This window comes from Tumebacillus lipolyticus (assembly GCF_042682745.1).
In the GTDB taxonomy this organism is placed as follows: Bacteria; Bacillota; Bacilli; order Tumebacillales; family Tumebacillaceae; genus Tumebacillus_A; species Tumebacillus_A lipolyticus.
On the sequence record NZ_JBHUIO010000005.1, the window covers coordinates 687,560 to 802,902 of the forward strand.

General features: G+C 53.6%; 92 protein-coding genes and 3 pseudogenes (1 of these 95 cut by a window edge). 11 read left to right on the forward strand and 84 right to left on the reverse strand.

Annotated elements, in window-relative coordinates; translation table 11 throughout:
• Positions 1–314: 314 nt before the first annotated feature.
• Positions 315–887, reverse strand: a complete 573-nt coding sequence (locus ACFSOY_RS08495) for a peroxiredoxin family protein (RefSeq protein WP_386045646.1) — start codon at positions 885–887, stop codon at positions 315–317.
• Positions 888–1,090: 203 nt separating this feature from the next.
• Here ACFSOY_RS08495 and ACFSOY_RS08500 point away from each other — a divergent pair, with 203 nt between their 5' ends.
• Genes ACFSOY_RS08500 through ACFSOY_RS08510 form a run of 3 tightly spaced genes read left to right on the forward strand, consistent with a single transcriptional unit; the run spans position 1,091 to position 3,961 of the window.
• Positions 1,091–2,857, forward strand: coding sequence for an ABC transporter ATP-binding protein (locus tag ACFSOY_RS08500; protein WP_386045648.1), 1,767 nt, complete (start codon positions 1,091–1,093; stop codon positions 2,855–2,857).
• Entirely contained in the window at positions 2,854–3,393 is a 540-nt protein-coding gene (locus ACFSOY_RS08505; protein ID WP_386045650.1) for a MauE/DoxX family redox-associated membrane protein, read from the forward strand. The genes ACFSOY_RS08500 and ACFSOY_RS08505 overlap by 4 nt, the downstream gene beginning before the upstream one ends.
• A 16-nt stretch (positions 3,394–3,409) precedes the next feature.
• Positions 3,410–3,961, forward strand: a complete 552-nt coding sequence (locus tag ACFSOY_RS08510; RefSeq protein ID WP_386045652.1) for a redoxin domain-containing protein — start codon at positions 3,410–3,412, stop codon at positions 3,959–3,961.
• Positions 3,962–4,058: 97 nt separating this feature from the next.
• Here ACFSOY_RS08510 and ACFSOY_RS08515 read toward each other — a convergent pair whose 3' ends face one another.
• The 18 genes from ACFSOY_RS08515 to ACFSOY_RS08600 form a co-directional block, all read right to left on the reverse strand.
• Complete coding sequence (locus ACFSOY_RS08515) at positions 4,059–4,679, reverse strand: hypothetical protein (protein WP_386045653.1); 621 nt, start codon at positions 4,677–4,679, stop codon at positions 4,059–4,061.
• A gap of 5 nt (positions 4,680–4,684) precedes the next feature.
• A complete protein-coding gene (locus ACFSOY_RS08520; protein WP_386045655.1) occupies positions 4,685–5,281 on the reverse strand; it encodes a TlpA family protein disulfide reductase in 597 nt (198 codons plus the stop codon).
• 1 nt (position 5,282) lies between these two features.
• A complete protein-coding gene (locus ACFSOY_RS08525; protein WP_386045657.1) occupies positions 5,283–5,936 on the reverse strand; it encodes a GerMN domain-containing protein in 654 nt (217 codons plus the stop codon).
• 24 nt (positions 5,937–5,960) lie between these two features.
• Positions 5,961–6,671, reverse strand: a complete 711-nt coding sequence (locus ACFSOY_RS08530) for a cytochrome c biogenesis CcdA family protein (RefSeq protein WP_386045659.1) — start codon at positions 6,669–6,671, stop codon at positions 5,961–5,963.
• 38 nt (positions 6,672–6,709) lie between these two features.
• Entirely contained in the window at positions 6,710–7,027 is a 318-nt protein-coding gene (locus ACFSOY_RS08535; RefSeq protein ID WP_386045661.1) for a hypothetical protein, read from the reverse strand.
• Complete coding sequence (locus tag ACFSOY_RS08540; protein ID WP_386045663.1) at positions 7,024–8,430, reverse strand: sensor histidine kinase; 1,407 nt, start codon at positions 8,428–8,430, stop codon at positions 7,024–7,026. The genes ACFSOY_RS08535 and ACFSOY_RS08540 overlap by 4 nt, the downstream gene beginning before the upstream one ends.
• 1 nt (position 8,431) lies before the next feature.
• Positions 8,432–9,100, reverse strand: coding sequence for a response regulator transcription factor (locus tag ACFSOY_RS08545; RefSeq protein ID WP_386045665.1), 669 nt, complete (start codon positions 9,098–9,100; stop codon positions 8,432–8,434).
• Positions 9,101–9,746: 646 nt separating this feature from the next.
• The gene (locus tag ACFSOY_RS08550; RefSeq protein WP_386045667.1) at positions 9,747–10,559 is read right to left on the reverse strand and encodes an alpha/beta fold hydrolase; all 813 of its coding nucleotides are present in this window, start codon (positions 10,557–10,559) and stop codon (positions 9,747–9,749) included.
• 24 nt (positions 10,560–10,583) lie between these two features.
• A complete protein-coding gene (locus ACFSOY_RS08555) occupies positions 10,584–12,017 on the reverse strand; it encodes a condensation domain-containing protein (RefSeq protein WP_386045669.1) in 1,434 nt (477 codons plus the stop codon).
• A complete protein-coding gene (locus ACFSOY_RS08560) occupies positions 12,014–15,382 on the reverse strand; it encodes a non-ribosomal peptide synthetase (RefSeq protein ID WP_386045671.1) in 3,369 nt (1,122 codons plus the stop codon). Before ACFSOY_RS08560 ends, ACFSOY_RS08555 begins: the two co-directional genes overlap by 4 nt.
• A 19-nt stretch (positions 15,383–15,401) precedes the next feature.
• On the reverse strand, positions 15,402–16,424 hold the full coding sequence (locus ACFSOY_RS08565) for a MupA/Atu3671 family FMN-dependent luciferase-like monooxygenase (protein WP_386045673.1): 1,023 nt from the start codon (positions 16,422–16,424) through the stop codon (positions 15,402–15,404).
• 19 nt (positions 16,425–16,443) lie between these two features.
• Positions 16,444–17,724, reverse strand: a complete 1,281-nt coding sequence (locus tag ACFSOY_RS08570; protein WP_386045675.1) for an MFS transporter — start codon at positions 17,722–17,724, stop codon at positions 16,444–16,446.
• A gap of 65 nt (positions 17,725–17,789) precedes the next feature.
• Complete coding sequence (locus tag ACFSOY_RS08575) at positions 17,790–23,615, reverse strand: amino acid adenylation domain-containing protein (RefSeq protein WP_386045677.1); 5,826 nt, start codon at positions 23,613–23,615, stop codon at positions 17,790–17,792.
• Between the two features lie 42 nt (positions 23,616–23,657).
• Entirely contained in the window at positions 23,658–24,608 is a 951-nt protein-coding gene (locus ACFSOY_RS08580) for an acyl-CoA dehydrogenase family protein (RefSeq protein ID WP_386045679.1), read from the reverse strand.
• A 225-nt stretch (positions 24,609–24,833) separates the two neighbouring features.
• Positions 24,834–25,988, reverse strand: coding sequence for an acyl-CoA dehydrogenase family protein (locus tag ACFSOY_RS08585; RefSeq protein WP_386045681.1), 1,155 nt, complete (start codon positions 25,986–25,988; stop codon positions 24,834–24,836).
• Positions 25,989–26,595: 607 nt separating this feature from the next.
• The gene (locus tag ACFSOY_RS08590; RefSeq protein WP_386045683.1) at positions 26,596–26,841 is read right to left on the reverse strand and encodes a hypothetical protein; all 246 of its coding nucleotides are present in this window, start codon (positions 26,839–26,841) and stop codon (positions 26,596–26,598) included.
• 388 nt (positions 26,842–27,229) lie between these two features.
• Positions 27,230–28,462, reverse strand: coding sequence for a hypothetical protein (locus ACFSOY_RS08595; RefSeq protein WP_386045685.1), 1,233 nt, complete (start codon positions 28,460–28,462; stop codon positions 27,230–27,232).
• Positions 28,456–29,355 carry a C39 family peptidase gene (locus tag ACFSOY_RS08600; RefSeq protein WP_386045687.1) on the reverse strand — a complete coding sequence of 300 codons (900 nt, stop codon included), beginning with the start codon at positions 29,353–29,355 and terminating at the stop codon, positions 28,456–28,458. Before ACFSOY_RS08600 ends, ACFSOY_RS08595 begins: the two co-directional genes overlap by 7 nt.
• 438 nt (positions 29,356–29,793) lie before the next feature.
• Here ACFSOY_RS08600 and ACFSOY_RS08605 point away from each other — a divergent pair, with 438 nt between their 5' ends.
• Entirely contained in the window at positions 29,794–29,970 is a 177-nt protein-coding gene (locus ACFSOY_RS08605) for an aspartyl-phosphate phosphatase Spo0E family protein (RefSeq protein WP_386045689.1), read from the forward strand.
• 371 nt (positions 29,971–30,341) lie between these two features.
• Here ACFSOY_RS08605 and ACFSOY_RS08610 read toward each other — a convergent pair whose 3' ends face one another.
• The 3 genes from ACFSOY_RS08610 to ACFSOY_RS08620 all read right to left on the reverse strand — a co-directional run bounded on the left by ACFSOY_RS08610 (position 30,342) and on the right by ACFSOY_RS08620 (position 33,570).
• Complete coding sequence (locus ACFSOY_RS08610; protein ID WP_386045691.1) at positions 30,342–31,676, reverse strand: helix-turn-helix domain-containing protein; 1,335 nt, start codon at positions 31,674–31,676, stop codon at positions 30,342–30,344.
• 690 nt (positions 31,677–32,366) lie between these two features.
• The gene (locus ACFSOY_RS08615) at positions 32,367–32,585 is read right to left on the reverse strand and encodes a hypothetical protein (RefSeq protein ID WP_386045693.1); all 219 of its coding nucleotides are present in this window, start codon (positions 32,583–32,585) and stop codon (positions 32,367–32,369) included.
• A 124-nt stretch (positions 32,586–32,709) separates the two neighbouring features.
• Entirely contained in the window at positions 32,710–33,570 is an 861-nt protein-coding gene (locus tag ACFSOY_RS08620; protein WP_386045694.1) for an AraC family transcriptional regulator, read from the reverse strand.
• A 110-nt stretch (positions 33,571–33,680) separates the two neighbouring features.
• Here ACFSOY_RS08620 and ACFSOY_RS08625 point away from each other — a divergent pair, with 110 nt between their 5' ends.
• On the forward strand, positions 33,681–34,727 hold the full coding sequence (locus tag ACFSOY_RS08625; protein ID WP_386045696.1) for an SGNH/GDSL hydrolase family protein: 1,047 nt from the start codon (positions 33,681–33,683) through the stop codon (positions 34,725–34,727).
• 96 nt (positions 34,728–34,823) lie between these two features.
• Here ACFSOY_RS08625 and ACFSOY_RS08630 read toward each other — a convergent pair whose 3' ends face one another.
• Positions 34,824–39,455 (reverse strand): amino acid adenylation domain-containing protein, encoded by a 4,632-nt coding sequence (locus tag ACFSOY_RS08630; protein ID WP_386045698.1) that lies wholly within the window; start codon positions 39,453–39,455, stop codon positions 34,824–34,826.
• An 817-nt stretch (positions 39,456–40,272) separates the two neighbouring features.
• Positions 40,273–41,694: a hypothetical protein gene (locus tag ACFSOY_RS08635; protein ID WP_386045700.1), complete on the reverse strand. Its 1,422-nt coding sequence runs from the start codon at positions 41,692–41,694 to the stop codon at positions 40,273–40,275.
• A gap of 287 nt (positions 41,695–41,981) precedes the next feature.
• Here ACFSOY_RS08635 and ACFSOY_RS08640 point away from each other — a divergent pair, with 287 nt between their 5' ends.
• Complete coding sequence (locus ACFSOY_RS08640; protein WP_386046787.1) at positions 41,982–42,305, forward strand: arsenate reductase/protein-tyrosine-phosphatase family protein; 324 nt, start codon at positions 41,982–41,984, stop codon at positions 42,303–42,305.
• Positions 42,306–42,378: 73 nt separating this feature from the next.
• Here the strand turns inward: ACFSOY_RS08640 and ACFSOY_RS08645 are convergent.
• From ACFSOY_RS08645 to ACFSOY_RS08665, 5 genes and pseudogenes are all read right to left on the reverse strand, one after another.
• A pseudogene (locus ACFSOY_RS08645) lies at positions 42,379–42,739 on the reverse strand (GNAT family N-acetyltransferase); the annotation flags it as partial.
• A 19-nt stretch (positions 42,740–42,758) separates the two neighbouring features.
• Positions 42,759–48,962, reverse strand: coding sequence for a DUF4062 domain-containing protein (locus ACFSOY_RS08650; RefSeq protein WP_386045702.1), 6,204 nt, complete (start codon positions 48,960–48,962; stop codon positions 42,759–42,761).
• Positions 48,963–49,219: 257 nt separating this feature from the next.
• A complete protein-coding gene (locus ACFSOY_RS08655; protein ID WP_386045703.1) occupies positions 49,220–50,173 on the reverse strand; it encodes a caspase family protein in 954 nt (317 codons plus the stop codon).
• Between the two features lie 10 nt (positions 50,174–50,183).
• Positions 50,184–50,591 (reverse strand): TIR domain-containing protein, encoded by a 408-nt coding sequence (locus tag ACFSOY_RS08660; protein ID WP_386045704.1) that lies wholly within the window; start codon positions 50,589–50,591, stop codon positions 50,184–50,186.
• A gap of 176 nt (positions 50,592–50,767) precedes the next feature.
• Positions 50,768–51,198, reverse strand: a pseudogene (locus tag ACFSOY_RS08665) (GNAT family N-acetyltransferase).
• A 180-nt stretch (positions 51,199–51,378) separates the two neighbouring features.
• Between ACFSOY_RS08665 and ACFSOY_RS08670 the strand changes: the two are divergent.
• The 3 genes from ACFSOY_RS08670 to ACFSOY_RS08680 all read left to right on the forward strand — a co-directional run bounded on the left by ACFSOY_RS08670 (position 51,379) and on the right by ACFSOY_RS08680 (position 54,440).
• Complete coding sequence (locus ACFSOY_RS08670) at positions 51,379–52,713, forward strand: tetratricopeptide repeat protein (protein ID WP_386045706.1); 1,335 nt, start codon at positions 51,379–51,381, stop codon at positions 52,711–52,713.
• 17 nt (positions 52,714–52,730) lie between these two features.
• The gene (locus tag ACFSOY_RS08675; protein ID WP_386045708.1) at positions 52,731–52,934 is read left to right on the forward strand and encodes a hypothetical protein; all 204 of its coding nucleotides are present in this window, start codon (positions 52,731–52,733) and stop codon (positions 52,932–52,934) included.
• Positions 52,935–53,150: 216 nt separating this feature from the next.
• Positions 53,151–54,440 (forward strand): tetratricopeptide repeat protein, encoded by a 1,290-nt coding sequence (locus ACFSOY_RS08680; protein WP_386045710.1) that lies wholly within the window; start codon positions 53,151–53,153, stop codon positions 54,438–54,440.
• Positions 54,441–54,482: 42 nt separating this feature from the next.
• Here the strand turns inward: ACFSOY_RS08680 and ACFSOY_RS08685 are convergent, their stop codons facing one another.
• The 19 genes from ACFSOY_RS08685 to ACFSOY_RS08775 form a co-directional block, all read right to left on the reverse strand.
• On the reverse strand, positions 54,483–54,644 hold the full coding sequence (locus ACFSOY_RS08685; RefSeq protein WP_386045712.1) for a Spo0E family sporulation regulatory protein-aspartic acid phosphatase: 162 nt from the start codon (positions 54,642–54,644) through the stop codon (positions 54,483–54,485).
• Positions 54,645–55,074: 430 nt separating this feature from the next.
• Positions 55,075–56,616, reverse strand: coding sequence for a Tn7-like element transposition protein TnsE (locus ACFSOY_RS08690; protein WP_386045713.1), 1,542 nt, complete (start codon positions 56,614–56,616; stop codon positions 55,075–55,077).
• Complete coding sequence (locus ACFSOY_RS08695; protein WP_386045715.1) at positions 56,613–58,493, reverse strand: TnsD family transposase; 1,881 nt, start codon at positions 58,491–58,493, stop codon at positions 56,613–56,615. The genes ACFSOY_RS08690 and ACFSOY_RS08695 overlap by 4 nt, the downstream gene beginning before the upstream one ends.
• 11 nt (positions 58,494–58,504) lie before the next feature.
• The gene (locus tag ACFSOY_RS08700; protein ID WP_386045717.1) at positions 58,505–60,103 is read right to left on the reverse strand and encodes an ATP-binding protein; all 1,599 of its coding nucleotides are present in this window, start codon (positions 60,101–60,103) and stop codon (positions 58,505–58,507) included.
• Positions 60,096–62,234, reverse strand: a complete 2,139-nt coding sequence (locus ACFSOY_RS08705) for a Mu transposase C-terminal domain-containing protein (protein ID WP_386046789.1) — start codon at positions 62,232–62,234, stop codon at positions 60,096–60,098. The genes ACFSOY_RS08700 and ACFSOY_RS08705 overlap by 8 nt, the downstream gene beginning before the upstream one ends.
• Complete coding sequence (locus tag ACFSOY_RS08710) at positions 62,231–63,052, reverse strand: TnsA endonuclease N-terminal domain-containing protein (RefSeq protein ID WP_386045719.1); 822 nt, start codon at positions 63,050–63,052, stop codon at positions 62,231–62,233. The genes ACFSOY_RS08705 and ACFSOY_RS08710 overlap by 4 nt, the downstream gene beginning before the upstream one ends.
• Before the next feature lie 157 nt (positions 63,053–63,209).
• Entirely contained in the window at positions 63,210–65,042 is a 1,833-nt protein-coding gene (gene glmS, locus ACFSOY_RS08715) for a glutamine--fructose-6-phosphate transaminase (isomerizing) (protein WP_386045721.1), read from the reverse strand.
• Positions 65,043–65,452: 410 nt separating this feature from the next.
• The gene (gene glmM, locus ACFSOY_RS08720; RefSeq protein ID WP_386045723.1) at positions 65,453–66,805 is read right to left on the reverse strand and encodes a phosphoglucosamine mutase; all 1,353 of its coding nucleotides are present in this window, start codon (positions 66,803–66,805) and stop codon (positions 65,453–65,455) included.
• Positions 66,806–67,059: 254 nt separating this feature from the next.
• Positions 67,060–68,268 carry a CdaR family protein gene (locus ACFSOY_RS08725; protein WP_386045724.1) on the reverse strand — a complete coding sequence of 403 codons (1,209 nt, stop codon included), beginning with the start codon at positions 68,266–68,268 and terminating at the stop codon, positions 67,060–67,062.
• Position 68,269: 1 nt separating this feature from the next.
• Positions 68,270–69,094, reverse strand: coding sequence for a diadenylate cyclase CdaA (gene cdaA, locus ACFSOY_RS08730; RefSeq protein WP_386045726.1), 825 nt, complete (start codon positions 69,092–69,094; stop codon positions 68,270–68,272).
• 175 nt (positions 69,095–69,269) lie between these two features.
• Entirely contained in the window at positions 69,270–70,517 is a 1,248-nt protein-coding gene (locus tag ACFSOY_RS08735; RefSeq protein ID WP_386045728.1) for an MFS transporter, read from the reverse strand.
• A 241-nt stretch (positions 70,518–70,758) separates the two neighbouring features.
• Positions 70,759–71,373: a zf-HC2 domain-containing protein gene (locus ACFSOY_RS08740; protein ID WP_386045730.1), complete on the reverse strand. Its 615-nt coding sequence runs from the start codon at positions 71,371–71,373 to the stop codon at positions 70,759–70,761.
• Between the two features lie 12 nt (positions 71,374–71,385).
• Positions 71,386–71,952, reverse strand: a complete 567-nt coding sequence (gene sigW / locus ACFSOY_RS08745) for an RNA polymerase sigma factor SigW (RefSeq protein WP_386045732.1) — start codon at positions 71,950–71,952, stop codon at positions 71,386–71,388.
• A 162-nt stretch (positions 71,953–72,114) separates the two neighbouring features.
• A complete protein-coding gene (gene sat / locus ACFSOY_RS08750) occupies positions 72,115–73,293 on the reverse strand; it encodes a sulfate adenylyltransferase (protein ID WP_386045733.1) in 1,179 nt (392 codons plus the stop codon).
• A 20-nt stretch (positions 73,294–73,313) separates the two neighbouring features.
• On the reverse strand, positions 73,314–74,084 hold the full coding sequence (locus ACFSOY_RS08755; protein WP_386045735.1) for a sulfite exporter TauE/SafE family protein: 771 nt from the start codon (positions 74,082–74,084) through the stop codon (positions 73,314–73,316).
• A gap of 84 nt (positions 74,085–74,168) precedes the next feature.
• Positions 74,169–74,870 carry a phosphoadenylyl-sulfate reductase gene (locus ACFSOY_RS08760; protein ID WP_386045736.1) on the reverse strand — a complete coding sequence of 234 codons (702 nt, stop codon included), beginning with the start codon at positions 74,868–74,870 and terminating at the stop codon, positions 74,169–74,171.
• A gap of 297 nt (positions 74,871–75,167) precedes the next feature.
• The gene (rocF, locus tag ACFSOY_RS08765; protein WP_386045739.1) at positions 75,168–76,067 is read right to left on the reverse strand and encodes an arginase; all 900 of its coding nucleotides are present in this window, start codon (positions 76,065–76,067) and stop codon (positions 75,168–75,170) included.
• 32 nt (positions 76,068–76,099) lie between these two features.
• Positions 76,100–78,631 (reverse strand): ATP-binding protein, encoded by a 2,532-nt coding sequence (locus ACFSOY_RS08770; RefSeq protein WP_386045741.1) that lies wholly within the window; start codon positions 78,629–78,631, stop codon positions 76,100–76,102.
• Complete coding sequence (locus tag ACFSOY_RS08775) at positions 78,628–79,761, reverse strand: metallophosphoesterase (RefSeq protein ID WP_386045743.1); 1,134 nt, start codon at positions 79,759–79,761, stop codon at positions 78,628–78,630. Before ACFSOY_RS08775 ends, ACFSOY_RS08770 begins: the two co-directional genes overlap by 4 nt.
• 140 nt (positions 79,762–79,901) lie before the next feature.
• Between ACFSOY_RS08775 and ACFSOY_RS08780 the strand changes: the two genes are divergently transcribed.
• The gene (locus tag ACFSOY_RS08780; protein WP_386045745.1) at positions 79,902–80,198 is read left to right on the forward strand and encodes a hypothetical protein; all 297 of its coding nucleotides are present in this window, start codon (positions 79,902–79,904) and stop codon (positions 80,196–80,198) included.
• 38 nt (positions 80,199–80,236) lie between these two features.
• Entirely contained in the window at positions 80,237–80,629 is a 393-nt protein-coding gene (locus ACFSOY_RS08785; RefSeq protein ID WP_386045746.1) for a DUF3899 domain-containing protein, read from the forward strand.
• A 257-nt stretch (positions 80,630–80,886) separates the two neighbouring features.
• Here ACFSOY_RS08785 and ACFSOY_RS08790 read toward each other — a convergent pair whose 3' ends face one another.
• The 36 genes and pseudogenes from ACFSOY_RS08790 to ACFSOY_RS08965 all read right to left on the reverse strand — a co-directional run.
• Positions 80,887–81,567: an acylneuraminate cytidylyltransferase family protein gene (locus tag ACFSOY_RS08790; RefSeq protein ID WP_386045749.1), complete on the reverse strand. Its 681-nt coding sequence runs from the start codon at positions 81,565–81,567 to the stop codon at positions 80,887–80,889.
• Positions 81,554–82,612 (reverse strand): nucleotidyltransferase family protein, encoded by a 1,059-nt coding sequence (locus ACFSOY_RS08795; protein ID WP_386045751.1) that lies wholly within the window; start codon positions 82,610–82,612, stop codon positions 81,554–81,556. Before ACFSOY_RS08795 ends, ACFSOY_RS08790 begins: the two co-directional genes overlap by 14 nt.
• A gap of 20 nt (positions 82,613–82,632) precedes the next feature.
• Entirely contained in the window at positions 82,633–83,700 is a 1,068-nt protein-coding gene (neuB, locus tag ACFSOY_RS08800; RefSeq protein WP_386045753.1) for an N-acetylneuraminate synthase, read from the reverse strand.
• Positions 83,697–84,863, reverse strand: coding sequence for a UDP-N-acetylglucosamine 2-epimerase (gene neuC, locus ACFSOY_RS08805; protein WP_386045755.1), 1,167 nt, complete (start codon positions 84,861–84,863; stop codon positions 83,697–83,699). Before neuC ends, neuB begins: the two co-directional genes overlap by 4 nt.
• Before the next feature lies 1 nt (position 84,864).
• Positions 84,865–86,022, reverse strand: coding sequence for a LegC family aminotransferase (locus tag ACFSOY_RS08810; protein ID WP_386045757.1), 1,158 nt, complete (start codon positions 86,020–86,022; stop codon positions 84,865–84,867).
• Positions 86,019–87,029, reverse strand: a complete 1,011-nt coding sequence (locus ACFSOY_RS08815) for an NAD-dependent 4,6-dehydratase LegB (RefSeq protein WP_386045759.1) — start codon at positions 87,027–87,029, stop codon at positions 86,019–86,021. Before ACFSOY_RS08815 ends, ACFSOY_RS08810 begins: the two co-directional genes overlap by 4 nt.
• Before the next feature lie 110 nt (positions 87,030–87,139).
• Complete coding sequence (locus ACFSOY_RS08820; protein WP_386045760.1) at positions 87,140–87,508, reverse strand: hypothetical protein; 369 nt, start codon at positions 87,506–87,508, stop codon at positions 87,140–87,142.
• 11 nt (positions 87,509–87,519) lie between these two features.
• A complete protein-coding gene (gene fliS, locus ACFSOY_RS08825; protein WP_386045762.1) occupies positions 87,520–87,924 on the reverse strand; it encodes a flagellar export chaperone FliS in 405 nt (134 codons plus the stop codon).
• Positions 87,921–89,813: a motility associated factor glycosyltransferase family protein gene (locus ACFSOY_RS08830; RefSeq protein WP_386045764.1), complete on the reverse strand. Its 1,893-nt coding sequence runs from the start codon at positions 89,811–89,813 to the stop codon at positions 87,921–87,923. The genes fliS and ACFSOY_RS08830 overlap by 4 nt, the downstream gene beginning before the upstream one ends.
• A 3-nt stretch (positions 89,814–89,816) precedes the next feature.
• Positions 89,817–90,428, reverse strand: a complete 612-nt coding sequence (locus ACFSOY_RS08835; protein ID WP_386046834.1) for a DUF8042 domain-containing protein — start codon at positions 90,426–90,428, stop codon at positions 89,817–89,819.
• A 15-nt stretch (positions 90,429–90,443) separates the two neighbouring features.
• A pseudogene (locus ACFSOY_RS08840) lies at positions 90,444–90,659 on the reverse strand (hypothetical protein); the annotation flags it as partial.
• Positions 90,660–90,702: 43 nt separating this feature from the next.
• Positions 90,703–92,229: a flagellar filament capping protein FliD gene (gene fliD / locus ACFSOY_RS08845; protein WP_386045765.1), complete on the reverse strand. Its 1,527-nt coding sequence runs from the start codon at positions 92,227–92,229 to the stop codon at positions 90,703–90,705.
• 24 nt (positions 92,230–92,253) lie between these two features.
• Positions 92,254–92,601 (reverse strand): flagellar protein FlaG, encoded by a 348-nt coding sequence (locus ACFSOY_RS08850; protein WP_386045767.1) that lies wholly within the window; start codon positions 92,599–92,601, stop codon positions 92,254–92,256.
• Between the two features lie 81 nt (positions 92,602–92,682).
• Complete coding sequence (locus ACFSOY_RS08855; RefSeq protein WP_386045769.1) at positions 92,683–93,528, reverse strand: flagellin N-terminal helical domain-containing protein; 846 nt, start codon at positions 93,526–93,528, stop codon at positions 92,683–92,685.
• A 228-nt stretch (positions 93,529–93,756) separates the two neighbouring features.
• Positions 93,757–93,996 carry a carbon storage regulator CsrA gene (csrA, locus tag ACFSOY_RS08860; protein ID WP_386045770.1) on the reverse strand — a complete coding sequence of 80 codons (240 nt, stop codon included), beginning with the start codon at positions 93,994–93,996 and terminating at the stop codon, positions 93,757–93,759.
• 12 nt (positions 93,997–94,008) lie between these two features.
• Entirely contained in the window at positions 94,009–94,389 is a 381-nt protein-coding gene (gene fliW / locus ACFSOY_RS08865) for a flagellar assembly protein FliW (protein WP_386045772.1), read from the reverse strand.
• Between the two features lie 36 nt (positions 94,390–94,425).
• Positions 94,426–94,986, reverse strand: a complete 561-nt coding sequence (locus tag ACFSOY_RS08870; protein ID WP_386045774.1) for a DUF6470 family protein — start codon at positions 94,984–94,986, stop codon at positions 94,426–94,428.
• 11 nt (positions 94,987–94,997) lie between these two features.
• Positions 94,998–95,888, reverse strand: coding sequence for a flagellar hook-associated protein FlgL (gene flgL / locus ACFSOY_RS08875; RefSeq protein WP_386045776.1), 891 nt, complete (start codon positions 95,886–95,888; stop codon positions 94,998–95,000).
• A 33-nt stretch (positions 95,889–95,921) separates the two neighbouring features.
• Positions 95,922–97,469, reverse strand: coding sequence for a flagellar hook-associated protein FlgK (gene flgK, locus ACFSOY_RS08880; protein WP_386045778.1), 1,548 nt, complete (start codon positions 97,467–97,469; stop codon positions 95,922–95,924).
• Between the two features lie 12 nt (positions 97,470–97,481).
• Positions 97,482–97,988, reverse strand: a complete 507-nt coding sequence (locus ACFSOY_RS08885) for a flagellar protein FlgN (protein WP_386045780.1) — start codon at positions 97,986–97,988, stop codon at positions 97,482–97,484.
• 13 nt (positions 97,989–98,001) lie between these two features.
• Positions 98,002–98,277 (reverse strand): flagellar biosynthesis anti-sigma factor FlgM, encoded by a 276-nt coding sequence (flgM, locus tag ACFSOY_RS08890; RefSeq protein WP_386045781.1) that lies wholly within the window; start codon positions 98,275–98,277, stop codon positions 98,002–98,004.
• 134 nt (positions 98,278–98,411) lie between these two features.
• Positions 98,412–98,813: a FeoC-like transcriptional regulator gene (locus ACFSOY_RS08895; protein WP_386045783.1), complete on the reverse strand. Its 402-nt coding sequence runs from the start codon at positions 98,811–98,813 to the stop codon at positions 98,412–98,414.
• 354 nt (positions 98,814–99,167) lie between these two features.
• A complete protein-coding gene (locus tag ACFSOY_RS08900) occupies positions 99,168–99,845 on the reverse strand; it encodes a ComF family protein (protein ID WP_386045785.1) in 678 nt (225 codons plus the stop codon).
• A gap of 35 nt (positions 99,846–99,880) precedes the next feature.
• The gene (locus tag ACFSOY_RS08905; protein WP_386045787.1) at positions 99,881–100,723 is read right to left on the reverse strand and encodes a DegV family protein; all 843 of its coding nucleotides are present in this window, start codon (positions 100,721–100,723) and stop codon (positions 99,881–99,883) included.
• A gap of 354 nt (positions 100,724–101,077) precedes the next feature.
• A complete protein-coding gene (locus ACFSOY_RS08910) occupies positions 101,078–102,520 on the reverse strand; it encodes a nicotinate phosphoribosyltransferase (RefSeq protein WP_386045789.1) in 1,443 nt (480 codons plus the stop codon).
• A 362-nt stretch (positions 102,521–102,882) separates the two neighbouring features.
• The gene (locus tag ACFSOY_RS08915; RefSeq protein WP_386045791.1) at positions 102,883–103,455 is read right to left on the reverse strand and encodes a DUF5655 domain-containing protein; all 573 of its coding nucleotides are present in this window, start codon (positions 103,453–103,455) and stop codon (positions 102,883–102,885) included.
• Between the two features lie 68 nt (positions 103,456–103,523).
• Positions 103,524–105,326 carry a two-component system histidine kinase PnpS gene (gene pnpS / locus ACFSOY_RS08920; protein ID WP_386045793.1) on the reverse strand — a complete coding sequence of 601 codons (1,803 nt, stop codon included), beginning with the start codon at positions 105,324–105,326 and terminating at the stop codon, positions 103,524–103,526.
• Positions 105,327–106,019 (reverse strand): winged helix-turn-helix domain-containing protein, encoded by a 693-nt coding sequence (locus ACFSOY_RS08925; protein ID WP_386045795.1) that lies wholly within the window; start codon positions 106,017–106,019, stop codon positions 105,327–105,329. It lies immediately after the preceding gene.
• A gap of 24 nt (positions 106,020–106,043) precedes the next feature.
• Positions 106,044–108,281, reverse strand: a complete 2,238-nt coding sequence (recD2, locus tag ACFSOY_RS08930) for an SF1B family DNA helicase RecD2 (protein ID WP_386045796.1) — start codon at positions 108,279–108,281, stop codon at positions 106,044–106,046.
• Positions 108,282–108,350: 69 nt separating this feature from the next.
• Positions 108,351–109,010, reverse strand: coding sequence for a phosphate signaling complex protein PhoU (gene phoU / locus ACFSOY_RS08935; protein ID WP_386045798.1), 660 nt, complete (start codon positions 109,008–109,010; stop codon positions 108,351–108,353).
• Positions 109,011–109,045: 35 nt separating this feature from the next.
• Complete coding sequence (gene pstB, locus ACFSOY_RS08940) at positions 109,046–109,801, reverse strand: phosphate ABC transporter ATP-binding protein PstB (RefSeq protein WP_386046790.1); 756 nt, start codon at positions 109,799–109,801, stop codon at positions 109,046–109,048.
• Positions 109,802–109,837: 36 nt separating this feature from the next.
• Positions 109,838–110,698: a phosphate ABC transporter permease PstA gene (pstA, locus tag ACFSOY_RS08945; protein WP_386045799.1), complete on the reverse strand. Its 861-nt coding sequence runs from the start codon at positions 110,696–110,698 to the stop codon at positions 109,838–109,840.
• Positions 110,699–111,601 (reverse strand): phosphate ABC transporter permease subunit PstC, encoded by a 903-nt coding sequence (gene pstC / locus ACFSOY_RS08950; RefSeq protein ID WP_386045801.1) that lies wholly within the window; start codon positions 111,599–111,601, stop codon positions 110,699–110,701.
• Positions 111,602–111,732: 131 nt separating this feature from the next.
• Positions 111,733–112,620: a phosphate ABC transporter substrate-binding protein gene (locus ACFSOY_RS08955; protein WP_386045802.1), complete on the reverse strand. Its 888-nt coding sequence runs from the start codon at positions 112,618–112,620 to the stop codon at positions 111,733–111,735.
• 204 nt (positions 112,621–112,824) lie between these two features.
• Complete coding sequence (locus ACFSOY_RS08960; RefSeq protein WP_386045804.1) at positions 112,825–114,624, reverse strand: putative bifunctional diguanylate cyclase/phosphodiesterase; 1,800 nt, start codon at positions 114,622–114,624, stop codon at positions 112,825–112,827.
• 216 nt (positions 114,625–114,840) lie between these two features.
• On the reverse strand, positions 114,841–115,343 hold the 3' portion of the coding sequence (locus tag ACFSOY_RS08965; protein WP_386045807.1) for a methyl-accepting chemotaxis protein. 1,162 nt of this gene lie beyond the right edge of the window; the window shows 503 of its 1,665 coding nt (coding positions 1,163–1,665); the start codon falls outside the window, past its right edge — the gene reads right to left on this strand; it ends in the stop codon at positions 114,841–114,843.

A 115,343-nucleotide genomic window follows, 5' to 3' on the forward strand; every position in this document is an offset into this window, starting at 1 on the left:
GTTCGAAGTGCAGGCTGCCGGGCTGGGTAGCCTGCACAGTTTTTTTATGGCTTGATTAGCAACCGCAGTTGCAGAATTGTGCGGAGCCGCACGTAGCCTGACCGTTCGAGTCGAGCCAGATGCCCCAAGTTGCTTTTGCGGACATGCCGTTTGCTGGAGTTATACAGGAGTTGTTGGTACCACACCATTTGTAAAAGGTTGCATTGCAACTTGCCTCTGGAGATACAGAACCTGTGATCTTGGACATGAAGTTTTTCATCTTTCATACTCCTCTCGGTTTTTGGAATTTTGCCCCTTGCAAACTGTTAGATAGTTCATCCTACTTTGCCGCTTCGCTGCACAGCCTCTTGCATTCTCATCATTGCGACTTGAATCACCCAGCCGGTCACTGGCGTGATGATGTCGATGTTTCCCATTCGATTCACATAAACAAAGCTTGGATATGCCGGGATTTGATACGCATCGAAAATCTCCTGCTCCCCCAGAAGAACTGTCACCTTCCTCTCGTACAGCAGTTCAATCTCTCTCGCCAAGTTCGCATCATCTCCTCGCAGAATCACGTATTTCTCCAAGCTCGAAAGATGAGCGGAGCTCTCCAAGAACATTTCCAAATGAGAATCGCAATGAGGACACATTTTGTCGATGAAAACCAATACCACGCCATCCTTGATAACGTCGCGTAACGCGTACGCCTTCTGTCTGGCATCCGCGAGCACAAAGTCGGGCGCCGGCTGTCCTTGCATACCCCCACCGCTCAAAGCTTCATGGCCGCCAGTATTCTGGACGGCGCTCGCGCTCTCCTTGACACGCTGTCTTAACCAGACATACAAGAGGCAGGTTGTGAAGAGCAGAGCACCAACCATTATCCATATCAGTAAATTAAACAAATACATAACCTCCATATATTTAAAACTTGCAATTTACCATTCATAAATAGTATGATATTGTAAATTTCGAAGAATGTCAAATATAGAAAACTTTGTAATTACATTTCGAACAAGGAGGGAAGATTTTGTTTCACTTACATGAAGTCTTGTCCTCGATCTTGTATTCAATGTCGCTTGTATGGCGCGTTCATAAGTGGCGTTTGATGCTTTCACTCACCTTTCGGGTCCTGCTCGGGATCTTGCCACTGACCAGCATCTGGCTTACGAACTTGTTGGTGAATGAAGTAGTGTCCGTGATTCAGAATCAGACCGACATCCGATTTGCTCTGTATCTTCTTTTGGGACAATTAGTGCTCTTCGGAGTCGGTTACCTAATTGGGCAAGTGGCTAAGATCAACGATCAACATCTGGACAACTTGGTGAACTTCTATATGACGCACACTCTTTTAAAAAAAGTGGATCGACTGCCCTACCTCACCTTCGAGAACCCGATTTTCTATGACAAGTACCAGCGAGTGAGCAATAGTTCTTCAAATGTTATGTCCATCGTGCAGGAAGTACTGTCGCTGGGAAGCAGTCTGATCACCATCTTCTCCCTGATCGGCTATCTGTTCAGCATCCATTGGAGCTTCATCGTGCTCCTGCTGATTACAACCATTCCGATTCTGATGATCGATGTGAAATTCGGAGGGATGCGCTACCAACTTCTTCGCTTCCTAACCCCGATGGGTCGCCGAGAATCGTACGTATCCAACCTTCTGAACAACAAATTCACGTTCAAAGAGGTTCGGTTGTACGGATTGGCCCCTTTCCTGATCGGAGAATGGGCGAAGTTGTTCCGGATCAACGCGAGTGAGCAGATGAACCTGATGAAACGAGAGGTCCGTTGGTCCTCAATCGGTGAGGTTCTCCTGCTGATCGCTTACAGTGCATCCGGGGTGATCACTTTGCTGCTTGGTATGCAGGGACGCATCCGCGTCGGAGATTTCATCGCCGTCTTGCAGGCGATGGAGAATGTGCAGAAAGGGTTGAGCAATAGTACGAGCACGATCTCGCGCCTTTACGAGAAAAGCCTCAACATTCAGGACCTTAAAGAGTTCCTCCAAGCGGAAGAACAGGTGGTGGGGAAACAAGAGGCTCAGGTGCAACGCATCGACTCAATCGTGGTCGACCAGCTCTGCTTTCGCTACCCGAATCAAGAGCATGCAGTCATCCAGGACATCGATCTGCACATTACAGCAGGAAAAAAGATTGCCATCGTCGGAGAGAACGGTTCGGGCAAAACAACTTTAATCAAATGTCTCACCGGTTTGTACAATACCGAACCGCAGATGATTCAGGTGAATGGCGAACCGTTGCAAGTTGTCGACCGTCGTTCCTATCAAGATCGAATCGCTGTGCTGTTCCAAGATTATGCCAAATACGAGTTCTCAGCCCGCTACAACATCGGATTTGGGCGCGTAGAGGACGTGGACAATTTGGTCGGCATCCAGCATGCTGCCGCCCAGACAAACATCCATGACTATCTCGATTCCCTCGATGAAAAATACGAATCTTTGCTTGGCCGTTCGTTTGACGGCGGTAACGAACTGTCGCTCGGTCAATGGCAAAAAGTAGCGCTGGCCCGCACTGTGTTCCGAAACAGCGATCTGATCATCTTGGATGAACCTACAGCCGCACTCGACCCTCGATCAGAAGTGGAGATCATCGACAACCTGTTCCGTCTGGCAACCAACCAATCGATTCTCTTCATCACGCACCGACTGGGTGCAGCTTCGCTTGCCGATGAAGTCGTGGTCATGAAGAACGGGCGGATCGTCGAACAGGGTACTCACGCCCAATTGCTCACGCTCGATGGTGAGTATGCAAAACTCTACAACTCGCAAGCGAAGTGGTATAACAATCCCCAAGAAACAGCGCAAGAACAAGAATCAGATCATTACGAACAAGAGGAGGAAGTGCTGACATGAATGTTCTTCTCAATTATCTGAGCATGCTCTTCGCCTGTCTGTTCCTGTCCACCGCAGTGGACAAGTTGCGCAACTGGAAGCATCACCTCCAAACCATGAAAGCATACGACATCCTGCCTCACCCGCTCGTCGCCCCCTTTCACGTGATGTTCGTGTGTAGCGAGCTCATCGTCAGTCTGACTCTCTTTCTAAAGGGGCCAACTTGGTACAATCAGTTCCTTTCCATCGCCCTGTTTGTGACCTATACCGCTGCGATCGCGGTCAATCTGTATCGCGGGCACCGCAACATCGACTGCGGGTGCGGCGGTTTTTTGAACAGCGAAGACCTGCATGTCGGCTTGATCGTCCGCAACGTGATCCTGATGCTAGGTTCAGGCGCACTGCTTTTTTTCCTCGACGTGACGATCGACCTGTCTTGGATGGAGCGGATCGCAACATTCCTGCTCGCAATCGCCTCCTTGATGCTGTTCATGCTGTCCCGTGAGGCAAACAAGATCAAGGAAAAGCTACATCGACTGCAAACCAAACTCTTCTAAAGGAGGTCTCTCACTCATGACAACCACCTATCAAGCGCTCGTAGTGGCGATCCTCGTGCTCGTCATCCTGCAATTCGGATTGATCTTCTTGCTCGCACGATACATCGGAAACTTTATGAACAAGATCCGCGGGTTCCGCGGGATCGAATTTGGGACGCTGGAGGTCGGTGACAAAGCACCGACGTTCCGCAAGCATGACTACCAGGAACGCCCTGTCGTGCTCTCCCAACTCGTCGCAGAAAAAAAGACCGTGCTGATGTTCGTGAATACCGATTGCCCGACCTGCAAGAGCATCTTACCCCAACTCGGCAGCATCCTTTCGACCTACGACTTGCATCTCATCATGATCAACAAGGACAACCAGAGCAACGACGAAGCAATTACCTCCCTGCTGCCGGAAAGCGTTCTCTACCTGCGCTCTCCGCAAATCGTCGAAGCCTATGAGATCTCGAAAGTTCCGTTTGGTGTGCTGATCAATCAACAGGGGATTATCGAACAGCATTCTGTTCTGAGCGACATCAACGTCCTCCGCAATATGCTGCTCCAAGAAAAGCGACTGGCTTCCTAATCCCTTTGAGAAATGTGAAACGCAAAAAGCCCGCTTCTTGGCAGAAGGCAGGGCTTTTTGCGGATCAAGCGTTTTGAAATGAGACCAGCACTACTCATTATGTATTTTGAAAGCCAAACCAAGAGATCAGTAGCTCTGCGGATGACCACAAAACGAGTGCAGCAGCTATCTTATTTTCTGACCGCCCTGTAAAGCGGGACAACCACCACGCTGAGATCCCCCAGCCGATCGCTCGATACAAGTTCAGCGGATGGTAGAACACCCCATCAAAGGATGCTCCCCAAGGCATATTTGTAACACCACCGACGTCGGCAATCAACAGCGAATACAGCACAACCGTAAGTGAAAACGGCAAGATCCAGGTCTCCCACCAGCGCCACGAGAAGAGTCCCGCCTTATAAACGCGCCAGATGAAATAGATCACACTTCCTGTCATCGCGATCCACAGCGCATAGGAGGGGCCAATCGAAAACAGGAGCGTGCGCGGATTGTTCCATATATCTTGCCAATCGAAACCAACCGTGATCAAGCGGTATAGCAAAAATCCCAAGAAAGAGGCCTCAATCAACCACCCCCTCTGTTTTTCTCCGTCAAACGAGCGAGCTCTCAGGCCTCTTTTCACAAGTGCGATTCCCAAAAGGAAACAGATCATCAGCGCAACCCATTTCGCGGACAGGGCAGCAGGGCCGATGCGAATCAAGTCAGGTAAGAGCGCCATTCCACTTACCTCCTTGCTAATTTGCTAAACATTTCTTCCATCGCCTTTTCGCTAAGTTGCCCCTCAATGCGATGGACAACCACACCGTTCTCATCGATCGTAAAGGAAGTGGGGATGGAAAAGGTACGATATTGAGTCGATACATTGCCCTTGTGATCCATCAGAGTAGGATAGCCGATTTGATAGTCCTCTACGAACTTCTGGGCGTTCTCGACAGAATCGTTTGACGTCAGATTGACACCGTAGAACTCGATTTTCCCCTTATACTTTTCGCTCATTTTCACCAGATCGGGCATCTCCGCTTTACAGGGTGGACACCAAGACGCCCAGAAGTTGAGAAACACCTTTTTCCCCCTTAGCGTTGACAACTGCACCTCGTTTCCCGACAGATCGGTCAGGGTAAAATCGGGTGCAAGATATGTAGGAAATGGCTTGACGGGTCGGTTTGCAGCCGAATTCACTTCAACAGACTTGATTGATTGCGCCCCCGCCACATCGGACGCGCCAACCTCCTGATTTCCTGACTGCTTGGACCACAGGGTCACTCCGATCACCAAAGCAAGGCACGCCAACACTCCCCCCCACTTGATCACACGATTCATCCTATTGCACCTCCTCTTTTGCACCCTCGATGATCAACTCAATTTCGGCTACTTGAAAATGTGACAAGGTTGCTTGAAGCGCCTTATGCATCCGTTGTTCCGTCTCCACATCCACTTCATGAGTCGTTTGCAGAACTATCCGCCCCTTACCTGCAGGAAAATGCACGTGGAGCAGTTTGGTTCCCTGCGGAAACGGATTCTCATACCCGGATCGTTGTGCCTTGAGCATCAACTGTACCGCTGTGATCCGCGGTGCTCCGATACCTGTTTGGTTGTCATACTCGATCTGCACAGGAAGCAGTTCTTGATGCTGATACAGATAAATCGTATACGACTCCACCTTGGCTTGATTCTCTTCATATTGCTCACGCTGCACATTTCCATTTCCACTGTTTACCAGTTGTAGAGCCGCCTCCACCTGTTCCGTTTCTTGCATGCCTGTCAGACGGCAGATCTCCTGTCCGTTCCCATCGAGAAACAGCACCGTCGGGTTTTGCTTGATTCTGTATCGGTTGGTCTCCTCTACATCGATCTCCACATATTTGGTCACCAGCGCCACCTCAGGATGGTTGGCCACAACTTCTCGTAACACAGTTCCAATATTTCGCCCTGTAGGGCAGGCCGTCACCGTAAATAGCAGGATGAGCTTCACCATCACAGATACCTCCACGTTTCGACTCTAAAATCCGACAAACCCACCAAACAACCCGATCAACCAAGCTGTCAATTTGCTGATCCAATTGGTGACCAAGAGCAGCCCCATCACGACCATCATCCAGCCGCCGATCTTGGAGATCAGCTCCGAATACCGCATGATCCAACGCACTGATCCCAGCGTATAGGCCAGCATCAAAAACGGTAGTGCAAACCCCAACGTATACGCCAACATCAAAGCGAGTCCGTTCGCAGGCTCTGTCGATGCGAGCACCAACACAGATGCTAAGATCGGCCCCACACACGGCGTCCACCCTGCAGCAAAACTGACGCCCACCAGCATCGAACCGAAATACCCCGCCGGCTTCGATCTCAGATTCCACTTTTTCTGCTTGTACAAAAAATCGGCTTTGATCACTCCTGCTAAAAAGAGCCCCATCACGATCACCAGCACACCGCCGACGATCCGCACCTCATTTTTGTAGATGGCAAACAGAGATCCGAGCAGACTCGCAGACATGCCGAGCGCCACGAAAATAATTGAAAAACCAAGCACGAAAAACAAAGAGTGTTTCAAGGCACGCATCCTTACCATCCGTTTCTCCGCCTGCATCGCATCAAAGGAAACACCTGTGATGTATGAGAGGTACGACGGATACAACGGTAAACAACAAGGCGAAACAAATGACAACAAACCTGCAAGAAACGCCATAAAAAAAGTAGGGGTTGCTTCCATCGGCTTGCTCCTCTCCGCTGAAGTACCCCTACTGTATCTCAAAGATTTGTGATTTTTTTGTGGTTGTCGGCCGACAATTCATGACCGCATCGGTAACAAAGACTCCATTCTTGCAGCCGCACTGCATGACAGCGGGGACAATGCGATTTGCGTGCCGATGCTTTGTAGAAGCCGCGAATGGCAATCCCACCGATCACCAACACGCCCGCCACCAGCAACAAAATTCGAAACAACGGCGATACCCAACAGAAGAATCCAAACAGCGCAAACCCCCAAGGGCCGTTCGCCGACACCGCCAAGCAGGAAGCCCCTCCGAGAATCAGCATCATCGAAAGAACCCAGATCCATCTATTCATCGTGGGAGCCCCCCTTTCTGTGAATCATCCATACGCGGCAACACAAAAGAGACGGTAGTTCCGACTCCCAACTCGCTGGTCACTTGAACTTGACCGTGATGTGCCTCGACGATCCTTTTCACGATCGAGAGACCGATACCCGTTCCGCCCAGCGTTCGGTTCCGCGACTTATCTCCTCTGTAAAAACGTTCCCAGATGTACGGAAGGTCTTCTGCCGGAATCCCTGGTCCATTGTCAACGACAGACACGAGCACCTGTGAGGCAGAATCGCGTGTTTGAATGACGACGCGACCTCCCTCCTGGGTGTAGTGAATCGCATTTTGAATCAAATTGATGAGCAGTTGCTCCATCCGCGCCTGATCTGCCAAGACGAGTGGCAAAGCAATCGATCCCTCATAGGAGAGATCAACCCTCTTCGCTTCGGCAAAAGGTGTCAACCTGTGCACCATCTCTTCAATCACGTGCCCCATATCGAGGGGGATCGGTTCCAGCCGAAACTGGGATTCTTCAAACTTCGCGACCTCCAGCAGATCGTCGAGCATTCGCCCCAGTCGGCCGACCTCCTCTCGGATGATGTTCGCATACGTTTGTCTGTCTGCTTCTGATTGGGCCAAGCCTTCTGACAGAATCTGTGCGTAACCTTGAATATAGCTGAGTGGCGTCCGCAGATCATGTGAAACATTGCTCAGAAATTCCGCTCTCGTCGCTTCCACCTGATCCAAATGAGAAGCCAATCGGTTCAGCGTGTTGCCAAGGCTCGCCAGCTCATCTCGCCCACCGGCCTTCACCCGCTCGGTAAAATCTCCTCGCATCAACTTGGTTGCCATCCGCTCCATACGAATCAACGGTTGTGCCATGCGGTCCGCAACGATCAGAGAGCCGCCTCCTGCGAGCAACAAAGCTCCGAAGACTGCGAGCAACAGAACTTGGTTCATTTTCTGAATGAGTCTGTCTCCTGTTGTAGCTGGTTCAATCAAATACAATGCCATGTCAGTCGGGGAGCCTACTGGAACACCCGTCACAAGCACTGGTTCATTGAGCTGGGGATCGATTGCCTTCACCGTCACTGCCGTTCCCGCGAAGATTTTCTCCGTTTCTGGCAGCCATCCCATCTCGAGATCATCCGAGGAAGATCCGCCTCGAAACAGGACCCGCCCCTCCTGACCAATCGCTATCAGTTGACGCTCTGGTGGCAAGTCCAATGCTGAAAGCCTAGAGAAATCCCCGCCTGCCCCAGCCATGTCCGCATAGTGATAAACATCCAGCTCCAGTTCCTCCAGGCGCTGTGATGTAAAGATCGTTTGGAATAGATGGCTTACCGTCATCGCTAATGACAAGATCACAACAGCCAGCAAAACCAAGAGGATCAGCAGAATCTTCCCCCGCACTTTACGCCTCTTCATCTCATCCCTTGCTCCCAGCCCGATACCCAACTCCCCATACTGTCAGGATGGGATTGTAAGCCAGGCCTGCCTTTTTGCACTTGTCTCGGATGTTTTTCACATGCGTATCGACCACACGTACATCTCCTTCAAAATCATATCCCCAGATTGAAACGAGCAGCTCCTCACGCGTATACACGCGTTCCGACCGTCGACAGAGAAGTTCTAGAATTTCAAACTCCTTTGGCGTCAGGGGCACAGGATTTCCCATGACCAAGAGACTATGTGACGCCTTCATCAACTGGAGATCTGGCACAAGTTGACCCGGTTGCACCGAACTCTCAGCTCGACGGGTCAGCGTGCGAATCCGCGCCACCAATTCGCGCAAATCGAATGGCTTGACCAGATAATCGTCGATTCCCAGATCAAACCCGCGCAGTTTGTCCTCTGTCTGCGCTTTTGAAGAAAGGACCAATACTGGAGTGCTTTTGGAATAGTGTTCAAGAAACTTGAATCCATCCATCACCGGCATCATCAAATCTAAAATGATCACATCGAATGTTTGGAGTCGCAATACTTCGACCGCTTGCTGACCGTTTTCTGCTTCGGTGACAACCATATCGTTTGCGTTTAGATAGACACGAATCATGTTTCTCATTTGGGATTCATCCTCGATAAGCAACACTTGCACACCAATCCCTCCTTTCGTGAAGCAAAAGAATTATACAGGAAAAGATTGTGGTTTTTATGTAGGAGGGATACCTCAGAACAAAGATCAGATCGCGACCTGTAGGATCAGTCTTGTACTCGTAGCACTCTTGGTGATTGAGCAGGTGACAAACCTCGAATGCGTTGGTTGCATCCTCCACAGATACAAGACCAAGACATTGCCCAGATCGCAAGCTACTTTAGCCTTCCGAAATCATTGGATCATGTTCCCTCACTTGCCGCCTGCACATACATCTGTCATTCACTTTTGATGGTTTTGTCTGTCTGGTTCGACATGATAATGGCGGACGCCTTTTCCAACTGACCGTATCCTCACAACCCCGTATGAAGTCGGATAAGGTTTTTCTCTTTTGGCTGATTGATCATCATAACAAAGAACCCTCAAAAGTAGCTTTCGGAACACTCAAGGTGCTTTCCTTCCTCTACTTTGAGGGTCTCTATTAACTAAAACCATGACGAGGCTGATAGTAAGTTGGTCGAGATCAAAGCCCCTGCCGTTTTCATCCTTCAGGAATTCTGCAACTGCGCGAACTTTTTTGGCTGAACGATTATTGCGACCTGCATTCAATAGCGAATTGGATGATTTCCCTAATCCACTACGAAATTTTTTACAGCCTTTTGTTAAGCTGTTGTGCGAAGGCACTCAATTCGCAGTTGAATCGTTCGGCGTCCTCCCAAAACGGGCTGTGACCGCAATTCGGAAACAGCGAGAGTTCTGCACCGGCAAACCGCATTTGCCCACGCAGAGCAGTCTCTTGCAGAGACAGACGGTCATTGAGGCCATGCAGGATCATGATCGGCTTGGTTACCTGTAGACCATCCACATCCAAAGCCGGACGATCCAGCAACTGACGCCGTACTCGTGGCGGAACAATTGCGTTAAACCCAAGAAAATAAACATGATCCTCTCGGCTCATCGCTTGATGCGTCAGCGCCCTGACCAGTGCATCTGTCCCGCTAATAAAAGCTTCCGCAGCCTCTTCAAACAATCGGGGCTCCAAACTCTCCCACGTCTCATCCACAACATCCGCACCGGGTACCGACCCGACAAAACACAGTCCGGCAATGTTCTGATCCCCGACGACGGACAGATAATCGCCGATAACCCGCGTCCCGTACGACCATCCGACCAGCAACGGACGCTTCACCTGAAGAGCCTCCATCACTAAGCGCAGGTCATCAGCCCAGATCTGCGATGGCCCATATGCGTCATCCGGCTTGTCCGACTGACCGTGCCCACGAAGATCATACGCAATCAGCCGATACTGCCGCTGCAGGTCGGATGACTCCAACTGCTTGCGCCACGCCAGCCAGCTCTGGGCCAAACCGTGGATGAAAACAATTGCCTGCCCGTCCGGATTCCCAGTCTCCACCACATGCAGTTCCGTTCCACCGCTGCCTATCACTCGACACTGTTTCATCTGGACACACCCTATCTTCGTGAACTAAAGAGATCGTAGCACCTCTTCGAAGAGTGCGGCAAATCGCTGTGCGGCCGACTCGTCCAGGACCTCGCGATTGTACTCTACGAGACCTGCGATTCCACTCGCCCTCTCGCTCAACACGAGGCTCAGGTTGACTTTGGCAGCCCCCGGCGTACTATAAAATTCTTGAACAGGAAGCACCTGCGTCACATTTTTTCTGCGCACCACCGACAGCTCCAAACCGACGAACGATTCGTTGCTGGCCGGCGCATTTTGTAGCACGAACAGATAAGGATAAAGTGGTGGCTCACCGCTTGGCAGATCATCTGCCAGATCGGCCAGCAGATCATCGATCGGCAAGTCCTGGCGGGCAAACGCCTGGGCTGTCAGTAGGCGAACCTTCTGCAACATCTCGCCTGATACTTTCATCTCTGCTTGAATGCGCATCGGAGCGATATTTACGAACATGCCGATCAGTCTTTCGAACTCCTTATGGGTGCGGCCAGCCACTGGCGTTCCGATCACCACCTCTGGCTGATCGGTCAAACGGGTCAACGCTACGACATAGGCGCTCAACAGAGTCATATAGATCGTGGAATGCTGCTCTTGGCTGTATTTTCGGATCCGCTCCGTCAGGCCTGAGTCTAGCGCAATTTCCAAACTGCTTCTGGAATAGCCATAGACTGGCTGTCCAAGGGACGGGACATCTCGAAACGTTTGTTTCCACTCTTCGAGTACCTTGGTGCGATGACCGCTCTTCCGCCATTTCTCTTGCCACGCCGCATAGTCTGCAAACTGGAGGACAAGCGGAGGAAGCGGCGAGGGTTGTCCGGCGGTGAAGGCCCTGTAGAGCTGGGCCAATTCCTCCAATAACACCCCGATCGACCACCCGTCAAAGACGATGTGGTGCAAGGTCAAATACCAGATGTGCTCCTGCTCATCTACAGAGACAACCTTCACGCGGAACAGAGAGTCCGCTCCGAGGTCGAACGGCTGGAGAGCCTCTTGCTCCGCCCACTCCAAAATGCATTGCTCCTGCTCGTCGGGCGGCAACTCTTGAACATCTTCCCACCGCACTTCAAACCTCGACTTTGCCGCCGATCGGATCAATTGGTGCAAACGGCCGTCTTCCTCCCGGAAGACGGTACGTAGCACCTCGTGACGCTCGACCAACTCATGCATGCTTTTGACAAACGCCGCGCGATCCAGTTTCCCCCTCAAGCGCAATGCGAACGACACGTTGGCAACCGGGTCGTTCCAGTTTTGTTGACACAGGCGGAACACTCGCTCTTGAGCTGCTGTCGCCGGTTCGATCACTCGGCGGACCGCTCGCGGCATCACCTGGATCGGGACGGGACCCGCCGCTTCGCCTTTGGCTTTCATCAAGCGCTCCAGCAAGGCACGTTTGGTGTCTGATAACGTGGCGAGCCGTGCATCCAGTTCGGTTCCACTCATGCGTTTGCCTCCTCAATCTGTTGAAGGTACGCAACTGCCTCTTCCTCAGACATCGATTCGAGCTCATCTAACGAATCCAACAGACGGAATCGTTCCGCCTCTTGGTTTTCTTTGCTATTGAGCACCAGATTTGCCAGATTTGCGACGGTCGCCGATTGGATGAAATCGACGAGGCTCAGTTCGACTTGGAACATCGTGCGGACGCGGGAGACGACTTGAATCGCCTGCAGGGAGTTGCCGCCAAGGTCAAAGAAGTTGTCTTTTAAGCCTACCCGATCCACGCCGAGCATCTGTGCAAAGATCTGGTCGGCGATCTGTTGCTCCGTCTCGTTGGTCGGCTCCATGTAGTCGTCGCTGATAACGATCTGGGACTCATCGGGCACTGGCAGTCGCTTCCGATCCACTTTGCCGTTGTTGGTCAGCGGCACATGATCGATCTCCAGTACCACACTCGGTACCATATAGGTCGGCAGTTGGCTACCAACGAACTCGCGCAGGGATTTGATATCCAATACCGCACCGCTGTTCAACACAACGTAGGCAATCAGGCGACGACCTCGTTCTTGATCATCGTGCGGCTCAATGACCGCCTGCTTCACATCCGGGTGCTCGCTGAGGACAGTTTCGATCTCGCCCAACTCCACACGGAAACCGCGAATCTTAATCTGGCGATCAACACGTCCGAGGATCTCCAACTTGCCGTCTGGCATCCAACGCGCGAGGTCGCCCGTCTTATAGAGACGGGTGTATTGCGGGTCGGTCGAGAACGGATTGGCTACAAAGCTCTGCTCGGTGAGATCTGGATGATTGAGATACCCGCGAGCAAGACCTGCACCCGACAGGCACAGTTCGCCCGGCGTGCCAATTGGAACTGGTTGCAGATGAGCATCTACAACATAAGCGCGATGGTTTGCCATTGGACGGCCGATCGGTGGCGTCGACTTCCACTCCCCTTTGCAATCATTTAAGATCACGGCGACCGTCGCCTCACTCGGCCCATACCCGTTGATAAAGCGGCGCACCTCGGTTGCCCAGACACCCACCAGATCTCCCGGTATCATCTCTCCCCCGACCGAAACTAGGCGCAGATGCGGCAGTGCAGCTTCGTCGAGCAACGGAAGCAAGGCAGGCGGCAATTCCGCAACTGTGACATTCGTGCCTTGCATCAGCACTGTGAGATTTTCAGGCGAGCGTCTGTCAAGCGCGCTGGCAACGACCAGAGGAATTCCGGCAGTTAGCGCGGTGAACACCTCAAATACAGACACATCAAAACTCAGCGAAGCAAATTGCAAGATGCGGTCTGCATCGGTGATCTCAAACTCCTCAATCGTCTGCAGGGTGAAGTTGACAGCTGAACGATGCTCCACCATGACCCCTTTAGGAGTTCCGGTGCTTCCTGAGGTGTAGATGACGTAGGCCAGATGCTCCGGTAGCACATCCGAAACCGGATCTGTTTCCGGCTGTTCTGCGAGCACTGCAGTTTGATCAAGTCGGATAGTCGCCAACTCAACAGGTTCGAGTGAAGAGATCAGGCCAGACTCGGTGATCAAGCAGACCGCTTGTGAGTCGTCAAGAATAAACCTCACCCGATCTTTCGGATAGCTCGGATCGATTGGCACATACGCACCCCCCGCCTTCAAAACGGCGAGGATCGCCACGATCATATCCTGCGATCGCTCTAGGAAGACCCCGACTCTGTCCTCTGCACACACATTTTTTTCAAGTAACAGATGAGCCAGGCGATTGGCCCGGCGATTCAACTCGCCATAGCTCAGCGTACAGCCCTCAAAAATGACTGCTTGCTGCTCGGCACGGTCTACAGCTTGCCGCTCGATCAGTTCGTGCAGGGTCGTCGCCGGGATCTCAGCCTCCCTCTCGCCACTCCAGGTTTCGGTCAACAAGCGGAAATCCTGCTCCGAGAGTGCCGACACTTGCGAAATCGGCAGTTCTGGACATTGTGCAACCGTTTTGAGTACCTGTGCATAACTCGTCAAGAAACGTTCGATGCTCTGTTGGCTATACAGCGAGGTATTGTACTCGCAGATCAAGGTCAGCCCTTCCCGCGACTCGTGTACAATCATGCTGATGTCAAAGCGTGAACCGCCGTCATGCACGAGTTGATGCTCCATGTTGAATCCGCTGAGCGACGAAGCGACTTCCCCACCCATTGCTTGCACGGTGAACTCGATTTGAAACAACGGATGGCGACTGGGATCGCGCGGCATGTTGACCGTCTCCACCACTTTTTCAAAAGGCAGGTCTTGGTGAGTAAATACCCCCAGTGCCGTCTCTCGCACTCGCTCCAGCACCTCCAAGAAATTCGGATCACCGGAGAGGTCGGTGCGCATCACGAGCATGTTGACGAAAAATCCGATCATCGCTTCCAACTCGCGAGTCGAGCGATTTTCGCTTGGCGTGCCGACCACGATGTCCTCACTGCCCGTGTAATGCTTCAACAGCACTTTAAACGCAGCCATCAAAGTCATGTACAACGTTGTTCCCTTTTTCTTGTCTAGCTCTTTGATCGCCTGCAACACCTCGGCCTCCACCTGATGATAGATTCGCTTGCCATCAAATGTCATCTGAGCAGGACGCGGGAAATCAGCCGGCAACTCTGTCACTTCCATGCCGCTCAACTTGTTTTTCCAGAATGTCTTTAGCTTCTTTAGCGTCTCGCCCTGCAGGTAGTCGCGTTGCCACAGCGCATAGTCGGCATACTGTAAGGTCAATTCTGGCAATGGCGACGGACTCCCTGCCGCAAACGCTCCGTACAGGTCCATCAACTCGCGAATGAACACCGCTGTGGAACCTGGGTCCCACAAGATGTGATGTGCCACCCAGAGCAGCACATAGTCATCCTCGCGAAGCTTGAGCAACGACGTCCGGAACAGCGGACCAATCTCAAACGAGAACGGACGCGCCGACTCCTCAACGGCGATCTGTTTGTACCGCTCTTCTCGCACCGCATCATCGAGCATGCTCAGGTCGTGTTCTGGGAACTCCCACTCCACCTCCGATCTGATCAACTGCATCGCCGTGCCGTTCTCGTTGGCAAAGACGGTACGCAACGATTCGTGGCGGCTCACCAACTCCTGAATCACAAGGCGCATGACGTTTTTGTCCAACCGATTGCGGAATCGGAACAAAAGAGCGACATTGTTGCGCGCCTTACCGTCGGTCGCCATCTGATCAATGAACCAGAGTTGCTCCTGCTGGCTGGAAGTCTGCACGAAGCTCCCGTACTCCCGTTTTTGCAATATCACTTTTTGTTTCGGCTCGCTCTCCACGCTTTGACGCAGTTGGTTCAACAGGTTGGATCGCTTGTCTTTTGATAAACGTTTCAGTCGGTTTGCCAAGTCGCTCATCTAGCAACACGCCTCCTTCTCAGTCTTGGTATTTCTTGCGCAATTCGTTCAACATCGGCAGGTTCGCCAAAATATCCTCTGTCCCAATCCCAAAGTCGATCAAACAAGCGATCTCATTGACACCGATCGATTGGAACCGTTCGACGATCTCTTCGCAGGTCTCCGGCGTACCGACCAGCCCGTTGGAGTCGAACAGGCGATCCACCGCGTGGGCGATCAACGACTCTTGCTCCTCGTCAGAAGAGCCGGCCGCTTCAAAATGTTTGGTTTGCAGATTCAAATTGTTGGTCAGATAATCGGTATACGCCTTCGTGACTTTCTCCCGCACAACGTCTTCCTCAGCACCGACGAACGTATGCATCATCAGCGTGATCTTGCCCGTCTCCGCGTCGAAGCCCACTCGTTGGCGTGCTCGTTGATAGAGTCGCACTTTGCGCGCGAGATCCTCGATGCGTTTACCCGTGAAGTTCGTCAGTACATTCATGCCCATTTCCCCTGCGGTGATGAACGATTCATCCGCCTGACAGGTGAGCCACATCTCCACTTTCGGTTGAATCGGAAGTGGGTACGTTTTGACTTCGATCGGCTCCCCTTGCCCATTATGTCGAATCACGCTCTCTCCGGCCCACAGTTGGTGGAACGTCTCGATGCCAGTTTGCAATGCAGCGTGACGATCAGCAAAATTCTCCTGTTTCAACACAAAGTCATTCACGTGCCAGCCTGACGCAAACGCGAGTTGCACTCGGCCGCCTGACAGGTTGTCTACGACCGCCCACTCTTCGGCTACTCGCAACGGATCCTGCAAGGGCATGACCACACTACCAGCGCGCAGTTTGATCCGGTCGGTGATCATTGCCAATGCCGCGCTGATCGTCGAGGGATTCGGGTACAGGCCGCCAAACGCATCAAAGTGCCGCTCCGGCGTCCAGATTCCAGTAAAGTCATGCTGATCCGCATATCTCGCCACTTCTTTAATCAATCGATATTTGTCCTCTTCAGAGGTCGTTCCGTTTGACGAAAAGAAAAATATGCTGAAATCCATCACGTGTCGCTCCCTTTCCTTATATAGCCTGCTTACTCGGCAGCGTGGCCGTGGGCTCGGCGGGTTGTTCACACAGTTTGATCAGATCGCTGAACAAGATCAGGAACGAAGACAGGAACACCACCCCTCCACCGATCAAGATCGAAGCGGTGACCCCTGCCGCTCCTGTGATCGCTCCGCCGAGCATTGCCCCCAGCGGAATCGCACCCCAGATCACGGTGCGCATCGTCGCGTTCATCCGCCCTTGTAACTCCGTCGGCGTGACTGACTGCCGCAGGGTAACCGCATTAATGTCATAGATCGGCAGGACCAACGAGGTCAAGAACCAGAACGCAGTGAGTAGCACAACCGGCGAACCGAAGTTAGCAAAAACTAGACCCGCCAACGACAATCCCATCAGGCTGGAGGTGAAGAACAAGCTCTTGCCAAGTCCGAGCGACAGCGTGACACGCTTTGCCACCAATGCCCCCGCAACAAAACCGGTGCTCCCGAGGGAGAGGATGATCCCGACCTGTCCAGCTGTGAGTTGAAGTTCTTGATAGGCAAAGATCAATAGCATCGGTTGCACCATCGAGAAGCCAAAATTCATGCACCCTGTGATGATCATCAGCGAACGTAGGATCGCATTGCCAAACACAAGGCGGATCCCATCGCCCATCATCGACCAAAACCCTGCCTGACCACCGTTACTACCAGCTCCACGCTTTGGCTCCTCGGTTTTGATCCGCATCAGCATGACCGCTGCAAACAGATATCCGACAGCGTCGATGACAATCGATTGCACCGCACCGACCACGCCGATCAGCCAGCCGGCCAAGCCCGGTCCGGCAACTTTCGCAGCCGATTGGCTCAGCGTGATCTTGGCATTTCCATCAATCAGATCTTCACGTTTGACCATCAGCGGCAGAAACGTCGCGTACGAAACATTAAAGAACACGGTGCAAACGCCAAGCAACAGGGCCACCAAGAACAACTGAATCATCGTAAGATCAAACATCAATGCCACAATCGGAATCGACAGCAAGGCCAGCAATCGGATCAAGTTGGAGACCACCATGATCCGACGCGGGTCAAGCCGATCCGCCCACACCCCGACAAACAACCCGAGCACAGGAAAAGCGATCGTCTCTACAGCGCGTAGAGCTCCGACCTCAAACGAGCTAGCTCCCAGCAACAGCAGAGCGATAGTGGGCAACGCCAACACGGTGACTTCGCTGCCTACCAAAGAGACAGACAGTCCTGCCCACAGCCGCATGAAATCCTTGTCTTTCCACAGCGTGCCGGTAAACAGTTTTTTCAACTACATACACCTCAACTGATATGGGAATCGTCAGCCGCTACTGCCGATTCCCACACCTTTCTAATTTATTGTTCTTCTTCTTCCTCTCCTAACAATGCGTCGATCAGTTCCTGCAATCTGGCATCATCTCCCCCCGCCATGATGCGCAGTTGCGCCATCACTTGGTCGATATCGTCAGAGTCCAGAAGTTCCCCCTGTTGCAAAGCAATCACGTCTGCGAGACTGGCGATTGTCGGCGCTTCAAAGAACGAGCGTAACGGTAGATCAACCCCAAACTGCTCACGGACGTGACTGAGCACACGAATGACTTTCAATGAATGCCCACCGATCTCAAAGAAGTTGTCAAAAATGCTGACTTGCGTCACACCAAGCACTTCTTTCCAGATCTCTGTCACCGCCGCTTCCGTCTCATTTCGTGGCGGTTCGTAGACTGCTGCCCCCGATTGCAGATGATCAGGTGACGGAAGTTGGCGCTGGTCGACTTTGCCGTTCGGAGTCAGCGGAATGTTCTCCAGCAACAAGATCGCGGACGGCACCATATAGCTGGGCAGATGCTCTTGAAGGAACGAGCGCAGTTCTTTTACCTCATTAAGTTTTGGAGCCACCACGTAGGCGACGAGCTGCTTGTCGCCCAGCTTGTCTTCTCGTAGCATGGCGACCGTGTCCCAGATCTCGCGGTGGCGACTGATCACCGCTTCGATCTCCTCAAGCTCGATACGATATCCGCGCACCTTGACTTGACGATCGCTGCGGCCTACCAGTTCCACTTGACCGTCCGGCAGATAGCGACCTAGATCCCCCGTGCGGTATAGTCGGTCGGAAGGATCGCCTGTAAACGGGTTGGCCACATACTTCGTGCGGGTGTTGCGCTCATCGTGCAGATAGCCTTTCGACAGGTGCGGCGTGCGGATATACACTTCGCCCAGTTCTCCGACGCCGAGCAGTCGATTGCCGTCGCCGATGATCAGTAGCTCCACCCCATCGATCCCGCGGCCGATCGGAAGTCGCGCTTTTTCAGTCTGACCATCGACCAGTGCATAGCCCATTGCCTGCGGAGTTTCCGTCGCGCCATAGAAGTTCACGCAGCACACGTTTGGAGCGAGCAGTTGCAGGTCACGGACGTCACTCGCAGTGAGCATATCGCCGCCAAAGCATGCGAGACGCAGCGAAGTGAATCGGCCTGCTTTCGCCCCTTCGCCGATCAGCGTCCCCATGGCAGGTGTCAGGTGCAGGATCGTGACCTCCTTGTCAATCAGGAACTCGCGCAGACGCTTCGAATCTTGCATATCGTCCGGGTGCGGGATTACCAGCATCCCACCTGCATAGACACCGGTGAACAGATCGCGCAACAGCGGATCGTGCGCCAACCCAGCCATCAGAGCAAAGCGATCTGTCGACGTGATCTCGAACATATCCGTGTGCCAGCGCAAGAAGTGGGACAGCGGTCCGTGCGTTCCGACAATCCCTTTCGGCTTTCCTGTCGTCCCTGATGTGAACGCGATATAAGCTGTGTCATCAGCTGTGATCTCCATCGTCAACGGTTCATCCGGCAGAACAGACAACCTGTCAGCCACATCGGTGCCATCCCCTCGCAACGAAAGTCGGCAGATCAAGGCCTTTGCCCGCTCAGCGAGATCGACAGGCAACGGACCAGCTCCTTCGATCTGCAGCAGTGCACGCGGCTTGACCAGATCAAAGCAATCCTTCAGCCGAGCGACGGGGTAGGACGGGTCAAGTATCATAAACGCACCACCCGCCTTGTGAATTCCGAGCAACGCCCCGAGCAGTGCTGCGCTGCGTTGCGCATAGACCGCTACTACCTCACCGCGCTGCAATCCGTTTGCCTGCAGATAGTGAGCGATACGATTCGAGCGGGCTTCCAACTGCCCGTAGCTCCACTCACCTTCCGCATCTACCACCGCGATGCGGACGTCCAGCAGCTTTGCCGTCTGTGTGAGACGGCTGGCGACCGGCAGTTCTTCGACAGCCGCCATCTCGCCGACTCCACTCGGGAGCAGACTCGCGCTGTGAGCTGTCCGCAACGACAAATCTTTTAGTTTGCGATCTGGATCAGCAATTGCCTGCTCCATGATCACGAGTAGTTGGCGGCCAAACTCCGCCATCCGCTCTTCGTTAAACAGGTCGGTGCTGTAGACGAGGTCCATCTCCAGCGAGTCATCGTCAAGCTCCCTCGCATACAGAGTCAGATCGAACTTGGACATCACACCGCCGTCTTCATAGACTTCTGCAGTCAGATCGTCCATCTGCAGTCGGATCGGCGGAAGGTTCAGCATGTTAAACATCACTTGAAACAGCGGGTTCCGGCTCATGTCACGTTCCGGTTGCAGTTCTTCGACCAGACGTTCGAACGGTATATCTTGGTGGCTGAACGCTCCCAGCGCAGTCATCTGTACCGCTTGCAGCAGTTCGCGAAACGACTTTTTATCCGTCAGCTTGGTGCGCATGACCAACGTGTTGACAAAAAATCCGATCAGATCTTCCAGCTCGGGACGAGTCCGGTTGGCGATCGGAGTGCCGACCGCGATGTCGCGCTCACCCGACAGCCGAGCCAATAGAATCTTAAAGCAGGTCAGCAGCGTCATATACAGCGTGACGCCCTCTTGGCGACTCAGTTCTCGCAACGAGTGAGCCAGAGCACTTGGCACTTTAAAAAGGTGACGAGCACCGCGATAAGTCGGTACAGGCGGACGCGGACGGTCTGCCGGCAGTTCGAGTACGCCGTTCATCCCTTGGAGATGTTCGCGCCAATACGTCATCTGTTCGTCCAACTGTTCCGCAAACGTCTCGCGCAGCCATACAGCATAGTCGAGATACTGCAAAGCCAGCGGTGCCAGCGGCTCATGTTTACCCTTGCTCTTACGTTGGTACAGAGTGCCCAGTTCTTTGAACAAGACACCTAGCGACCACCCGTCGAACGCGATGTGATGGAAATTCAACAGCAAGCGATGATCTTTTTCAGTGATCCGCACGAGCGCTATTCTGAACGGCAAGCCCGCTTTGATGTCGATCACTCGGCGGAAGAGCGCCTCTTCGATCTGCCGCAACTGGGCAGTTGCCGCTTCCTGTACCAGATCACGTAGGTCTGAAATCTCCCATTCAAACGTCCACTCCGGCAATACCATCTGCGTTGGCGACTCACGGTTTACGCGATAGACGGTGCGCAATACCTCATGGCGCTCAATGATCTCTGTCAATGAACAACGCAACACCTCGACGTCTAACTCCCCATGCAATCGAACAGAGACCGGGATGTTATATGCGGCCGACTCAGGATCTAAGCTCTGCACAAACCAAAGGCGCTCTTGTGTAAACGACAGCGGCAAGTCGCGGCCGTGATCCGCTTTTCGAATCTGATTCGCGTGCCCAACTGCCTCAACGACCGACTGCTCGCGACTTTGCACCAATTGTGCCAACCCGACTACGGTCGGCGATTGGAAAAATTCGGTCAACAAGACGTTCACGCCAAATCGCTCCCAGATGCGAGAAGTCACCTGCGTCGCACGCAGCGAATGACCGCCAAGCATGAAGAAATCATCGGTCGTGCTAACTTCCTTCATCTGCAGGATCTCACACCAGATGTTGGCAATCTGCTGTTCTGTCCTATTTTTAGGAAGTTGCAGTTTATCCAGCGCTGTCGATATCGAGAAATTTGGGACAGGTAATGCTTTGACGTTCACTTTGCCGTTCGGAGTTAGCGGCAGTTGATCGAGTTTGACAAAGGTAGCCGGCACCATGAAGTGCGGCAGTTTGCTGCTCGCATACGTGTAAAGCTCCATCGATCCGACACTTTCATCTTCTGGCACGTAGTACGCGACGATCACCTTGTCTTCCGCATTCAGATCCTGCACTGTCACGACTGCATCGAGCACTCCCTCATGAGAGGCGATTACCGACTCGATCTCGCCAAGTTCGATCCTCAGGCCGCGAATCTTCACTTGACTGTCCAAGCGGCCGATAAATCGCAACTCACCATTTCGATCATAGCGAACGAGGTCACCTGTTCGGTACATCCTGGCCCCTTGTGTCATTGCATACGGATCTTGGAGAAAGCGCTCGGCTGTAAGATTCGGACGATTGAGGTACCCGCGAGCCACACCGACACCGCCGATATACAGTTCGCCCGACATGCCGGCCGGCACCGGCTGCAGCCGAGCATCCAACACATAGAGACGCGCCCCAGGCACGGCTCGACCGATTGACGGTTCTCTCCCGTCCGGCTCGCAGCGGGCAATCGTCGCGCAGACAGACGCTTCAGTAGGACCGTATGCATTATAGAAAGCCGCTTGCGACCAACGTTTGACGATCTCGGCAGAGCAAGGTTCGCCTCCAGAGATGATCGTTCTCAGCGTCGGCACATCATCCGGCGAGACCACGCTCAAGACGGCTGGCGGCAACAGCCCGGTCGTCACCAAGCGTTCATTGACCACGGCGATCAGGCTGTCCATGGTCGTCAGATGCAGAGAAGCACCGGAGAGCAAAGCCATAAAAATCTCCCACACTGATGCGTCAAAGCTCAGCGAAGCAAACTGCAACACCCGGCTATCACGTTTCAGATCAAATGTCTGGATTGCCGACAGCGCGATATTGATCAACCCGCGATGTGGCACCATGACCGCCTTGGGCCTCCCCGTAGAGCCGGATGTATAAATGATGTAGGCCAACTGATCCACCTGCACATCCGTCTTTGGCGCTTGGCGATCCTGTTCAGCCAGCACCGCCTCCATCTCACGCGGGAACAACAGCGCAGTGCCGACATCGTGTGCGATTCCCCACTTTCCACGCAGATAGCTCTCCGTGAGCAGATATTTCGGCTTTGCGTCTGCTAGCATATACTCCAAACGATCCACCGGGTACATCGGGTCCATCGGCACATACGCAGCTCCCGCTTTCAAGACAGCGAGCACCGCCACCAACTGCTCGAAGGAGCGGTCGAGCGAGATGCCGACGAGATCCTCCCGCTGTACCCCCGCAGCGATCAAGTAATGGGCCAATTGATTGGCGCGCTCATCTATCTCTCGGTAGGTGATTTCTTCCGATTCAAAGGTGGCGGCCACCGCTTGAGGTTGCTGTTGCACGATGCGCTCCACTAAACGGTGAACAGCTTCCTCACCATTCTGCAGAGCCGGCTTACTGTTCCACTCGATCAGGATTTGGCTGCGTTGCGCTTCCGTCAACAAAGGCAGATCGCCGAGCAGAGCATCCGGACAAACGACCGCTCCTTCCAACAACAGGCGCAACTGATCGGCAATCCGCATGGCCGTCCTGCTCTCAAACAGCGCCTGCTTATACTCAATCGCCATAAGCAGGTCACCTTCAGCCTCGCTGACGAGCAAGGACAGTTCGTACGGGGATTCCATCCGCGCCATCATCAGGTCCGCCTGCCGTTCAAATGTAACTTGGAAGAGCGGGTGGCGGCTCGGATTTGTGTCCAGACCGAGTGCCTCGGCGATCTCCTCTACGGTCAGACCAACATGACAGCGAGCCTCCTCTTGTGCCGCCTGAACATATGACACCAACTGCGCAAACGACAACTCTTCTTCCAGATTCAAGTACATTGGCATTACACCGTCGATGCCGATCACCAGTTCCTCTTGTCGGCTGTACCGATGCAACAGCGTGACATAAGCGGCCAGTACTACATCGGAGAGCTCCGCCTGCAGTTCGCGACCAAGCCTCTCCGCCTGATCTTTCAAGACGGTCGGCCAGGAGCAGACATACCGTTGAACAGCCAGCGTCTGCCTAGCCGATCGCAAGCGATCCACTGGCAATTCAATCGCCAGCGGCGCGTATTTTAACTGACTCCAATACATCTCATCTAGATTCACCGGCTTAACTCCGCCGCGTTCCTTCATAGCCTCCGTTCGGATCACTCGATACACTCCTTTGCAAATCTATTCATACAGTCCAAGCCATCAAGCATGTACCGGTTGAGCAAACGTCTGCGGGAGGCTACTTGCCTTAGCCTCTTCAACACGAAGACGCCCAGCTTCCAGCCACAAGCTGTGCACAGTGCCGTAGCGCATTGCTTCGACTGCACCCCGCGTATAGTACAGATGTGCCAACGCCATTTTCGTCATGCCAAACGACCCGTGAAAATGTAACGACTCTCGCTCGGACTCCAACGCCAACTCCGCCGCCATTGCCAACGCTTCCGTCGCCGCACGCAATGCGTCCTCGCCCGTATCATCCAGCCACGCTGCCTGCTGCGCTTTTAATCGAACCGCCTCCAGACGTCCAGACAGTGAAGCCAACCGCATGCCTACCGCCTGATTGTCGATGATACGCTTGTCAAATTGGCGACGGAATGCAGTGTACTGTACCGCTTCCGACAGCGCGCCGCCAGCGATCCCTATTAGAAAGCCTGCTTGACGCATTCGAGCGCGCGCAGTCACAGAGCGCATGCGCTCATCCACTCGACCCACAAAGTCCTCCCGCCGCAGATGCAGACCGTCAAAATGCAGGTCGTACCAAGGAGATTTCGCCACATCCACACGGACAGTCGAACTCATGCCGACTCGGTCGACAGGGATCAAAAACAACGACTCACCGCCCTCTAACGGGATCGACAGCAAGACTTCCTGCGCAGATCTCAGATGCTGCACGGACCCGCCGTCGCCGTCGACCGTCCAGCCGTCCGGCCCGTCTTCCACCCTCAATCGAGCTGTTTTCTCCGAGTTCGTCACCACACCGCTGGTCACAATCGACAGCTCGCCTTCTGAGATCGCCTTAAGACGGGGGGCTTGTTCCTCGATGTACAGGGATAACACATCGGCAGCCACCAGCGTGTCCAGCAACGGATCTTGCCACACGACGGCTCCCAGTTCCTCACTGACCATCAGCATCACTTGTTGGCCTAGATCCATGCCGCCAGCGTCCACCGAGATGCCGAACGCAGGCACCCCCAGTTCGACTAATTGCCCATGAACTTGCGCAGTTGCAAAATCCGGACCGACACCTGCTGACAGACTGTCGATCTCCTTCATACCAGATTTGCCCTTGATCTTGCCGTTGTGCACGATTTGATGCACTGTGCGTTGCAGTTCTTTCATTAGCGGATCTACTTCCAGTTTCATGGCTCTCCTCCGTTCTTAGCGGTTGCCCATAAGTCCCATTTGGGCGATCGTCTCCAGCATCATCTCAGAGCTTCCTGCCGAGATCGTAAGACCCGGTGTCTCACGGTAGGCAGCTTCCAAACTCCCATACAGGTCTGAATAGCCGTGACCGTCCGCCATGCAAGCCTCAAATCCACGCAACTCTGTGCCGGTAAAGACCACTTCGCAGGCCAACTCGCTGGCATACCATTTTGATGTTGCTGCCACGACCTCTTCAACCGCTCCCTTTTGCAATTGCTCCAAGACGCGATAGGTCATAAAGCGAGAGGCATCTAGCTTGCTGCTCAGTCGGGCCAATTCGATCAACGTCGTGTCGTCCTCAATCTGTCCTGAGTTCATTGCCTGATCCCAGATCATATCGAACCAACGTTGCGCGCGCACATAGTAGTCAAGTCCGGTCCGCTCGACCGCCAAGGCCTTGTTGATCAGCGACCACGCTCCGTCCAAATCGCCGATGATCGCGTCTGCATCAACACGCGCTCCATCGAGAAGCACTTGATAAAAAGATTCATCCGCCATGCTGTCGATCGGTTGCAACGAGACGCCCTCTTGTCGCAAAGGCAACATGAACAATGTTAATCCTTCGTATTTGCTACCCTTATTCGATGTTCGTGCCGCACAGAGTCCGTAGTCTGTCAAATGCGTTTTCATGCTGTATACCTTTCGTCCGTAGATCGCATAGGTCCCGTCTTCCTGCCGCTCCGCTCTTGTTTCCAATGATCCGAGATCCGAGCCTGCACGCGGTTCTGTATACAGCACGCAGGCAAATTCCTCACCGCGCGCCATCGGGAGCAAATATCGCTTCTTTTGCTCCTCGCTCGCAGACAGGAACAGTAACATGCCAACGATCTGAACGGAAATCACCTGCAAAGCTTCAGGAATCCCGTATCGGGACATTTCCTCGGCGACGATCGCCGACTCTAGCATCGTTCGCCCCTGACCGCCCAACTCAGTCGGCCAATTCGCGGCGAGCAGACCCTGTTCGCCCATCAAGCGATAAATCGAGCGGGCATCGTATTCTTCCGGGCGTTGCTTAATCTGATGAAGTTGCGCTTGTACAGAATCCGACTCAAAAAATGTTCGCACCATTGTACGAAAGGCTTGCTGTTGCTCTGTAAATGAAAAATCCACGTAAATATGCCCTCCTATACGGAAACTAAAATCAGTGGTTGTATTGATATACAACTATTTACTGTATTTCCTATTTTTTAACAACGAAATTATTTTACTTCTTAATATCAAACCACGTCAATGTATATAGAAAAAATGTAATATTTGTTTTATAATACAAAATAATAATACCCGCGCGCGATTTTAGACAAAAAAAGACCACGCCCTGTTTGGTCGAAGTCCCGTGTAGTTTTTTGGATTCAAATTTTTTATTTGGAGCTCCCCATCTTGTAGATCGCTGGCTTCCAGTTATGTATTAATACCTGGTATGCTGCACCAATAAATTGTAAAACGGAAAATGTATTGTAATATTTCAGAATAAATATTATGAATATTATAGAAAATATAAAAATACCTGACTCCTCATCGTATGGATGGATTAGGCTATACCGGCCATTTTTGCCCGACCCTCAATTCAGTGTGATAGTCGAAAATCTTCATGGTATGAACGTACCGAATTCCTTCATATTCACACATTTCACATGTCTCGTAAAAAACCCACCGAGAATCTGCGTCCATTTCCACTAGGTCTTCCCCTAAGTCGTCCATTCCTACGCAGACCCACCCCTTATGCAGGATACCCTTTTATTCCATGACATGTAATGGCCCTGTCAAGCTCCTCCTGAGTACTAGCAGGCATGGATTCAAGCTTGGCACGTTCTACTTCTTCTTGTTTTTTGAGCTTCGTAAGTGTCTCTTCTTTCTTTGCCCTCGTCTGATCTGCTTCTGCAAAGTTGGCTTGGCTTACGATCATACCAGACAGAATTAAAAAAGCAGTGACAATCGTGACGGGCCATTTTTTAAGGTTTGCCATGTTTACAACCCCTCCGTATCCTATTGTCAAGCCTCAGTAGTTGGCACCCGTTAAGTACTGAACAAAACGCTCTTTTTCTTACAATACTTTCCACTTCCCTACCTTAACGCATACCAGACCATAGATCATGTATCTAAAAGCGTTCCAAAGTTTTAAGTACAACTATCACAACTCCTTATGAAGTCAGATATCTGCCAACTTGATTGAAGTCGGATAAGGGTTACTTCTTCTGACTTTCGATTACCATAACAAAGCACCCTCAAAAGTAACTTTCGGAACACTCAAGGTGTTTTCCTACGTCTACTTCTGAGGGTCTCTCTCTCAACTAAGACCATGACTATTTTGGTAGTAAGTTGGTCGAGTAAACCTATGGCGAACTGTCCAGTTTTCACTTTAGGGATTGCAGATCGAGCAAATGAATCCGAGTTGGGTAGATTCCGTTGAGCTTCGCTTGTCTACGCTCCTCTTCAGTTTGTGGGATCGGTGTCGTCCAGAACAGGTAGTTGTTGGTGACGTGAACCGCACTATATTCTGCATCCTTCTCTTCCAATGTTACAACCTTATCCAGTTTGCGGTCGTAGACTTGCACTTTGTCATTTGCTTTCCAACCAAGAATTCGATTTCCCATCGTTAGAAATTGCAGTGCATCTTCAGACCTCGTGGATTTAAGCAGTCTCTCCGTTCCCTGCTGATCGATCAATGCGAGTTCCCAATGCTCCTGTGATCCACGTTGCAAGCCTGACCAAGCGATCGATTCACCATCCGTTGCGAAATGTGAAATGGATTTGCCTTCCGTAATTTGTTGGTTCTTGCCTCCTTTGTTCCAGAAGAGCGCACCATCATTTGTTTGATCATCACGCCCAATCCACAGCGCGAAGTCTTTCGAAAGCGCTGGGTTACCACCCGGTTTGGCGAGGTCTGTCGTTTTGTCCGTTAGAATGTTGTATTTTTTCACAACAACCTGAACCCCTAGTTCTGGGGTTGGTTTGCCGACGCTCGGGCTCCAGACAAACTCATCCCCATATAACTTCGGCATCCACAGCGGACCATCAAACCCTCTTCCAATCTCATCCTTGAAAGATTCTGCAACGATACGGTCTTGTTTGGTTGAACGGTCATAGACGTGCATCTTCCAATTGACATAGCTGGTGTTATCGAGAGATTCGCTCCAGACGATCCACTTTTCATTCAGCGAGACACCGATAGCTTGAGACGTTCCGGAAAGTGTCGAGATCACTTCGTACGTGTCAGTCTTAGGATCGTAAACGATCAAATCAAGAGGCTTTGTGACCGGCTTTTGCGTTGGCACCGCTCCAGCAATGAGACCGGCATCTGTTAGAGTGATCGGTGCCCACGCACGGCCATCAGGCAGAACTGCATCAAATGACTTTATTTTTGCATCCTTCCAAGCATCCTGACGAGAAATCACTTCTGGTAGTTCACTACTTTTGCGATTCACTTTGAATTTATTCACCTTTTCTGGCTCTTGAGTCTCCTCGCCAATCGTTTGCTGAGAAGGAGAAGGGGACGGGGATACCGTCCCCTTCTCACAGCCAGCGACCATCAGTGAAAGTGTTAATCCAAGAGCTGAGATCACTGACAGAGGCAGTTTTTTTACCATATGATACCTCTCCCATCCACAATCGTGGCAACTTTTGTCGTAGTCAAAGTCGAATATCTCGGTACTTGGTTGCCCCACGTTAAAGCACTGCACCCCGATGCTGGATCAGCATAATGCGTGCTATCTCCATATGCCGAATATCCGTCGATGGCGAACCAATGCAAGATGGTCTGGTTGTCCGGATGACCATTCAAGTGTGGTCCATTCGGCACCTGATAGGCATCACCCGCTACACCATAGCCGTAGTCGATGTCAAACGTTACCTTGTCTTTGAACTCTGTTGTTGTAACCGAAGTGCCGTACGGCGAGTACCAACTGCCGCTGATGTAGTAATTGAGTGCATCCCGCATCGGGTACGTGCCGTTGTACCAAGGTGTTTCACCGTACGTATTGGTGCCCATATAAGCGGCCGTCTGACTCTGGCTCGCTTGGATACCTTTCGACTTGATGATGGCGCTGGCAGTCGCCGGTCCACAATAGTAACCGTTGATCTGCGCTTCTTGGATCAAGTTGGTAATGTAATTGCTCGAGTAGCGCGCTGCTTCAGGCTCAACTGCTGACACCATCGTTTGAAGAGTCGACGGATCATCCGCTTTGCTCGAAGCGGTGGGGGAGCGCTTCATTCCGCCGTGACGTTTCCCGAACTCTTCCACTCCCTTGTCAACTTCCTGCTTGGATCGTTTGCCTGCCCTCACTTCTTTATGCATTTGGACAAGCTTCTCTTTCTCTTTGATGATGGCTTGTGTTTGCGCATCGATCGGGTAGTCGATCCGTACCTTGGAGCCATCCGAGTTCACCCCGAGAACCTTGCTGTCAGAAGCATTGGCAGAGCTAGCCAATACAACCGGAAGTGCCAATGCCAACAGACTTGTGATTGCAACCGCTTTTTTCATTCTTCATCATTCTCCTTCCACCTTTGTACTTTTGACCGAACTTTTCGCCAAGCCCGTTATTCGTGTAGATTCGGCATGCCGGCATCTTTTCCTTTTATATTCATAGTTCAATTATATATATAAATATTTATATTTTTTTAAACGTTGTTGTTGTTTCTGTCGGTTGTTATGATCAATTGTGCAAGGGGGTCTGGCAGAACTGAAATATGGGGAATTCAGTAAGATCCTGTCACCACTTGCATCAAGGAGTAGATCACTACTTCTGGCAGTGACCTCCTTTCTTTGTGTCAACTCGACTTTATCTTCAAGGCAAACTGCATGAATCTTTCGCCGAGCTCGATGCGGAAGCCTTGACCGATACGGTCGACGACACACACAAGGTAGCGAAACTGCTACCTTGTTTTTTTGTTCGAAGAACAATCGGGATGGGGTGGGATTGTGAAAGATGCTGTTGCTTTGGAAACAACCATTAACCGCTTGAGGAGTGAGATGATTCGAAACTATGAGAAGACTGGCGATCTTCGTAACTATAATGTGATCGCCCTTAGTCAAGAGTTGGATATATACCTTTTGAAGTTTCAGAAACTTAGCGATCAGAAGAGACAATCCCGATGAGTCGGGCGTTTCGTTAGAAAGTACAACCTGATCCTTGAAGTTCTTTGTATTACCAGTATCATTTAGTGTAGAGCAATGTTCGCACATTTTTCATCCCCAACTATAGATTCAGAAAGGTTGACAGAGTGTTCTTCCGCAACAAAAAAACCCCCTCGTGGAGATTCACTCGCCATAAGGGGATTTCGCATATTACAACTCATCCCAAATTGGGAAAATACCCGACACCATGTGGACCAGGGTCAGAAAAACTTGCTGTATGTCTCGTATTATGAGGCTGTAGGTCTGAATCTATGAAATTTACCCCAAAGGAAAACAGTAACAAGAGAACAAAGCCCGTCAGTAACCACTTTCTCATTCATTTCCCTCCTAACCTATTTGGGAGTGACGAACAGCACAGCAGGATTCCGAAGTAAACGGTTCCTCTTTTCAGAAAACTCTAGAGCTTGCGCAAGGTTTCCCTGTGCTTTATATGCGATGACTGCTGCTTCCAAAGAGTCCGCCGATTCCTTCTCCAATCCCATTTTACCAAAAATCTCAGAAGAAATAACAGAATACTCAATCGACATTGCATATTCTTTAATGTCTATGAGGTAATTTGAAAATACTCGATAGACATATGCATATTTGGCTTCACCTTCTGCCTCATCCCTCGTGAACAGATCCAATGCACTTGAAATATATTGTTTTGCCTGTTCGAAGTCATCGACATGTTGATACAATACACACACTTGCGCATATAAGTATGCCTGATTCCGTTTGTCTTTGATACGCTCATATTCGTTAGCTGCTTCGATTAAATTCGGGATCGCTTCCTCCGGTGACTGCTGACTTTGAACAAAGAAAGCGTAGTGGTGCTTTGCTTCCAAAACCCACTCCACGATCTCCAGCGTCTCATATAAAACAAGAGCCTTTTTAAAATACTCTCCAGCGTTTACATACTGCTCTTGGTTCTTATATACGATCCCTAGAACGAAATATGCATCGGCCAACTTTTTCGGATCAGTAGCTTTTTCATACACTTTGATTGCATGTTCAAGATAGGTCCGAGCTTCATTGTCTAAACGCAACCACCTGCATGAGTTCCCCAGATTGTATGAAATGTTGCCACATAAAATATCCGGTTCAGGGAACCGAAGGCTGTTTTGATAGGCTCTTGTGTAGTAATTATAGGCGTTGACGAGATTTCTAGCTCTTTGCCAAGCAATGCCGAGCTTATTAAAAACGGTTGCAAGAACTTTCGGGTCTGTTTCCCGATCAGCTTCAAGTTCCTGGTGGAGATTTGAAAGAAGAGCGATTGCTCTTTCCATCTCGGACACACCTATATGACAATCACTAAAGCAGATTATCAAGTCTATTTTCTGGTACTTGTGTAAACTACGAGTTCCTACTTCGTCTAGGATCTGAATGGCAGACTGAAACTCCCGGCGATGAATCAAACCTTTCACGTAGTCAAGAAGAACATCCGTCTCAATACTTTTTCGAGAAGCAATTCTATTCAGCAACTCGCCAAACGAAGTGTCCAACTTTTCGCAAAGACCTTGAAGAATTGCATTCGAGGGCATGCTTGGGTAGTTACCGTTCTCGATTTGGCTAAGAGCAGATTCAGAGCATACACCAACGGCCAACTCTCTTTGGGAAAGTCCCTTTTCCTTTCTCAAAAAACGAATCCTATTTCCAATCTCACCGAGGTTCATATTCGTTTCCATACAATACCTCCTGGAAAATGTTATACATGGATATTATAACAAAATAATATGAAATTACATATTAAAAGTAAAATAAGATTTCCTCTGTGACTCGTCCTCATTCGTCCTGCAAAAATCCATTCAGTACAATTACCCAAACCCTTGTGAAGCGTTGACTCCTCTAAAGGACATCTCGCTAGTGTCATCGGAACTTGCATCATCATGTATCATAGAAACGTTCCGTGTGCATGAATGCAAAATGATTAAAGATCATGCTGCACTTCGTGTAACCGAGTTGCCCCCTCACGTTTACCTCTCCCCCTTCTGATACCAAAAGGGCTGTGTGCCATGATCATCTCATGGCACACAGCCTCAGGAAAAAGCCATATTTCTAGGAACAACTCTTGTAGAGTGACAAAAAAGTTCTTTCATTTGATCCTATAAAAAGTGCCGATCCTCACCGGTGGGCTCTTTGTAACGCTTCCTCCAACATATCAAATGCCAACCGTTTCGCACGTTCAAATGTCAATCTCTTGTCCCCTTTATACTCCCACTTGAATGTTCGTAGGAAAATAACGCCATAGCCGCCGTTTCCGAATTTGCTTTTCATCATCGTGAAGTGGTAGCCTTTGTATTTCAATGCGAAGTTACCTTTGTTGTTAGAATGCCAGGATTTCTTGAGAAAGCTCTGGGGACGCATATACCTGTTCTTTAGCTTTGTCTCCCGTTCCATTCGCCGAAAAATATTCGCTTTCCATACTGAGCGCAGTGTTGCCCTACCCTCGTAGGGTAATCGGGATGCTGCATGATATGAACGTACCGAATGCCATCAGTGGCGAGCACGATCGCAAACACCGCGACCCAAACGGCGATAAAATACCAAGACTTGTCGAACGCCTGCTTCCCCAGCTTGTACCAGAACGTAGACATGTCTAAGTGATTCCCCTATACTAAAATCCGTTTTGCAAATACCTGAACACAGTATCGACATTAACCACTACTTCCACTCCCAGCCCAAAGAGCCAACTCCCCCCTGCGGAGAAAGTTGGCTCTTTCAAATGTTCGTTTTTTTCAGAATCGGAATCCAAGCCTCGCAGCGATACGCTTCCGCCTGTGCATCTCCCGGCAAATACACTTCAAGCTCCGGCAAACCTGCGTGCTCAAATTCGGTCGCTGGAAACCACACCTTGTAAATTTTGCGCAATCCGCTCTGCATCGCCCCCGGCAGTGGCCCCGCACAAGGGAAGATCGCCCAGGTGGCAGCCGGAATCGTTTGGACGGAGCATCCCTGTGCCAAAACCAAAGAAGCGGTGTCTGCTTCCCTAGCGATCATATATGTGAATTCTTCCTCAAAACTCATGGTTAGGCCAAGCAAAGGCGTCTCCGTGGAGGGCGAGCCCAGCTTGTCAAGCGTGCCGTCCTTCCGGCTTTCCCCCCAAAACCACTGCCGGGTACGGCCATCCTGACCGCAAACGAGCTCTGCCGACTTCCCGACGACGGTGAACGCTTCTTTTTCCACAATCTGATAATCCACCTCCGCGTCGCCCAGCGCGTGCGGCTCGAACGAAACGCGGGGAAAGGCTTTGATCGACACGCCCGGTTTCCGGGCTGCCGACGGGGAGACACCGTGGAGCTTTCGAAACGCTTTACAGAATGACTCGGGAGTATCATAGCCATATTTAAGCGCGACATCGACCACTTTCGCCGAGGATACGGCCAACTCTTGGGCGGCTAACGTCAACTTGCGCTTTCGCACATATTCACCCAGCGTGATCCCCGACCACATATGAAACATCCGCTGAAAATGAAAGGGCGACGAATACATCGCCTTCGCAATGGTCTCCACAGGAAGCGATGCTTCCAGATTGCTTTCGATAAACTCCAGCGCTTCCTCTAACCGTTTCTGCCAATCCAAGCCGCATCACCTCACTCCCATTTTACAACAAAGCATGAAAAGACAGGATCGTTTCCCTCCCCGTTGTTACACTGTGATCACATAAGAATCACACACGAGAGGTGATGGAAATGAGAAAATGGCTGTACTCAGTCGGAATCATCTGCATGGTTGCCGCACTCCTTACCGGGTGTCAAACCGCTTCCTCGCCTGCCGCAGAGGAGAAAAAGCTGATCGCACCGACCAGCCCCGAGTGGCTCTATACGCATGGCCCTTGGAAGAAAGTCAACGAGCCTGAATGGGGCGACGTGATGAAGGGTTGGATGAACAGCACCGACCGACCGCAGTTCGGCAGACGCGCCGCCATCGAAACGGACAGTCCCTTCGCCATCCTCAGACAGCGCGCCATCGGAGGTACCGTCACCATCTTTGTCGACGGCAAGCTGGCGATCGAACAATTGATGAGCGCAAAGACGAAGGAAATCCCGATCTACAGCGGCAGCGCCGGTTGGCACAAAATTGAAGTTGTCTTCTCCGACCACAGTGAGATCGACGGGCTCTACATCAGCCCGGACGCCAAAGTCAGACAGCCGGAGCACAACCAAAAGAAGCTGGTCGTCATCGGCCACAGCTACATCGACGGTACCGGCTCCAGCAATCGGGGATTGACCTCGATCACACCGGTCTTGGGCGACATCCTCGGCGTGGAAAGCATCAACCAGGGCATCGGCCGAACGGATGTCGACGTGCCCGTCCCGGCCAGCGCCAAAAACAGCGGATTAGACCGGGTACAGACAGATATCATCCAGCTCAAGCCCGACTATGTGCTTTCCGTCTACGGTTTTAACGCTCGCGGGATGATTCCCGAACAATTCCAGGCAGATTACGTCACGTTTTTGAAAACGATCCAAGATGCCCTGCCCGCGACTTCTGTTTTCGCCAGCGGAATGATCTCCGTGCCGTCCTTGTCCGAAGAATCGGAGCTCACCTACAATACCGCGATCAAAAACGCCTGTGCTAGCGTCTCGAATTGCACATTCATCGATCTGGCAGGCAAATGGAACGAGGGCAATTACAGTCAATATCTCTCGAATGACGGCGTTCACCCGAATGACAAGGGCTACCGGTTCTTGGCAGAAGAATATGCGAATGTGATGTCCGGGGTGATCAAAAAGTAAATATCACATGTCTGCCCCCCACAACAAACCCGAGCAACAGAAAACGGAACCTCGTTCTTGAGGTTCCGTTTTTTGTGCGATCAAACATGCAACCAACTAGAAGAGATCATCGAGATCGAGCTCCTCCGACTCGAACAATTGGATTTGCGACAAGCGCAGATGCGGGTCAGCCACCATTTGGCTCAACACATGCTGCAACTGTTGCAAGAACTGTTCCACCGTCTCCGGCCGGAAGCGCAGCGGATGATACTGCGTGCTGAAGGTCAACACCCCATCGCGCTCGATCATCTCCATATGCAGATCGAACTGCACGGTCAGGTCATCGCCCAAGCCGGCAAACAGATCCTGTTGATCTGCCAGCAGTTTCTCCAGCGGATACACGCGCACATGGACACCCTCGTCCAGTTCCCAGAACCCGCTGTGTGCATTCTGCCCGACGAAGACCACCGAGTACGGCGTGACATTGCTGCCGCGCAGGGCTCGCAGCTCATTGAGCACATAATCAAACGGATAATCCTGATTCGCATAAGCGCCCAGCGCCGACTTCGTCACGCGTTCCAACGCCTGCGCAAAACTCGGATTGTCGGTCAGGTCGGTACGCATCACCACCGGGTTGACCAACAGACCCATCAGCCCGTCGAGATCAGGATGCGTGCGCGCCGACAATGGGACGCAGAGCGTAATGTCCGTCGCGCCGGACACCTTTGCCATCCACATCTTCAACCCGGTCATCACCGTCATATACAGCGTGTTGCCCTGTGCGCGCGACAGTTCCTTCAGACGATCGGTCAACGCCGCATCGAGCTGCAGCTGCACGTATCTGCTGGATTCATGTTCAGCAGGCGGTGTCGCGTAATCATACGGCAGCGGCGGTGCTGCGACGTCGCCTGCGAGTTGCTGCAGCCAGTACGCTTTTTGCACATCGAGCTCACCGGAAGCCAAGCGGTTGTTCTGCCAGGCGGCGTACTCGACATATTGCAGCGCCGGCGGCAGTTGCGGCAGATCCGCCCCTTTCGCCAACGCCTCATAATACGTGCGCAAGTCCTTCATGAACACGCCGGCGGTCCACCCGTCATAGGCGATCTGATAGACGCTCAGCACCATCATGTGCTGCTGTTCCGTGAGCGCGAACAGGTTCATGCGGAACAGCGGCCCCGTGCTCAGGTCATACGGAGTCAGCGTATCCGCAGCTGCAAACTCTGCCAGGGCCGCCCACTGCTCCTGTTCGCTGCGTCCGGTCAGATCGTGGAACTGGCAAGGGATCGCCATGTCGTCCTGCACGATCTGATAAGGGATGCCGACACGCTCTTCGTAAGTCGTGCGCATCACGCTATGCCGCGCCACCACCGCGGCAAACGCAGCGGCGAACGATTGGCGGCAAAGCGGCCCTTCGATCAGGTACGGCAGTGTAAAGCCATACCCATGTTTCGCGTCATATTGATACTGGAACCACAACCGCTGCTGGGCGTTGGACAGCTCATACGCCGCTTGCCGCGGCAGACGCGGGATGCCCTGCTCGTTGCGGCTTCCCGCGCAGCTCTGCTCCTGCTCGACACGCCGGGCAAGCCCGCCGATGGTCGGCTCTTCGAAGAAAACACGCAAGGGCAGCCGCGTTTGAAACTCGCGATTTATCCGCGAGATGATCCGCGTCGCATGGAGCGAATGTCCGCCGAGATGAAAGAAACTGTCGGCCAAACCGACCCTGTCCACGCCCAAGATCTCCTGCCAGACCACGGCGATCTGCTGCTCCACAGCTGTGGACGGCTCGATAAAGTCGGTTTGCAAGTCCGGACGGTCATCGCCCGGGTCTGGCAATTGCTTGCGATCGATCTTGCCGCTGATCGTCGTCGGCATGTGCTCCAGAAGGAAGAAGCGCCATGGCACCATGTAGTCGGGCAAACGCTCAGCCAGATAGGCACGCAGCGCTTCGGAGGTCGTCTGCTCGCCGTCGCGCAGCACGTAATAAGCGGCGAGACGATAACCGTCCGGACGCTTGAACGCGACCACAGTACAGATCTGCAGCGACGGATGGGTCGCCAGCACCGCTTCAATCTCGGCCAGTTCCACCCGCTGTCCCCGCACCTTGACCTGATCATCGCGGCGTCCGAGGAACATGATGCAGCCGTCCTTGCGCAAATAACCGCGATCCCCGGTCTTATACATCCGCTCCCCCGGGAAAAACGGGTCGGGCAGAAAGGCTTCCCGCGTGCGCTCCGGATCGTTCAGATAATCGCGCGCCAATCCGATGCCGGCCAGATAGAGATCCCCGGCCACACCGACCGGCACCGGCTGCAGATGCTCGTCCAGCACATAGCAGCGGTTGTTGTCGATTGGCCGTCCCACCGAGACGATCTCCGCCTCGAATGCATCGGCCTCCGTACAGGTATGAATCGTCGAGTCGATCGACACCTCGGTCGCGCCCCACGTGTTGTGCAGGCTGCAGCCGACCCGCTCTTGGAAATTTCGCACCAGGTCCGAACGCAGCGCTTCGCCGCTCGACCCGACATGCCGCAGGCACTTCAACTGCTCGCGGTCCTCCTGCGTCACCGCATCGACGAACAGCGCCAGCATGCTCGGCACAAACGTAAGAAAAGCGGCTTGGTAGCGAATCGCCGCATCGAGAATCGCCCGCGGGTCTTTGTGCAGTCCCGGCTCCAGCAGCGCGATGCGCGCCCCCACCATCAGCGGCCAAAAAAACTCGCACGCCGCATCGTCAAACGTCAGCGTGGTCTTCTGCAGCACCGTCTCCTGCGCCTCCAGCTGATAGGCGCGCTGCATCCAGATCATGCGGTTCACCCAGCCCTGATGTGTGCTCGACACCCCTTTGGGCTTGCCGGTTGAACCGGATGTGTAGTAAATCGACACCAAATGCTCAGGCGTCACCGCCACGACCTGCGCCGTCGTGGGTTGCTCCGCGAGCAGATGCGCATCGCGGTCCATCAGCACATATGAGACGACCCCTTCCGGCAATCTCGCAAGCAGGCTGCTGTGCGCGACACAGACGGGAGCTTGCGCATCTTCCAGCACTTGGCGTATCCGAGCCATCGGCGCATCCGTATCCAGCGGCAAATACGCGCCGCCCGCTTTGAGAATCCCGATCAGCGCCACCACCATGTCGAGCGAGCGATCCAAACACAGACCCACCGGCACGTCCGGGCCGACCCCAAGCGCACGCAGCTGGTATGCCAGTTGGTTCGCCTGCGCCTCCAACTGCGCATAGGTCATCGACTCCTCGCCGTAGATCGCCGCCACATGGTGAGGCGTTCGTGCCGCCTGCGCTTCAAACAAGTGATGCAAACAGACGGGAGGAACCTCGGTCGCCGTCTCATTCCACTCAAACACCACCTGCCGCTGCTCCGCTTCGCTTAACAAGGGCAGCGTGGCAATCGACCGCTCCGGATCGGCGACAGCAGCCTCCAGCAGCTGCTCAAAATGCTGGGCCATCCGCACAATCGTCAGTTCGTCGAACAGATCCGTGTTGTACTCGAACTTGGCCACCAATCCGCGATCCTCTTGGCAGATCCAGAGCGTCAGGTCGGTCTTTGCTGTCTTGTTGTCGATCACATACTGGGTCAGGCTGAGACCTGGCATCTCCCGTCCCTTTGTAAAATCGCGCTCCGAGAGAAACATCACCTGAAACACCGGCGAGTAGCTGGGGTCGCGCTCCTGCTGCAGTTCCTCCACCAATTTATCAAACGGCAACTCCCCGTTCGCATAGGAAGCGCGGGCACTCTGATCGACATGAGACAGCAATTCACGGAACGACATCTCGCCCGACAATTGCGTCCGCAGCGCCACGGTGTTCACAAAACAGCCGATCAAGCCATGCGTTTCCTCTTGGTTGCGCCCCGCCACCGGCGAGCCGACCACAATGTCCTGCTGACCGGAATAGCGGTACAGCAGCACATTGTACACAGCGAGCAGCGCCGTGTTCATCGTCACGCCCGCCTCTTGACGCAAAGACTTCAACCGCTCCACCAGCGCAGGCGGCAGGACATGCGAATAGCGCACCCCGTCAAACGTCTGTACCGCCGGGCGCGAACGGTCGGTCGGCAATTTCAAGAACGGCGGAGCTCCCTCTAGATGCTGTTTCCAAAAATCAAGCTGTGCCGCCACGACAGCACTCTCCATAAACTGGTTGTGCCACACCGCATAATCGGGATATTGAATCGGCAGTGCAGCGAGTTGCGGCTCCTGCCCGGTGGCAAATGCGGAATAAAGGGCGCACAGCTCCTTGCAAAACACGCCCAACGACCAGCCGTCGAAAATGATGTGATGGATGATGAACACCAGCACATGTTCCCGTTCTGCCAACTTGAACAGCGTAAACGTAAACACCGGACCCTCGCCCAGATCGAACGGCCGGCGTGCGACCTCGGTCACCATCCGTTCCAGCTGCGCCTCGCGCTCCGCTTCCGCCACAGCGCTCAGATCCATGATCGACAATTGCGGCTGCAGTTCGGAAGCGATCACCTGCACCGGCACCCCGTCCTCCGAACGATACGCAGCGCGCAACATCTCGTGACGTTCGACGATCACCTCCAAGCTCCGCGTAAGCGCCGCCAGATCCAACTCCCCCTGCAACCGCATCGCCCGAAACGTGTTGTACATCGGATGCCCCGGTTGCAATTGGTCGATAAACCACATGCGATTCTGGATCGAAGACAGCGTGCCGGTGTCGCGATACTGCTTTCGTTGAATGGTCAGTTCCTTCTCTAAATGGTTCATTGTTTACCTCCCGTGCAGTGTTTTCGAAACGGTATTTTATCTGTTTCAGTTTATCATCGGTCGAATTATTTCATTATAAATCATTAGTTTTAAAAGTTTGACAATCAGCTCCAATTTCCTTTTCCTAAAATTGGATTTTTTAAATACTGTTCCTTAGCTGTAACAGAAAAACCGCTCTATTTCTCGTAAGGAATGAATGGACGGAATTTTGAGTGATGTGCCACCTGCCTACTTATTTGCACTAGTCGGTTTTATCCTCAGTCCAACCTTGAGGTCGCTCCCCCCCAACCCCCTCTCCAAATAAAAAGGCTGTGTACCGTGATTGACTCACGGCACACAGCCAAAATGGAATAACTTTTTTGTACCCGAAAGAACTTTTTTGTCACTCTACTGTTTCCGACAAATAAAGTTCTTTCCTTTGAGGCACGACGAGGCCTTGATGTACCGTTGTTCACCAGAGGAAAAATTGAAATAAAGTTCTTTCCTAAGTTAGGGGCTTCGTCAAAATCAGGGGAGCAAATAGAAAATAAAGTTCTTTCCTTAGATATCTCCTTCTGTTTTATAAAAGCAACACTGTGGTCACCATTGAGTAATCACTTCCCCAATATAAGCAATTTCATGGACTCACAGTTCAATCGGACCAGTTTTTCAGAACGGTTTGACTTCTATCTCGACTATAGAGTAGGAAGAAACTTGTATTGAGACCATAGTTATCCAAAAAATGATGTGCCTGACAAAAAAACCAGCTTAACTGACAAGCTGGTTCCACTTTGACATCCTTTGCTTATACCAAGGTTTTTGCTTATATGTGAACGACTTATCCAAGAACCACTCTAATGTCCCAATCCCTCTGCTTACACTGATCTTCCATATCCTCTGAATCAAACGTGGCACCATTGTAGCTTTTCAAATACGTTTGAAGTTCCTCCGAAAAAAATCTTTCTTTAGAAAAGATCAAGAATTTGAATTGATTTATAAATCTTCTCAAATTTTCGAACCAATAACGTGGTCCACCCTTTTCCAGTTTCTTAATCACAAGTTCATTGGAAGCCTCATCGTAATAGATCATATTGTAGCCAATGATCTTATTAAATCTGAAGAGTAGTTCGTTGTACAGATCATTCAGATCACTGGATGTGCTTGGGTATGAATGTCGAAAGACTTCAAGTTTATTAACTTCCTCATCCAATTCACGACCGTAAAAGCTATACCCGTATGAATTGATAAGATCTTTGTGGCTACATCTAAACTTTATGTCAGTACTCTCAAAGCCCAGAACATAGCCCTTAATTCGCTCATCTGCATATAGTACCTGAATTCCACTCTGAGAGAACAGTTCGTTGTATTTTGGAACAAGAGTATCCATGTATTCTTGTTTGTGAAGGTGGAGTGAGGTCATTCCGTTGACGTATCCATACTCCATCATTCTATCGTAATATTCCCGTGGACAGTTCTTTTTCGCCCAAACCGCAAGATCAACTGATATAACGTGATCATCATCCTTGTGGATTTCAACATATCTCCGAATTCGTTCTCGCTCGATTTCATGCTCCTGCAACGCCACATGGATATAGTGGAGTGTCTTTCCACGTTTCCCATCGAGGTATCGATCGTAATGTATTTTCAGCACCGATACTTGTTTGTCATAGTTTCTTCTGGCTTTCTTGGGAATCACAATGGCCAAGCTATCTAACTCTCGATTCAGTTTTTCTACAATCGAGGTTATACCATTGATCTCCTTGTTGATCTGAATTTCGCTTCTCAAACGAATTGCGGATTTTTGACTCTTCAGCTTTTGTGCTTCATCCATTCCCAAGTCAAAATCAAACTTTCCAAAACAATCCCCACCTACATTAAGTCGAACGTTTTGATTGTGCACGTTAACAATGTAGTAAATATGGTTGTTTGGTGTCCCACAGAGAGAACATGGAATTGGCTCTTCTCGATAGTCGATCGCATTACCTCCCGCAGAGTCATCGCCAATCCATTCCTTAACCGCAGCTTTCAATAAGCGTTCTGCTACCGAAACAAAGTCTTCACGCCTGTCAGCATTTAGGCTTTCGAGGTCTTCCTCTTTAACACGATCCTTGTCAATCAGAAAAGAAAAAAACCATTCGAATTCTGGAATACTTTTCAGCAACTGACTCGCATTTAAAAGTGAGCAATCTTTTTTATGAAGCACTAACCTCCCACGTGACTCCCTACTTTCTTCATTTGCTGATGACATCGCGCAACTCATGGAACCCCCTCCTAACACTTTGAACAAACGATGATAGAATATCAGATTATCAGGGTATGTTCAACCATTCCTTAATTTGAAATTTTATTTTCTATTTTCCTGAATGAAATTCTTCATTGCACTGCATTATTGAAAAAAGTATTTCCGGTAGTTTTTGATGAAGTATGTCCTAAGGTTCTTCAGAAGAAGATGTATGCTGTGCACCGCCTGCTACTTCTGAACTCATCAGACTTGATTAGTACCATTGCATAGAAAGGTGGACTTTACATGTCAAATAACAAAAATACATATATTTTCTTTGCACAGGAAATTCTCGCAGTAGCCAAATTGCAGAAGGGTTCGGAAAGAAGTATCTGGGTGACAGATACGAGGTTCGAAATGCAGGCATTGAGGCACTTTTTCTGAACCTGAATGCTGTCAAAACAATGGCAGAGGTATTAAAACGATCGGCTTTCGTGATCACTCTTTGCGGCTATGGCAGTGAGAAATACCCAATCACACCTCCAAATATTACTCGGTTCCATTGGGGCTTTGACGATCCAGCCAAGGCGATGGGAACAGAAGAAGAAAAATGGACCGTCTTTCAACGCATACGTGACAAGATCGAGTAACGCATTATACAATTTGCTGAACAAGGTCAATAACGATACGAAAAGGCCCTCGCCATGAGGACTTTTTTCCATCTTATGAATCCGTGTTGAGCAATTTCTCCATCGCCACGACATCTACAAATTTCCCTTCGAGAATTCCTTGGTTTTGAAACACTCCCACCTCTCGAAAGCCAGCCTTGCGATACAGGCATTGGCCAAGACCGTTGAAAGGGAAGGTGAAAAGAACGAGTTTATGAAATTCGTTTTCTTGAGCCGTCTGCTCAAGCTCCTGTAACAACTTTTGTCCAATTTCACGACCACGATGTTCTCGATCGAAATATACTGAGAGACCACCCACCCCTCTGTATGCGGTACGGCTACTGTATGGGTCTACCAATGCCCACCCAACAAGTTCACCTTCAAACTCAGGCAATTAGAACAAAGTAACGTCCTTGCCTGTTTAATTGCGATCGTTTAGGGAAGTTCTTTAATCATTCCTTGGATTTTGCCCATGAACCGTAAAGGCATACTGTATGGCAATTGGAGTAGCACATGTTTCGTCAGGTCGCTCTCCCACAGATAGGGAATTCTCACAAGAAGCTGTTTTAAGAAGTCCAAGAACATCGCGCTCGATTTCTCTGTGCTCTCCGTTTGAGACAGTTGAGCTAAAATCATGATGATCCACTTCCACTTTTCCTCCGACTCTTTAACAACATCTGCAAGATCCTCAACCAGGATCGTTTGCCAGACAGCCCTATCCTCCTCCGGCAACGCTGCAATCGCATCCGCGATGATTACCCCCTTTACAAGGAACGTATCATCTGTCCTGTGAAGAGATATGCGATATCGTTCCAAACCGTGTAGGACAGCTGGGACAAGTTCATCGTCAATTCGAGAGCGAGACAGAATCCTCAACAGAGTTGGAACGAGATCACTCATCTCTCCATTTTCACCCGTAACCATGAGGACTTGCTTTGCTATTTGGTTTGGGTCAAACCACACCTCTTCTTGATCGACTCCCCACATTTGCAAGATGTCCTGTAGCCTAGACATGTTGTTTCGCGCATACGGCGAAGACAAGGGATTGTTTACTCTTGCAAAGGTAAGAAACACTTCTTCGATCCCTGGGAGTGAAAGTCTTTGTTCAAAAAACTTCGTACGCATATCACGAAGAACCGCCAGTAGGCGTTCGTGTTTGATAGGATTCTCCTCCAAGACACCTAACGCTCCCCCGACCACCGTTCTCCACATCGATGCTGAGCGTGGATGCGCTACATCAAGAGGATACGCTTTGATCCCCATTAGAATTGGATGCTGCACCAACACCTGCTTGTTGATCTCACGTAACTTCTGACTTAGCTTCTCTACTTCTTCTAAAGAGGGATGAATATCTTGAGCAAACAGGTGTACCATTCGATCTGCATAGAGATAAGCCCAAAGCGACCGGTGTGTTTCGGACGAGAGTTGGTACTCATGGACGGTTGCAAGATGACAGTCTGCGTACTTCAACATAGCCAAGTACATGTCAAACCATATTTTGTCGGACCGGAAATCCCCACTTTCCACATTGAGCATCTTTTCCATCACTTCTTGGAACACTTCTTTCTCTTCATCTTGAAGATCTAGAACAAGATAGCGCAAGATATTCTGTAGTTGAATCGGATTTCTCGAGCTCGACAAGGTTTCTCGACACCACTTGCGAACAAGGTGTTCCGGCAATACCTGTTCGCTCACCATCCTCTGAACAAGCCTAGAAAATTGACTGTCTCCCCCCATTGGCATCGCACTGCAAACTGACAACATATCCCTTGCCCCTCGACTTTCAGACATGCTTCTGTACATGCCATACCACGTATCACTAGTCCATTCATCATCAGGAATAGGCAACCAGTTCCTAAACATCTCGGGCTTCGAGGGAAAATAGACCTCATGTCCATCTAGTAGCTCCTGCAGAACTTGAAGAAAATAGAATTGATGCGAGACGCTTAGCCTAAACTGGAGTTCTTCCACTACTTTTGAAACGTCCCCTTCGAGACCCAATTGTGAGCGGACACGATCAAGGTGATCGTCTGTCAGATACAAGTAAGGACTGGCCTTCATGAGCCATCGAAGTCGCATTGTCGGGTTAGGATGGGTAAGTTCTTCATAGAGTACAGGGATTTTGGACTCAAAGCTCGGTGTGTGCAATTGGATAAACTGAGTTGCTAGATTCTGACCCTCATGAAACGTCACAGCTAGCGTGTGGCCCGCATGGTGTTCCTCACCTGTAACATCATGGCCTCGCTCCAAAGATCTGTTAACCATTAGCTCCCATTTTTCATGCGGGATGGTAAGGTTTTCAACATGCAACGTCCTCCTTGGACTGAACCCGAATTGTTTTAGCAAATCACCGGCCAATTCCTCTGGTAGATTTGATGTGAATCTCAGCAACACCGTTCTCAAAATCTGTGAAGGTTGTTCAAAGATGATCGAAGAGAGATTCACATACTCCTCAATAAACCGACAACGAAGTTGCGGATGACTGTTCCAACGATACAACAGCCTAGGGTATAACCAGTCGAGATATGCTTGGCGGTTCTTTTCCGAAAATCGGAGTGAACGCAGCACAAGTTGTACATCGTTTTGAGCTATTAGCCTTTCTACAGAGAAGTCCATTCCCACCGTGTCCGGAAGGTCGGCATTGACCTCAAACATCACGCGCAACACCCATTCGGACCGAGCGTATGTTTCTACAAAGTCAGTGTCGGCATCATAATCCTTCCACAGCAGTCGCAACACCTCGAGGGCTTCGTCTTGCAACAATTTGATATACCCTACGCGTTCTGGGATCAGGTAGTGGGGTAAACATTCACTACCCAGAAATGAACAACCTCCTATGGCAGAATCGAGTGAGTACCTTAACGTGAGGAGGTTCCGATTTTCAATCAAGTTGCCTGTCGGATGGTCGACTCTCGATTGCATCAGTAATCGTTGAACGTAAAATGCTGGCGGAACACGGTACTGGACATGACTGCGGTACAACTTGTTTAGTTTTTCAACATGTTGTGGTCCTGTCAAAAACCCCCGATTCTCTAAGAACGACAAAACATCAAACACATTGACCAACGGAGCTTGACTACTAGAGCCTGCTACATAACTGTTCAGACATCGTTCATCACACCAGATTGGAAGAATCTCTCCCTCATGTTCCTCCAAAATATCACGCATTTGCCCTGTGAGTCTTTCATCTTCTGACTCTCTCTTGGAACTACGGAGATAATGTAATTTCTCTTCCGCAAGCAAGTTTCGAAGTTTCTCCACCAGACCTTCCAGCCACTGAATGGTCTCTCGTTGTATGTTCGTATGCTCTTGTTCATCTTCCAATGCTTGTTTGACCCTAGTTGGAACAAGTACGTCAAAATGGTCGGTTAACTGTTCGAGCCAGTCATGTTCGGCCATTTCTTGTAAAAAGAGCATGTCAACAAGCAGAGGGTTTGAACCTTTAACCAACTGGTCCACAATTTCTGTTCGCACGGGATGCTGCTCATGGTCCATCTCCACAAAGGAGTCAATTGACAACTCTCCTTTTTGTATGAGTGCGTGCAAGACTTCGTGTGGGTACACCTGTAGATTCTGCAATTCCTTAGGCACTGTTCCCTTTCCCAACCATTCTGTTGCAAAGGAATCCTTTACCAACCATGCCTTGTAATGTTCTGCAGTTTTCCACAATGACTCTTCGTGAAGAAAGGTGTCTCCCAATTGGTGACCAATAGGTTCCAGCAACTCGGTCAACTTGACCGGAAGCCGATTCAGTTCGGTGAGCACTTTATTTCGTGTCATCTCCACAGAAGGCTGATGATGATTGAGCCTGTTTATTTCATCCAACACTGAGGGAATCAAATCTGGAGATACATAAATGACAGAAAACGCTTGTTTCAACAAGTCGAACAATTGAAGAGCATGCGACGTCAAACAGGCTGTGTAGTCCATTTTGATTTGATCACCCTGGTACTCTGACAGTCCCTTCCCGTATTTCGCTCCAAAGGCCAGCGGGATTATGGGACGCCGCTTGCCTTGGTGATGGCAGTTCTTCCTCCAAGTTTGATAGAACCACCCGCCAAGATTGCTTTTTTGGGCATCCGTCACAATATGCAGAGGAATTTTTCCCTTGGACAACATATCTTGCAACTCTTGCTCTTGCTCTTGCCACTGCTTGTTAATTTCCATTAGATCATCAAAGTCAACAAGTCGCATGTTCTGACTGTCAGGAAACCTCCTACGAATCTCTAGCAGAAATTCACTGGCTTCATCATCATGATTTGTAGCATGTCCAATTTGCATCGCATGGAGGTAAAGATGCTCTTTCTCTGGATATTTCTCAACCGCTTTCTTCGCATAACGGAATGCTTGTTCAGGTTGCGTGTGCTTGAGAAAATCAGACAACAACACATATACCTGTGCATTGTCGAACCCTCTCTCTAATCCAGAAAGGAGGGCAGTCTGTGCTCCCAGTTGATCCCCTAGGCTTTGATAGAGTTGCACACGAGTCATCAATAACCCTATCGTGGGAGCTATTTCCCATAGCAAGTTCGCGCTCTGCAAAGCTTCTCGATTTTGGCTAAGGCCCCAAAGGGCATTCACTTCCAAGCGCTTCGAGTAATGGCTCAGCTCTCCTTCCGGATACAGGTTTTCGTAACGTCGTAGAGTGGCAAGACAGTCTTGCAACTTGTCTGCCTTCAACAAAGCATCGGCCAACTTTTCTACCACACCAGCGTCGGGGTATCGTTGCAGCTTTTGCTCCAAGAGAGGGATCAAACGCTCCCACTCCTGAAAATGCACAAGCAGCGAAGTCAAATTTTCATAATCAGCCGGAAGTCCGCGCAAGTCGACCAGTTCTTGAGCTTGCATCACGGCCTCATCTAATCGGCCTTGCTTCGTAAGCAAAATGAGTCGGATCAACCCCTTTTGCAGATGATCCAGTTCGCCTGCATTTTCTACCACCTGATAAGCTGAACTCCAATTGCCTTGGCTAGCTATCGTCAGAACCGTGAGACGAATCCACTCCTCTTGCCCCCCGTTTTTGTAGAAATCAGCCTTGTGATCCTCCAACATGTCAGCTGCCTGTTGGATCTCCCCTCGCTGAAACTTCCATTCAATGAAAGGTCCCAGCAAGCCGCTCTCTGCTGTCCCCTGATCAATCATCTTTTGAACAGGTTGAAGATGATCGCTTGGATCTAGATCGAACCCATGACTGAGAGCAAATCGAAACATTTCTTGACGAGTCGGATTATCCCGAAGAAAGTCCAGTGTTAGTTTCTCCACACTTGAACGCCTTTTCGGCAACAACACGGCTGTGAGGATCCATGCAAGTTTGGCATTCTCGATCAGTTCAGGAATCTCCAGGGTATCGGCATATATCTGTGCCTGAGCGAAAAACTCGAGGGCATTATTTAGATGCAATATCTGTTCAGCGGTGGGGATAAAGAGTTGTTGGTAGGCTACTAGTGGAAAGAGATTACCTCTGTGTTGTTGGTATTGCTCTGGAAAACCTCTCCAGTACTCAATGTAACCGGCCGTGAGAAAATACCGTGGGTACTTTTGGTCCGTCCTCATGAGCCTCATGCTCTCCCGTAAAGCCCGGTCAAATTGTCCTGCCGCAAGAAAGCAAAGTGCCAATTGGTTCCGTACCTCTGGGGATATCTCACAGTTGCATCGCTGAATCAATTGGTCAGCCTCGCCTGCTCTTTTGAATTTTCGCAAGAGAACTAATGCATTGGTGAGAACCTCCTCCTTATTCAAAGGCTCTAACATCTGTAGAGCTTCATCAAATTGTGCTTGTTTACTCAAAACGAGTGATTGGTAGATACGGTCATCAATGGTAGGATCTAACAATTTCGCTTGGGCTGCATAATTTGCGGCAACTTCGATGTCATGACCATCTTCCAGGACCCAGATTGCAACTTGTAAGTTATACTTTGCTCGAATATTTTGAGGAATATCTCGTTCTCGTTCTTTTAGATAACCTCGGAGCTTTTCAGCTGCACTTGTTCGATCGCCAAGATGTCTCCTATGCAGCATCTCCTTTAATCGACCTTCAAAAAGCTCCTCAGCATTATTTGATTCCGCATGAAATTGACCAATGTTAACAGTAATTTGGTTGTGATTGCTGATAGTAATAGGTGTTTGTATGATCGAACCCGACACAATTGGTAAAGAAAATGGAGTAACTCCCCCATCTGCTTCAAACCAATCTTCTGTAGTCATTTCCAAAAGAAATCTTAGATACTCAGCATTGTGAAAATTACGGGAAAGGACTTCACTACGAACCTTTTCGATAAAAGATCGTAACTTGACCCCGTCTTCATCAAACGAGTCGGTGGTACCTTGTTGCTCAGGAAGATAGATATATACCTTGCTTTTGAGGCCAAGCGTTTTGGCTTTCTCGTACTCCAATTCCGTGATCGAAAACTCATGTCCGTTAGGAATCGAACCATAACGATCCCCAATGATCAAAAGATAATGGTCGCATTTCTCCAAACGTTGATAACACGCTTCGAGTATCGTTGTGTCTGCAGTTGGAAAGTCTTCCATAGTCTCGATAGTTGCTCGTCGCCTCATTGAATCATATGCCACCTGCCGAAACTCGATCAAATTACTGTAGGTCCCGCCTATAAATATGTGTGGCGTGTTCCGTAGCATGATCTCCCTCCTTCCGACATTACATAGTTGGGTTCATAAAATCGGGTGAAAACACTTCTTTGTTCACAATCTAGTATACTGCAATTCTTTTAATCATGTTATCACGGAAAAGTTGCGTGCATTGATATTTCATTTTTCAAGTGACACTCCTCCGCTTTCTTATTCTCCATCTTTCTGGGTAAAGGTTAATTAACTTGTATTCAACATCAATAGGTGCATATGTAAAAAGAGAGCGAGTTACCTCACTCTCTTTTTACTTAAATTTTATTTTCCTTAACCAATCTCCAGTACTGATATCCTAGAGCGGTCAACCGACATCCTTTTGAATTCATTGCAGCGAAATACATGTGTTCTTCGTCTACAGGGACAACAAGACCTACCGACTCCATTTTTTGTAAATCCTTAAATATCTTTACGTTTTCTTCCACGTGACCCTCTTCAGTAAATTCATAGGTTGGGTCCAAAGGAATATGGTGTTCTGGGCTTGGAAAATAATTAGTGATCTCACGCAAAACCTCAAGGCTGATTGGTGGTTTTACTCGTCTTAATTGGACAAAGCGACTAACATTGGTTTTGAAAATCGGTCGTTGATCCCATGCGCCCAATGCTTCATCAACGTACGAGTAGAGACTACCTGGGGTGATATACCCTCTCAAATCAGCAGCTCCCCCATCTAACGCATCAATCAGCAATGAAGTAAATACCCCAGACCCACCTCTTTCCATCGCAACTTCAGAACTTTTAGAAGCTGTCAGTATAGTCAAGCCATCACTTAATTGTGCTAACCTACCTTCTGCCAACGCCGGAGAACCGAATGCTCCTGAATGACAACAATCAAAGATAATGACTTTATTTTTTGCATTCGAATTGTTTGCAAATATTAGGATATCGTCCATTGATATCCCCTCATCGTAACGGCTGTAGTCACTTGTTACGATGTACCCCCCCGTTGAGTTGACTAGGCCATGGCCTGAAAAGTATAGCAGGGCTACCTCTGAGTCACCTTGGAAGAGAGCTTCGATTTGTTCCTTTAGCTCAGCTTTCTTAAGCTGATCACCACGATGATCGGATACTAGCAGTTTTACATCGAAATTAGGTGAGCCGTCACCGTTCTTTCGAAGGACCCCTTGCATATTAACTGCATCGTTCACACAACCGTACAACGGTGCTGTAGGGTAATTATTTATACCAACAACCAACGCTTTGCGCATAAGTCCCCTCCTACTTTGTCAGTTTCTCGATGCCGCTAATGATCGAATTTGTGTTCCACTTTACAATCAAATCGGCAGCATCTTTGACTACCTTGGATGTTCTTTCTGATCCAAATGGTTCGATTGCTAAAATCGGCTTTACTGTGGCAAATCCGTTTTTAGCAATATCAATCTCATGGTTTATCCATTTACTGTACGATGCGTACACTCCAGCAAGGATAATTACAACACTGGACGGGCTGATTTGCTTTTTAATTGCTTCATACAACTCTCTATCATTACTTGCATTGTGAATTGGATCATTTTTCGGGACAGAGTAGTTCTTGAAGTCGAAACCACCGGCATTCAGAAGTTTAACTAGACCATCATACGTATCGGAGTAAGTCCATGAATGACTGATAAAAAGGTTCTTTGCCATATCGATCACCTCTAGGAATTTTGTATAGTTTTAGTTTATCACATAGAATTGATTTAGAAAATGACAAAAAAATATAATTTAAAATAAAGGTCCATTAAATATACACGTAAATTCATTTTCCGATAAACAAAATAATATATCTTGCGAGTCAGAAATATTTAGTCGTTCATCAACGATTATCTGACTTCGACAAACCTTCCGTCGAGAATTCCTTGATTTTGAAACACTCCTACCTTCCCGAAAGCCAGCCTTGCGATAGAGACCTTAGCCAAGACCGTTGAATCGGAAGGTAAAAAGAACGAGTTTATGAAATTCGTTTTCTTGAGCCGTCTGCTCAAGCTCCTGTAACAACTTTTGTCCGATTCTACGGCTATTGTATGGGTTTACCGATGCCCACCCAACAAGTTCACCTTCAAACTCAGGCAATTAGAACAGAGTAACGTCCTTGCCTGGTTTCAAACCAGGATTCCATGTACGCTAAATCCTTCGGTTGGATTTCCAAAGTCGCGATACGATCTTCGATTCCTTGGTTATAGATTGCAAGGATTGATTTCAAGTCGGTTACTCGGGCTTTGCGAACAAGTGTCAAAGTGGCCACCTCAATCATAGAAGTATAGAAATTTGACCTATAGTTATTTTTATATCGACATCATCTCAAGGAATAGATACTTCGTGTGTTCAGCCAAAGATGCACTATTTATGTGTAGATATTTTTCAATAAAAATACCACATGAATTATAAATTTGTTATAATTGTTTTCAGTTCAATAATAATCCGGAGGCCTTTTATGAAAGTAAAAGAGCATATCATCAAGATCGGTAATTATATTCGCCACTTACGAAAAGAAAAAGGGCTTTCCCAGCAGGAATTAGCCGACGGTTGCTGTTCTCAATCATTTCTAAGTCAGCTAGAGAAAGGCATCTATCCGAGCATGCCATCATTAGACATCCTTCAAGGTATTTGTAATAAACTTGGGCTATCAGTAGGCGAACTCTTTTCTCAGATTGACATTGATCGAGAGAGTTTAGAAGTCGAAGTACTCTTAGATCTCATTCAAGTACATATCCATAGAAAAGAGTTCGAACTTGCGTACGAGATAATTGAAGAACTGCAAAAACGAGAGGATCTACTTCAGGAGCAACGTCATAAGCTGGCCTTGTTATTAGCTTCTTGCCTAATAAAAACTGAGGAATATGACCAAGCCATCGAACTATTAACACAGTTACAGTTGAGCCTTGAAGAGGAGCAACATAGAGACGATCACATGCTTGCAGATGTCCTCAACAAGCTAGGGAATGCCTACTACTTCCAGAACAATCGGTTAAACGCCTATGCGAATTACAGGAGGGCCTTCCAGATTACTACTCTTTTTCCAAAGCCCGACCTACTGGCCGCTGACATTTCATATAACTTAGGCAATGTCTGTAAGGATCTTAGATTCGATGCTGATGCTCGAGCTCATCTTGAGAATGCGAAGAATATCTACGAAGTCATCTCAGAAAAAGAAGGTCTGGCATCAACACTCTACTACCTCGGGATTGTCTACAAGAATATTGGTGACCTAAGTTCAGCCTCGGAATTGTTTAAAAAGTCCCGCATCTTGTACGAATCGCTCGAGATCTACCAAATGGCTAAACTCGCGCAGCACCTCTACGCCTTCTACATCCTTTCACGTGATAACGCTCCGTTAGCCATTGATGAATTACTAAAACTGGCCGACGAACATAGAAAGGATGGCGACATATCGTATGAAGCATTCTCATATGCAAGAGCTGCTTTTGTTTCAATTCAGCGTCAAAACTTTGGCGACGCAAGTGAACTATTGAAAAAAGCAACCGCCCTTGAATATGAGGGGAAAAAGGAAGACCCGAAGTATGCCTACCTACTTCAAGTGAGCGCCGAATATCATCTTCTGATTAAAGATATCGAACGCTCCATTGAAGATGCGTTCAAATCGGCTGATCTTTTTGGTAAGATAGAACATGATATGGAAATGGCTACTTCTCTCGAAATAGCGGTTCGAGCTTATCAAGAAAAAGGGATGTACAAAGAGGGGCTTGTCGTTTCCCAAAGGGTAATTAAAGTTTTACGCAGGTATACCGACCTTTCCTTGTTACCCTAACTCTTGGAGGTTGAAAAATGAAAAAACCGCTTGCTATTGCTTTTGCTTTATCACTGCTCATTTTTTCTTCTCCGTCAGATATCAATGGTAGTACCGAAAGCACGGGTCAACACCTCATAAGTCTGGCCTACGATCCCGGTCCTGGCCCTCGCGGAATCATTCTTGCCTATGACGCTGGTTTTCACCCGAACGGAGCTTTTGTTGGAAATTATGTCGTCTAATACTCGATACAAAGAATCCCCAGTCTCAATGACTGAGGGGTTTTTTGTTTTTTCAAGACATTATTCCCATATAGTTTTTATCATTTTTATTAAATATTTATTGATATTATGCATTGCCTTAAAATGAGTATACCTAAGATCATTCTTCTTGTATAAGAAGTCGACTTATACACAAGGGAAGATGATTTATCAAGTTGAGACGAGGAGGCTGTAATCATGAGACTCGGGGACAGAATTAAAGAATTGCGAATCGCAAAAGGCCTAACCCAAGGAGATTTAGGAAAGGGTATTGTCACACCAAGCATGATCTCACAGATCGAATCGAACAAGGCCAATCCATCCTACAACGTATTGAAAGAAATTGCGCGAAGGTTAGATACGCAGTTAGAGCACTTTTTAGCAGATGTCGAAATTCAAATGGAGCATCAAAGCATCCTGAAAGTAGCAAGAGCTTATATGAGCAGTGGTAGCTACACACAGGCTGCAAAACTACTTATCCCTTTGCTCGACACACCTCATGTCACCATTGAGCAAGCAGCTGCATTACGACTCAAATTGTCCGAATGTTACTTGCAGGTTGATCAGTACGAGAAAGTTGAAGATCTCTGTGATCAGACGTTGGAGCTATACAGGCGTCATGGAAATACATTAGGAATGATACAAACACTTCATCAACTTGGTCAGATGGAGTATCGCAGAAGAAAGTATCACATCGCGATCTATCATTGGCGAAAGGCATACGAACTCTTTGAGCAATTGAAAGTTCCCGACCCGTTTACTCAGTCTACTTTACTCCTTGACCTTGGCAATGTCTTTCTACAATACGGTGAACCTCCCGAGTCTTTAAAGTACTATGAACAAGCCCAACAGCTCCTCACGAATACCGCTCACTTTGATCAGATCGCAGAGTCGTATCTTGGACTGGCGAAGAACTTCTTAAAAATTGGAGAGTGCGAAAAAGCTCAAGAATACGCGGAATACTCGACCTCCATCTCCAAAGCTTTCAAACTGATCAAGGGCTCAATTGATGTCAAAAAACAGCTTGCTGCATTCAAACTGCACGAAGAGAAACATGATGATGCCCTTTTCCTTCTTACAAACTGTGCAAAGGATTACGAACGCTACAGCTTCCAAAATGAAGCATTGGCGACTCAGGGTGAAATTGCACGGTTACATCTACAGAAGCAAAAATTTGAGGAATGCATCAAACTGTGTGAGGATTGTCTTGCTAAACTGTCGAGAGACGCACTTGAAGCCGCTCCGCTTCTTCGAACAAAAGGGATCGCACTCGCTGCAAACGGCCAACTTGAAGAATCGGTCGAAATGATTTTACAGTCAATCGCCTTGTATGAGAAATTTGAAGACTGGTCTGAAGTTGCTGATAGCTACTCAATTCTCGCAGATCTTCATCAAAAACAAGAGAATTACACGCAGGCCATTCAATCTCTGCAACTGATGAAACAGTATATTGAGCACAACTTGAAAAGTCGCGGGATTATACTTTGAAAACTCCCTCCGGCAAAAAGATGCGGTAGCCCTTTATCTGGCTTACCGCATCTTGAGCTGGAACTTCACGAGATATTCATCTAACTTCTGACTGATTGCAATCACACGTTCATCGACAAGATTCCCACTCTGATCTGCTAGCCGGTGCATTTCAAGTCGTAAGTTTTCAATCGTTTGTTCTAAAACGATGTTCTCGTTTTCCACTTCCTCGCCCCCATGTTAAGAAAAACAAGGTAGCAGAGAGCTACCTTGCGACAATGAGTGTCAATTCATTTCCACCATCAGCAAAGATCCGCGGCTTCCGCATCGCTCTCGGACTTAGGAGATAGGCTTATTTTATTGACACTTAGGGAGGCCACCAAAAATCGTGAGCCGAAGCAACATCACATATCGGTGGTCTATGTAAGGACATCCCATTCGCACCGTTATTATCCCCCCAGGTGAATGGATGTCCTTACAAGGAGATCGTACCAAGTAACCGTTTTAGCAACAATCCCTTAATATTCTTATTATTACTGCAGTTCATTTTATAAAAATGAGTGTCGCTTCTCGATCAAGATATGAAGTATAGTGGACGTTGATTAGATCCTCGCCTCTTGCATCGAGCTCGGAGATAGTGATGCTCATGTTATTGTTAGGTCAAAGCATCTGACACTTTCCTTGTCCAGTCATCGGTCCGAGAGTGAGTATGCCGGAGCTTGCGTGTTCGTGCCGAAGTGATGTTTTGAAGACTCCAATAACCTTGGTTATAAACAAGATCCCGTAAAATGTCATGAATGAGACCATGATTTTCTTCCAGATCACTGGAGTTGGGATACAGTAGCAATGTGGAAAGACTATGCCCATCTGGTCGAGAAACCTCCAAGATGTAAGTCAGTCGCTCAGAACGCTGTACTCGCACCACCGCGCACTTTCTGCGGTCTCCGTTAGGGAGATGCGAGAATTTCCGTCCCGTCGGGAGATCGAGTATATTTGTGTCGATCGTAAGCTCTGGGCGACGTACGCGAAGCCTTCTTACCATCTCTAAAAACTCCCTCAATTCTCCGGTGGCTACTCCGTTCGTAACCTCAAGGCTTTGCACATCAATCGGCTGTGTTTTGCCGCCAACAATAGACTCATCAACACTCGCAGGAACGAGCGCACCGCCCTTCCCCTTTCGCTCAACAAGAGTATGTCCTTGATGCACCACCTGAGAGCTCTCAGCCACACGTACAATTTCTGCTTTATGGGTATATCCGACGATGGTCGGTTCGTGCGACACAACAGGCTGGTGGGTGTCTACTTTTGGCACTTCATCCACGAGATCGAATCCCTCGTCATCAGGTCGCATTATTCTACGCTTCTTCTGTCCTGGCTCGTAGGTTCGCTCCTTGATGGATGGATGTCGATAGACGATCTGGTGCAAGTCAAGATGGAGTCCTCCAACACTCAAAATTTCCAGCACCAAAACCTCATCCCCAGATTTTAAGCCTCTAAACATGAAAGATATGTTGTCGAGACGGGGGACTGCAAAAGAAAGAGGGGTGCCGTACTGTGAGTGATATCCTGCATAAGCCGTACTAAAAATGGATTCGTAGGACTGAAGGATATCTCGATTTGAGATGATCCAAGCCACATGATGAACGAAGTCTTCCGTGAGCGATGTAGCAGCCACTTCACTGGAAAATCGAATCCGTATCCCATTTTCAATATGTTGATACTGCTCAACGATGAAAGCAAGACCATTTGGGTAAAGCATCGCATTGCTGAGAGGCTTGTGGAGCGCAAACAGGGCTCTAATCAGTTCAACATGTGGAATGTGGAAGACCCGCCCTGCTGACTCAAAAGAGTGAATCCGTTGATTGATCAGTTCTGGATGGCGAAATAGGTAATAGTTAAAAGATCTGCAGATTTGCAGAGCTGTAGACGACCATGACCGAGTTTCTACAGGAACTGAAACAGTGTCAATCAAGTCTGACTTCTTATGCGTGGAGAGCGGCACTCCATCGTGATAGGGCTCCCCAATCCGCAAGAGAGGAAGTGTGGCCAAAGGACGATCAATAGTGAATAATTCACCATTACACTCAAATCCAACTCGAATCCTCCAGCTGTTGTGCGAGGTTCTACGAACGTTTCCAAACCAATGTAGGTTCACAGTGCGTTTTGCCAAAAGTCGATCATTGATTCGAAGTTTCACGGGACGTTCCTTTCCGCAACCGTAGCGTCAAGCATGATATTTTGAATTTCTCTCTCGACTACAGGACTTAGAAGCGGCCTGATGGCGGCCACTCTCACGATCAGCCACTTCACTGGTTCAAGACCCGCTTCTCGAATCTCTCGGGCAGCCCAATGAATACGGCGTATGTGAAATTCATCTCTGGTCTCGCTCAACTTCGCCAATGTCTTCTTGGTTTCGGGCAGTTTGTCCAAGTGTTGCTCGATGAGCGAATGGTGTTGTGCTCTTCTGGCTATTCCATGCGGAGTGACTCTTACAGGAGGGGTTGCTTGCCGCAACTGTTGCGCAGCCTTCTGAATCTGTTTTGCAAGCCGGAGATCCCTAGCTCCCCAGTCGATCCTTACTTTTGACTGGTTGTTGCCTATTGACTTCGGGGAGTTCTCGGCAAGCCAGTTTCTGCAATTTCGATACAACCATGAGTAAAGTGCGGGCTCCGCCTTACGAAGTTGTGCGGAACCGGCATCCGGATAGCGTGCCTGCAACGCTTTCCACATCTTCTGCTTTGCCTCCAGTTTGGTCCCTAATTTTGGGGGCTCTTCCGTCTCACCAGAAGCGCTAGGATGCTCGTTCTTGGAGTACTTGATCACTGTATTCGTATCCACCCCCAACTTACGAGCTGCAGCCCGAAATGAGAGCTTTTCGACATGTATTAATTCATCCAATCGTCTTTGCCATACAGGCCCAAATGACTTTATTCTTCCAATTCTGAAACGATCGGTATCAGCGTGGTCAGGCCCCCTTCGGGAGTATTGGAATCCGCAATCACAAGTGAACGTACCCATCGGTTTCCCTGTATCTGTACATCTTGTGATTTTCAGATCGCTTACTACTAACTCTTTATAGTGACACGCTGCTTGATTCAAACATGGGAAGGGACCTTCACCAAACGGATAATAAGCAGTATCTAACTGAGAATTGATCGATTCTAACGTCTCACCCAAAAAACGGATGACCAGAAGATGCCGGATTGGATGAAAGGCTTTACGATGTTTCCGGGTCATCGCTTTGAGCCAAGAAGACTCGCCTTCCATCTGTACCTCTGATTGAAGGAGTTGCAGACACTCGTCACCGTAAAATGACCGGAACTGTTCTGCGAGTTTCCTTTGATACACGTAGTTCTTTCCTCTGGCTAATCCTTTCCTTTGCATCAAAACGAGATAGGTCTGACGGAGGGCTTCGCGGTCAAAAGTGAAGTTGTGCTGGATAAGTCGCTCTGCTTCTTGGGCGATCCCTAGCAGATGCTTCATGGTTTTTTGATCATAGGAAGTAATCCGGGCCAGTACTGGGCAAGTCACACGCGATGCTGCGACGTAGTGATGTGGATTACCTGGTCGAAACGGCGCGAGACTTTTGCTTAATGAAATCTGGTGCTTCTTACAGACAAGTACTCCGGGAAGTTGATGAGGGAGATGCCAGTACATCTCCCCATAGGTTTTCAAGTCTTCCTCGGCACATATGGTGCAGTAGTGAAAGCACGTCTTTTCCTTGAAGGTGCTGGCCATAACCCCTGTAAGCATATGAAGCGAACTATCCCTAGCATCCGACCTCATGGTATTTTTGACCCGATCCCTGATTTCAGGGAATGCGAATGCCGTGTAAAATTTGAAAAAGGTATGACTGTCAATCCAATCGTCCACCGTTTTCTTAAAAAAGTGCTGGACTCTTCGGTTTAGCTCGTCAAGATTTACTGGTAGGTCGGGAACTGCCAATTGATTGTAATATCCATAGAGATCTATCATCGTTTGTTTAGGACCGGAATTCATCGCGTACAAATGGTAACGGGCAAGCCAACTGTAAAGCAGTTCATCTGGGTACAAACGCGGGAAAAAACCAAGCATACTTTCCCTCCTCAGATTGCGAACTCTTGCAGGGGTTCTCCAATAAAGCCTGACTCCTTTAAAGATTCATAAGCTGACCAACCTTGTCTTTTCCCTTTCTCGATGCATGTCGCAAGTACACTCTGCAGTCGAGACTCATTACGAGGTACTTTTTCCCGTTGCTCTTTTTCCTCGATGTACGCCAGAGCCTGGACTACTACCTGACTTTGAGACTTTTCCCCTTTTCCTTTCAAAACGTGGAGTACAGCCTTTTCAGCTTTTTTAGGATCAATGTCAAGACCGATCAGTGCAAGTATCGCTTTTTCAGCTATTGAGGTTTCGTATGCTTGGCGCGCTTTCTCTTGTTGCTCCTTCTTCTTCTGGATCGTCGCTCGCAGATCGATTTTAGACTGGTGAACTTGAAGGCAGTCGGCAAGGCCCATCGGCATTATATCCTCGTATTTTTGAATTTCCGACATAAGACCAGACTTTAGTGCGTTCAGCATGGGTTGAACGAGTTTCAAATCCTCGCGTGCAACTTGACGTATCAGTGCCGGAGATATTGTTTCGTGGCTATAAACGATCGAGCGACCCTGGGTCAAGGAGTACAATTTCACCGCGATGTCTACGATTCCCTGACTTTCCTCATAGATGGTTTGGGATATTTCTTCCGTCAATGGCACCCGTTCACGAGTCCATTGGTAGCGCCACATCTCTTGCATGAACATTTCCCACTCGTGATCGTTTTGCATTTGCTCCCATACCATGTCGCCTTGTCCACTTCCCCGACGTGCTTGACGAAAATCTTGTTGTAAGACTGTGCGAGCCCTCATAGTACCAATCAGCATGATCGGGATTCCTACTTCGTTAATTAAAGTCACGAAAAAGTTCATCATCTTCTCTGACCCTTTATCTTTTGCTGTCAGCAAATGCTGGATCTCGTCAATGATGAGCGCTCCAATGCAGTGTAACCGAGCTACACGCCCCATTTGAGAAACCATCGCGCTTATCGAGTTTCGTCGATGACCGTACTTCTGGTAGTAATTCGTCCCTATCAGGTCGTCAATTTTGAGAAAAAAATCCATGCAGAGGGACTTTAAGGTACCGTCATGCGGACAGTTCAGCTTCAGCCAAACGATTTGAACGCGGCTCACAGGTTCTTCATGAAGGATGCACTGTGGATACAAGGATAGTACACGCTCAACAGCGGTAGTCTTGCCGATCCCCGAAAAACCCATAAAGGTTAGACTTGAAGCAGATGATCGAACGTTAGGTGCTGGTTGGCCAGTTACTTGTTGAACTTGAGACGGGTCTAGCGGATTCCGATGTAAGTACCCAGTACGAAGTAATCGGGAAAACTTTTGCTCCAATTCCAGGTGGCGAATAATTGGCTGAAAAAAGTGTTGTACTCGGTATAACGCATGGAATCTGATCTCTGGGGAAAGGAATCTTTCTCCTTCATCGTAAGGAGGGAAGAGGCAAAGTTTATCATATGCCTCTTCCGCCTCAAGCATTGGAGGTAAGGCCTCGATTAGTGGGTTTCCTCGGTAGTCTACCAACAGTTGGTCGTGGTAGATAGCTTTGACCAAAGGTCTTCGGTCTTCTTGCAATCGTTGATACTCCTCACTCATTCTCTTTCTGCTCCCTCCTTTTTTTCAGGAAGTCTTTGATTGAAGGACGACTATAATCTTCCTCTTGTTTAGGAACTAAAGGGATCACTTCTGCAGGCTTTTCTATTTTGGGTGTGAGGATGAACGCTTCCTCCTGTCGCCTTTGTTCTCGCTCAAATCGTCGGTTATCCTTAATCCTTTTGGTCTTTTGCGCTGCACTGATGGAATGTGTCTGCTTCTTGCCAACTGTTTTGACGGCCGTTTTCACGATCTCCTCAACCTCAGCGGCAAAATCAACCTTTGCCTGCAACTGATCGTAATCTGAATCTCGTTTCATATGTTTCTCGTACTCTAGTAAATATAGAACCTCGTCCAATGTTTTGTTCTCATATCGTTCTTCGTGAGAAAGCAGGTGACATGGTTCAAAATCACCTGTTGCCTCATCCCAGATGTAGATTGCAGACATATTGCGTGGGTCAAATGCAACTTTTACTTTCCAACTCCCCTTTTGACGAGCCTTTGGAAACCACCCTTCTCGCAATGCCCGGTCGCATCCGTACATCATCTGCTTAAACTTGATCCCTTTGTACGTGACCGTTGCATTCTCTTGAGGCAGGAGATGCAAACGAACAAGCTTTTCTGAGGTGGATCTCAATTTACCCGATCGATTCGCAATACCCCAGTTCCAAAGTTGAAGTGGAATTGGAGCGACCTCATCAAGGATCATGTCCTCATCACGTTTGTAGCCCTCCAGATAATGAGTGGTGTTATACATGATAATTTGCTTGATCATGATCTGAGTGAATTGCTCAAGTGTCAGCTTGGCTTTGAGTCGGTAATCATCTGCCCCACGCTCCCGAAAGTCCTTCTCCACGTAACCGGGGAGAAAGCGTTTAACCCTTGTTTGCAAGAGATCAAACTGTTTTTCGACAACGCCCTTCCAGTCGGCTCGATAGGGGGCAGCATTTTCTACTTCAAGGTGAAATGCATTTACGAGACGGTCTACATCGTATCCTTCGAGTTCCCCGCGGTCGGCCAGCAAAACTTCTGGAAGATGCTCACAGGGCCAAGCAGATTTAGGAATGTCGATCCCAAACTGTGCACAATAGGCTACCTTGTCCGATGCCGTGTTTGCCAATGCCATCATGGCTCCCATCCAAGAAGGGCCCTCCAGCCCAATGTACATCCCAACGATCATCCTGCTGAATACATCAACCACCACGTACATGACAGGTCTTCCAACTATCCAGTCGGGATTGTATCGGCTGATGAGGTACACATCCGCCACGGTCGCATCGATCTGAAACCGAGATCCAGGCCCATGTACACCGGTTAGAGAAGAGCCCAACACGGCACGGTGATCCTTTTCATACTTGATACGACCTTCTCTCGCCATCTGGGTTTCCTGAACTCCGTACTCTTTGTTGTACCAATACTTGAACTGGCCGAATGTGGGAAGTTTTTCTTCGTCTACGAGCACAACCTTTTTCACACCATTTTGCTCATAATAGTCCTCCGCGTAAAACTCCTTGATCATCATCTGATAAGCTGAAGTTAGATTGTTCTTCTGCGTGGTAAGGTAATATTTCTCAAGTGCAATTCGGAAGATTTTCTTTGTTGCCTCGTCTACGTTGATCCCTTCTACTCCATAAACAGGAGGACGCCCCCGTTTTGCTGTTCCAGCAGCTCGCTCCTTTCCTCTTGCACCACTTTTGTGGTAATCCGGGAGTAAGGCATTTGGAGTCATCCCACGTTGCCAATACCTTCGTAGATTTTTGTAGACGGTAGGTCTAGTTGAACCGAATTTCTTTAAGACATGATGAACGAGTTCGCCGCGCTTTTCCCTTTCATAGATATCTGGTTCCTGATTGACTAGCTCTCGAATTATTTCCCAAGCCTTGTCCCTTTTTTGTTCATGTGCTTCAGGAACATCGTCATGAAGATATGGTAAAAATGAGTCCTCCTTGGTTTTCACATACTCCCCCTGCAAGATTTCGTCAGTTAGTTCCTCTACCTTGCGAAGGAAAGGGATTGCAGTGTTATTCTCAACATCTATCAAGTAACAGATCTTGTTATCAGGATCGATCCAAAGGACGCGGAAATGACGACCTTCCTGCTCCTCTCGAAGCAAGTCGTTGATCGAAAGGATCATGTTGCCCACCGCCTCATTTCCTCGTTATTGTAGGAAAGCTTAATTTCCTCAAGTTTCATCCGTTTACTGAATGAACGAGTCATATCGAATGAAACATATTTGGCCGCTATCAGATGCTTGAAGCACAACAGAGCACCGCCAGGGTCTAAAAAGTTCCTGTGCTCAAATTGTCGAAAGGCTTCTGACAAGGATTCTTCCTCAGAAACGATCAAATATTGCAAAAGTTCCATCGATACTTGTCGGGTCTCCTCATCAACCATAAGATATCCATGAACAAACTGTAGATTTCGGCATACCTCTCGTGGAATTTCTTTCTCGGTCACGATCTGCCAATGGACATTTTTCTGAGTCCAGTACTCTCGTTCGATTTCAAACTTTTCGATGGTACGCTTGTTTTCAAGCTCCTCACTTCGTTTGACCGTCCTGGCTATGTACATGACTTCCTTTTCACGCCGAACTGTTACCAAGAAGTCCGTCGTCATGACGATAGGAGTCTGTGTAGCAATGTCCATCGGGTGGCGATAACCAAGTTCTTCGGCGATTTGTAAGGTCCGCTCCCGATCCAATGGATATTGCTCGCGTATATCTATCACGTGATCGCTCCAGTCAAGCAAATAGAGGTAGTTCCGTTCCAAATCGGAAAGCACATGATGTATACGTCCGGTCTTATTTCCCTTTTGACGTGTACTCAGCCCTCTCGACGGGACGTCATGGATGGTGAGCCAAGGTTGATAGTTCGCGCCCTCTCCTTGACCTCTGCCTTCCTTCAGAAATTTGGCAATTTTATCTTCAGTCCATGATAGTGATCGTTTCGCCACGTAAACCCTCCCTAACTAAAAAAGCTGTGTGCCATGATTATCTCATGGCACACAGCCTAAGGAAAGAACTTTATTTGCTAGGAAAGAACTTTATTTGTCAGGAAAGAACTTTATTTTCCCGAATCATCTACAACATACTTGCTAGGAAAACCTTCCCTTACTCCACTGTCACCGATTTCGCAAGGTTGCGCGGGTTATCCACATCATTGCCGCGGACAACGGACGCGTAGTACGCGAGCAGTTGCAGCGGGATCACGGCGATCACCGGGGCGAGGAACGGGTTGACGCGCGGGATCGAGATCACCTGGTCGACCGACTTGGCGATCTCTTCATCGCCGTCGAACGCGACAGCCAGCACGAACGCGTCGCGCGCTTTGACCTCTTTGATGTTCGAGAGGGTCTTCTCGTACAGCTGCTCCTGCGTCACGACGGCGATCACCGGAATGTCTTCCACGATCAGCGCCAGCGTCCCGTGCTTCAGCTCCCCTGCCGCATACGCCTCAGCGTGCATGTAGGAGATCTCTTTCAGCTTGAGCGAGCCTTCCAGCGACACCGCATAGTCCATGCCGCGGCCGATGAAGAACGCGTGGTTCTTATCCGCCCAGTTTTTCGCGAACTTCTCGATCGCCGGCGCCGTCTGCAGCGCGTGGCTTGCCAGCTCCGGCAGCTGCTTCAGGCCGCTCAGGATGCTCGGCAGTTCAGACGCGAACGGAGTCTTGCGCTCCTGTGCCAGCCAGCCGGCAAACAGGTACAGGGCGATCAGCTGCGTGGTGTACGCTTTGGTCGAAGCGACCGAGATCTCCGGGCCTGCCCAAGTGAAGATCACATCGTCCGCTTCCCGCGCTGCCGAGGAGCCGACCACGTTGGTGATCGCAAGCACGCGCACCCCTTTTGCTTTCGCTTCGCGAAGCGCAGCCATCGTGTCTGCCGTCTCACCCGACTGGGTGATGACGACCATCAGCGTGTTTTCCGTCACGATCGGGTCACGGTAGCGATACTCGGATGCGACTTCGCAATCGACCTGGATGCGGGTCAGGCGCTCGATCGCCTGCTTGCCGACCATCCCGGCATGCCAGGAGGTGCCGCACGCCACGATGTGGATGCGGTCGATCTGCTCAGCAAACCCTGCCGGCCACTCGATCTCGTCGAAGATCACTTGATCTCCCTCTTCGGAGATGCGGCCGGTCAGCGTGTCGCGGATGGCGCGCGGTTGCTCGTTGATCTCTTTGAGCATGAAGTGATCATAGCCGCCCTTTTCGGCAGCGCTCGCCGTCCAGGTCACCTCATAGACCTCTTTGGAAGTCGGGGTGCCTTCGATGTCGTACGTCTCGACCCGATCGGCGGTCAGCACCGCGATCTCACCATCATCGAGGATGTACACGTTGCGGGTGTACTCCAAGATCGCCGGGATGTCGGAGGCGATAAAGTTCTCGCCTTCGCCAAGGCCTACGATCAGCGGCGACTGCTTGCGCACCGCGATCAGCTTGCCCGGCTCGTGCTTGGTCATGATGCCCAGCGCGTATGCGCCGTGGATGCGCTTGGTCACCGCGATCACCGTATCGAAAAAGTCGCCCGTCCACATCTCGTCGAGCAGATGAACCACCACTTCGGTGTCCGTCTCTGACAAAAAGGTATGACCTTTCGCGATCAGCTCTTCGCGCAGTTGCAGATAGTTTTCGATGATGCCGTTGTGCACGAGCGTAAAGTTGCCCTCGTTGTCCTGATGCGGATGCGCGTTCTCATCAGACGGACGACCGTGTGTCGCCCAGCGGGTGTGACCGATCCCTTGCGAGCCTTCGAGACGATCCGGTCCGTCGACCAGCTCTGCCAACATCGCCAGACGGCCTGCCGATTTTTTCAGCGTGACCGAGCCTTCCGCGAAGACGGCGATCCCCGCCGAATCATAGCCGCGGTATTCCAGCTTGGAAAGTCCATGCAACAGTACGTCTTGCGCTTGCTTTGTTCCGATGTAACCCACGATTCCACACATGTTGAGTAATCCTCCTCAGTTGTCGGAGCAACCTGTTTCAGACAGCAGAAAAACAGGCTCATGAAAACGGTTCATAAGCGTTTTGAAAACAGGTTGTCCTGTCGAATGTATTGATCTCTTGGTTAGCCAAAGCGCTCCTTGTCCCGCCAGTCACCTGTCGGATTTCGGTCACGCTCTTTCGGTGTGGCTATCCACCGGGAGGCATCCGCCGATGATTCGATACTCCTCCACCTCGTCAACTGGCGCAGTCTTTTCCGTTCCTGCGCGTCAGTTCAGGCGCTTTTGAAAGATACAAAAACTGAACTCCCACTCTCGCCGCTTCGCATCACCTCCTACATAGAATATATGCAACCTTGCGCAAAAGGGTCGTGGGCGTGAACCACCTTCTGGTTCACACCCCGCCCATTCGATCAGTTGGCGCCAAGCTCTTGGCGCACCACCGCTGCGATGTCATTCACGTAGTTGCGAAGCGATTCCTCTTCCGGCCCTTCTGCCATCACTCGGATCAGCGGTTCGGTGCCAGACGGGCGCACCAGCACGCGGCCATCCCCGCCGAGAATCTCCTCGACGCGGGCGATCGCGTTTTGAATCGCCTCATTTTCCTGCCAGCCTTCCTTCGTCGCCACCCGCACGTTGATCATGATCTGCGGGAAGCTCTTCATGACCGCCGCAAGCTCGCTCATCCGCTTTTGGGATTCTACCATGATATCGGTGAGGTGCAGGGCTGTCAAGAGACCGTCGCCCGTCGTGTTGTGCCGCAGCATGATGATGTGGCCAGACTGCTCGCCACCGATCGCATACCCGTCACGCTTCATCGCTTCCATCACGTAGCGGTCGCCGACCGCCGTCCTGATCACCTCGATGCCCTGTTCGCGCATCGCCTTCAGGAAGCCGATGTTCGACATGACGGTCGCCACCACCGTGTTGCCGCGCAGCTCGCCGCGATCTTTCAGCGCTTTGCCGAGGATCGCCATCACGTAGTCGCCATCGACGATGTTGCCGAGCTCATCCACCGCGATCAGCCGGTCCGCATCGCCGTCGAACGACAACCCGATCGCCGCCTGGTGCTCCAGGACAGCCTCCCGCACCACTTCTGGATGGGTCGAGCCGCAGCCGACGTTGATGTTGGTGCCCGTCGGCTCGGAGAAGATGGAGACGACATCTGCGCCCAGCGAGCGGAACACGTCTGCCGCCACGTATGATGCGGCGCCGTTGCCGCAGTCGAGGACGACCTTCACGCCGTCAAAGCGGTTGCGGACGGTCGACTTTTGAAACTCGGTGAACTGCGCGCCCGCATTCGCCTCTTCGTAGACGCGGCCGACATGCTCGCCGGTCGGGCGGGGCAGTTCGTCTGCCGCCAAGTCGAGCAGGCGTTCAAACTCCGCCTCCTGCTCGTCTGTCAGCTTAAAGCCGTCACCGCCAAAAAACTTGATGCCGTTGTCAGGCACCGGGTTGTGCGAGGCGGAGATCATCACGCCCGCATCTGCGCCCAGCGTGCGGGTCAGATAGGCGACACCGGGCGTCGGGATGACGCCCAAGCGAACGACATCGACCCCGACCGAGGTGATGCCTGCGATCAGTGCTGCTTCTAACATATCGCCGGAGATGCGAGTGTCCTTGCCCACCGCGATCTTCGCGCGTTGAATTTGATTGCCATGCGTCAGGACGTACGCTCCGGTACGGCCCAGCTTATATGCCAACTCAGGTGTCAGTTCGAGGTTGGCTACACCGCGAACTCCATCAGTACCAAAATATTGCGCCACGAAACGATATCTCCTTCGCTGAGAATTGAGGACTTGCACTCAATTCATTCATTTTCACACAGATGAGCAGGAAGCACAAGACCCCCTGATTTTGAGAGATCGCCCCTGCTTGAAGTCTGTCATTTTGACCGACCTGCCGAACGCGATGGGCGAGCAAAATGGGCGCCCATTAGATAAGACGGACGAGCACTGCATTTGGTTGCACGATCGACGAAATAAATGCCGAAGCGGAAAAGTCGCTCCGGCATTCCGTTCTATTTTTTGATCTCCAGCTTCAGCGTCGGCGGGGTGACTTCGACCGTCTTGACGAAGCTCGGCGTGGTGACGACCACGCGGACTTCCCCTTCTCCTGCCGGCTGGTTGCTCAGATCGAGCAGAGCGTTGATGTCCTGCGCCGTCAGCGCGTCCAGCTTGTTCTTCGCCCCTTCCACCGTCACGGTGACGAGGTCACTGCTGCCGAGCAGCTTGTAGCTCTCACCAGCTTTCAACCCGGTGACTTTGACCGGGATGTCGGTAAACGTGCGCTTCGTCGCCTCGACGATCACCACTTCCACCGCGATCTGCTTCGGCTGGATGCCTGTGACACCCTCCGCCTCGGTCAGCGTCAGCGTCAGTTTGGTCGTCTTGCTCAGCCCGGTCAGGTCGATCACAGGCGCTGGGAAAGAATCGATCTTGGCCAGCGTGTCGGCCGATCCGTACAGGGTGACCGTGCCCGACTGCTCCACCGATTGCACCGCATAGCCTGGCGCCAACTCTCCTTTGAACTGCAGGCGGAGCGGAACCGACTTGGACGGCTTGACGATCGGGACGCTCACCTCGGCGCGGTCGCGGCTTAAGCGCACGCCTTCCACCTGTTTGCCCGCCTTGTCGACCGCGGTCAGCGGCACAGATGTCTGAATCGCCTCTTTCGCCTCATCCAGCGAGATCTGCGCGACCACCTGATCCACCGAGTTCAGCGCAGATTTGGCACCGGTGACGATCACCGTCTTCGGCGAGACGAGCGCATCGCCCGCCACCATCCCTTCGCCCGGCTTTCCTTTCATCCGCAGCTGCACGGGAAACTCTCGATTCTCGACCGCTTCCAGCTCGACCTTCACTTTCGTGTTTTCGATCGACACGCCGGAGGGGGCTCCCGTCACGTAGACGGGCACCTCGTGCACGCCAACACCGAGCTTCGATGCGTCGGCGACCGCCTTGATCGAATCCCCTTGGGCGACCGCGTTCATGATGTCCAGATAGGAGCCGCGCAGGGTCAAGGTGACCTTCGGATCGTTGACCAGCGAAAAGTTGCGCTCGTCATACATCACTTCCACCTTTTTCTCCAACTGCTGTTGCGGCTGTGAGGTCAGGCCGGTCGATGTGGTGCTCTCATCGCTCTGGTGCACGATCAGCCAGAGCAACACCGCCAGCACCGCCGACATGATCTTGACCAACGTGTTGTTTTTTAAGAAGCGATCCATCATCCTACGATCCCGCCTTTCTGCCGAACAGCGAGAAACCGTTCTGCTTCGGCGGCGCAAGATGGGTGGTCATCAGCTCGCGGAACGACTGCTCATCGAGGTTGCGCGTGAGGTCGCCGTTGACTGCGACCGACACGTAGCCGGTCTCCTCCGACACGATCACCGTCACGGCGTCAGACACCTCGGTGATGCCGATGCCCGCGCGATGTCTCGTGCCGAGCTCTTTGGAGATGCGCGAGGAGTCTGACAGCGGCAGGAAACAGGATGCTGCCACGATTCGATTGCCGCGCATCATCACCGCGCCGTCATGGAGCGGCGTGTTCGGGATGAAGATGTTGATCAACAGCTCCGATGAGACGACCGCCCCGATCGGAATTCCCGATTCAAAATGGTCGTTCAGCCCGGTCTCCCGCTCGATGACGATCAGCGCTCCGATCTTGTTCTTGGCGAGCACCTGCGTCGCTTTGGTCACCTCGGAGATCATCTTCGGGATGTCCTCCTCTTCGAGCACCGCAGTCGAACTCCAGGAGAAAAACTTGCCTCGTCCGAGCTGTTCCAAACCCCGTCGCAGTTCCGGTTGAAAGACGACAGGGATCGCAAACAGCCCGATCGTTAAAATTTTATCGAGCAGCCAGTTCAGCGCATTGAGTTGCAAGGCGCTGCTCACTCCGGTCGCCAGCAGGATGACGACGATCCCTTTGAGCAGCTGTACCGCTCGCGTGCCGCGGATCAGCAGGATCATCTTGTACAGCACAAAGGCGACGATCAGGATGTCGAGCAGATCAAACAGGCTGAACGAGCTGATCAGTTGAGTAAATGTGTTTTGCAAATCGCCCACCTACTGCCCTTTCGATCTCATTGCTTACTATATCCGTTCCCAAGTTAAACGTTGCATGCACAGTCTATCCTATTTCATTCGCTAGACGGATAGTATCTCCTTTTTCCGCTTTCCGATTTTCCATAAATTGCAGAAAGGGAAACAGCCCCCGGCAGTGCGGGAGCTGTCACGAGATCATGTTTGAAGAGCGGTTGACGACCTCCTCGTTCAGCTGCTGTTGCGAAAAGCGATAGACCGGTCCTTTGAGGATGATCAAAAGCGGCAGGATCGACAGGGAAACTGCGGTCAGAAAGGCGGTCTCCGAACCGAGAAATCCGGTGATCGACCCGAGCATCGACGTGGAGAGCGGAAAGGTGATCGCGATCAGGGTGCGCATCGCCCCGTTGACCCGCCCGAGCATCTCGTTGGGCACCGATTCTTGAATCATCACCGTGTATGAGATGTGCAGCATCATCCCGCCGATCGAGCCGATAAACAGCGCGATCGGGGCGATCCATGCGACGGGGATCAGAAACAGCGCAACGCCAAAATTGTTCAACAGCAAGGCCAAAAGCATCATCTTGCCTCGCGCCAGCCGCTTGAGCCTCGGCGGCAGGATCGTCCCGATCAGCATGCCGAGGCCGTTGACCATCAGCACGTAGGAGATCAAGTTGTCCGCCATCGCCAGCTCATCTTTCAGATGGAACAGCACCACCGTCAAGATCCCGCTGTCCGCCAGGTTGGAAAGCCCCATCACGATCGCGATCGAGACGAGAATCCGGCTGTCCAAGATCCATCGCAATCCGTTTCTCGTGTCGATCAGCACCTGCGAGATGGAGCGCACACCGCCCAAGCTCTCATGTGGAATGCGCGTGATCAAGCAGAGGAGGATCGGGGCGAAATAGGTCAGCGCGTTGATGATCAGCAGCGTCTGATACTCGAAGGCGGCGATCAAAATCCCGGCGAGCAGCGGGCCAAAGATCGTCGTCGCCGTAAAGCAACTCGACAGCCCGGCGCTCGCCTCCAGCTTCCGATCGGGAAACATCGCCGGGATCGTGGCAAATTCGGCCGTTCGCAGAAAAACCTGACCGATCGCCAGACAGGTGCCGAGCAGATAGAGCATCCACACTTCCAACAGCCCGACCGAAAACAAAGTCGAGATCAGCGCACAGCAGAACGCTTGGAAGCAGAGCGCCGCGAAGATCACCGTCCTTCGGGAGAGCCGATCGACCAGCGCTCCGGCAAACAGGGACAGCAAAACCTGTGGCAGCGCTTCGCACACCGCCATCACGCTCATGTTCAGCGCCGACTGCGTCATGCTGTAGACCAGAAGCGGCAAGACGAGAAAGTACAGCTGGTTGCCCAAGTTGTTGATCGTGCTTCCCGTCGCGTAGAAGAGAAATCGGGGCGAGCTCCAGATGCCGCCCAAGGCCATACACCTCACCTACTTTTTCCGTCTATTCTCTCTTTGACAGAAACACCCGATGTGCGGAGGAATGATCGAATAACTCCGAGCAGGATGATTGATAGCACTTCTACTTTCCGTGTATGATTTACTAATAAAGTTCTTTCTTTAATTATAAGTACGATCTAAAGGAATAGACTTCCTGCTTCCAAAAGAAATTCCCCTGCATCGGTCACCCGGTGCAGGGGAATGTTGCAACGCATCTCCAGTTTCACTTGCCCGTTCCAAAAAATCCGCTGAACAGCTCTTTCACATAGTAGCCGAACTTCTCCAGCGCTTCGTCCACCTCAGATACCTCGCCCGAAATGTCGGCGCCCGCGGCGCGCGCGAGGTGGACTTTGCCGTTGAGCGCGGTCACATTGCCGTTCACTTTGCCGCGCACTTCGATGTCGCCGTTTTGGATGACCAGATTGCCGTTGTACTCGCTTCCTTCAGGCACGATCACCTTCCCGTCCGCGACGATCAACCCGTCCGTGTGGTCGGCCTGCAGAGCGAATTGGTTCGGCGTCGCAATCGATACGCCGAGCCCAAACACGAGTAGCACCGCGGCAGCGATCCCGCTGTACTTCATGATCGGGACCCGCCAATTGCGGCGCGGGGGTTTTGCCTGTTGCAGCTTGGCCATCAAATCTTCCGTAAAGCCGCTCGGTGCCTTGTGCCACTCAGCTCCCTGAAGGGTCTGAATGACCGTTCCGAGCTCTTTGAGGTGAGTGAGGCATTTGTCACAAGCGGCAACATGAGCCTCCAACTCGGTTCGCTCTGCCACACTCAGTTCTTCATCGAGATAACGGTGAAGCAGCTCTTCGTTATTCTCTTGGCAGATCACGTCAGGCACCTCCTATAGCATCGGCCGGAGACCGGCACGCAGCGCTTCGCGACCGCGATGGATGCGTGTTTTGACCGTGGAAACCGGCACCTCAAGAATCTCACTGATCTCGATCAGTGACAGATCGTGTAAGTATTTTAAGATCACCGCTGCACGGTAATTATCGGGGAGCCCGTCGATCGCATCCTGTACCTCTCTGCGCGTCTCCAGACGAACCACTTCCTGCTCCGGCGTATCGCCTTGTGCAGAAAGCCGCGAGTACATGTCCCCGCCTTCAATTCCATCGACCTCCGCATCGAGCGAGAAGTCCGCCTTTTTCTTGCGGATGCGATCGATGCAAAGATTGGTGGCGATTCGATAGATCCAAGTCGAAAACTTGTGATCCGCATTGTATTTGTTCAGATTCGCGTACGCTCGCAAAAACGCCTCTTGCGCGATGTCCTCCGCTTCCTGCGGGTTGCCGAGCATCCGATACCCGAGGTTGAACAACTTGTCTTTATAAAGTTCTACCAACTCCGCAAATGCGAGACGGTCGCCCTTTTGCGCCCGTTTGACGATTCGCTGTTCGATCAGTTCCATTTGCTTCCTCCGCCGTATCTAAGTTCCGGCTACATGTATGTACGATCTCGTGCCGAAAAAGTTTCACGCCCTTTTTCAATTCCCTATCTTCAAAATAATTCCTGCTGTACCATAGGATTTCCTAATGAAAAAAGACTGATGCCCAGAACGGGCATCAATCTTTTATCTTTCGCGCACCGCCTCTTTTTCGCGAAGCCCGGCGATCAACACCTCGGCCACCTCCGGGCGGGTGAACTCGACCGGCAAGCTTTCTCCGGCGCGAAGTTTCGCTCGCACTTTTGTTCCGGAGAGGGTGAGATGATCTGTCTTTTCATGCGGACAGGTCTTGGCAGATGCCATCGAGCCGCATTTGGTGCAGTAAAAGCTATGCTCGAAGTGGAGCGGAATGATGCCGAGCTCCTCTGGCGTGAAGTTGCGGAAGATCTCCTGCGCTTCATACGTGCCGTAATAATCGCCGACGCCCGCATGGTCGCGGCCGACGATAAAGTGGGTGCAGCCGAAGTTTTTGCGCACGATCGCGTGGAAGATCGCCTCTCGGGGTCCAGCGTAGCGCATCGCCGCCGGAAACACCCCGAGCATCACCCGCTCGGTCGGGTAATAGTGCTTGAGCAGCACCTGGTAGCTCTCCATCCGCACATCGGCCGGAATGTCGTCCGCTTTCGTCTCGCCGACCAGCGGGTTGAGAAACAGGCCGTCCACGATCTCCATCGCGCTTTTCTGGATGTATTCGTGCGCGCGATGCACCGGATTGCGCGTCTGGAAGCCGACGATCGTCTGCCACCCTTTTTCCGCAAAGAGGAACCGCGTCTCTTGCGGATCGAAGCGAAACTCGGCAAACTCGACATTCTCTCGTTTCTCGATCAGCCAGATCGGGCCGGCGAGGTAGACGCCCGGTCGGGAAAACAGCTTGGCAACCCCCGGATGCTCCGTCTCGCTGGTACGATAGACCTGTCGCGCCTCCTGCACCTTGTCGGGAACATACTTTTCGGTGACCTCAAGCGTGCCGTAGATCACTCCATCCTCCCCGACCAGCGCCACCGTTTCGCCCACCTGAATCGAGTCGGCGAGCGCCTGGTCGACAGGAAGCGTGATCGGCAAGCTCCAGACGGTCCCATCGGACATGCGCATCTGTTCGACGACCGACAGATAATCTGACTGCCCCATAAAGCCGGTCAGCGGTGAAAACGCACCGTTTGCGATCAATTCTAGGTCGGACAGAGCAAAAGCGTCCAACGGCACTCGTTTTGCGCGCCTTGCGATCTCTTGCTGCTGTGCACGCTTCGCTCCGGTCAGCGCACGGTCGATCAATGTTCCTCCATGTGGTGCAATCAATCCATTCACGATCACAGACCTCCTAGCTCTTACTTGAACAGCATTTTCAATCCGGAGAGACAGATCATCAAAAACAGGCAGGAGCGAACGGCCAGCTCCGGAATTTTGAGCGACATGCGGCTGCCGATCAGGATGCCGGGAATCGAACCGATCAGCAGATTGCCGACCATCGTGAGGTTGACATTGCCGATCGCAAAATGGGCGATTCCCGCCACCCCGGTCACCAGCACAGCTTGCACGATGTCGGTGCCGACCAGCCTTGAGGCGGCGACCGGGTAGATCATCAGCAGGACGGCCATGAACAGCGTGCCGGAGCCGACAGAGGTCAGCCCGACGATGAAGCCGCCGACCAAGCCCAGCGCGATCATCTTCCGCTTGTCTGGCTTGATCGGCTCGGGCGCCTCCTGCTCGCGCTTGCCTGTGCGAAACATCCGAACGATCATCACAGCTGCGATCAGCAGATAGGTCAGGCCGAGCAGGCGGCCAACGATCCCTTCTACGCTTTCGATGTAGAGCGTCTGCAGGTAGAGGATCGCCATCGAGCCGAGCAGCGCACCGGGCAGGCTGCCGATCGAAAGCAGTTTGACCACCTGCCAATCGACCGTCTTCTGCCGCCAGTGCTGCCAACCGCCAAACAGTTTGGTGATCGATGCGTAGAGCAGATCGGTGCCCACCGCGACGGTCGGCGCGACACCGAAGAGAAAGATCATCATCGGCGTCATCACCAGCCCGCCGCCCATACCGGTCATTCCGATCAGCAATCCGACGACAAAACCGCCTAACGAAACTTCCAAATCCATCTGCCTTACCCTCCTGTCGCATGGCGAAGCGCGCGGATGTCGATCGAATGACAGAGCGAGCTGTCGAACAGGCTCGACGACCGCCTATTGGTGCAAGCCGCACTCCGTCTTCTCATGGTTGGCCCAGCGGCCCGCCCGCGGATCTTCCCCCGGCTTGACCGCGCGGGTGCAAGGGATGCATCCGATCGATGGAAACCCTTGGTCATGAAGTTTGTTATAGGGCACTTCGTGTTGGACGATGTAATCCCAGACCTGCTTTTCTGTCCAGAGCGCGATCGGGTTGAACTTGACCAGGTTGAATTTGGTGTCGAGTTCGACGACGCCCGCATCGGCGCGGGTCGGCGATTGCTCGCGGCGAATGCCGGTGATCCACGCGTCCAACTCGCTCAGCGCGCGCTTTAGCGGCTCGACCTTGCGGATGCCGCAGCAGCCGTTCGGGTCGCTCGCCCACAGCTGATCTCCTCGCTGCTCCGCCTGCTCGTCGAGCGTGAGCAGCGGCGTGTATTTGATCAGGTTGGGGCTGTACTTCTCCACGATGCGGTTCTTCACCTCATGCGTCTCCGGGAAGAGCAGGTTGGTGTCGAGGTAAAACACTTTCGCCTGCGGGTTGACCTTGACGATCATGTCGACAAGCGCCACATCTTCCGCCCCGAAACTGCAAGCGAACGCAATATTTTCAACGGTGGAAAACGCCAATTCTAAAATTTCTTCCGGGGTTTTATTCAGGTACTCCTCATTGAAGCGTACGACCTCTTCTGCTGACAAAACGAACGGCTTCGTGCTCATCCTCTACACTCTCCTTCTGTCCGATCCGGCCGATTACAAATCCTTATGATCAAAATAAGGATTCCTTATGCAAGAGACCCGAAATGCCCCTCTCCCACCACGACATGGCGGCAAGCGCCCACCCCAATCCTGTTTTAACATATACAGGACAAAGGAGAAGGGTTCCCAATTCGGGCAATCGCCTAATTCATACTTTACGAATCGGATTACCTGTATTTATTAGGAAGTATACGCTCTTCTTTTGCGATTCGTCAACAAAAAAAGCACCCATTCCGGGTGCTTTTCTAGTGATACCGCTTACATCGTCGATTCGCCGAGCAGCGAGCAGACGAGATCGACCGCTGTGCGTGCCGTTTTGTTCTGTTCATCGAGGATCGGATTGACTTCCACCAGATCGCAGGAGACGACCTTGTCCGACTGGAAGAGCATCTCCATCGCCAAGTGACCTTCTCGATAGGTGACGCCGCCGAGCACCGGCGTGCCGACGCCAGGCGCCATGTCCGGGTCGATCGAGTCGAGGTCGAGCGACAGGTGAATCCCGTCCGTGCCGGCCGACGCGATGCGAATCGCTTCCTCCATCACCTTCGCGATACCCAGCTTGTCGATCTCATGCATGGTGAAGCAGGTGATGTTGTGCGCTCTGATCAGTTCGCGCTCCTCAGGATCGATCGAGCGCGCGCCGACGATCACCACATTTTCCGGCTTCAGCTTCGGCGCGTAGCCGCCGATGTTGACCAGCGTCTCGTTGCCGATGCCGATGCAGCAGGCCAGCGGCATGCCATGAATGTTGCCCGACGGGGTGGTGTCCTCTGTGTTCATATCTCCGTGCGCATCGAACCAGATCACGCCGAGCTTCTTCACATGTTGCGCCACGCCCGCGATCGAGCCGATCGCAATCGAATGATCACCGCCCAAGATGATCGGAAAGTGACCATCTGCCATCACGTCTGCCACCTTGGCGGCCAGATCTTCAGATACTCGCGTCACCTCGGGCAGATACTTTAGCTTCTGATTGTCAATATCGTGCGTCTCTGCGGTCGGCACATTGATGTTGCCTTGGTCATTGACGGTCAGACCGAGCCGTTCGATGCGCTCCTTCAAGCTCGCATAGCGAATCGCGTACGGCCCCATGTCAACGCCGCGACGGCCTTGTCCCAAGTCCATCGGCACGCCGATGACGCTCACAGTCTTTTTCATCGCACTGGGTCCTCCTTCTATCGTAACTCTTGCTATCGTTGTTCAGCTCTTAGGATGTCCGCTTTTATCATACCATATTTTTCTTGACTTAAATCGACGATCCTCGCAGTACCCGCCCCTCGTTCTGAGAAGCGCGACACCTCCTGTTCGCGGCAGGTGAACAGAAAGATCTGTCTGGATGCCGCCTCGTGCAGCAGCACGTCACAGACTTCTCCCAGCCGCCCATCATCGTAGCGGCGAAACGGCTCGTCGAGCAACAGCGGCAGCTTTTCGCCGCCCGGGATCATCCAGCCGGACAGCGATAGCCCGAGCGCGAAGGTGATCTGATCCATCGTCCCGGACGACAGGGAGGATAGCTCGACCGTATAGCCGGTGTCGGGCGATGTGGTCGTGATCGCCTCCTCCCGATCGAGATATACTTGGCGATAGCGCCCCGCCGTGATCCGCTCGGTCACCTCTGACAGCGAATCGGCAAAGCGAGGCGCGATCTCCTGATAGAGCTCCTCTTTGACTTCCTCCCAGATCTCCTGCGCCAAAAGCAGCGCTGCTCGCTCCTCGCCGATCTGTGCCACTTCTCCATTTGCTCGCTCCAGCTCCAGCAGCAGGTCGGCAGATGCGTCGACGCCCTCTTGCAACGTCTGGTAGCGGGTGTTGGCAGCCGTAAAGGATGCGTTCTGTTGCAGCGCTTCCCGCTCTGCCGATCGCCATGACTCGTAGCCGCTCTCCACCTCCGCTTCGGTCACTTCCCCGCTGGCGAGCGGAGCGGAGGATGCTGGCGGGAGATCCAGCCCTGCGGCCAGCTCCTGATAGCGCTGCATGCTTTTTTCTAGCGCTTGCAGCTCTAAGTTAAGCGCCGCCCGCTCGCCCTCCCAGACGGACGCTTGCTCCTGGCGGCGGCGCGATGCTTGAAAGTCTGCCTCCCACGCTTCCATCTCGCTGCGCACCTCGTCTGGATCGAGGGCGAGCGTCAGATCTTCGTCCCTGCCGATCAGCCTGAGCAGGCGGCGGGCGACCCGATCGCGCTCCGAGCTCGCCCGACTGCTCTCCCCTTCCAGCCACTGAAACTGCTTTTGATAGAGCGACGCGTGCTGGCGAGCGTTCGCCAGCACGCCCCACTTCTGGCGATATTGCCGCGGCGTGTCAACGCCAAACTCGGCGAGCAGCTGTTGCAGCTCCGCCTCCAGCCGCTCTTGCTCGGCGACCAGCGCCGCTCGCTCCCTCTCCTCCTGTCCGACCGCACGCTCCCAGTCGGCGATCTCCGCCTTGCGCAGCTGTACGGCGCGGTACGACATCGCCGCTAGCGCCAAGGGGATCAGCGACAGCCCGCTCAGATAGAAGCTCCAAAAGCTGAGCAACAGCGTCAGCGGGGTGGCGATGATGCTGAGCAGCAGGTTGCGCTTTGCGGTCGCAAGCTGTGCGCGCACGCTTTGCAGGTCGGACTCATCCACCGCAGGAGCCGCTTGCTCCGTCTGTTGCTCATACCATTCCAGCCGGTTGGCCGTCTGCTCCATCCGCGCGAGCTTGCCCTCCTCCATCCCCGCGTGCTGGGCGGTGTAGGAGATCGCGCTCTCCGACTCCTCGCGAAGCAGTTGCAAGCGCTTGTGATAGGAGTCGCACTCCTGCTTGACGCTCATCAAGCGCAGAAAATCCTGTTGCACATCGCGGTACAGCTCATCCGTCGCTTCGGTCGCCTGATGTTCCGCACTGTCTGTCAAAGCGGTCGCAAGCTGGGCAAGCCTTCTGGCGATCTGCCCGCGCCTCGCCGCCTGCAAGCTGAGATAGCCGGACAGCTTCTCGGCAAACGCCTCCCGCAAGCTCGCCTCCTCTGCGACTGCCGCCTGCCACTTCGCCCCCGCCTCCTCTGCGGTCTGGCGAGCATCCCGCTGCGCTCGCTCCCGCTCCAGCGCTTCTTGATACGCTTTGCGCAGCTCCTCACGCCCTTTGAGGGCAAGGCCGAACGGCTTGCTCGTCGCCCGCTCGGTGCCGATTGCCTCAATGCGCTTGCCGATCGCCTCCCCCGCCTCGCGGATGCGCGACTGCTCCGGGACGATCAGCTCTTGCCCGCTCCCCCCTTGGGAGTGGCGGGCGCTGTCCCGCAGCCAGGACGCTCGCTCTCGCTCCTCCACCGGGCCGACGCAGAGCGCGTTGACAAACAGCTCGCGGTCTGCGCCGATCAGCTCCTTGGCAAACGCGACCTCCTTGTTCGCATCGACCGCAAAGCGCTTGGTCACCTCTTCGCCCGTGTCTTGACGATACACCCGCACCCACTCGTCCTCGCGGCGCAAGGAGCGCTCGATGCGGTAGGGCACGCCATCCTGTTCGACCCAGAGGATGCCCCCGTAGGCGCTCCCTTGCCACGGACGATATTTCGTCTCCTCATCCAGATAGACCGCCCGCTTGCGACCTGGCTTTTTCATGCCGTAGAGCATGGCGAGCAAAAACTGCTGCAAAGTCGATTTGCCCGCCTCGTTTTGCCCGTAGACGATGTTCATCCCTTCGTCAAACTCAAAGGTCACACCGCTGTAGCGTCCAAATCCATCGATCTGCGCACGCACAATTTTCATGTGTTCACCACCTTGCCTCGCTCATAGGCGAGCAGGCCGAGCTGCAGCGCCCGCTCCAAGAGGCGGCGCTTGTCTGCGTCCGTCTCGTTTTCCAGCCGTTTGCGCAGCTTGGCCACATATCGTCCCTGTGCCGAATGGGCAGCATATGCGCCGCCGTCGATGTCCGGATGGGTGCCATCGACCACCCGCAGATGAAAGGCGAGATGCTGAAGGCGATCGAGCAGGTCTTCCCGATCGAGCAGAAAGCTCGGCTCCACACCGCCGAGCAGCGTCACCTCCAGCAGATCGCGGCCTTTCGACGCCTCTGGCACCGCCCGCTCGACCGCCGCTGCGATCTCCTGCAGCGACGTCGCACCTCCCACCTCGACGTCCAGCTTCTGATAGGCGCGCTGGGCGAGCGGCAGCCATTCGGCGCGCGCTCCCCCGCTGGTCACCTCCAGCAAGAACGCGCCGTGCTCCCCCTGCTCGTCATACCCGAGCGGCTCCAAAGAGCCTGCATAGGCTGCCTGCATCAGCCCGGCCGCATCGAGCAGCACGTTCGGCTGATGATAATGTCCGAACGCCGCATAGTCTGCTCCGATCGCGCGCACCTCTGCTGCTGTGATCGGCAGATAGGGCGTGCCTTCCGGTGCGTCGAACGAACCGTGCACGATCACGATGTGCAACCTTCCATCCTTCGGCACGCGATAGTCGCGATACGGATTGTCGCGCAACCAGCGGCCCGCATAGCCCACACCGTGCACCGTCAGATTCCATTCGGCAAACGAGATCGCCCCCACCTCAGGGCCAAAAATATGTACGTTCTCCGGCCACTCCCCGAAAAAATAGGGGCTGCCCGGCTGTAGACTGTCATGGTTGCCCGGCGTGATCAAGACGGGGCGCTTGAGCGCGGCCAGCTGTTGGCGCACCTCTGCCACCTCCGCCTCGGTCACCCAATCCGCCTCGAACAGATCGCCGGTGAGCAGCAGGATCTCCGCCTGCCGTTCGACGACCGCTTGGCACAGACGGCGAAACGTGCCAAGCAACTCGCGCCTTCTTCGGCGCGCCTTTTCCACCGGAAACCCGCTGCCAGAAAAGGGCGTTCCCAGATGCAGATCGCCCGCTTGCATGACCCGGACCACATTGCGCATCGTCGATGCTCCTCTCCAAAAGTTGCTCTCTATCTATCACTTCTCATTCGAACGTGCGTTTTCCTTTTCACAGAGCTAATCGAAGCAAAAATGTGGTAAGATAGAGAAATGATTGGCATTGGAAGAAAGGAAGTGGCAAGGTGACAGATTCCAACGATCTGGATCATTTGGAACTGGAGGAAGAGCCCCTGCACGATGTGGATCTGCTGTTGCTGTCCTGGACGCAGATGGCAGCCATCGAAGTGATCGTGGCAGACGAAGAGGCGATGGAGGCAAAAACTGACCTGACCGCACTGTTGATGACCGACTACGGCGTGACAGACATCGCGCTGGTCGAGCGCACATATGAGCATTATGAAGTGTCCTATGTCCAAGGGGGCGAAGTGAAAGTCGTTCGCTTTGAGACGACCGAAGTCGAAAGCATTTTCGAGATGTAAGTTCGAGAGGTAAGGAAAGAGCACAATGGAGGTGCCTGATGGGAAGAGGTTTGAAACGGGGGCTGTACATCGGCCTGATCATCACGATGATCGTCGCCATCTACGCATGGATCAGATACACGCCTGACGATTTCGCAAGCTTTGCGGCGCACTTATCGAATGCACTTTTTCAGATCGGTCTGCTGTTGTTGATCATCGGGGTGGTCATCTTCACCCGCCTGTTCTCCTTCCGCCGACGCTACCACCTGCCCGCGATCGTCCCGAAGGGAAAGACGCCCGAAGATCATGCTGAGATGAAGGCGGAAGATGAGGAGCGAAACGAGCGGGACAAGCGAGAGCTGGCCGAGAAGGGGCGCGATACGACGTTCCTGTTCTCCGCGCTGGTGACGATCGTCATCTCGATCGTGTTGACGATCAATCAGCTGTTTTAAAAAGGGGCTGAACGGTCCCGTTCAGCGCAACCCGCACTCCGTATCGTTTGAACAAAGCACCCCCAAGCACCACCTGATCGGTGGTCCTTGGGGGTGCTTTGTCTGGTGCGCTGCCGTTGCTAGGAACGCTAGCTGGGGGGAAGCGCCATTTTCACAGACGGAGGAGCGCTTGTTGCAAAAAATGCTCCTCCCCTTTGCGAAATGCCTTCGCTTCGAGGACACCATCAGAAGCCCCGATTTGGCAAAGAGCTTTTCGATCAGCGCTTCAGCATCGCCTCCGCCAGATACAGATCGAGTTCAGTGTCGATATCGAGCGAGCGTTCACCAGGCATGATGTGGGCGACGACGCCCGCGGCGAGAAAGCTTTTCGACCGCTTGAGCCACTCCGTCTCTGCCACATAGACCGCGCCGTTGAGCGCATAGGCGGGCGGCAGATCTTGGCGGCGAGCGACCTGTTCCGCTTGGATCAGCGGCTCGATGCGATTGTCGGCGCCGAGCGTGTACATCCAGTACGGGCTTTTCGCAGGCTCCGTGACGGTGACGCAACAGGGCGCCTTCGCGCGCAACATCTGCTCGATGCACCGATCGATATCCTCCGCCGTGCGCAGCGGCGAGGTCGGCTGCAGCAGCACCACATACTCGTAGTCGGGCAGTTGCTCAAGCGCGTGCAAGATCGGGTCGATGCCGGGCGTCTCATCGCGAGCCAGAAGCTCCGGCCGCACGAACGGCACATCTGCTCCCCACGCTTTGGCAACGTCGAGAATCTCCCCGTCCTCCGAGCTTACGATCACCCGGTCGATATGGTCAGACCTTTTGGCCGCTTCGATCGACCAAGCGAGCAGCGGCTTGCCGGCCAGATCGCGGATGTTTTTGCGCGGCACGCCTTTGGAGCCGCCGCGGGCGGGGATCACCGCCAGCACCCGTCTAGCTCCGATCATGAAACACCTCGGCAAACTCCCCGTTCGCCCGCTCATAGTCGGCCATCTGCCCGATGTCCATCCAATACTCGCGGATCGGGAACACGCTCGTCTCGCGCTGCTGCTCGATCAGCTGCTCGAACAGGCTTGGCATATCATAATACTCACCGGCAGGGATCAGATCGATGCAGGAAGGCTCCAGCACGTAGATGCCCGCGTTGACAAAGAAATGCTCGACCGGCTTTTCGACGATGCCCTGCAGACGGTGCCTGTCCGTTTTGACCACACCGTAAGGAATCTGAAAATCGTACTCCCGCACGCACATCGTGCCCATCGCCCCATGCTCGCCATGAAAATCGAGCAACTGCTGAAAGTTGACCTTGGTCAGCAGGTCTCCGTTCATCACAAAAAATGTCTCGTCCGGACGCTCCGGCAACAGGGACAGCGCACCCGCCGTGCCCATCCGCTTCTCCTCGTGCACATAGCGGATCTCCACACCAAACCGCGATCCGTCGCCGAAATAATCGCGAATCATCTCCGCCTTGTAGTTGACCGACAGATAGAATTTATGAAAGCCGTATTCGATGAAGTTCTGCATGATCGTTTCCAAGAGCGGCTTCGATCCGACTTTTAACAGCGGTTTGGGACATTCGTTCGTCAGCGGTGCCAAGCGCGTGCCCAAGCCGCCCGCCATCAGCACGACCCAGTTGTCCCGCTGCCCTGCGCGCAGCATGTCGGCCAGCACCTGCACCCCGATCACGATGCCCGATTGGTCGAGGATCGGAATCTGCTGCAGCCGGCGCAGCTTCATCGTCGCAAGAATCGTCTCCTGCGTGTCTTGGGACGAAGCGGTGATCGGATGGTCGTTCATGATATCCGCCACCGGGCGGTCGAGCGATACGCCGCGCAGGATGCCGCGCCGCACATCGCCATCTGTCACCGTGCCGAGCAGTCGGTTGTTCTCGCTGACGATCAAAGCGATCTGCAGCGCTCCCTGGTCGATCGTCTCGATCGCCTGCAGGATGGAAGCGGTCGGGGGTATCAGTATCTGTCTCCAGCTTTTCATCTCATCCTCTCCCTCGCTTCCTAGATAGGTTCCTCTTCTTGATAGTCGCGCTCCGCTCGCGTGCCGAGCAAATCCCAGTACAGCAGCGGCGACTTCCCCGTCCCCGGCCGCTTGATGGCGACGTTCTCCGCGGTCAACAGCTCGCCCTGGGCGATCGTTCGCGCAGCCACGATGCTCTTGCGGGCGACCGACCGATTTTTCAGCTCGGAGGCGACCGGAACTTTGACCGCGCGGCCGAGCGCCGCCTCGATCTGGCGAATGCTCGCCACCATCGCTTTGAGCTCCTCCGGCTCAAGCGACGCTTTGTGATCAGGGCCCGGCAGGTTGCGATCGAGGGTGAAATGCTTTTCGATCAGCACCGCGCCCCTTGCAGCCGCCCCGATCGAAACGGCGATGCCCGCCGTGTGATCCGAGTAGCCGACAGCCAGTCCGAACGCCTCGCGCATCACATCGATCGCCCGCAGGTTGACCTCTGCGTAAGGCGTCGGATATTCGGTGGTGCAGTGCAGCAGCGTGACGTTCTCCTGCAGGGCGCGCCGTCCTTCCTCTGCCGCGTAGGCCGCCTGAAACGACTCGACCGCAGGCTGTTCCCAGCCGAGGTAGCCGAACGCCAGCACCCCGAGCGCCGTCTCCACCTCGCCGAGCGTGCTCATGCCGGTCGAGAGGATGATCGGCTTGCCCGTCTGCGCCATCTTCAAGAGCAGCGGCGCGTTGGTGATCTCGCCGGAGGGCACTTTTAAGCGCGGCAGGTCGAACGTCTCCGCCAGCAGATCGACGCTGTCCGGATCGAACGGGGTGGACAAAAATTGAATGCCCCGCGACCGACAGTGGTCGATCAGCACGCGATGTGACGCTTCGTCCAGCTCCAGCCGTTTGATCATCTCAAACTGCGACTCTTCCGCCCCGGTCTCCCGCGCTTGATATTCCGCTTTCGGCGCCGAGCGGGCGACCAGCTTTTCCGTCTTGAAGGTCTGAAATTTGACCGCGTCCGCCCCCGCCTCGACCGCCGCGTCGATCAGTTGCTTGGCGAGGTCGAGCGAGCCGTTGTGGTTGACCCCCGCTTCGGCGATGATGTAGGTTTCTCTCATCTCTTTACCTCGTAGAAAGATTTCTGCAAGATGCCCTCCAAGCGGACATGCTTCAGATGCTCCTTGATCTTGACAGAAGCGTTTCCGTCGCCAAATGGCGAGCTGATGCCTGCGAGCGTCTGCTGAAACGATGCGGACAGCCCGCGCTCGATCGCCGCCGCCACCGCATCGGCAGATGACGCGCAGTCGATCACCGACGCGGGGCGCAACCGCCCGCGCTGACGGTCGCCGATGTTGATCGTCGGCTTGTGAAACAGCGGCACCTCGTACAGCCCGCTCGACGAGTTGCCGACCACCAGATCGCAGTGGGCGATCGCGCTCAAGTAGCGCAGCTGTCCGAGCGAGGTGGCAACAAACACCCGCTCTGGCGCATCGGCCGCATACTCGTCGATCATCTGTCCGATGATGCGCCCTTCTGTGTCAGAGTTCGGCTTGGTGAACAAAATCTTTGCCTCGGGAAACCTGTCGAGCGCCCGCATCAGCTCGCGCATCGCCGCTTCCGAACCGCCCGCCTGCAAGGTGACCGGATGGTAGGTGACCAAAAAGTTGGTCTGTCCGAGGGCGAACCGGATCGATTGTTCAAACTCCGCTCGCGACAGCAGCTGCAGCCGGGTGATCTGATCGAGCCCGGGCGCCCCGAAGTTCAGGACGCGCTCCGGCGCTTCGCCCAACTGGATCACCCGCTGCCGATACGCTTCTGCCGCCGTATAGTGCAGATGGGACATCTTGGTCACCGCGTGGCGGATCGATTCGTCGACCGCCCCTTCGGTCAGCTCGCCCCCGTGCAGGTGGGCGACCGGGATGCGCGCGATCAGAGCGGCTTGCACCGCCGCCAAGATCTCATAGCGGTCGCCGAGCACCACCATCACATCCGGCTGCAAACGGTCGAGCGCATCGGCAAACCCGATCGTCGCAAGCCCGATCGACTTGGCGATGCCGACCGGGGTGTCGCTCGACAGCAGCATCTCCACCTTCTCATCGATCGGAAAACCGTCCGCTTCCATCACGCGATAGGTCAGACCAAACTCTGGCGACAGGTGCATGCCGGTCACGATCGTCTGCAATTGCAGCGACTCGTCCGCTGCGATCTCTTTCATCAGCCAATAGAGCAGACCGTAGTCGGCGCGGGTTCCGGTCACCACACAAATCTTGCGCTTCTCCATCTCAGCCTCCCAAAAAGACGCTGCTCGGAATGTTGATCGTGCGCCGTTCTAAGCTCTCCGCCACAGAAAGATCCATGCGCGGGCAGTCTGCGAACATCGGCAGCTTGTGCATCCCCGTCCAGAACGGGCGGGTCATGATGCCTGCGCTGTTGGTCGCTTCGAGCAACGAGTCGCGCAGGTGCGCTTGCTGCTCGTCCAAGAGGATCGCATTGAGCCAGTAGTTGCTTCTGGAGAACTCCGGCTCGGTGAAAAACTGCACGCCAGCAAGGTCAGCAAACGCTTCTCGGTAGCGCTCCGCAAGCGCCCGCTTCTGCTCGACGTATGCATCCAACTGCTCCAGCTGCGCACAGCCGAGCGCCGCGTTCAAGTTGGGCATGCGGTAGTTGTAGCCGATCGCATCGTGGTTAAACTCCCAGCGGTGCGGCACTTTCGCGGTGGTGGTCAGATGTTTGGCCCGCTTGGCCAGCTCCGGGTCGTTCGTTACGATCGCCCCGCCGCCACCTGTCGTCACCACCTTGTTGCCGTTGAAGGAGAGCGCGGAGATGCGGCCAAATCCGCCGGTGTGCTTGCCTTTGTAGAAAGAGCCGAGCGATTCTGCCGCGTCCTCCACCAGCTCCAGCCGATAGCGGGCGCAGAGATCGAGCAGCGGGTCGAGATCGACCGCATGGCCAAACGTATGCATCGGCACAACCGCTTTGATCCGACGTCCTGTCACTCGGTTGTAACTGCCGTCGGCGCGAACCTCGGCGATCTCCGCCAGGTAGTCGGCCAGCTTGTGCGGGTCCAGCCCGAGCGTTCGCTCTTCGCTGTCGACAAGGTGCGGAATCGCCCCGCAGTAGGAGATCGCGTTCGCCGTGGCGACAAAGGTCAGCGTGGGCATCAGCACCTCGTCGCCCGCTTCGACCCCGACCAGCTGCAAGCAGATGTGGAGCGCCGCCGTCCCGTTGGCGACTGCGACCGCATGAGCGACTTCTGTGTGCTCGGCCAGTTTTTGTTCAAAAAGGTCGACATACTTGCCGACAGATGACACCCAGCCGGTGTCGATACATTCTTTGACATAGTCCCATTCGCGACCTTGAAAATAAGGTTCATGCAGCGCGATAAACGAGCGGTCTGCGGGCAGCACCGACCGCAACTTTTCGATGATCAGCTCATTCATAGGTTATAGATGTCGGCTTTATAGCCTTTGAGATGCTCAGGGTTGGTGAACCATTCGACCGTCTCCAACAGCCCCCGCTTGAACCCGTCGCGCCCGCCATACTTCGGTTCCCAGCCGAGCAGTTCTTTCGCCTTCGTGTTGTCTGCCCACAGGCGTTCGACTTCGCTCTTCTCCGGGCGCAGGCGCGCCGCTTCCGTCTCGATCGCAACTTCAGCTCCCATCACCTCGGCGATCAGCTCCACCGTCTCGCCGATCGAGATCTCATAGTTGCTGCCGATGTTGATCACCTGCCCGATCGCAGCATCAGACTGCGCCACGGCGAGAAACCCTTCCACCGTATCCCGCACGTAGTTAAAATCGCGGGTCGGGTGCAGTGAACCGAGCTGAATCGTGCGCTTGCCATTGGCGATCTGCGTGATGATCGTGGGGATGATCGCGCGCGCCGACTGACGCGGGCCATACGTGTTGAACGGGCGGATGATGCTCAGCGGCGTATCGAACGACGTGTAAAACGACATCGCCATCTGGTCGGCGCCGATCTTGCTCGCCGAGTAGGGCGACTGCCCCTGCAGCGGATGCTCCTCGGTGATCGGGACGAAGCGCGCCGTGCCGTACACTTCGGAAGTCGAGGTGTGCACCACCTTTTCAACCCCCAGCTCACGCGCCGCCTGCACGATGTTCAACGTGCCTTTCACATTGGTGTCCACATACGTATCTGGCGAATGGTACGAGTAGGGAATGGCGATCAGGGCGGCCAGATGCAGCACGACGTCGCACCCTTTCATCGCCTGCTTGACGCCATGCGGGTCGCGGATATCCCCAGCGAAGACGTCGAGGTGTTGGCGCACCTCCGCCGGGGAGTGGTCGAGCCATCCCCACGAGTTGAACGAGTTGTAGGCGACAAAAGCGCGCACATCATGGCCTCTTCGCACCAACTCTTCGGTGAGGTGAGAACCGATAAACCCGTCCGCCCCCGTCACCAGAATCTTTTTGTTCTTCAAATCCACAGCTCATCCACCCTCATCTTCTCGATTTTCCAGCTGCGCTCCACAATTACCCACAGATTTACACACATATCCACAGGCGTTATCCACATTACTCACAACTGTGCACTTGTTTATTTCTTTTTATCGATAAACATCGGTTCGTACACATTTTCATAGGGGGAAGCGTAGGCGTTCGTCGCTTCGCGCACCTGATCTTCCTTGGAGATCTCCAGCATCAGCAGTTGGCGCTGCCGCTGCATCTGCTGTTCGATCCAGCGATTGATCTCGTAGCTTTCGCGCAAGATCTCTTGAACTGCCCGCTCCTCCGCTTCGCCGATTCGCTCAAACTGATCGCTCGCTTCCAGCTCCAGATAGGTGGAGATCAATTCTTCGCGCTCGTCGAACAGAGCTGGCAGACGCTCGTCGTCCTGTGCGCGCATACACGATTCGATCCTCTTGGTCTGAGCGGCGATCTGTTGTGCAAGCTCCAGTTTCGTCATCATCGTTCTCCTCAGGCCTGATCGCCGGTGCGACCGACCTGCGCCCGCACGATCTGAGCAGCCCCGCTGAACGCTTCGTGCAGTTCGGTCAGATGGACGAGCACCTCTTCTAAAATGGCGCGATCCTTTTTCAGATTCGCTTCGATCAGCCGCTGGTTGAGATATTGATAGATCGAGAGCAGGTTCTCCGCGACCTCGCCGCCCTGCTCGCGGTTCAGCGTGACGATCAGCTCGTTGATGATGTTTTGAACGCGGATGTTCTTTTCATGTGCGAGTTGGAAGTTTTGCTGCTCCAGACCTAACATCGCCTCTTTGCAAAAGCGGATCGCACCTTCGAACAGCATGAGCAACAGGCGCTCCGGCGTGGCGGTCTGCACCGACTGGTTTTGGTACTTCTGATACGGATTGTTGATCATCGCGCGTTCTCTCCCTGTTTGGCTTCTGGCTCCATTCGGCTCAGAGCGACTTTGATATGACCTAACAATTCTTCTGCCGCATGCACCATTCCTGTATAAAGCAGTTCCGCATTTTCTGTGATGCGCATCGCCTTCGCATGATCGGTCTCTTCTTCTGGCGCTTGGGACAGCTTGCCCTTGGTGACGATCAAGAGCAGATGCTGCAGCGGTGCATCGAGCCACCTGTGCTGGTTGAGCCGCTTGATATTGTCCTCGATGCGGTCGAGGGCGGCGCTTGCCACCGCCACCTTGTTGGTGCGCAGGCGACGCACTTTGTACAGATCGCGCAGCTCCTGATTGTGGAACAGGGCGAGCTTGGCCAGCCGCCTGATCTGGTGCAAGGTCCGGCTCATCCGCTGCATCACTTCGAGGCTTGCCGCCAGGTCTTCTGCTGGCTGTTCGGCCGCTTCATCGATGACGCGCTTGATCTCGAACGGTGCGGTGCAGTGTCGATCGGCCGCCTCTCGCAGCGTCATGATCGCCGTGCCCTTGATCTTCGCACCGCCTTCTGTCGCGTCGATAAAGGTTCGCTCCGTCTCATATTCCTCGATCTGCCCTTCAAACCAGACGCGAAACGAGTCGAGCTGCCCATCGGTCAACACAGGCTGTCCATCGATTCCCTCAACGTGGCGCATCCGATAGCCGTTCTCCATGCTCTTGGTCATCTTTTCGAACATCGTCCCCTGCGAATACGCCTGCCCGCCCGGGTAGGCGAGATCTTGCCCGATAAAGATGACCGGGTCGCATTCCATCCGACAGGCGGTGCTGAAGGCAAGCGTCGCAACAGAGCCGGATACGCTGAGCAGGCCGCGCGGTTTGACCTGCTTGATCACTTCGGCGATCAGCAGGTCAAAGTTGTTGGCACTAAAGCAGCGCGCACCATACTCCTCGATGATCTTGTGGTGCACGTTGGGCACCATCACCAACGGGATGTCCTCTGGCACCACATTGGTAAAGTGGCGATAGTTGAGCTCCGAGCCATCGAGCGAAAAGATCAGGTCTGGCTGGATGCCTTTGTTCTGCAACACGCGATAGGCAGTATCGACGCAGAGGATCAGCGCCTTTCCTTTCAGCTCGTGAAGCAGGTCAACATTTTTCGCCAGCGACGGCCCGGCGGAGACGATGATCGCCGGACGGTTTTTAAACTTGTCCTGCAATGCGTTGATGCCCGGATTCTTCAAGATCGTCGGCAGGTTGTACAGCATGTTGCGCGGCCAGTCCCGCTGAAAGTAGAGCACCGTGTTCTGGTCGAGCCGCGCATCGCGCATCGTCCGCGACAGCTCTGTCGAAAACTCCTGCATGTACTCGCTGCCGTAAAAGCGGCGAAAGGCGGGCCACTCCAGCCATTTGACTTCGAACAGGCGCTTGCTGAGATGACCGCCGAGTTCGCGCGCTAACTCGCGGGCGTTTCCACCGACGATCAGGTGCAGCTTCGGATCTCCGAGCAGATCTCGGAGATCGACCGCGCCCATCGCCGCCGCAAACACGTCCCAGGACGGCTCGACGACCAGCAGCTCGACATCGGCGCCGACCGCTTCCCGCAAAGCGCTCAGATGGTAGCCGAGACCCATCCCCATGACCGCGAGCGTCTCCGACTTCTCCTCCCCTTGCGAGTCGGCCCAGCGCTTCGCCTCGACGAGCGGCTGAAAGCGGCTGTGAAAATGGCCGGACACTTCACCCCGCTTAAGGAAGAGCGTCGGAACGCCCGCTTTGGACGATTCGGCGCGCGCAAGCAGATCGGCCTGCTCCCGCTTGACCGCTACAAAGCGTTCAAACAGCTGTGGGTGCGCTTCGCGCAGCGCCGCTTGGTTCGACTCCGCTAAGCTTGCCAGTTCGAGGGTGGGGTCCATCGATCAATGCTCCCTTCCTGCGCCTTCGATCTGATCGCGCAGCACGCGCAGGCAGTCGAGACCTCGCGCCGTCGTCTCCGCCAGCTCATATTCGAGCAGGTCGGCGAGCTCGGTGACGTTTTGCTGCTCCATCGCCTCGCCAGCTGCAACGAGCTGAGTCTGAAAATCGCCGTAGACGTTCAGCAACTCATGGTTGCCGAGCGTCGCCGCAAATTGGCCGAGCCCGCTGAAGCAGGAGTTGGTCCACTCCAGCCCCTCGACCGCCTCGGCGAACAGCGCCTGCGCCTCCTGCTCCCGTCCGGCGTGGAACAGGCTGGCCACCTTGATCAATCCGCCTTGCAATTTTGGCAGATACTCTTCTGCTGTCACGATCAGCTCGATCGCGAACCGCCCCATCGACTGCGTGCGGATCACCACCTCTTCCACCTCTGCTGCCGAAACAGCATCCACGCCATCCGGCAGAACTTCCACACCGTTCAAGGCGATCTGCACGATCACCTTCTGCTCTTCATTCAACCGCTCGACCACTTCCGGGTAGACGGTGCCAAACGATCCTGCGAGCTGTTCAGTCAGCACATCATCGATTTGCAAACGCAATGTTTTTGTTGGTGCCATGTGGTAATACCCTCCTTTGGGTCCTCTTCTCACCGCTACGAGCTGCTGCCTTTGCAAATCGCTCATCTGCTCACGTACATAAGATGGCGTGATGTTTAACGCCTCGCTGAGAGTCTGGGAGTTGACCGGATGTGCGTATGACGAGCAACGCTCCTGTAACTCTCTCAAGATGCGGTCCTGAATGGCGGTTCGCATGTCGCTCAACCCCCTTGTGTATACACTAGTCGACATTTTCACCGAAACAAGAGGGGCATTTTCTGCCCCAAAAGCAATGCTAGTACGTGCTGTTCATCCGTGCCATCATGAACGTTCCTGCCGAGTTGCTCTGCTGCATCATCATCTCCATCGAGGTGAACTGCGCTTCGAGCGTCTTGCGGCGCATTTCCAGGCGGCGGTTAAACGATTCCATACGGTTATTAAACTCTTTGACCTGTCCGTCCATCAGCTCCATGCGGCTGGGAAGCAACCCTTTGGGAGCCGATTTGGTTCCATGCAACACTTTTGTCGTGTCGGTCAAGGTGAACAGCTTGTTGAACATCATGCCTGCCAAGCCGTTTGCCGCCTTGTTGTCATCCACGTCCAGCTTGCCGTTCGCATTGCCGTCGACGTAGAACACTTTCATCACTTCGTTCGGGTTGCGGGACAGCGCTTCGCGGAGCTTGGTGGTGTCGATGTACAGCTTGCCGGAGACGCCGTTGTCCGACTTGTCGACTCTGATCCCGATCGAGTTGAGCGTCTTGAACATCTCGCTGCCGGAGAACGCCTTCCCGGTGATGTCGCGCAGCGCAGACTGAATCGAGGAGAGCGCCGGGTCCCCACGAAGCAAGCCTTTGCTCAGCATCGTGTCCGATTTTGCATCCTTCTCCGTCTTCTCGTTCATCCGGGTGGTGAGCAATTCCATCGTCGAGTTGTACGCATCGATAAACTCCTGAATCACCTTTTCGGACGCTTCGTAGTCTGGCTCCACCTTCAGGTTGACCGATTTGCCCTCTTGGAGCAGCGTGATCTCCAGCCCTTGAATCACATCGTTCAGGCCCGAGTTTTTGCTGCGCTCGATGTCGATCCCGTTGACGGTAAACTTCGAGTTTTTCCCTACGGTCGCCGAGGTGAACGAAGCGGCTGTCGCATCGCCGTCGGTCAGGCCGAGCTTGCCCGGGCCGAAAATGCCGGCCGTATCGTTCAAGATCTGCACACTGCTTCCAGCACCCGTCTCGCCGGACGTCATGATCAACGTGTTGTCGACGACGGTCGCTTTGACCTTCATCGACCCAGCGGTCTGGCTATCCTCTAGGGAAGCGTTGATCTTCGCCGCGATGTCGGTCAGGCGATCGGTCGCCTCGATCGTGATGTCGCGGGACACTTGAGTTTTCGTGCCGTTCGTATATTGGACCTTAAACGTCCCCGACCAGCCGAGCTCTTTGGTCGTCGGGTTGGCAAAGCTGGTGATGTTGGCCGACTTCGCCGTCCACGCGGTTGCCAGTTGCTCAACTTTGAGGTCATAGCTACCTTCGATCACCTGGTCAGCTTTGAACGCCGTCCCAATTGCCACCTTGTCATCCGACGAGGTGACCTTTTTCGCCATCACCTTTTGCGCATCGGCAAGCGCTTCCACTTTCGTTTTCAGTTTGAGCAGAGCGGAGTTGATCTCTTGCAACAGCCCTTTGCGCAGCTCGACTTTCTTCTGCTGCGTCTTCATGCTGACCAGCGGCTGAGCCTCGATCATCATCAGCTTCTCGATCATCGTCTTGGAGTCCATCCCCGAGACAAGACCGCCGAGACCCCCAAGTCCTGTGATGCTCATGTGAAACACCTCCTACTTCATTGATTACAACCTCTTGTCCACAACTGTGCCGGTCGCCTCTTTGAGCCGCTTTTCCAGCTCCAGCAACCCTTCTGGCGGCAGTTGCAAGATCACTTTCTCGCCTTCTTTCTCCACCAGCTGAACGATCTGGCGGCCCCCCTCAGCGCGTATCCGGAACGTCAGATTGCTCTGATTCTGTTCCAAGGCGCGATTGACTCGCTTCACGTGCTCATCCGTTTTTGATTCGTCAAATGCTGGATCTTCTTGTGCGACTGCTTCTGTCGAAGTGAGCGGTGCAGATGCTTTCTCATGGTTTCGAGTCAAGGGTTCGCGCAGCAGCTGGTCGATCGAAACATCGTTCCTGATCTGCATCCCCTAGCCCTCCTTTATAAAGGAAAAGCTGGCTGGCGAATATGCCAACCAGCTAATGCGTTACGTGCGTTGCGAAACCAATTAGCGGAGCAGGGACAGAACGCCTTGCGGAGCTTGGTTTGCTTGTGCCAGCATGGAAGTACCAGCTTGAGTGAGGATCTGGTTCTTCGTGAACTTCACCATCTCAGAAGCCATATCGACGTCGCGGATACGGGATTCTGCAGCGGTCAGGTTCTCAGCAGCAGTTTGCAGGTTGTTGATGGTGTGCTCCAGACGGTTTTGTACAGCACCCAGCTTGGAGCGCTCTTTGTTGACCGACTCGATGCCTTTGTCGATCGCGGTGATCATCTTGGAAGCAGCAACCACTGCTACGTTGGAAGTAGCGTTGGAGATCGATTTGATCGCAGCGGAGTGGATCGAACCGTTCAGAGCGGAAGCGGTCATCGTCTTGATGGACAGCTTGATGGTTTGGCCGGAGTTAGCACCGATTTGGAAAGTCTTGCCGGTGTATTTGCCGTCCAGCAGTTTTTGACCGTTGAACTCGGTGGTACCTGCGATGCGGTCCAGTTCGGAGCGCAGTTGGAGCAGCTCGTCTTGGATCTTCTCGCGGTCGTTCGAAGTGTTGGTATCGTTTACTGCTTGGGTAGCCAGCTCACGCATACGTTGCAGGATGGAGTGGGATTCGTTCAGGGCACCCTCAGAAGTTTGGATCAGGGAGATGCCGTCTTGAGCGTTTTTCACTGCCATGTTCAGACCGGAGATTTGGCCACGCATTTTTTCGGAGATCGCCAGACCAGCAGCATCGTCGCCAGCGCGGTTGATGCGGTAACCGGAAGACAGTTTCTCCAGAGATTTTTGCAGGTTGGTGTTGTTCGCGGACAGTTTGTTTTGAGCGAACAGTGCGGACAGGTTGTTTTGAATACGCATTGTTTCATCCTCCTTGATGTGTAAAAAAAGTATGTCGGGAGGGCATCCGTGCCATCCCTTACACTCCTGTTATCGTCGCCGCCCCCTCGACTCTTCACATCCAAAATCGGTCATATTTCGCCATCATTCTCCAACAAATCTATTTATCTCTTTTTTCCTTCCAGATAGATCTATTTATCGTAGTTTTTCAAAATAAAACACGGCTGACGCAATTGCGTCAGCCGTGTTTTATTTCGATGAGGAAAACCCTTTTAACAAGGAGTTCAGCTTGGAGCGATCCACTTTCGGCACCGCCGCCTGACGGTTCGACTCTTGGATCTCCACGTACACCTCTTGGCGATGCACTTTGACCAGCTTTGGCGCTTCGATCCCCAAGCGAATCTGTTCGCCTTTCACATCGAGCACCGTGACGATCACATCGTCACCGATCCGAATGCTCTCTCCGATTTTGCGTGACAATACCAGCATGATCCTGCCCCCCTATTCGCCCGCAAAGAGCGGCATTCTCACCTCGTAGTTTCCGCTGGTGTCGATCACCTGGCAGGCTTTCGCATTCTGTTTGTTGATGATGATCGGCGCTTTCAAGTTGACGTGGATATCCCCCGGCTTTTCGGTGAGGGTGGCGATCACCAGCACCTGCGCCAACTCCTCATCTGTCAGCTCGATCGCGCTCAGATCGCTCGGGCTCGCTTGGAAGCGATATCCGTGCAGACAGGTCTCCGGATCGACGAGGACGAGCGACAAGTCGCCCGCCTCCTCCTCCAACACGTAAAACGGCCCTTCTTCCACGCGCTCCAACCTGCACTCGCGCATCTGCTCAAAGCCCGGAATTCCTTCAGGAAACAGTATCGTCGTTCTCATGCTCAGCTTGTCCCCCTGTGAAAAAACACCCGAGGACTACGCTCGGGTGTCGTATATGTTGCCTTTCAGTGTGAACTCAAGATCTGGGTACTGGATCATCTTGCCCGTCACCCGCCCCCACTCATGCTGCGTGTTCACCGACCACTGCTTATAGTTTACACGCACCGATCCCGGCGTAAACTCGGCGTGCCGCGGTGCGATCTCCACATTGATCTTCGGCGGTGCCACCGGCTTGAGGCGGATGGACGCCATCTCCTGCTGCAGGCGCTGATCGGCGAGATGTCCGACGCGCGTGCCCTGATCATAGCGCGACAGTTGATTGCCCTCGCTGACGATGCGGTCGACGCCGGCAAGCCATGCCTGATAGCCGTCGCTTGCCGCATCTGCCGCCAGCTGCAAGATCGGCTTGTATCCGAGATCTGCCCGCGTCTGTGTCATGTCGATGTCGATCTTGACCTGTGCGCCGTGCAAGATCTCAAGCTTCGGCTTTTGAATCTCCAGATCGAGCGGCGGTCGCTCCGGGCGCATGTCCATCTTCGGCTGCTTGATCTCGATCTGATGACGGGCTGGTATGGAACGGAACTCAAGGCGTACCATCACCGCTCACCTTAGCGCAAGAAGTCGAGCAGGCTGGGCTGAATGATGTGCGCTCCCGTGTTGAGCGAAGCGCGGTAGACATCCTCGGCGATCTTGAACTGGGTGATCGCCTCCGGGATGTTGGTATCCTCCACCTTCGACTGCAGCGTCTGCAGGTTCAAGTCGATGTCGCTCAGGCGATTCTCCGCCAGTTCCAGCCTGTTCATCCGCGCCCCGACGCCGGAGCGAACCTCAAGGATGTCGTTGATGCGAGTTTCCAGCCTGGTGATCGAGTTCTCGATCACAGGCTGGTCGTCTGCGATCAGGGCAGCCCTGAAGTCGGCCAGCGCTTGGAACGCATTGTTCCCTGCGGTGGAAGACCCGAACACCTCGGAGCCGAGCGAGTTGATCTCGATCTTCGTGCCCGGCCCGATCTCATAGCGGATCTTGCCCGGATCGGTGTCTTTCGTCTCCGCCGTGCCTTCCGCATACGGTTTCTGGTCGGTCAGCATCCCATTGAAGATGAAGGCGCCGTTAAACTGCGAGTTGCCGATGGTGACCATCTGCTTGTAGAGCTGGTCCACCTCGTCGGCGATCGCCTTGCGCGCCGTTGCATCTTGCGTATCGTTGGCTGCCGATACGGCCAGCTCGCGTGCGCGGTGCAACACTTTGGTCGCTTGGTCGAGCATCTTGTCCGTATATTCCACCCAGGAGTTGGCCGAGTCTACATTTTTCTTAAACTGCTCGTTTTGCGACAGCTCGCTGCGATAGCGGAGCGCGTACGACGTGCCGACCGGATCGTCCGATGGTTTGTGAAGCTTTTTGGTCGTCGACAGGTCCTGCTGCCATCGCTCCATGCGCGTCAAGTTCGACTGGAGATTGCCGACCAGCTTTTGGGTCATCATCTGCGATGTGATTCTCATCGATCCATCCTCCTCTCACTCTATGTTCGTTCGTTAACGCCCGACCAGACCCATGCGGTTGATGACCAGATCGAGCGCCTCGTCCATCGTCGTCAACACGCGGGCTGATGCTGCATACGCTTTTTGGAACATCATCATGTTCGCGATCTCTTCGTCGTGGTTGACGCCGCTGACCGACATGCGCTTCGCATCGATCTGGTTGACGATCACCGTCGCGTTTTTCACGTTGTTCTTCGAGGTTTGCGACTTGACCCCGACCTCCGCCGTCACACTGCGGAAATAGCCTTCGATCGTCGTGTTGATCGTGCCGCTCGCATCGGTGAAGGTGATCAGCGCGTTGCCGAAGTTTGACATCATCACCGCCAGCGAGTTGTCCCCGATGACCACCTTATCGGTCGTGCCATCGTTGAACTTGCTCATCGAGGAGGCGATGTTCGATGGGTTGGACAGCAAGTCCGGATTGAAGCGAATGCTGGAAGCGGTGATCGGGCCGTTCAAGCTGACGAAAAACGCAGCGCCTGTCGAGAGCGGCTCGTTCATCGTGTAGCCGAGCTCATGCAGGCCATTCAGGCCGTTGACGATGATCTCCGTCCCCTTCGGCAAGACCATGCCCGCGTTGTAGACCACGCCGTTTCCGTCGCGCACCGATACCCCGTTGGGCACGGTGTAGTCGTTCTCCAACTTCATCTTCGTCTCGCCTGTCGCCAGCGTCTCGGCGAGCAGGTCGAGCTGTTTTTTGTAGTTGGCCACATCGATGTTTCGCGCATCGAGCAGACCTTTGATCTCACCGCCGGTCACGACCGGGTTGGCCACGTCCAGCGGGGTGATGTTGTTGGTCGCATCGAGCACGACGTTGCCGCCGATCGTCAGCGTGTACATCCGATCCGTCTCGGTCACCTTCACATCGACCAGCTTCGAGATCTCGTCGACGAGCAGGTCGCGCTGATCGAGCAGATCGTTCGGCACATCGCCGAGCACGCTCAGCTCTTTGATCCGCCCGTTGAGCAGCTGGATCTCTTCGAGCTTCGAGTTGACCGTCTTCGCCTTGATCTGGATGCTTTCGTTGATGTCCGCTTCCAGCTCGGTCAGCTGCTGCGCCTGGTGGTTGAACGCCTCTGCCACCGCGACCGAACGCTCGGCCAGCACTTTGCGGGCGGCGATCGCCGCGTCTGGCGTGGCCGCTTTCGAGAGATCTTGGAAGGCGGTCCACAGCTCGCTGATCACGGTGCGAATCCCCGTGTCGGACGGCTCGTTGATGATCGCCTCGATCTTCGCCAACATGTCGGAACGACCGATCCACTCGCCTTGCGTCTTGCTCTCGTTGCGGAATTGCGAGTCGAGGAACTGCTCGCGAATCCGATAGATGTTGAGGATGTCAACGCCTGTGCCGACCTGCCCTGCGGCTACCGACTTGCTCAGGTTGGGGTATTCGAGCGACGGCGTGGTGATGCGGTTGGCCGCTTGCCGGGAGTAGCCCGGCGTGTTGGCGTTTGCCACGTTGTGTCCGGTGATGCTCAGTGCGCTCTGCTCGGTGAACAGGGAGCGCTTGGCGATTTCCAGACCGAAAAAGGTAGATCGCATGGGATGTCCTCCTTATACTTTCGAGTCAAACATGGAGCGAGCGCTGCCGGTACCGGTGCCGCTCGGTGCGACATCCTGTCGGCTGTAGGTCGGAACCAACTCGCCAGGCTCTCCGGTCAGCAGATCGAGCGTGTACTGCACGTATTGAAGCGACTGTCCGATCAGCCGCTTGTTGAGGTCGTGCAGCGCCTGCACTTGGCGAACCGCCTCCTGCAACGCCTCACCTGCCGCGCGGATCTGCAACCGCTGAACGGGACTCGCCACGCTCTGCAACTTCTGCAGCGTCCAAGATTCGGCGCTCGCTTGCGCACCGAACACTTCCTGCAGCGCGGTCAGGCGCTCCTTCTCCAACCTCTGCACAGCGGAGAGCATCTTCAACTCCGCTTGCTGCAGAGCTGGCAGCGACTCAACATCGCCTGCGACCAGCAGGTCGCGCTTTTGCTCTTGAATTTGCAGAAGCTCCTGATAAGCGGTCACCATCTGCTTGATCACAGCCAAAACAGGTGTCAGATCGTTCATGCTGCACTCCCTCTTATCTCATAAAAGATTCGTATAACTTCTCGGCCACTTTTCTCAGGTCGACCTGATAGCTTCCGTTTTGAATCGACTCTTTTACCTCTGCGAGACGCTCTGCCCGCAACTCGTCCGCTTCATATGTGTCGCGCGCCATGTCCAGCGCAGCAGAGGAGATGGTCACACCATCGCGCTTCCCGCTCCCCGTGCCTACGGCGCCTTGCCCTTCGCGTGAACGCTCTGCGCTCTGGTACGCTTGCAGGCGGTAGATGCGAGCTGTATCGTTGATTTTCATCCTGTTTCACCTCACAAATAAAAAACCGACACATCAGATATTTCATGTATCGGTCTTCACGCGTGTTCGGATAAGTATGATCTCGTGCAGTATGACGAAATGATCTTCGATTATCTCGCCATTCCTCACGCTTGCTACTGATCACGTCTATGATAATAGGCGTCGCGAAACTGGTCTCCGCTTCGGTTTTCCATCAGCTCTTGCTTGGTCTGTTCAAGCCCTTTGGTCAGGCGTTCCTTGCACGGTTTGCAATAGCGCCCTTCGATCGTCGGGGCCCCACAGCTCTCACAGGGATAGTGGAGTTCCGGATTGTCCACGGTGGAGATGCGCCCTTCGCGTATCCACTTGATGATCAGCGAGACTTCCACCTCTGTCGCATCGCTCAGTTCGTAGAGGCTCGCGCGACGGTTCTCTTTCAGGTATTCTCGCACCGCATAAAACTGCTGCTCTTCCTCTTGTCTGCATCGGGGACATACATTCACATGCACTTGTTGGTTGTATAGACGGCCACAGCCTTTACAGTTCGCAAGTCCCATAGTTGGCTACCCTCCTCACCCATTACAAGATTTATTATAGCAAGAACGATTGATACGTTCCAAGCTCTTATTTTTGAACAGAGCGCACAAGGCGATGTAATCACCCGCTTGCCCCTTCGCGCACAACAGGTGCGAAAGGGGCAAAATCACTGGGGAAACCTGCCATCGATCAGCGCCAATCGCCAGCAGCAGCCAGCTTGAAAATCGCATCAAAAAAGAGCGCTTGGCCTCGAACTGGCTCACGCGCTCTCCTTATGGTTTTTGGTTGTGGACGATGCTCGCAAGATCTTTGCCAGACGCCGCACAGATGCTGCGAATCGCTCCTGATCAAAACGAGCACTTCGCCCGTGAGCACTATCTTGCGACGGTGAGCACATACACCGACCGCACGCCGACGCTGTGCAGCTTTTTGGCGCAGGCGTTGACCGTAGCGCCGGTCGTATAGACATCGTCGATCAGGCAGACGCTGCTCCCTTCCAACTCGGACGCCATCTTGGCGAGGCTGAGCGAATGCTCCATCGAAGCGAGGCGCATGTTGCGCCCCCGCGAAGCTTGGGAGCGAGACGAGCCCTGCCAGATCAGCGCCTGGCGAACTGGGACGCCCACCTTTTGGCTGAGCCCTTGCGCCAAGCGCTCCGCCTGATTGAAGCCTCTGACGCGCTCTTTGTCCTGCGCCATCGGCACGGGCACGAAGCTGTCGATCTCCAGATCGAACAGGTGGGACGCGTAGGCATCGGCGAGACGATCGACGAGCAGCGGCAGCAGTTCGAGCTTGCGCTGCTCTTTTAGCTGGAGGATCGAATCGCGCAACCGCCCCTCATACGGCCCGTAGGAAAATGCCCGCTGGAAAAAGCGCTCTTTGCGCCATGCGCAATCGGAGCATACGTCATGCTCTGGCATCTCGCGCCCGCAGATGCGGCAAAAAGGCGGGATGCCCGCCCTCAGCTGAGCTGTACAGGACGAGCACGCCGCCTCTTCGCCTGAAGTGAACGGTCGTTTGCACAGCAGGCACTGCTGCCGCTGCGGATACACGAGATTCAGGAGCGCATCCCAGAATCCCCCACCGCTCATTGCTGATCGTAGATGAAGCCGATCAGACCAGGTCCGACGTGCGTGCCGATCACCGGGCCGATCTGGGCGGTGGAGATGCTTGCGCCTGGGAAGTTCGCTTTCGCCTGCTCCGCCACTTCGGCCGCGTCTGACGGGTTGTCCGTATAGACGATGGTCAAGGTGAGGTGCTTGTTCGGATCTTGCGCCGTCTTGACCAGCTCGGTGATGCGAGCGAGCGACTTTTTGCGCGTGCGCACTTTTTCCAGCAGTTCGAGCTTGCCGTCCTGTACGTGCAGGATCGGCTTGACCTGCAACAGCGAGCCGATCAGCGCAGACACGCCGGAGATGCGCCCGCCGCGGTGCAGGTGGTCGAGCGAATCGACGATAAAGTACGCTTTGATCGATTCGACCATCGCGTTCAGCTTCGCGGCGATCGCCTCCTTGTCCAATCCTTGCTCGATCATCTCGCAGGCGGCGAGCACGAGGCGCGCCTGACCGGAAGCGGTGATCTTCGAATCGATGACGCTGATGTCGCCCTCGACCATGCGCGCTGCCGTCTCCGCCGAGTGCGCAGTGCCCGAGAGGTTCGAGGAGATGAAGATGCCGATGATGCTCTCGTGCGTTTGGAGCAAGCGCTCATACGCTTGTACCATCTCGCCAACGGAAGGCTGTGAGGTGGTCGGCAAGCTCTTCTCCGACGCCAAGCGTGCGAAGAACTGATCGGCGGTGATATCCACGCCTTCCTTGTGGCTCTCCTGCCCGAAGTTCACCATCAGCGGCACTACCGTGATTCCAAATTTATGAATCGTGTCGGTCGGTAAATAGGCCGTACTGTCTGTTACGATCGCAATTTTGTTCATGTTCTGCCTCCTGAAAAATAGAGGATAAATTCTGATATCTATTTTCCATTATATCTTAAAGAGTAAAATCGTCCAGTTGGTTCGAAGAAAAAGGCGACAGAGATGGCTTTTCACTCGCTTTTTCACTCGTTTCTCTGCAAAGCGAATAAGAGCAGCCCAATTTTTTACCGGCACGCTCCTTCGCATGGTCATTCGTAGACAGGGAATCTGTGTCCTGCACATCGCTGCTCTCCCGGACGATTCCCTGCTGACTTGCTGACGACCCCCTGCTGATGAATCGGCGGCTGTGCATCGTTCGATCGATGTGCGGTGGTCATCCCTGCTTTGCGCACGGCTCAGCCCTTCGCTGTCGCCCTACATCTTGTACTTCTCGATCATCTCTCGCTTCAAGCTCCAAGCTCGCTCGCTGAGGTTGACGCGGTACTTCTCCGGATTGAGCTTGCGCAAATATTCGGGCCACAGCGTTGCGATCTGCTGTTGGTGATACGCGCGGATCTCCTCGCTCGTCGGCAGCTCATACACCTGTTTTCCCGCGCGAAAAATCGGTTGGAGCAAGCTTACCGCATCGTAGCGCTCCGCCAGTTTGCCGAGGTAGGGGTGGATCGGATCGAACAGCTTGAGCGGCTCGCCGCGCACGACGTCCTCCTCCCCCTGCAAGGCGATATAATCGGCGATCGCTTTCCCCGTCTCCCGGTCGAAGAGGCGATACACCTCTTTCAGCCCAGGCGTCGTGATCTTTTCAGGATTGCCAGAAATTTTGATCGTCGGTACCAGCGCTCCATCCTCCTCTTTGGCGACAATCTTGTAGACGCCGCCGAGCGAGGGCTGGTCGGCCGCCGTGATCAGCTGGGTTCCCACTCCCCACAGGTCGATTCTCGCCCCTTGTGATTTCAGGTTGAGAATCGTATGCTCGTCCAGATCGCTCGATGCCACGATCTTCACATAGTCGAGCCCCGCGCGATCTAACATCTCACGCGCTTTGATCGACTGGTAGGCGAGATCGCCGCTGTCCAGCCGGATCGCGCTCATCCGCCTGCCCCGCGCCTCCATCGCTTTGGCGACTTTGATCGCGTTCGGCACGCCGCTCTTGAGCGTGTTGTAGGTGTCGACGAGCAGCGTCACCTGATTGGGCAACGCCTCTGCGTACTGGAGGAACGCCTCCTCTTCCGTATGATGATCCTGCACCCACGAGTGCGCATGCGTGCCTTTCGTCGGAATGCCGAACATCATGCCGGCCAGCAGGTTGGAGGTCGCGTCAAATCCGGCGATGTATGCAGCTCGTGCGCCCCAGATGGCCGCATCAGCCTCCTGCGCCCGTCGCGACCCGAATTCGAAAAACACATCGTCGGGCGACACCCCTTTGATCCGCGATGCTTTTGTTGTGATCAGCGTCTGGAAGTTCATGAAGTTCAAAACGGCAGTCTCGATCAGCTGCGTCTCAAAGATGCTCCCCTCCGCGCGGATCAGCGGTTCTTCTGGAAATGCGAGCGTTCCCTCCCGCATCGCATACAGGTTGCCTCGAAAGCGAAACGACCGCAGCGCTTCGAGAAACTCCGGATCGTACCGCTCCTCCTGCTCGCTCAGATAGCGGATCGCCCGCTCGTCAAACTGAAGTCCACGAATATATTCAACAATTCGCTGAAGACCAGCAAATACAGCATATCCATTGCCAAACGGCAGCTTGCGAAAAAACGCCTCGAACACCGCCCGATGCTGATCGGTGCCGTGCTTCCAGTGCGCATACATCATGTTGATCTGATATTTGTCCGTATGTAGGGCTAAATTTTCGTACTGCATCCTTTACACCTTACCTTGTCCGGCTAAACCGTGAGAGTGATAGATGATGGTGAAAACTGACTGACCTGTTTCTCTCGATACAAAGGGGGAATAAATTTATGCATTCCCTCAGATGTGATCTTTCATCCTCTTGCCTCTTGTCCCGTTCATCGCTCACCTTCAGACATCGCTACAAGCTTTCCGAGCACCTCTGCTCCACACAGCAGCACCGCCGGAGACCACTTCTTGTTGCGCATCCCGTTCCCCCCTCGCCGTTATCTTTCCTCTCTTTATTCTCGCCATCGAACAAATCGCCTGCCACTTCCTTTCGCGACGAGATGATCCCCACCGCTCCCAAACAAAAACAGCACCCGCAGGTGCTGTCAGTTCGCTTCATAGGCAAGCCCGAGCAAGCCGCGGAGCTCCTCATCCAGATCGGCTTGCTTGTCCAGCGAGAATTTCAGCTTCAGCCGCTCGTTAAAGCCCAGTCCTTTGGACGATTCCAGCCGATCGGAGCTCACCGCGTCCGGCAGGGCGAGCCCGACCTGCAGCTTGCCTTTGTGCGGCTTGAGGACGGCAAACTGCTTCTTGCGATAAAACGGCACATACGTCTTGCAAGGACGCGCCTCGACACCTTCGCCGAGCGCCTCGATCTCGCCTTTCATCCACTCGTACAGCTCGCGCAGCGCCGCATGATCCCCCTGGAACTGCGCGTCGACCAGCTTGTCCCCGTCCGAGTAAATGCCGGTCAGGCTGTTGCCGTCCAGATGGTTCATGATCAGGTAGGCGGTGCTCTGCCCCAAGCCGTATTCTTCCTTGATCCACTTCATCCGCCCTTTGCCATCAGGAACGCCGTCGCGCCTCGCCTTCTCCACCCACTCTTCCAGCGTGCGCCCCGTGCGCTTCTTCATGCTGGCGATCATCTTCGCTTCCATGTTTTGGACGGTGGTCGTCATCTGCGTCCCCTCCCTCTCCGACTTCTGCTTCCAGCATACCCGTTTCAGCATGAAAAAAACAGCGCCGACTACGGCGCTGTCTCGTTTCCGCTCTGCTTTTTCGGCAGGTAGATCACAAACTGACTGCCTTTGCCGACCTCGCTTTTCACCTCGACATGACCGTGATGGCCTTCCAAGATGTGCTTGACGATCGCAAGGCCTAGCCCGGTGCCGCCCGAGCGGCGGGCGCGCGCTTTGTCCACCCGGTAAAACCGCTCAAACAGGCGCGGCAGATCTTCTGCCGGAATCCCGATGCCCGTGTCCTGAACGGTCAGCACCACCTCGTCCTCCACCTCCGCTACGGACACCCGCACTTCGCCGCCAGACGGGGTGTAGGCGATCGCGTTGCCGATCAGGTTGATCAGCACCTGCGCGATGCGATCCGCATCGCCCTCCAGCATCACAGGCTCTTGCGGCAGGTCGAGATGCAAGGTCAGACCTTGCCCCTCCGCTTGGTGCGCATACTTTTCGACCGTGCGCTGGGACAGCTTCACGATGTCGAACGGCTCGTGCTGAAACACGATGAACCTCGACTCGATCTTGGACAGCTCAAGCAGATCGGTGACCAGCCGCTTCAGGCGCTCCGACTCGTCATGGATGATCTGCAAAAACTGCCGCGTGATCTCCGGGTCGTTCAGCGCACCGTCGAGCAGCGTCTCCGAAAAACCTTTGACCGCCGTGATCGGCGTGCGCAGCTCGTGGGAGACGTTGGCGACAAACTCGCTGCGCATGCGCTCCAGGCGCCGCCACTCTGACACGTCGTGCATCAGCACGATCGCCCCGGCGATGCGCCCATTGTTGGAGAAGATCGGCGTGATGTGCACTTCGACCGTCCGCTCGACCGGCTTGTGCAGCGTGATCTCCTTTTTCTGCGCCGTGCCGACCAGGATCGCTTCATCGATCATCGCCGACAAGCCAAAATTGTAGCCGCCTTCCCAGTGCCACTTCTGCAGCAGCTCTTCGGCCGTGCTGCCGATCATCCGCTCCATCGCCGCATTGACCAGCGTCACCCGACCGGAGCGGTCGACGACGATCACGCCGGAGACGAGATGCTTCAAGATCCCTTCGAACTTGCCCTTCTCCTGCGTCAGATCTTCGATCTGCTCCGACAGGCGCGAGGCCATCGCGTTGATCGAATCGGCCATCACCCGCAGCTCGTCGCGCCCGCGCTGGTGGATGCGCTCATCGAACGCGCCCGATGCGATCTTGCGCGTGCTTCTGGTGATCGCTTCGATCGGCGCCGCGATGCCATGTGCGAAGCGCAGCCCGAACAGGCTGGCGACGATCGCGACGATCAGCAGGGACATCCCGATGCGCCCCCACAGCGCTTGCAGCGTTTCGTGCGCGCCTTTTAACGGCACGCCCATCCGCATGATCGCGACCGGCCCGTGCTCCCCATAGACCGGCACCGCCAGATGCAACACGTTGTAGGCCGAGTAGGGCACTTTGCGGATGTGCAGCCCGACACTGCCGTTCGTCGCAGCTTCCACCTCTGGATTGTCCAGCTGGTTCTGCCTCGACTCGTTGTCGCTCAGCGTGTCGAGCATGACGTTTCCGCGCAGATCGATCAGGGTGACCCTCGCCGCCAGCGCCATGCCGGTGCGGGAGATCATATCATAGACGCGCTCCTTCTGCCCCGGCGTGTCGTACGTCTCCAGGTGCGGCGCGACCCAGGTGGCGAGCAGCGTGGTCTCTTCTTTGACTTGGGATTGCAGATTGTCCATAAACACTTTCTCGACGAACTGAAGCATGTACACGCCAAAGATCGACAGGGCGAGCACAATCAGCACCAGATAGGTCAGCACAATCCGCCAGCGGATGCCTCGGATCATCTATTCACCTCGAATGAGCTTGTAGCCGACTCCCCGCACCGTCTTGATAAACTCCGGCTGTTTCGGGTCGCGCTCCAGTTTATCGCGCAGATGGGAGATGTGCACATCGACGATCCGCGTGTCGCCGGCAAACTCATAGCCCCACACTTTGTCGAGCAGGTGGTCGCGGCTCATCACCCGCCCCATGTGCTTCGCCAGATAGTGCAACAGCTCAAACTCGCGAGGCGTCAGATCGACGCGCTCGCCGCGCACCGTCACCTCGTAGCGGTTGATGTCGAGCACGATCTCCCCGCAGTTGTACACGCCCTCTTCGGAGCTGCCCTCATCGTTCGCCCGGCGCAGCACCGCTTTGACGCGCGCCACCAGCTCGCGCGGCGAAAACGGCTTGGTCACATAGTCGTCCGCTCCCATCTCAAGTCCGAGAATGCGATCCACCTCATCATCCTTTGCTGTCAACATGATGATCGGCGTGGAGATGCCCTCTTTGCGCAGGCGCTGGCAGAGCTCCATGCCGCCGATGCCGGGCAGCATCAGGTCGAGCACCACCAGATCGGGCCGTGGAGTCTCCGCCATGATCGCAAGCGCCTTGGTGCCCGTATCGGCGGTCAGGACTTCAAAACCAGCCTGTTGCAAATTGTATTCCACCAGCTTCGAAATCGATTCTTCATCATCTACGACAAGTACGCGAGACATAGTGCACCTCCGCTGTAATTTGGCTTACTCACCAATCTCTTCCCCGCTGATGCGCGCAGACAGCCGCGTGTGCCGCCGCTGCCCATCCTGACTTCTGACCGCGATGCTGAGCGCGCTCTTCGTCCCGACCAGCACGACCAGCCGCTTCGCCCGCGTGACGCCGGTGTAGATCAGGTTGCGCTTGAGCATCACCCGATGCTGGTGGACGACCGGCAGGATCACACAGGGGTACTCGCTGCCCTGACTCTTGTGCACCGTCACCGCATAGGCGAGCGCGATCTCCTCAAGCTCGGCCAGCTGATAGGTGATCAGGCGCGGTTCCTGCTCGTCCTGAAAGGCGACGGTCAACTCCGCCTCCTCCGCCTCCTCCGCATCGAGCGCGACCACGCGTCCCACGTCACCGTTGAACACTTCTTTCGTGTAGTTGTTCTTCGTCTGCATCACCTTATCGCCGACGCGAAGCACGCGCCCGCCCTGCTGCAATTCTGCTTTCTGCGGGCTTGGCGGATTGAGCGCCCCCTGCAGCGACTCGTTCAAGCGATCGACGCCGACAGTTCCGCGCCGCATCGGCACCAGCACCTGAATGTCCTCGATCGGATCGGCCTGCAAAAACGGAGGGAGCCGGCGCGCCGTCAGATCGAGCACCAGCGCCAACAGCTCCTCCGGCCTGCCCTCTTCCAAAAAGAAGAAGTCGCCTTCCTTTGCCACCTCGGGTAGCAGTCCGCGGTTGATCCGGTGCGCATTTTTGACGATCAGGCTCTCTTCCGCCTGACGAAAGATCGTCTGCAGCCGGACGACGGTCACCCGCTCCGACTCGATCAGATCCTGCAGCACGCGTCCCGCCCCGACGCTCGGCAGCTGGTCGATGTCGCCGCAGAGCACCAGCCGCGCTTCGGCAGGCAGGGCGCGCAAGAACTGAAAGAACAGCAGCTGGTCGATCATCGAAGCTTCGTCGATGATGAACACCTCGCCTTGCAACGGGTTCTCCTCATCGCGGGAAAAGCGCATCCCCTCGCCCTCGACCAGCGCGTATTCGAGCAGGCGGTGCAACGTCTTGGCCGCCATCCCAGTGCTCTCTCTCATCCGCTTGGCAGCGCGCCCGGTCGGCGCCGCCAAGATCGGCGTGATCCCCTGTCGCTCCAGCGCCGCGATCATCGCCCGCACGGTGGTCGTCTTGCCGGTGCCAGGGCCGCCTGTGATGATCACCAGCCGCTTTTGCAGGACGGCAGCCACCGCCTCGCGCTGCAGGGGGGCGAGCGCCATCCCCTGCTCCGCCTCGATCTCGGCGATCATCGCTTCATCGAGCGGCCTGGCTTTCTCCTGTTGCGCCTCCTGCTCCTCACCTGCCAACAGCGTGCGGATGCGCGCAGCCGATTTGACTTCCGCGAAATAAAAGCCTGCCAGATAGACGCCCGGCTCTTCGGATGACAGATCGACGACCACGCCGCCCAGCCGCTCTTTCGCAAGCTCCAGGAGCACGTCGGGCAACCGCTGGCTCACCGCGCTTCCCACCAGCTGCTCCGCATGGGCGATCAGCTCGCGGCGGGGCAGATAGACGTGCCCTTCGTCTGCCGCCTGCCGCAGCACATGTTTGAGCGCGGCGCGCAGGCGCGCTGGCGATTCGGCGGGCAGCCCGAGCTGCATGGCGAGCTGGTCGGCCGTCTTAAAGCCGATGCCGTGCACCTCTTCGACCAGCCGATAGGGATTGCCGCGCAACACATCGAGCGACTCCGCCCCGTAGCGCTTGTAGACTTTCGCGGCGATGCGCGCTGAGATGCCGCAGCTGCTCAGGTAGAGCATCACCGACTGCACGCCAAACTGCTCGCGCACCCCTTTGGCGATGCCCTCCGCCTTTTTCTGCCCGATGCCCTCCAACTCCAGCAGTCGCTCCGGCTCGCTTTCGATCACCTGCAAGGTGGCCGCGCCGAAATGTTGCACCAGCTTTTCTGCCGTCTTCGCACCGAGTCCCTTGATCGCGCCCGAGCTTAAAAACTGCAAAATCGCATCTGCTGTGACCGGCACCACCCGCTCAAAGCGATCGACCATCAGCTGGAGGCCGAACTTCTCGTGGCGCTTCCATCTGCCCTGCACCCGAACGCTCTCGTTTAGTTGCAGTCCGACCATCGTGCCGACGGCGACCACTTCACCCTTTTTCTGCTCCGTCCGCAGGGTGGCGACCGTATATCCGTTCTCTTCATTGTGAAAGCTGATCTTCTTGACCTTGCCTTCGACCGTCACTTCCTCGCTCGGGAAGCCGCCCATCTGTCACACCTTCTCTCCGTCCCTAACCTTCCACAAAAGATTCGAGACGAAGCATCGCGTGTCCTGCCATCAATGATTTAGCTCTTGACGTTCCCCGCTGATCATATAGATGACCCACTCGCCGATGTTGGTCGCATGGTCGGCGATCCGCTCCAGATTGCGGCAGACCATCAGCAGGAGCGTCGCCTGTTGCACGTTGGCGGGGCTCGACTCCATCAGCTCCTGCAATTCGAGGAAGATCTGCTTGTACAGGCTGTCGACCTCATCATCTTTGACCGCGAGCGACTGGGCGATCTCCAGATCTTTTTTTACATAGGAGTTGAGCGCATCGCGCAGCATCTCTTTGGTCATCTCCGCCATGCGCGGCGTGTCAACCAGCGGCTTGAGCAGCTTGCTCCCCTGCAGTCGCTTCGTCGTCTTGGCGATGTCGACCGCATGGTCGCCGATGCGCTCAAGGTCGGTGACGATCTTCATCGCGGTGCCGATCACGCGCAGGTCGGACGCCATCGGCTGTTGCAGAGCGAGCAAACGCAAGCAAGACGATTCGATCTCCACCATCATGTCGTTGATCTTATCATCCCCTGCGATCACATCTTGTGCAATCGACACATCGAGGTTGGCGAGCGATTTGACCGCCAGAAAGATCGCCTCTTCGACCATCACACCCATTTTTAACAAATCGCGCTGCAGTTCATCCAGCGATTGGTGGAACCCTTTTCTGTTATCCATGCTTCGCTTCGCCTCCTGAAGTTTGCTTTTCTCGCTCAGCCGAATCGCCCGGTGATGTAATCCTCGGTGCGCTTGTCGCTCGGGTTGGTGAACAGCTTGTCAGTCTCCCCGTGCTCCACCATCACCCCGTTTAAGAAAAAGGCGGTGGTATCGGAGATCCGGGCAGCCTGTTGCATGTTATGCGTGACGATGATGATCGTATACTTCTCTTTCAGCTCCTGTGTCAGCTCTTCCACCTTCAGCGTCGAGATCGGGTCGAGCGCAGACGTCGGCTCATCCATCAGCAGCACCTTCGGCTCGACAGCCAACAGGCGAGCGATGCACAGCCGCTGTTGCTGGCCGCCGGAGAGGCCGAGCGCCGACTTGTTCAGCCGATCTTTCGCCTCGTCCCAGAGCGCCGCCTGCTTCAGCGAGCGCTCGACGATCACGTCGAGATCTTTTTTGCGACGAATCCCGTGGATGCGCGGTCCGTAGGCGATGTTGTCATAGATCGACATCGGAAACGGGTTGGGGCGCTGAAAGACCATGCCGACATTTTTGCGCAGGTGCACCACATCGGTCTCTGCCCCGTAGATGTTCTCCCCGTCGACCAGCACGCTCCCGGTGATCTTCACGCTAGGGATCAGATCGTTCATCCGGTTGAGCGTGCGCAAAAGCGTCGATTTGCCACAGCCGGACGGGCCGATAAAAGCGGTGATCGAACCTTCCGGAACGGACAGGTCGATCTCATAGAGCGCTTGATTTTCTCCATAATAAAGGTCAAGACCTTGCACGCGGATCTTCTCGTTCATCGAAACTGCAGACGTTTTCACAAGATGTTCCTCCCCTTAGCTTGACTTCCCGGCCGCTTTTCGTTGCAGATAGCGACTTGGCAACGCGATCAACAGGTTCAAGATCAACACGACGATGATCAGCAGCGCAGCGGTGCCCTCAGCGATCGACATCGCATCCGGCACCAACGCCTCAGAGCGGATGTACCAGAGGTGTACGGACAGCGTCTCCCCGGAGGCGAACAGGTTGAAGTCTGGCGCAAAGCGCGAGACGGACACGCCGGCGGTGAAGATCAGGATCGCCGATTCGCCGAGCGCACGGCCTGCGACCAGCGTGATCCCGGTGACAAGGCCGGGCAGCGACGTGGGAATCAGCACTTTGCGGATCATCTGCCACTTGGTCGAGCCGAGCGCCAAACTCGCTTCCCGATAGGAGTCGGGCACGGCGCGAAGCGTCTCCTCGGTCACGCGCACCAACACCGGCAGATTGAGCAGAGCGAGCGTCAGCGCCCCGCCGAGGATGGTAAAGCCAAGCCCCATCCAGGTCACAAACAGCAAGCTTCCGAACAGACCGAAGACGATCGAAGGCACCGAGGCCAACATTTCGGTCGAGAGGCGAACCAGATCGGTAAACCAGTTTTTCTTCGCGTACTCGGCGAGCCAGATGCCTGCGCCGATCCCAAAGGGGAGCGAGAAGAGCAGCGAGAGCGCCAAAATGTAAAACGAGTTGAACAGCATCGGGCCGACACCGCCGCCCGCCTTCACCTCTTCCGGTTTGCCGAAGATGAAGTCGAGCGTCAGGTGGGGAACCCCCGCCGAGAGAATATACCAGAGAAACCAACTGAGAATGCCTAAGATCAAGAAACCGATCAGCCAGAAAAATCCTGTGGCGAGCTTATCTGTCAGCTTTGTTTTCATCTACGCTTCCCTCCTGCGAGCAACGAGCCGAATGATCAGGATCAGCGACAGGGAGACGAGCAGCAGGATCAAGGACATCAGGAACAGCGAGTTGTTGACCGTCGTCCCGAAGATCGACGCCATCTCTTTGACGATCTGGGTCGTCAGCACAGAGGTCGGCTCGCCGAGGCCCTTCGGCAGCACCGGCGCGTTGCCGATGACCATCTGCACCGCCATCGCTTCCCCGATCGCCCGCCCCATCCCGAGGATCACCCCGGTCAAAATGCCAGGCGTCGCCGCGGGGAGCAGCACTTTGCGAATCGTCTGCCAGCGCGTCGCCCCAAGCGCATAGGACGCTTCTTCCAGCGAGCGCGGCAAGGTGCGCAGCGCATCTTCGGAGACGGAGAGGACGGTCGGCAAAATCATGATCGCGAGGATCACCGCAGCCGGCCCCACCCCAAAGCCCGGCTCGCCCGGAAACATCTTTGAAAACCACGGCACGAAGATCAGCAGACCGATCAGGCCGTAGACGACAGACGGAATGCCGACGAACAGGTCGACAGCCGGGCGCATGATCTCCCGCATCCAGCTGGGCGCGATCTTCGCCATGAACACCGCGCCGCCGACTGCGATCGGCACTGCGAGCAACAGCGCCAGACCGGTGACGAGGAACGAGCCGATGATAAACCCTGCCGCCCCGTACTCCCCTTCGGACGGCGCCCAGTTGGTGCTGAAGAAAAACTCTGCCACGCCAGCATCCGGATCGGCAAACGTCTTCAGCCCTTGGTTGCCCACAAACAAGATGATCCCAAAAATGATCAGCGATACGAAGATCGCACTCCCGACAAACAGCCAGTGCATCATGCGGTCTGTGCGGCGGCGCATCGAGCTTGCGCCGCCGACCGTTTCTTTTCCTGCAGCCATCAGGAACCCCCCACCTAGCGAATGGTTGAATTTTTAACTGATAATTCGCGCAAAATTTACAATTGGGTCAAAACATAGGGGCAGGGACGGCTTCTCAGCACCGCCCCTACCCATCGAATCACGGGTGATGGTTATTTTTTCAGCTTGTTGATCGGGATGAACTTGAGGCCTTCAACCTCTTTGGTTTGGAACTCTTCGGACATGATGTAGTCGAGGAACGCCTTGCTCACTTTGTTCGGCTCGCCTTTGGTGTACATGTGCTCGACCGAGTACAGCTTCCATTTGCCGGAGAAGATGTTCTCTGGCGAATATTCGACGCCATCCAGCTTGAGCAGCTTGATCTTGTCATCCGCATACGGAGCATCCATGTAGCCGATCGAACCGGACGTCTGTTCAACCGAAGTTTTCAGCGCGCCCGTGGAATCTTGGACGACCGCATCTTTTGCAAAGTCTTTGTCTTTCGGGAGCAGAGCGCTCTTGATATATTTGCGGGAGCCGGAAGATTCGGCGCGGCCGATGATGGTGATCTTCTGATCTTTGCCACCGACCTCTTTCCAGTTGGAGATCTCGCCGGTCAGAATCTTGCCCGCCTGTTCACTTGTGATATCCTCTACCGTCACATCTTTGTTGGTGACCAGCACGAACGGAGCGATCGCGACCTGGTGGTCGACAAGCCCTTTGCCTTCGTACTCCTTGCCTGCTTCCACGTCAGAGTTCCCAATATCGACAGCGCCTTCTGCCACTTGCTTCAGGCCTGTGCCAGAGCCGCCTGCTGCAACGTCGATCGTGACGCCAGAATGTTTGTCTTGAAATTGTGCAGCCGCGTGTTTGACGAGCGGCAGCAGTGCCGAAGAACCGGATGCAGTGATTTTCCCAGAGAGTTCTTCTTGCTTCGGCGTATCGGTACTGCCGTTGTTGTTTTTGCTCTCTTCCTTTTGGCCGCATCCTACCATCAAACCCGCAGTCATCGTCGCGATCAGACCGAGAGTGAGCGCTTTTTTCGACACAGTTGCAAACACTTGAAAGTCCCCCTTTAGGTAGCTTCCTCATTTGATTGTTTCGTTCGTCAGTTGCAAGCGACTCGCGATCGCTTACAGTATTCATCCTATCAGCCGTTCGTAAATCTAGTTCTGGCTTTGCGTAAAGGGTTTGTAAATTTGCATCGAACGCTCCGCAAACAAAAAAGCGCCCCGTCCCGGCATGGGACGAGGCGCTTGACGCGCTCAGTTTACAATCGTCTGTTCTGCTGTCATCATGCTGTGCAACAACCGCTCAAACTCATCGGACGGCAACGGGCGCGAGATCAGATACCCCTGCATCTCGTCACAGCCTCGCTCGCGCAGCATCTGCTGTTGCACTTCTGTCTCCACGCCCTCTGCGACCACCTTCAGGTTGAGCGAGTGCGCCATCGCGATGATCGCCGTCGGGATCGCCGCATCGTGGTGCAGATCCGACATGTCGCGAACGAACGATTGGTCGATCTTGAGCGTCTGAATGGGAAACTTCTTCAGATAGTTGAGCGACGAGTATCCGGTGCCGAAATCGTCGATCGAGATCCCGATGCCGAGCTCGTTGATCTCATGCATCGTGGCGATCGCCCGCTCCACGTTGTTCATCGTGATGCTCTCGGTGATCTCCAGGTTGAGATAGCGCGGCTCAAGCCCGGTGTCTGCCAAAATCTTTTTGATCATCGCCACCAGATTCGGCTGCCCGAACTGGCAGGCGGAGAGGTTGACCGCAACGCGCATCGGCTGATAGCCTGCCATCTGCCACGCCTTGTTCTGGCGGCAGGCGGTTCGCAACACCCATTCGCCGATCGGCAGGATCAGCTTCGTCTCCTCCGCCAAAGGGATGAATTCTGCTGGCGAGACCAGCCCGCGATCCGGGTGCCGCCAGCGCACCAGCGCTTCCATGCCGGTGATCCGCCCTGTGTTCAAGCACACCTGCGGCTGGTAGCAGAGAAAAAACTCTTCCCGCTCCACCGCCTTGCGCAGATCGCCCGCCAACAGCAGCCGTTCCGACGCGCGGGTGTTCATCGCCGCCTCGAAGAGCTGGTAGTGATTGCGCCCGCTGCGCTTCGCATGGTACATCGCCATCTCCGCACTGCGGAACAGCGTCTGCGCGTCTGCCCCATCCTCAGGGAAGCGCGAGATGCCGAGCGACAGGTTGATGAACAGCTCCTGCCCCTCCACATGAAACTTCTCCTCCAAGGCGCCAAACACTTCTTCGGCCACCTGGATCACTTCCGCATCATCCTTGGCGTCTTCCAAGATGATCACAAACTCATCTCCGCCCAAGCGGTACACGCGCATCTTTCCGGTCATCCGCTTGATCAACCGCTCGGAGACGACGAGCAGCACTTTGTCGCCAAACGAATGGCCGAGCGAATCGTTGAACATCTTAAAGTCATCCAGATCTAAAAACAGCACGGCAACTCGTCCATCCACCGGCTGTGCCGCCTTGATCGCCTGGCTCAAATGCTCCTGAAACAACATCCGCCCCGGAAGTCCGGTCAAGCGATCGGTCGTCAGCTGGTGATAAAACTCTTCGGACAGCTCCTGTTCGTGCAGCAGTCGCTCCTGCACATCGCGATAGACTTTCCCCACCAGATAAAGCCCATAAAAGGTCAAGGCCACACAGCTGAGCCCCAGCCAGCCGGTCACCTCATCGGCCCATTTGGCTATCGATCCATCAAAATATTTGATCACCAATGAGAAAAAAGAGACGCCGAGCAGATAAGTATAGATTCCATAGATCCTCGTCCGCAACCGGTCTGTCACCACTTTAAAGTCGGAAAACAGAACCCTCGTATACAGCCCGAGTAGAAGTAGCGTATAACAGATCAGAGCCCGCAGCCAAATGATTTCCTGGTCTGGCTTCGGTCCCCACGGCCATCCAAACAACTCTTCGGCGCGTGCCAACTCCAAAAGCTGCAGCGCAAAATAGCTGCAACCGAGCATGACGATGGCGCCAACCCCAATGCGAAGCGCTTTGCTGTCGTTCCCCTCTTTGCTTCGACTCACCCAGTCACCTCCAACCCCGATTGCCCCTCCAATACGTTTTAACCGTGGAACCACGGAAATTTGATAGTTTCCCGAATCTTACCACAACCTATTATAGTAAAAAAATCGGGAAAATACTAGCAAAGCTTTTACACAATATTAATGAAAATAATCTCGTAGCAAAAAATTTCTCGAAAAAAACAGACAGAAGCTTTATTTCGCTTCTGCCCGTTCTCCCTACAGATCGAATCGCGAGATGGCGCTGTTCAGCTCTTCTGCCATCGCCCGCAGCTGATCGGCCGATGCGTTCACATCTTCCATCGAGGCGAGCTGCACGACCGAGGCGGCCGCACAGCTCTGGGAGGAAGCGGCCGACTCTTGCGACACCTGCTTCATCACCTCGACCCCTCCTGCCACCTCCTGGGAGTGCAGCGACATCTCTTTTGACGCGTCGGTGATCTTCTGCACCTGTGTCGCCACATGCTCCGCCGCCTGCAAGATGCGCGAAAACGTGTAGCCTGCGCGGTCGACCAGCTCGATCCCCGAGCGAATCTCCTCCGCTCCCTGACCGATCGCCAGCACCACCCGCGCGATCTCCGCCTGCATCTCGCGGATCAGCGTGGCGATCTGCCTTGCAGACTCCTGCGACTGCAAGGCGAGCTTCGACACCTCGTCCGCCACCACGGCGAACCCTTTACCATGCTCGCCAGCCCGCGCCGCTTCGATCGAAGCATTCAGCG

Bases quoted from the DNA above. Each gene is read 5' to 3' on its own strand.
- ACFSOY_RS08790 (WP_386045749.1), bottom strand. From the start codon at position 81,567: ATGATCGGAGCTAGACGGGTGCTGGCGGTGATCCCCGCCCGCGGCGGC.
- ACFSOY_RS08905 (WP_386045787.1), bottom strand. From the start codon at position 100,723: ATGAACAAAATTGCGATCGTAACAGACAGTACGGCCTATTTACCGACC.
- ACFSOY_RS08675 (WP_386045708.1), top strand. From the start codon at position 52,731: ATGAAAAAACCGCTTGCTATTGCTTTTGCTTTATCACTGCTCATTTTT.
- ACFSOY_RS08525 (WP_386045657.1), bottom strand. From the start codon at position 5,936: ATGGTGAAGCTCATCCTGCTATTTACGGTGACGGCCTGCCCTACAGGG.
- ACFSOY_RS08590 (WP_386045683.1), bottom strand. From the start codon at position 26,841: ATGGCAAACCTTAAAAAATGGCCCGTCACGATTGTCACTGCTTTTTTA.
- fliD (WP_386045765.1), bottom strand. From the start codon at position 92,229: ATGAGCATCACAGGACTTGGGGGTCTCGGCGGTCTTGTCTCGGGGATG.
- ACFSOY_RS08820 (WP_386045760.1), bottom strand. From the start codon at position 87,508: ATGACGAAACTGGAGCTTGCACAACAGATCGCCGCTCAGACCAAGAGG.
- ACFSOY_RS08635 (WP_386045700.1), bottom strand. From the start codon at position 41,694: ATGAGTTGCGCGATGTCATCAGCAAATGAAGAAAGTAGGGAGTCACGT.
- ACFSOY_RS08560 (WP_386045671.1), bottom strand. From the start codon at position 15,382: ATGAGCGACTTGGCAAACCGACTGAAACGTTTATCAAAAGACAAGCGA.
- csrA (WP_386045770.1), bottom strand. From the start codon at position 93,996: ATGCTGGTATTGTCACGCAAAATCGGAGAGAGCATTCGGATCGGTGAC.
- ACFSOY_RS08625 (WP_386045696.1), top strand. From the start codon at position 33,681: ATGAGAAAATGGCTGTACTCAGTCGGAATCATCTGCATGGTTGCCGCA.
- ACFSOY_RS08510 (WP_386045652.1), top strand. From the start codon at position 3,410: ATGACAACCACCTATCAAGCGCTCGTAGTGGCGATCCTCGTGCTCGTC.
- ACFSOY_RS08670 (WP_386045706.1), top strand. From the start codon at position 51,379: ATGAAAGTAAAAGAGCATATCATCAAGATCGGTAATTATATTCGCCAC.
- neuC (WP_386045755.1), bottom strand. From the start codon at position 84,863: ATGGAGAAGCGCAAGATTTGTGTGGTGACCGGAACCCGCGCCGACTAC.
- ACFSOY_RS08755 (WP_386045735.1), bottom strand. From the start codon at position 74,084: ATGGATTTGGAAGTTTCGTTAGGCGGTTTTGTCGTCGGATTGCTGATC.
- ACFSOY_RS08700 (WP_386045717.1), bottom strand. From the start codon at position 60,103: ATGAGTGAGGAGTATCAACGATTGCAAGAAGACCGAAGACCTTTGGTC.
- ACFSOY_RS08895 (WP_386045783.1), bottom strand. From the start codon at position 98,813: ATGGGACTTGCGAACTGTAAAGGCTGTGGCCGTCTATACAACCAACAA.
- ACFSOY_RS08725 (WP_386045724.1), bottom strand. From the start codon at position 68,268: ATGATGGATCGCTTCTTAAAAAACAACACGTTGGTCAAGATCATGTCG.
- rocF (WP_386045739.1), bottom strand. From the start codon at position 76,067: ATGAAAAAGACTGTGAGCGTCATCGGCGTGCCGATGGACTTGGGACAA.
- ACFSOY_RS08680 (WP_386045710.1), top strand. From the start codon at position 53,151: ATGAGACTCGGGGACAGAATTAAAGAATTGCGAATCGCAAAAGGCCTA.
- ACFSOY_RS08925 (WP_386045795.1), bottom strand. From the start codon at position 106,019: ATGTCTCGCGTACTTGTCGTAGATGATGAAGAATCGATTTCGAAGCTG.
- ACFSOY_RS08770 (WP_386045741.1), bottom strand. From the start codon at position 78,631: ATGAAAATTGTGCGTGCGCAGATCGATGGATTTGGACGCTACAGCGGT.
- ACFSOY_RS08530 (WP_386045659.1), bottom strand. From the start codon at position 6,671: ATGGAAGCAACCCCTACTTTTTTTATGGCGTTTCTTGCAGGTTTGTTG.
- recD2 (WP_386045796.1), bottom strand. From the start codon at position 108,281: ATGGGCGGCTTCCCGAGCGAGGAAGTGACGGTCGAAGGCAAGGTCAAG.
- flgM (WP_386045781.1), bottom strand. From the start codon at position 98,277: ATGAAAATCAACGATACAGCTCGCATCTACCGCCTGCAAGCGTACCAG.
- ACFSOY_RS08600 (WP_386045687.1), bottom strand. From the start codon at position 29,355: ATGAAAAAAGCGGTTGCAATCACAAGTCTGTTGGCATTGGCACTTCCG.
- ACFSOY_RS08595 (WP_386045685.1), bottom strand. From the start codon at position 28,462: ATGGTAAAAAAACTGCCTCTGTCAGTGATCTCAGCTCTTGGATTAACA.
- flgK (WP_386045778.1), bottom strand. From the start codon at position 97,469: ATGCGATCTACCTTTTTCGGTCTGGAAATCGCCAAGCGCTCCCTGTTC.
- ACFSOY_RS08580 (WP_386045679.1), bottom strand. From the start codon at position 24,608: ATGGATCTAGGCCAACAAGTGATGCTGATGGTCAGTGAGGAACTGGGA.
- ACFSOY_RS08760 (WP_386045736.1), bottom strand. From the start codon at position 74,870: ATGAGCACGAAGCCGTTCGTTTTGTCAGCAGAAGAGGTCGTACGCTTC.
- ACFSOY_RS08695 (WP_386045715.1), bottom strand. From the start codon at position 58,493: ATGCTTGGTTTTTTCCCGCGTTTGTACCCAGATGAACTGCTTTACAGT.
- ACFSOY_RS08565 (WP_386045673.1), bottom strand. From the start codon at position 16,424: ATGGATTTCAGCATATTTTTCTTTTCGTCAAACGGAACGACCTCTGAA.
- ACFSOY_RS08885 (WP_386045780.1), bottom strand. From the start codon at position 97,988: ATGAACGATCTGACACCTGTTTTGGCTGTGATCAAGCAGATGGTGACC.
- ACFSOY_RS08655 (WP_386045703.1), bottom strand. From the start codon at position 50,173: ATGCGCAAAGCGTTGGTTGTTGGTATAAATAATTACCCTACAGCACCG.
- ACFSOY_RS08775 (WP_386045743.1), bottom strand. From the start codon at position 79,761: ATGCGCAATGTGGTCCGGGTCATGCAAGCGGGCGATCTGCATCTGGGA.
- pstA (WP_386045799.1), bottom strand. From the start codon at position 110,698: ATGAAAACAAAGCTGACAGATAAGCTCGCCACAGGATTTTTCTGGCTG.
- neuB (WP_386045753.1), bottom strand. From the start codon at position 83,700: ATGAGAGAAACCTACATCATCGCCGAAGCGGGGGTCAACCACAACGGC.
- flgL (WP_386045776.1), bottom strand. From the start codon at position 95,888: ATGAGAATCACATCGCAGATGATGACCCAAAAGCTGGTCGGCAATCTC.
- ACFSOY_RS08735 (WP_386045728.1), bottom strand. From the start codon at position 70,517: ATGGCCTTGGGCGGCATCTGGAGCTCGCCCCGATTTCTCTTCTACGCG.
- phoU (WP_386045798.1), bottom strand. From the start codon at position 109,010: ATGGATAACAGAAAAGGGTTCCACCAATCGCTGGATGAACTGCAGCGC.
- ACFSOY_RS08810 (WP_386045757.1), bottom strand. From the start codon at position 86,022: ATGAATGAGCTGATCATCGAAAAGTTGCGGTCGGTGCTGCCCGCAGAC.
- ACFSOY_RS08910 (WP_386045789.1), bottom strand. From the start codon at position 102,520: ATGCAGTACGAAAATTTAGCCCTACATACGGACAAATATCAGATCAAC.
- pnpS (WP_386045793.1), bottom strand. From the start codon at position 105,326: ATGATCCGAGGCATCCGCTGGCGGATTGTGCTGACCTATCTGGTGCTG.
- ACFSOY_RS08785 (WP_386045746.1), top strand. From the start codon at position 80,237: ATGGGAAGAGGTTTGAAACGGGGGCTGTACATCGGCCTGATCATCACG.
- ACFSOY_RS08830 (WP_386045764.1), bottom strand. From the start codon at position 89,813: ATGGACCCCACCCTCGAACTGGCAAGCTTAGCGGAGTCGAACCAAGCG.
- ACFSOY_RS08660 (WP_386045704.1), bottom strand. From the start codon at position 50,591: ATGGCAAAGAACCTTTTTATCAGTCATTCATGGACTTACTCCGATACG.
- ACFSOY_RS08915 (WP_386045791.1), bottom strand. From the start codon at position 103,455: ATGACGACCACCGTCCAAAACATGGAAGCGAAGATGATCGCCAGCATG.
- ACFSOY_RS08505 (WP_386045650.1), top strand. From the start codon at position 2,854: ATGAATGTTCTTCTCAATTATCTGAGCATGCTCTTCGCCTGTCTGTTC.
- fliS (WP_386045762.1), bottom strand. From the start codon at position 87,924: ATGATCAACAATCCGTATCAGAAGTACCAAAACCAGTCGGTGCAGACC.
- ACFSOY_RS08650 (WP_386045702.1), bottom strand. From the start codon at position 48,962: ATGCTACGGAACACGCCACACATATTTATAGGCGGGACCTACAGTAAT.
- ACFSOY_RS08835 (WP_386046834.1), bottom strand. From the start codon at position 90,428: ATGGCACCAACAAAAACATTGCGTTTGCAAATCGATGATGTGCTGACT.
- ACFSOY_RS08550 (WP_386045667.1), bottom strand. From the start codon at position 10,559: ATGAAACAGTGTCGAGTGATAGGCAGCGGTGGAACGGAACTGCATGTG.
- glmS (WP_386045721.1), bottom strand. From the start codon at position 65,042: ATGTGTGGAATCGTGGGTTACATCGGAACAAAGCAAGCGCAAGACGTA.
- pstC (WP_386045801.1), bottom strand. From the start codon at position 111,601: ATGGCTGCAGGAAAAGAAACGGTCGGCGGCGCAAGCTCGATGCGCCGC.
- ACFSOY_RS08615 (WP_386045693.1), bottom strand. From the start codon at position 32,585: ATGTCTACGTTCTGGTACAAGCTGGGGAAGCAGGCGTTCGACAAGTCT.
- ACFSOY_RS08795 (WP_386045751.1), bottom strand. From the start codon at position 82,612: ATGAAAAGCTGGAGACAGATACTGATACCCCCGACCGCTTCCATCCTG.
- pstB (WP_386046790.1), bottom strand. From the start codon at position 109,801: ATGAACGAGAAGATCCGCGTGCAAGGTCTTGACCTTTATTATGGAGAA.
- ACFSOY_RS08850 (WP_386045767.1), bottom strand. From the start codon at position 92,601: ATGCAGATCAGGAACGATGTTTCGATCGACCAGCTGCTGCGCGAACCC.
- ACFSOY_RS08610 (WP_386045691.1), bottom strand. From the start codon at position 31,676: ATGGAAACGAATATGAACCTCGGTGAGATTGGAAATAGGATTCGTTTT.
- ACFSOY_RS08870 (WP_386045774.1), bottom strand. From the start codon at position 94,986: ATGGTACGCCTTGAGTTCCGTTCCATACCAGCCCGTCATCAGATCGAG.
- sigW (WP_386045732.1), bottom strand. From the start codon at position 71,952: ATGGAACTGATCGAACAGCGAATCGTCAAACGGGCGCAAAAGGGCGAC.
- fliW (WP_386045772.1), bottom strand. From the start codon at position 94,389: ATGAGAACGACGATACTGTTTCCTGAAGGAATTCCGGGCTTTGAGCAG.
- ACFSOY_RS08555 (WP_386045669.1), bottom strand. From the start codon at position 12,017: ATGAGTGGAACCGAACTGGATGCACGGCTCGCCACGTTATCAGACACC.
- ACFSOY_RS08705 (WP_386046789.1), bottom strand. From the start codon at position 62,234: ATGATCCTTTCGATCAACGACTTGCTTCGAGAGGAGCAGGAAGGTCGT.
- ACFSOY_RS08630 (WP_386045698.1), bottom strand. From the start codon at position 39,455: ATGAACCATTTAGAGAAGGAACTGACCATTCAACGAAAGCAGTATCGC.
- ACFSOY_RS08515 (WP_386045653.1), bottom strand. From the start codon at position 4,679: ATGGCGCTCTTACCTGACTTGATTCGCATCGGCCCTGCTGCCCTGTCC.
- ACFSOY_RS08855 (WP_386045769.1), bottom strand. From the start codon at position 93,528: ATGCGTATTCAAAACAACCTGTCCGCACTGTTCGCTCAAAACAAACTG.
- ACFSOY_RS08520 (WP_386045655.1), bottom strand. From the start codon at position 5,281: ATGAATCGTGTGATCAAGTGGGGGGGAGTGTTGGCGTGCCTTGCTTTG.
- ACFSOY_RS08535 (WP_386045661.1), bottom strand. From the start codon at position 7,027: ATGAATAGATGGATCTGGGTTCTTTCGATGATGCTGATTCTCGGAGGG.
- ACFSOY_RS08500 (WP_386045648.1), top strand. From the start codon at position 1,091: ATGCTTTCACTCACCTTTCGGGTCCTGCTCGGGATCTTGCCACTGACC.
- ACFSOY_RS08540 (WP_386045663.1), bottom strand. From the start codon at position 8,430: ATGAAGAGGCGTAAAGTGCGGGGGAAGATTCTGCTGATCCTCTTGGTT.